Raw genomic sequence first — 109,352 nt, forward strand, 5'->3', positions numbered from 1 at the left:
CCGGTGAGCTCGGGTCGGCCGAAGCGGGGGATCAGCTCCATCACGAACGGCTGGGCGATCATGACGCCCACGTAGAGCAGCACCGCACCGGCCAGGACGGGCAGCGCGCGGAGCACCGCGCCTGCGGCATCGCCGGGCGCCGCCCCGGCGTCCGACACCACCATGGGCGGTACGAAGGCGAGTCCCATCAGCGCCAGACCGGCGCTGATCCATCGCGCCCGGCTGCCGCGCTCCTTCAGCGCCCGAGTGATGCGCAGCTGCAGCCAGAGGTTCGTGAGGGTGCCGACGAGGAAGACCATGCCGGCCGCGCCGTCCCAGCCCGTGGCCCGGCGGGCGCCGTCCGGCAGCAGCAGGTACAGCTGGTTCTCCATGGTGAACATGCCGACCATGGCCAGGGCGAACGCCAGGAAGCCGCGGTTGCCGACCACATGCCGCCAGTCCGCGAGGACGCTGTTCGTCGAGGGGGCGACCTTGCGCGCCGGCAGCACCATCGCCTGGGCGATCGTGAGCACTGCGAAGATCCCGGACGCGGTGAGTGCGGCGGCCCCGAAGTCGACGAGCAGCAGGGCGCTGCCGATCAGCGGCCCGATCAGGGCGCCGGTGGTCGCGAAGACGTTGAACAGGGCGAAGGCCTCGGCCTTGCGCTCCCCGGCCTCCAGGGCGAGATACGCGCGCACGGCCGGGTTGAACAGCGCCCCGGCCAGTCCGCTGAGTACGGAGGCGGCCAGCAGCACCGGCAGCCCGTCGCCGAGAGCGAAGAGCCCGAAGCCGACGGTGCGCAGCGCGCAGCCCGCGACAATGACCCCGCGCGCACCCAGCCGGTCCGATGCCGATCCGCCGATGAGAAACAGGCCCTGCTGGCTGAGGTTGCGCACGCCGAGCACGATGCCGACGACAGCGGCTGACAGCCCGAGGTCCTGGCTCAGATGCACGGCGAGGTACGGGATGAGCAGGTAGAAGCCGGTGTTGACGCCGAGCTGGTTGACCAGGAGGAGCCGTATCGCGAGGGGGAAGCCGCGTATCTCGTGCCACGTCTTCACCTGCGGTCCTCCTTGAGGCGCGGGCGAACGCCGAGGCCGGGGCGGCGACTTGCTTGTACGGTGCCGTCGGCACCGCCGATGCCGGTCCACGGGTCGTCGGCGAGCAGCAGATGCCCGTCGAGGTCGATCCACCGGGCGCGGTCGGCGAGATGCACGGCGGGGGCGATTCCGAGCGTGCTGGCGGTCAGGCAGCCGAGCATCAGCTCGGTCCCGGTGTCCGCGACCAGTTCGGCGATCCGCAGTGCTGCGCTGACGCCGCCGCACTTGGCGAGCTTGACGTTGATGCCCTGGACCCGTCCGGCGAGGCGGCGGGCGTCCTCGTGGCCGACCGCGTCCTCGTCGGCGATGACCGGCAGCGGCGAGCGTTCGGCGAGCGTCGCCAGCGCCTCGGGGTCGCCGGGTGCGATCGGCTGCTCGACGGCCTCGATTCCCAACTCCGCGAGGCGGGGCAGCAGCCTCTGGGTCGTGCTGACCGTCCAGGCCCCATTGGGGTCCAGGAGCAGGCGCGCGTGGGGAGCGGCGGCGCGTACCGCCCGTACGCGCTCCAGGTCGTCGGCGGGGTCCGGGGAACCGGCCTTGATCTTGATGACCGAGAACCCGTCCCTTACCAGGCGGGCGGCCTGGGCTTCGGCCCGGCTCGGCGACGTGATGCCGATGGTGCGGGCGGTCGCGGCGCACGGCGCGACGGAGGCGCCGAGCAGTTCGTGGACCGGGATGCCCGCCTGCTTGCCCAGGAGATCGAGCAGAGCGGACTCGACGGCCGCGGTCACGGCCGGCGGAGTGCTCTCCCGGCCTCCGTTGTGCAGGGCCTCCAGGGCGCTCTCCGGTTCGGCGAAGCGGGCCAGCCACTGGGATTCCGCGTGCAGCAGTCGTCCGAGGGTGTCGGCGTCGAGGCCGTAGTACACGCTGGTGACGGCCTCACCGTGGCCGTGCCGGCCTGCGTGTTCGACGGACAGCCAGACGGCCTCGCGGGCCGCCATGGTAGAGCGGGATATGCGCAGCGGCTCGGTGAGTTCGAGGCGCACGGTGCGCTGACGGGCCTTCACGGACTCTCTTCCAGATGCGGGGTTCGGTTGTCCAACGGGTCGGTGACGGCGCTGCACCGGGTCCATCCGGTGGCCTCCACGGCCCTCGGGTGTGGGATCTCGACCGGCCGAGTGGTGGCGGTGGCCAGATCGAGACCGTGTGCGGCGGAGAAGTCGTCGTCGTAGACGGTGGAGAGGTAGCGGTGCGGCCCGTCGGGGAAGACGGTGGCGACGACGGCTCCCGGGTGGACACGGGCGGCCCAGGCGGCCACCAGCGCCACGGCTCCGGTGCTCCAGCCGCCGCTGACGAAGTTGCCGGCGGCCAGCCGTCGGCAGGCGTCCGCGGCCTCCGCCGGCCCGACCCAGTGGACTTCGTCGAACGCGTCGTAGGCGACATTGCGCGGATGGATGCTGCTGCCCAGGCCGCGCATCAGACGCCGTCTGGCCGGCTGGCCGAAGATCGTGGAGCCGGTGGCGTCCACGCCGATCAGCCGGAGCCCGGGCCAGTGACGGCGCAGTGGGCCGACGACACCGGCGCTGTGGCCGCCGGTGCCGACGCTGCACACCAGCACGTCCAGGTGGTCGAGCTGTACGGCCAGCTCGGCGGCGAGGGAGGCGTAACCGGCGATGTTGTCGGGGTTGTTGTACTGATCGGGCCAGTAGGCGTCCGGCAGCGATGTCAGCAGTGCACGCAACCGGGCCAGCCGGGCGGCCTGCCAGCCGCCCTCGGCAGCCGGGCGGTCGACCAGCTCCAGCCGGGCGCCGTACGCGCGCAGCAGCTGTCGCATCGAAGGCTCCAGCTCGGTGTCACCGACCAGCACGATCGGATGCCCCAGGGCCTGACCGGCGAAGGCCAGCCCGATCCCGAGTGTTCCGGAGGTGGACTCCACCACCGGGGCCCCTGGCCGCAGTTCACCGCGCTCCTTGGCTCCGAGCAACATGGAGACGGCTGCTCGCGCCTTCATGCCGCCGACGCCGAGACCTTCGAGTTTGGCCCAGAAGCCGGGCTGCGGGCAGGGCAGATCGACGGTGACGCGGGCGAGGGGGGTCCGGCCGAGCAGGGCGAGCAGCTCCCGGTTGCCCGCAGGGCTGAGGACGGCTGTGGTCACAGGACGGCTCCGGAGCGCTCGCTGCCGCCGTAGCGGTGGACGATTCCGGGCCCGCCGTCGAGCCAGAAGAAGGGATACGGCTCGGCGGACACCGCGCTGACTCCGGCGCCGATGAGGCGCGGCAGCACCGCGCTGCCGGTCTGGGCGAACATCACCAGCGGCTTGCCGTGCCGCAGCGCGTGCTCGCGCAACGGCTCGAAGCTGCCGTTGCCGAGTGTCATGCCCGAGGCGAGGACGGCGTCACAGCGTTCCAGTTCCGTGAGTGCGTCGGTGCGTACCGGCTCGCCCCACTCCGTGGTGCCGCCCTTGAGGTCGCAGGGTATGTACGCCAGACCGCGTGCGCGCAGCGCCTCCAGCAGGGAGTTGACCACGCCGACGACGAGCACGGTGCGCCCCGGGGGGACATCGAGCAGAGCGGTGACGGCCGCGGCTCTCGCCCGGGACTTCTCCACCGAGCTCCCGGCGGGGAGCGGACACGGCCGTGCGCCGCTCGCGGAACCATGGGGAAGCACGTGCATCAGGTAGGCGTCCAGGGCGGCCACCCGTACCGGCAGCAGTTCGTGCGCCAGCAGCTGGGCGATGTCCGCGCCGACGCAGTCGTCGACGGCGCTGTCGGGGAGCCCGCCGGGCTCGACCGCGCACGAGCCCACGGCTTCGGCCAGGCGCAGGCTGAGCACTTCGTTCCGGTAGCCGCCGCTGCGCCCGTCATGCCGTACGGCCTGGCGCGTGGTGAACGCCACGGCGATCCGCCGGGTCTTCGGGTCGGGTCCGAAACCTCCGCCGAGTACGCGGTCGACGAGTTCGTCGTACGAGGCCACGGTGATGTTCCTGCGGGTGATGGTGGTCATCGGCCGGCCACCTTCGGACAGAGTGCCGAGAGCAGGGTCTCGACCCGGTCGCGGGCGCCGAGGCCCTCGGCGTCGGCGGCCATGACGTGGCCCAGGTACTCGTTGTTGCTGCCCGCTGCCTTGACGACCTTGCCGGGCTCGGCGAGCTGGAGCTCCAGCAGGCCCGCTGCCGTGCGTACGTCGTCGGCGCCGTCGACGGACTCGAGTACTCCCCCGGTGTCCGGCACCAGGAATCCGATGGCCGCGCTGCGCAGGCCGGTGGCCCGTCGGCGCAGGTCCGGTTCGCGGCCGAGGGCCACGTCGACGCAGGCGGCGGCGAGGTCGATCCCCGTCACATGACGGACCAGTTCGGTGATGCGGTTGCCGCCGGGGCGGGGGTTGACCTCCACCACCCGGGGCCCGTCGGGCGTCAGCTTGATCTCGGTGTGCGCCACGACCCCGTCCAGTCCGAGGGCCTTCAGCGCCTGAAGTGCCGTCTGTGCGGCCGCCTCGGCGTCAGCGGCAGCGAGCGCCGCAGGGAACATGTGGCCGGTCTCGATGAACGCCGGCGCCCCGCCGACGCTTTTGTCGGTCACCCCGACCACCTGCGCCGTTCCGGCGAACGACACGGTCTCGACGCTTACTTCCGGCCCCCGGAGCAGCTCTTCGAGCAGGACCACGGGCTCGCGGCGCTGGCCTCGCGCGTTGACGGGGAAGTCCGCGAGCGCCCGGTAGGCGCGAGCCAGTTCCGACTCGTCGTCGACACGCCGCACGAACATCCCGGCGCACAGGTCCACCGGCTTGAGCACCAGCGGGTACCCGATCCCCCGGGCCGCATCGGCGGCCTCGGCCCAGTCCGCGCAGATCGCGAACCGCGGCCCTGGCACTCCGGCATCCGCCAGGACACGGCGGGTCGCGTCCTTGCGGCAGGCGTTCTCGACCGCCGCGGAGGAGGGGCCCGGCAGCCCCAGGCGGCCGGCGATCCGCGCGGCCGTCGGGAGGTAGTAGTCGCAGGAGGTGATCACCCCGTCGAAACCCAGTGCACTGTGGGCGCGCTCGGCGAAGGGCAGCAACGTCTCGATGTCGTTGGTGTCGGCGGTCAGCACGTTGTGCGCCGCGAGCAGCGGGTGCGCGGTGCCCTCAGGGGCGGAGCGCAGGTAGTGGTGCAGATCACGGGTGAGGAAGGTGAACTTGTGCCCGCCCTCGCGGATCGCTCGTGGCAGCAGTCTGCTCATCGATCCGACCCAGCTCTCGACCATCAACAGATGGGCCACGGCTTCCTCTTCTCAGAACGCGGGTGGGGACGCATGACGCGTCGGCGGCACCCGTCCGGGACGGTCCGCCTTGACGCGACGATACGTTATCGACAATCGTTTTCATTGTCATCTGATCCGTCGTCGATTCTCTGAATGCGAGACCCGTGACTCCTGCTGTACGTCACCGGGGCATGCTCTGCGCCCTCGTGGCCACGACCGCCGCCCTGGTACCGACCGTCCCTGTCCACGCCACCACCACCCCGGCCACATCACTGCATTTCGGCGCCTGCCCGGAGTCCATGCCGGTCCCGGCCGCCCCCGATCGGGTGGAGTGCGGGTGGCTGAGCGTCCCGCTCGACCGGGAACGCCCGGACGGCGAGCGCATCAGCATCGCCGTCTCGCGCGTACGCGCTTCGGGGCCACCCGAGGAGCGGCGCGGCATTCTGTTGGTGAACCCGGGCGGGCCGGGTGGCCCTGGGCTGGCGTACGCCGTCACCAAACGGGCCAAGTTGCCCGAGCGCGTGCGCCGCTCGTACGACGTCATCGGCTTCGACCCGCGCGGAACCGGACAGAGCGCGCCCGCGGACTGTGGCCCGATGGGGGGCCTTTTCGACAGCCCCGGAGCGGAGCCGGTACCGTCCGGCCACACCGAGGAAAAGGCGTACCTCGACTCATTGAGGCGTATGGCGGACGACTGCGCGGCCGGCGTCGGCGACGCGCTGGAGCATCTGTCGACCACTCAGACCGCCCGGGACATGGACGCCATACGCTCCGCACTCGGCGAACGGCGGATCGGCTTCCTGGGCGTCTCCTACGGCAGCTACCTCGGCGCCGCCTATGCCGCGCTGTTCCCGCAGCGCGTCGGCCGTATGGCGCTCGACAGCGTCGTCGGCCCTGGCAAGTGGCACGACTTCGACCTGCGGCAGAGCCGGGCACTGCTGCGCCAGCGCGAGGTGTTCTTCGCCTGGGCCGCCCGGTACGAAGAGCGCTTCGGTCTCGGCGGCAGTGCCGGCCGGGTCCGTGACGCCTGTCGTCGGGCGCGCCAAGGACTCGCGGCCCGTCCCGTGAACGGCTTCGGTCCTGCCGAGTTCGACCGTGCCGTGTACCGAGCGCTTGGCCGCACGGAACGCTGGGAGGACCTCGCGGCAGGCATCCACGCGTACCTGCACGACGGAGACATCCGACTCCTGCGCCCCGCCGCCCCTTTCGACGGCACCGCATCACGCACCTACGAGGCCGCGAACCGCGTCGTGAAGTGCGCGGACGGGCGCGGCCCCACGCCGGGTCGGGTCACGGCCGGCCTCCGGCGCCTGAGGGGTCTCGACCCACAGCCGATCGTCACGGGAATCGAAGCCTCGACTTGCGCCTACTGGCACCACATACCCGCCCGCGGCACCCGGCTCGGCAGCCCGGCGGCGCCCCCGGTGCTGCTGATCGCCTCCGAACACGACCCCGTCACACCCGTCGAGGGCGCCCGCCGACTTCGGCAGCGACTGCCCGGCTCACGCCTGGTCACCCTCCACGACGACTACTCCCACGGCGTGTTCGCCAGCCGGGGCAACGCCTGCGTGGACAGCGCCGCCGCCGCGTACCTGGTCGACGGGACCGTCCCCGCGACGGATGTGCACTGCGTCGGCCCCGGCCTGCCGACACCCCGGGTCCCCGACGAATGAGTTCTCAGCGAACAAGGAGTTACGCGATGACCGATGCCCTGCACGACGCACCGCACGCCTCGTACACCGTGCGCCCCGCCACGGTCGCCGACATGGAGGGAGCGCGCCGCGTGATGCTCGATACCTTCTACCGGGAATTCGGCTACGGCTACGTACCCGAATGGCACCGCGACGTCGTCGACATCGCGGGCACCTACCTGGACGACCCCCGGCATCTGCTGCTGGTGGCCGTACACGGCGGCGAGGTGGTGGCCACGACCGGCGTGCGATCGGTCGGTCCCGCTCATCCGCCGCACCCGCGCCGGCTCGCCGAGCGCTACCCGCCGGGCACGACCGCGCAGATCGTCCGTGTCTACGTCAAGGCCGAGCACCGGCGGCACGGTCTGGCGCGGACCCTGGTGCGCAGGGCATGCGACTTCGCCGCCACCACCCCGGGCTACGACAGCATCTATCTGCACACCAATGTCCATGTGGAGGGAGCCGAAGCTTTCTGGCGGAGCATCGCCAAGGAGGTCTTCGACGCCCGCACGACCGGTGAGCACGGTCCCGGTGTCGGCACGGTGCACTTCGAGATCCCGATGCCTCAGTGACGCCAAGCCCGCATTAGAAATGGAATCCATTTTCATGTAGCGTCTGCGTCGCGCCACCCAGAGAGGACCCGAACCATGGCTGTACCCAAGCGGAAGATGTCCCGCAGCAACACCCGTCACCGCCGCGCCCAGTGGAAGGCCGCCACCACACAGCTCGTGCCGATCACGGTCGACGGCACCGCCTATCTGGTGCCGCAGCGGCTGGTCAAGGCGTACGAGCGCGGTCTGCTGCGCCCCGAAGGCTGACCCACATGGCCGAACGACTGCCCGTCACCGTCCTGTCCGGCTTCCTCGGAGCGGGCAAGACCACACTGCTCAACCACGTTCTCAGCAACCGCGACGGCCTGCGCGTCGCGGTCATCGTCAACGACATGAGCGAGATCAACATCGACGCCGCACTGGTGCGGGGCGGCGAGGCCGCCCTCTCGCGCACCGAGGAACGCCTGGTCGAGATGACCAACGGCTGCATCTGCTGCACCCTGCGCGACGACCTGCTCGAGGAGGTCGACCGCCTCGCCCGCGAGGACCGCTTCGACTACCTCCTCATCGAGTCCAGCGGTATCTCCGAACCAATGCCCGTCGCGGCGACCTTCGCCTTCCCCCGCGACGACGGCGCCACCCTCGGCGACCTGGCACGCCTCGACACCATGGTCACGGTCGTCGACGCAGCCAACTTCCTGCCGGAACTGGAGGGCGGCGACGGGCTCGCCGAGCGCGGGCTCGACCAGTACGAGGACGACGAACGCACCGTCAGCGACCTGCTGATGGACCAGATCGAATTCGCCGACGTCATCGTGCTCAACAAGCTCGACCTCGTCGATGCGGAGAGCGCCGACCGGCTGCGAGCAGCCCTGACACGCCTCAACCCGGTGGCCCGGATCGTGTCCGCCACCCGCGGGCGCGTGGCCCTCGGCGAAGTGCTCGGCACCGGGCTGTTCGACCTGGAGCGCGCCCAGCAGGCCCCCGGCTGGGTCATGGAACTCAACGGCGATCACGTCCCTGAGACCGAGGAGTACGGCATCTCCAGCACCGTCTTCCGCTCGGAGGTGCCGTTCCATCCCGGACGCCTGTGGACGTTCGTCACGGAGGGACTCGACAGCGGAGCGTACGGGCAGGTCCTGCGCTCCAAAGGCTTCTTCCGGCTGGCGAGCCGCCCCCGGGTCACGGGCCTGTGGTCACAGGCGGGCTCGGTCGCCCGCTTCGAACCGTCCGGCGCCCGCCACGAGCACGACGAGGACAGCGCCCAGGGCCAGGAACTGGTCTTCATCGGCACGGGCCTGCGCACCGGGGCGCTTCAGGCCGCCGTGGCCGACTGCCTCATGAACGATGGCGAAAGCTTCCCGGCCGTCGATCCGTTCCCCGCGTGGGACACCTACGGCATCGACGACGCCTGCGAGCACGAGCATCCCGAACTCGTACCGCAGACATGAGGACTCCGGGTTGGGCAGTGGTCGCAGCCACGGCACTGCCCAACCCGGTATGCCCGCTCGCCCCGGCGGCGGGCACACCGGCTCGACCGTGCGTCCGACGCCGGCGGGCATGAGCCGATCTCCGGGACGAGCGGATCCCGCCGCTATCGTGATGCCTTTCCCAGACAACCGGAGCCGACGTGAACGACCCGGACGGGTTGCTCAAAGACCTGCGGGTCGACACATCCGGGCGGCCCGGGACGAGCACCACCACCCCGGGTCGCCCCGCCCCGGCGTCGGTCCTCGTCGCCGGCGCCGCGTCGGTACTGGCCGTCAGCGGGCTCGCCTGGGCCGCTGGAGCAGCGGACTGGCTGAGCCACCCGGGCTTTCGTGCGTGGCAGACGATCTGCGTGGCCATCACCGTTCAGGCCCTTCCGTTCCTCATCCTGGGCACGCTGATCTCCGGAGCGGTCAACGCCTTCGTACCGGCGCATGCGTTCAGCAAGGCGCTCCCGCGCAACCCTGCCCTCGCGGTGCCGGTCGCGAGCGCGGCCGGGATCGTGCTGCCGGGCTGCGAGTGCGCCTCCGTACCCGTGGCAGGGAGTCTGATCCGGCGGGGCGTGACACCGGCTGCCGCTTTCGCGTTCCTCCTGTCCGCGCCGGCCGTCAATCCGATCGTGCTGACCGCAACTGCCGTTGCCTTCGCGGGCAGTCCGGAGATGGTTGCCGCGCGGCTGATCGCCTCACTCGCCGTCTCCGCGGCGATGGGGTGGCTGTGGCTGAAGCTCGGGCGTTCCGAGTGGCTGCGGATGCCGGCCCGGCACACCGGGCACCAGGACGGGCACAGTCGGTGGGAGGAGTTCCGGCTCGGCTTCCAGCACGACTTCCTGCACGCCGGCGGGTTCCTCGTACTGGGCGCCATGGCCGCGGCCACCTTCAATGTCGCCGTGCCACGATCGGTGCTGGAGACGTTCTCCGGATCGCCCTGGGTGTCGGTGCTGTTCCTCGCTGCGCTCGCAATCGTTCTCGCCGTCTGCTCGGAGGCCGACGCTTTCGTCGCCGCCTCGCTGACCGGCTTCTCGCCCACGGCCCGACTGACGTTCATGGTGGTCGGCCCCATGGTCGACGTGAAACTGATCGCCCTGCAGGCCGGAACGTTCGGCCGGTCCTTCGCCGTCCGGTTCTCGGCGGCCACCGCGGTGGCCGCCGTCGTGTGCAGCGCCCTCGTCGGGTGGTGGCTGCTGTGAGACGCACCGTCCAGAACCTGCTGCTTCTGCTGACCGGAGCCGGGGTCCTGCGCGTGTCCCTGTTCAGCGACATCGGCCTGCGCTACGTCAAGGAGGGACTGCAGCCCTTCCTCGTCGCCTCGGGCGTCGTCCTGTGCGCGGCGGGGCTGATCGGTGCTCGGCGCGACGGGCTGCCCTTCCTCGGACGCCGCCAGGGGCAAGGGCTCCACCACAGTGACGCCACCCTGTTGTCGGAACATGGGCACGACCACACCCATGGGCCTCGCATCGCCTGGCTTCTGCTGCCGCCCGCGCTCGTACTGCTCCTCTTCGCACCACCGGCCCTGGGCTCCTACACCGCGACACGCGACGATCCGAAGATCGTCGAGGACTACGAGCGCTTCGAGCCACTCCCCGACCACGGCCCCGCCCCCCTGTCGCTGACCGAGTTCATCGCCCGGGCGCAGCAGGAAGAGCAGCAGAGCCTCAAGGGCCGCACCGTACTCCTGCAGGGGTTTGTCACGCCAGGCAAGGACGGGACATGGGACCTGTCCCGGCTCCTTGTGGCCTGCTGCGCGGCCGACTCCCAGTCGTTGACCGTCACGATGCACGGCGCGACAGCACCACCTGCCGACACGTGGGTGAAGGTGACCGGTCGCTGGCACCCGGGCGGTGTTCTGGGCACCCCCTCGGCAGCCCTGGCACTCGACGTCGCAACCATCCAGAGAGTCCCGGAGCCCCGGATCCCGTACATCGACAGGGCCCCTTCCGTCGGCTGACAGCCGGGTCCGGTGGAGGACACGAGCCGAGGGCAAACTCCAGCTGATCCGCGACCTGCAGACAGAGGGGCACACCGTTGCCATGGTCGGCGACGGCACCAACGACGCCCCCGCCCTCGCAAGCTTGCCCCGCACTTCGAGCACCGCCTGCTCTGACGCGCCCCCTCCATCAGCGCCTGGGCCCCCGTCGCGGCCCACACCCGGACCTTGAGGCGGTTACGCGCTCTTGAACATGCCGCCGAACACCGACACGCTCAAGTCATGCGCCCCTGGAGCACGCGGTGGCCTCAAGGCACCCGTAGGCACCGGTCGGTGGGTCCAGCCTCAAAGCTTGAACACAAATTGCACACATCCTCTCTACAGACCGGCCCCGTTGGTCTAGATTGACCGTGCTTCAACTGCTCGGGCACGAGGCGACCAATGATGATCTGTAAGTCCGGCACTACGGAAGGCCAGCAGTCGCGTCCCTGGTGCCAGACGTGGGGGTGATCAATTCTTGGAGCCCGAGAGGGGGCTTCGGGTGCGGGGAGCACCCGAGGTTTCGACGGGCTCCCGTGCACCTCGAGAGTCTGGCAGGACACGCAAGTCCGCTGCCGCCAGGGCGGGTTGTTCAAGCAGCGCTGAAGTAGCCGGGATGTGATGCGCGGGGGGCGGGGGCCTCCCGCAGGGAGGAACAGCGCGGCGCGGGGGGCGAGGGGCCTCCCGAGCGGAGGAAGCGTGCGGGGGGCGGGGGCCTCCCGGGGGGAGGAACAGTGTTAGGCGAACACGTCGAACCACTGGGGACCGGGGGGGTTCTGTGCGGCAGGGGGGATTAGTCGGCCCTTTTCCGTCGACGCGCGGGCGTCTGGCGAATGGGGCAATCAGCCGGCCCGTGAACGACTGGGAGCAGCGGTACCGCCGTACCGTGATCACCAGCGACACCGTGGCCACCGCCTTGGTGGTGGCGGCGATCGGCAACTTCTTCGGGTCCCGAGACGCGGCCAACTGGCACGAGAAGTGGGGAATTCTCGCATTCGGCACCGAGCTGCTGGTGCTGGGAGCGCTTGCGGTGAGCCGGTCGTGGGCTCCGGCCGTACTCGGCCAGGGCGCCGAGGAATTCCGCCGGCTCGGACGCTCACTGTTCGCGGCGACCGTAGTACTGGCGCTCGGCGGGATCGCCCTCACCTCGCGCAACATCAAGCTCTGGATCTTCGTCGCGATCCCCGCGATCGCGCTCGTCACCATGACCGCGCGGTATCTGCTCCGCCTCGGGCTGCACAAACAGCGGAACGAAGGACGGTGCCTGAGACCGGTACTCGCTGCCGGGAGCCTGGCCACCGTGCGCGACCTGATCACCCGAACCCGCAAGTTCCCGCACCTCGGCTGGCGGGTGGATGCGGTGTGCACGACGGACGGTCTCGGGCTCGACGGTGACCAACTGGACGGAGTGCCGGTCGTCGGCCGACTGACGGACGTCGCGGGCCACGTCTGCCGCGACGGCTACCGTGTCGTCGCTGTCACACCGGACCCGCACTGGTCACCGGAGCGGCTGCAGCGGCTGGCCTGGAACCTCGAAGGCAGCGATGCCGAGATGGTCGTGGCCCCCGTGCTGATGGAGGTGGCCGGACCGCGGCTGCACGTCGACGCGGTGCTCGGGATCCCGCTGCTGCGGGTCAGTATGCCGACCTTCACCGGGGGTCGCCGGGCGATCAAAGAGGTCGTCGATCGGATGGGCGCGGCGATCCTGCTGATGCTGTTCGCGCCGCTGATGGTGCTCGTCGGGCTGCTCGTGCTGGTGGACAGTCCGGGCGGGGCGTTCTACCGCCAGCGCAGAGTCGGCAAGGACTGCCGCGAGTTCACCATTCTCAAGTTCCGCACCATGGTCGACGGGGCTGACGGGGCACGTGCCGCGCTGGCCGACCGCAACGAGGGCGCCGGCCTGCTGTTCAAGCTCCGCCGGGATCCGCGGGTGACCCGGGTGGGAGCAGTGCTGCGCCGGTACTCGATCGACGAGCTCCCGCAGCTCTTCAACGTACTCACCGGATCGATGTCGCTCGTCGGCCCGCGGCCTCCGTTACCGGAGGAGTCCGCTGCGTACGGCCCGGACATCCGGCGGCGGCTGCTGGTCAAGCCCGGGCTCACAGGCCTGTGGCAGATCAGCGGACGCAGCGACCTGCCGTGGGAGGAGGCGGTCCGGCTCGACCTGCGGTACGTGGAGGACTGGTCGCTCGCCCTGGACACAGTGATCTTGTGGAAGACGCTGCGTGCGGTGCTCCATGGGCAGGGGGCCTACTGATGCGCGGGGGGCTGCGGCTCAACTGGCCGGCCGGCGCGCGGACCGCAGGCCGCAAGGGCCTGCCTGGGGAGAGGGACGGGGCATGAAGGTCAGCGTTTTCGGGCTCGGCTACGTGGGCTGTGTGTCGGCCGCGTGCCTGGCCAGCATGGGTCACGAGGTCATCGGGGTGGATGTGAACCAGGTGAAGGTCGACCTGGTCAACGACGGCAAGGCCCCGGTGGTCGAGGAGCGGATCGGCGAGCTCATCGCCGAGGTCGTGCGGACCGGAGCGTTACGCGCTACCGGCGACGTCCGCGAGGCGATCATGGCCAGCGAGATCTCGCTGGTCTGCGTGGGCACGCCGTCGGAGCCCAACGGCAGCCTGTGCACCACATATCTGGAGCGGGTCACCGAGCAGATCGGTGCCGCGGTGGCCGAGCGGGGTGGGCGGCAGACCGTCGTGTTCCGCAGCACCATGCTCCCGGGCACCTGCCTGAACCTGCTGGTACCGATCCTGGAGAAGTACACCGGCGGCACTGCCGGGGTGGACTTCGGGGTCGCGGTCAACCCGGAGTTCCTGCGCGAGGGCACGAGCGTGCGGGACTTCTTCGACCCACCCAAGACCGTCGTCGGCGAGCTCGACCGGGCAAGCGGCGACGTGGTGGCGGCGCTGTACGACGGCTTGCCCGGCGAGGTGTTCCGGGTACCCATCCCGACGGCCGAGGCGATCAAATACGCGGACAACGCGTTCCACGGCCTCAAGATCGGCTTCGCGAACGAGCTGGGCGCGGTGTGCCAGGCGCTCGGGGTGGACTCGCACCAGGTGATCGACGTGTTCCTGGCCGACCGCAAGCTGAACATCAGCCCCGCCTACCTGCGGCCCGGCTTCGCCTTCGGTGGCTCCTGCCTGCCCAAGGACCTGCGCAGCCTGGTCCACGCGGCGCGGCGGGCCGACATCTCGGTGCCCATCCTCGCCCACGTGCTGCCCTCCAACGCCGAACATCTCCAGCGCGCGGTGGAGTTGGTCGAGCGCACCGGCAAGCGCCGGGTGGGCATGTTCGGGCTGTCCTTCAAACCCGGCACCGACGACCTCCGCGAAAGCCCGCTCGTCGAGCTGGCGGAGAGGCTCTTCGGCAAGGGGTACGACCTGCGGATCTACGACCCCAACGTGAACCTCTCCCGGCTGCTCGGCGCGAACCGCGAGTACATCGAGACCCGGCTGCCGCACCTCGCGCAGCTGCTCGCGGAGTCCGTCGACGAGGTGCTCGAGCATGCCGAGGTGTGCCTGGTCGGGACCAAGGATCCGGCCGTCCTGTCGGCGCTGCCCCATGGCGCCGGCCCGGTGATCGTCGACCTCGTCCACCTTCCCGACGCCGAGGCGCGCCGGACCGAACCGGGATACGTGGGCCTTGCTTGGTGACAAGACCAGCGGCGCCGGGCCCGCCCGGCGCGCGCTGATTCTGGTGGAGAACCTGTCGGTGCCGTTCGACCGGCGGGTGTGGCAGGAGTGCACGACGCTGCGCGACGCGGGCTGGACGGTGCACGTCATCTGTCCCCGGGGGGAGAAGCGGGACACGGAGCCGGAGGCGGAGATCGACGGGGTGCGCATCCACCGCTACCCGTTGCGTGCGGCCACCGGCGGGCCGGCCGGCTACCTGCGGGAGTACGGATCGGCGTTGTGGCACACGCTCCGGCTGGCCCGCAAGGTCGGCCCGGTCGACGTGGTCCACGCCTGCAACCCGCCGGACCTGCTGTTCCTGCCGGCGCTGTGGCTGAAGCGGCGCGGGGCGCGGTTCGTCTTCGACCAGCACGACCTGGTACCCGAGCTGTACCTCTCCCGGTTCGACCGCGGCGAGGATCTGCTCTACCGCGCCGTGTGCGCGCTGGAACGGCGGACCTACCGGGCCGCGGACGTCGTGCTCGCCACGAACGAGAGCTACCGGGACGTCGCGCTGCGCCGTGGCGGGCAGCGGCCGGAGGACGTCTTCGTGGTGCGCAGCGCGCCCGACACCAACCGGTTCCAGCCGGTACCGCCCGAGCCGGAGCTGAAGCGCGGCAAGCCTCATCTGCTGTGCTACCTCGGCGTCATGGGCCCCCAGGACGGCGTCGACTACGCCTTGCGGGCCCTTGCGAAGCTGCGCGACGAGTTCGGGCGGACCGACTGGCATGCGGTGTTCGTCGGCGGCGGCGACACCTTCGACGCGATGGTCGAGCTGTCCCGGCGGCTCGGGCTCTCGGAGCAGGTGCAGTTCACCGGGCGCATCCCGGACGCCGACCTGGCGCGCTACCTGTCCACCGCGGACGTGTGCCTCTCCCCCGACCCGCACAATCCGCTCAACGACGTGTCGACCATGAACAAGGTCCTGGAGTACATGGTGATGGGACGGCCGATCGTCTCGTTCGACCTCCGGGAGGCGCGGGTATCCGCCGGCGACGCCGCCGTCTACGCACCCGCCAACGACGAGGCCGAGTTCGCCAAGCTGATCGCGCTGCTCCTGGACGACCCGGAGAAGCGGGCCCGCATGGGCAAGATCGGCGAGGAACGGATCAACGGGCCGCTCGCCTGGCGGAACTCCCAGCAATCGCTGCTCGCCGCCTACGCCGCTGCCTGCCGGGACCACGCTCCGGTCTCTGCGGGCCACCCGGTCCGCACGGGGAAGAGGCCGCGCCGTTGAGCGATGACACGATCCGCCTGGTCACGATCGGGCGGATTCTCCGTCGGCGGTGGCGGCTTCTCGCCGTCCTCGCCATGGTGGGCGCGCTCGTCGGTTACGGCACCTCTTTGCTGTTTCCGCCGCGCTACACGACATCGGCATCGGTACTGCTGCCGGGAGCGTGGGAGGAGCGCGAGCTGCTGACTCAGTCGGAGATCGCGACCAGTTCGGTGGTGGTCGACCGCGCGGCCGCTGCGCTCGACTGGAGCGGGGTCAGCGGCCGCGAGCTGCGGGACCAGGTGAGCGCCAAGGCCTCGGACGGGAACATCATCAAGATCTCTGGTACGGCCGACACCCCGGAGCGTGCGCAGCGGCTCTCCGACCAAGTGGCCCAGCAGTACGTCACATTCGCCGCGCGGATCGCCGGCGACAACACCGACCCCGAAGCGGCGGCGGGGCCCGAGGCGCTGCGGAAGATGGTGGTGCAGACCAGCCGCCGCATCACCGACATGGCCGAGGCGGCCGATCCGGGGAAGACCGTGGAGAGCGTGCAGGGCCGCACCGAGCTCGAGAAGCTGCGCACCACGCTGCAGGAGGCCATGGACAAGCTGGACCAGGCCGACCCGGCGACCAACAAGGCCAACATGGTCGTCATGGGGCCGTCCGCCCGGCCGACCGGCGAGGCACCGCCGACGAGGATGCAACTCATCGTCGCCGGGGCGCTGCTGTTCTTCCTGGTCTCGGTCATCGGCCATCTCACCGCCGCGCGGGTGAGTCGCCGACTGCGCACCGAACCGGAGATCGCCGCGGCGCTGGGCTCGGCGCTCCTCGGCACCGTCGACGTACCTGGTGAACGGCCCGCGCACCGACCGGAAGACAGTGCCCTGCGGGCCCGGATCCGCCGGCTCCTCGGCCTCGACATCCGGTGGGACGTACCGACCCCGCAGACCTCCGGCGACGAGGCCGGCAGGCAGATCCGCTATCGGCGGGTGTGCTCCCGCCTCCGCGACCAACTGCCCGCCCCCCGAAGGCTGCTGGTCGTCGTCCCGGACGGTGACAAGACCGCCCGCCGGGCCGCCGTCCAGCTCGTCGCCGAGGCCGGGAGCGATCTGCTGCTGCGCGTGGTGGGGGTTTCTGTGACCCAGCCGATGGTGCCGGACCGCGACAACGAGTCCGGTGCCCTGGTCGTGCTCAGCGCCGGCAGCTGGACCGCGGGGGAACTCGCCGGCATCGCCGAGGCGTGTGCGGATGCCCAGCACGAGGTCGTCGGCATCGTCCTCGCCGGCACGGTCTGGACCCGTCCGACACGGTCCGCCGGCCGGCCTCGGGATGCCGCCACGCTGGCGCTCGCAGTGGGCAACGACGCAAGGGAAGGCTCAGGGTGACGACGAGTACGAGTTCGGAGTCGTCGGCCGCCACTCCACTGCTTGACCTGCAGTCGCTGGTGGTGGCGGTACGGAGGCGGCGCCGCCTCTGGTCCGCCATGGCGCTGCTGGGCCTGCTCGGCGGCGCGGGGGTGGCGGTCCTGAGGCCGCCACCGCCGACCGCGGTGACCAAGGTGCTGGTCGCGCACCAGGCGGACCAGCCGAACGACCCCGGAACGCTGATCCGCACCGACGTCGCGCTGCTGGGGACCACGCGGATCGCGAGCAAGGCCCTGCAGTCCCTCAAGTCCCCGGAAAAGCCGGAGGACTTCATGCAGGACTACGGGGGCATCGGCCTGACCAACAACCTGCTGCAGATCGATGTGACAGGTGACAGCGACGCGGAAGCGGTGGCCCGCGCCAAGGCGCTGGCCGACGCGTTCGTCGCGGACCATGTGCGGCGGATACAGGAAGCCGCGAACGCCGAGTCCAAGACCCTGCTCGAGCAGCGTGACCGGATGCGGGACGAACTCGCCCAGGTCAACAAGACGATCGGGGACAGAACCCCGGAGAGCAGCCCGGAAGACTCGGCGAACCTCGAGTCTCTCTTCGCCCGCCGGGCCGAACTCACCTCGCGGACAGCCGATTTCGATCAGCGCGCCGGAGAGGCACGCACCAGCACGCCCCGGCTGATCGCCGGCACACAGATAGTGGACGCCCCGCGCGCGGTGCAGCACTCCCTGCCCAAGACCGCTGCCACCAACGCCGTGATCGGGCTCGTCCTCGGGCTCGTGCTCGGGCTCGCGGTGGCCGCGGTCGGCTCGGTGGTGGCGGACCGCCCCGTGCTGCGCCGGGAGATCGCGGCGAACCTCGGCGCCTCGGTCATCGCGGAGCTGCGCCGTGTGCCCCGCTGGTCGATCAAGCTGTGGCAGCGCCGACGGACCCGGGCGGCACGGACAAGGCTCACCTCGTCCCTGGCCCGCACCGTGCGCGGCTCCGCGGAACCGGTGTCGCTGCTGGAACTGGGCTGTGCGCGCAGCACGAGTGTGATCGCCCTGGACCTGGCACGGGCACTGGCGACGGCTGAGGATCCGGTGGTCATCGTCGACGGTCTGCCACGCCAGCAGTTGGCCAACCGCCGCCCGAAGCCAGGAGACCCCACCGTGGTCAGCGGCGAGAGCGCCGCGACCGGATCGCAGCAGGAGCGCCGGCTCGGCGTGGGCTCGGTGGCACCCGGCGCGGCGTGGACCGACCTGCAGCACCTCGGCACCCAGACCGTGCTCGTCGTGCGTGCCGGTCACGGCAGCGCCGCATGGCTGCACACCGTGGCGCGGCAGCTCGCGGACCAGAACATTCCGGTGATCGGCGTGGTGCTGATCGACCCCGATCCGCGGGACCGGACCGACGGCACGCTGTGGGACGGGCTGCACACCGCGCTGCGCGGCCACAACGAGCGGCTGGCCCGGCAGAACGGGACCGGCAGGCGGCGCACGGAGCGGCAGCCGACGTGGGCCGCACGGGTCCCGGACAGCGACCAGGAGGCACGGTAGGACATGTGTGGCATCGCAGGCACTTACCGATGGCCGGACGGGAAGGTCGTGAGCGACCGGCTCACCGATACCCTCGCCCACCGCGGTCCGGACGGGGCGGGCCGGTACAGCCACCCCGCCGGTGACGGCGAAGTGCACCTCGGGCACCGCCGGCTGGCCATCATCGACCTGTCGGAGACCGGCGCCCAGCCGATGGTCTCGGGCGGCCTCGTCCTGACGTACAACGGCGAGCTGTACAACGCCCCCGAGTTACGTGCCGAGCTGGCAGCCGCCGGGGTGCGCTTCCGCGGTACCTCCGACACCGAGGTGCTGCTGGAGGCCTGGCGGCGGTGGGGCACGGACTGCCTGCCCCGGCTGCGCGGCATGTTCGCGTTCGGGATCTTCGACGAGCGAACCGGTGACCTGGTGCTCGCGCGCGACCAACTCGGCATCAAGCCGCTGTTCCTGCTCCGGCGCGGTGAGGGCCTGATGTTCGCCTCCGAGCTCAAGGCGCTCGCCGCCGCCACCGGCGGGTCGCTGGAGCTGGACCATGCGGCGCTGGTGGCCTCGCTGTTGTACTACTGGGTGCCGGACTCGCGCTGCGCTTTCCGCGAAGCGGAGAAGCTGCCGCCGGGGAGCTGGCTCCGGTGCCGGCCCGACGGCCGGGTGGAGCGCGGCCGGTACTGGCACCTGAGGGACGTCGCCGCCGAGGGCCGGGAGCGGGCCCGGGGCGGCGAGCAGCCGGACCTGGCCGCCATCGTCGAGGAGTCGACTCGACGCCACCTGCTCTCCGACGTACCCGTGGCGACCTTCCTCTCCGGCGGCCTCGACTCCAGCTACCTGACCGCGCTGGCCGCTCGCGACCGACCCGGGATCTCCGCCTACACGATCGGGTTCCGCGCCGAGGACGCCAGGTTCGAGGCGATGCCGGACGACCTTCGCTACGCCCGGCAGGTGGCCGAGCGGTTCGGCGTCGACCTGCACGAGATCGAGATCGCTCCGAACGTGCTCGACCTGCTGCCGCGGATGACGTACCACCTGGACGAGCCGATCGGCGACCCCGCCGCGATCAACACGTTCCTGATCTGCCAGGCGGCCCGGGAGGCCGGGGTCAAGGTGATGCTCTCGGGGATGGGTGCCGACGAGCTGTTCGCCGGTTACCGCAAGCATCTGGCCAACCTGATCGCGCTGCGCTATCAGCGCGTCCCGCGGCCGCTGCGGCGCGGGGTGTCCAGGGCCGTGGACCGGCTGCCGGTGGCAACGGCCCGCCGGGGGTACCGGTCGGTGCGCTTCGCGAAGCGGTTCCTCTCCTTCGCCGATCTGCCGGAGGAGACCGCGTTCCGGCGCAGCTACACCATGTACGACCAGGACGAGTTGCTCGCCTTGGTCGATCCGGACCTGGCCGGGACGGTGGACGACGTGCTGACCGAGCACGCGGACATCTACGAGGACAACGAGCTGGACGACTTCGTCAACCGCATGTGCCTGGGCGACGCCCGGATGTTCCTGCCGGGCCTGAACCTCGCTTACACGGACCGCTCCAGCATGGCCGCGTCGACCGAGGTGCGGGTGCCGTACGTGGACGTCGAGGTGGTCAAGGCGGCGTTCGCCGTGCCCGGCGATCGCAAGATCGTCGGACGGCAGGGCAAGGCCGTCCTCAAGGAGGCGGCCACCTCGATCCTGCCCCGGGAGATCGTGTACCGGCCCAAGGGCCTGTTCAGCGCCCCGCTGCGCGCCTGGATGAGCCGGGATCTCGCACCGCTGGTGCGCGAGGTGGTGCACGACGGCGTGCTCGTCAACTCCGGGTTCCTGCGCCGCGACGCGCTGGCGCGCATGGTCGCCGAGGACGCCGCCGGGCAGCGGGACTTCTCCAAGCATCTGTGGCACGTGCTGACCCTCGAGTACTGGTACCGCGACGCGACCTCCGGGTCCGGCCGGAGCGCTCGTTCGGCGGCGTAGAAGACGGCGTAGAAACAAGGGGACTTTGTGAAGCAGGTTGTGCAGAACTACAAGAGCGGCGAGCTGGCGGTGCTCGACGTGCCGGTGCCGGGGTGCAAGCCGGGCGGTGTGCTGGTCCGCACCGCCTACTCGCTGATATCCACCGGGACCGAGCTCATGAAGGTGTCAGAGGCCGGCATGTCGATGCTGGGCAAGGCCCGCTCCCGTCCCGATCAGGTGGCCAAGGTCATGCAGAGCGTGGCCACCAACGGGGTGCCCGCCACCTACCGCAAGGTGATGGGCAAGCTGGACTCCTACACGCCGCTGGGCTACTCGCTGTGCGGGGTGGTCGAGCAGGTCGGCGCCGGGATCGACGATGTGAAGGTCGGCGACCTCGTGGCCTGCGCCGGCAACGAGCACGCGTTGCACGCCGAGCTGAACTGGGTGCCGAAGAACCTCTACGCCCCGGTGCCGGACGGCCTCGCGCCGCGGCACGCGGCCTTCGGCACCGTCGGGTCGATCGCGATGCAGGGCGTGCGCCGCGGCGAGCCGCAACTCGGCGACGTGGCGCTGGTCATCGGCCTCGGGCTGATCGGGCAGTTGGTGGTGCAGCTCCTCGCCGCTTCGGGGGTCCGCGTCGTCGGGGTCGACCCCGACCCGGTGCGCTGCGAGCTCGCCGAGGGCCTGGGCGCCGCGGCCTGCGGCGATCCCGCGTCCGCGGCCGTGGAAGCCGCCGTCGCCGAACTCACCGGCGGTCACGGAGTGGACCAGGTGTACCTGGCCGCCGGCGGCGGCAGCAACCAGCCCGTCGAGCTGGCCGCCCGGTTGTGCCGGGACCGTGGCCGGGTCGTCGACATCGGCAAGTGCCGCCTGGACCTGCCGTGGAACGCGTACTACGAGAAAGAGCTCGACGTCCGGTTCTCGCGCAGTTACGGCCCCGGGCGCTACGACCCGGAGTACGAGCTCGAGGGGCGGGACTACCCGATCGGCTACGTGCGCTGGACCGAGCGCCGCAACCTGGCGTGCTTCCTCGATCTCCTCGCCCGCGGCAGCGTCGACGTGGAGCCCCTGGTCTCCCACGTCGCCGACTTCGACGACGCCGTCGAGACGTACCAGAGCCTGAAGGACGGCGACCTGAAGGCCGTGGCCGTGCTGTTCCGGTACCCCGAACAGAAGAAGGAAGCGGGGGAAGCGGAGGCCCCGGCGGTCGCAGTGCCCGCGGTGCGACGCAGCGGCAAAGCGTCGACCCCGGCCCGGTCCGCCAAGGCACCGGTGCGGCTGGCGTTCGTCGGCGCGGGAAACTACGCGACGTCGATGCTGCTGCCGCACCTGGCACAGCGCGACGGCGTCGAGTTGTCCACGGTCGTCACCACGACGGCGCTGTCCGCGGCCAACGCCAAGCGGAAGTTCGGCTTCGCCGAGGCGACCACCGATCTCGACGCCGTACTCGGCGACAAGTCCATCGACGCGGTGTTCGTGGTCACCCGCCACAGCTCGCACGCCGAACTGACCCGAAGGGCGCTCCTGGCCGGCAAGGCGGTGTTCGTGGAGAAGCCCCTGGCGCTCACCGAGGACGACCTGGCCGGTGTGCTCGCGGCGGTGGAGGAGTCCGGCAACGACCGGCTGCAGGTGGGCTTCAACCGCCGGTTCGCGCCGCTGCTGCAGGAGGCCAGGAAGCGGTTCGGCGCCCTGACCGGTCCGGCGAGCCTGCGCTACCTGGTCAACGCGGGCCGGCTGCAGCACGGCAGCTGGTACCTCCAACAGGGCACCGAGGGCTCGCGCTTCGCCGGCGAGGGCGGACACTTCATCGACACGGCGAGCTGGCTGCTCGGTGCCGACCCGGTCTCGGTGTACGCGACCGCCTCGTCCGGCAACGAGGACCTGCAGGTCGTGCTGCACTACCCGGACGGGTCCACCGCCACCATCAGCTACGTCACCACCGGCGCGCCCAGCTTCCCCAAGGAGACGCTGGACCTCGTCGCGGACGGCAAGGTGCTGCGGCTCGACGACTTCGTCCGTGCCGCCGTGTACGACGGCCGCCGCAAGCGGTGGGTCGGTTCGCGGCTGCCCAAGGCCCGGGACAAGGGCCAGTCCGCCGAGCTGGCCGCGTTCATCAAGGCCGTGCGGACCGGCGGGCCGATGCCGGTGCCGCTGGAGTCGCTGGTCGCCACCACGGCGGCCACCCTCGCCGTACAGGCCGGCCTGGCCGGCGGCGCGCCGGTGACGCTGGCGAGGGCGCGATGACTGTGAGCTCGGGGAGCCCGGGCTGGTACCTGCGGCGGCTGTCCCGGATGGGACCGCGGGAGGTCGGCGGCCGGGTGGGCGACGCGGTGCGCAGGCGGCGGTGGCGGTCGGCGCCGCCGGACTGCCCGAGCGTGACCGGCGCCCGCTTCACCGCGGTACTGCCCGCCGGGACGATCGCCGCAGTGCCGCCGGACGCAGCGAAACGCCTCATCGCCCAGGCGGACCGGCTGATGGACGGGCACGCCGAGTACTTCGGGGTGGACCGCGACGACATGGTCGACCCCGACTGGTGGTACGACCCGAAGACCGGGCGCCGGGCTCCGTCGGGTTACGCCTTCGACGTGCCGTACCGCAACGAGGACGCGGTCGGGGACATCAAGCAGATCTGGGAGCCTTCCCGGCATCAGTACCTGACCGTGCTCGCCGCCGCCTACGCGATCACCGGGAACGAGCGGTACGCCGAGCGGGTGGCCGAGCACCTGCGGTCGTGGTGGGCGGCCAACGCGCCGCTGCGCGGAGTGCACTGGGTCAGCGGCATCGAGCTGGGCATCCGGCTGCTGTCCTGGGTGTGGATCCGCCGGCTGCTCGACGGCTGGCCGGGCGCGGCCGGGCTGTTCGAGGACAACCCGGGGGCGCTGAACCAGATCTGGCACCACCAGCGCTGGCTGGCCGCCTTCCCCAGCCGGGGGTCCTCTGCGAACAACCACGTCATCGCCGAGGCTGCTGGGCAGTTCGCCGCAGCCTGCGCGTTCGGCTGGTTCCCCTCCTCGGCGCGTTGGCGAGCCGGCGCGCTGCGATCGCTGGAACGGCAGCTGCGCGGCAACACCTTCCACTCTGGCCTCAACCGCGAGTTGGCCACCGAGTATCACGGACTCGTGCTGGAGCTCGGCCTGGCCGCGGTGGCCGAGGCGGATGCCGCCGACGTGCCGGTCCCCGCATCGCTCCGGCTGGTGCTGCTGCGGATGACCGACGCCCTCGCGGCCATCGTGGACAACCGGCTGCGGCCACCGCGCCAGGGGGACGCGGACGACGGGCACGGTCTGATCGTGGACGGCGCGGGCACCGACCGCTGGGGCTCGTTGCTGGCCACCGGGGACGCCGTGTTCGGCCGGCTCGACTGGTGGCCGGCGGTGACCGGCACCGATGTGCGCACCCCGCTGCTGTCCGCGCTCGTCCGGCCGTACTCGAAGAATGGAACTGCACCGGCCGTGACCCGCCCGGCAAGCCGACCGGCCCACTTCGCCGACGCGGGCATGACCATCCTGCGCGGTCCGGCGGAGATCTGGTGCCGCTGCGACGGTGGTCCGCACGGCTTCCTGTCCATCGCCGCACATGCCCACGCGGACGCACTGTCCGTGGAGGTACGGCACGACGGTGTCGACGTGCTCGCCGACCCGGGGACGTTCTGCTACCACGGGCAACCCGAGTGGCGGCAGTACTTCCGGTCGACCCTCGGCCACAACACCCTGCAGCTGGACGGCGGTGACCAGTCCGTCTCCGGCGGCCCGTTCCTGTGGACCCGGCATGCCCGCAGCCGCGTCCTGGCCGCGGACACATCCGGCGCCTCCGACGGGGGGACGGCCCGCTGGTGTGCCGAGCACGACGGCTATCAGCGCTCCGTGCACCGCCGCCGGGTGGAACTGACCGCCGCGAGCAAGGAGTTGCGGGTGGTCGACGAGGTGGGCGGCCCGCGCCGGGACATACGCCTCGCGTTCCACCTCGGCCCGGCGATCACCGCGGACCTGGCGGAGAACCGGGCCGTGCTCACCTGGACCCGGGACGGCGAGGACCGCTCCGCGGTGCTCGACCTGCCCGGGCAGCTGTGCTGGCGCGCGCATCGCGGCGAGAGTGACCCGCCGCTGGGCTGGTACTCCGCCGGATTCGGACGCAAGGAACCCTCCACCACGCTGGTCGGCACCGGTTTCGCCGACGGCACCGCGCTGTTGGGGGAGTTCACCACCGTGCTCAGGTTCCGCGGCTAGGGGGTGTCTTGTGGATCAGGCCGGATCAGGGACACCCCCTGGGGAGGGCGCGTGGTGATCAAGAAGCGGCACCGGGCGTTGCCGACGGCACCGTTGGTGCTGGTCCTGCTGGCGGCGACCGGCTGCGTGAGCACACCGAGCGCCCCGGCGGAGCCGACCGTTGCGCCATCCACGTCCGTGGCCCGGTCCCCGGCCCGGGTGTGCGCCAAGCCTGCGGCCGGGCCGGCGAAGGCGCCGGCGGGTGCGGTGACGGTCGACCCCGCGGTGGTCGGTGACCTGGCTGCGAAGACCAAGAAGAGCCCGCCGAACACCACGTTCTGGCTGCGGCCGGGGGAGCACAGGCTCGAATCGGACCGTTACGCCCAGATAATCCCCAAGAAGGGGAACACCTACCTCGGCGCGCCGGGCGCGGTGCTCGACGGCCGGAAGACCAACCAGTACGCGTTCGGCGGTGCCGCCCGCGACGTCACCGTCCGCCACCTGACCGTGCAGGGTTTCGTCGCGCCGCAGAACGAGGGCGTGGTCAACCACGACTCGGCCGACGGGTGGGTGATCGAGCACGCGACGATCCAGAACAACTCCGGCGCCGGGCTGATGGCCGGTGCCCGCCAGCAGGTCCGCGCCAGCTGCCTGCGCGGCAACGGACAGTACGGAATGAACGCGTACAAGTCCGGCGACCCCATCAGCGACCTGGTGCTCGAGGGCAACGAGATCGTGGGCAACAACAAGGACGACTGGGAGCGGCGGCGGCCGGGCTGCGGCTGCAGTGGAGGCGTCAAGTTCTGGGCCGTCAACGGCGCCGACATCCGCGGCAACTGGGTGCACGCCAACCACGGAGCCGGGTTATGGGCGGACACCAACAACAACGACTTCCGCATCGAGGCCAACGTCATCGAGGCCAACGACGGTGCCGCCCTGATCTACGAGACCAGCTACAACGCGGTCATCCGGAAGAACTCGATCCGGCGGAACAACTGGGTCGAGGGCCGCAGGTACGCCGACCGCGGCGACAACTTCCCGTTCGCGACCATCTACCTGTCCGAGTCCGGCGGCGAACCACGCATCCGGGCCCGCACGGACAAGATCGAGATCTACCGGAACGTATTGGAGAACAACTGGTCCGGGATCACCCTGTGGGAGAACGCCGACCGGTTCTGCAACAGCCCGGCCAACACCTCGTCCGGTGACTGCACGCTGCTGGTGATGAAGACAGAGCGCTGCGCACAGCCGGGGATCGCCATCGCACCGCTCTACGCCGACTGCCGGTGGAAGACCCAGCGGGTGGACATCCACAAGAACCGCTTCGTGCTGGACACTTCCGTCGTCGGCTGCGCCGTGAAGTGCGGCCGCATGGCGGTCCTTGCCAACTACGGCACCTATCCGGACTGGTCGCCGTACCCGGGCGAACGGGTGGCCGAGGCGATCACCCACAAGCAGCACAACCGCTGGCACGACAACGAATACCGCGGACCATGGAGCTTCATCGCCCACGACCCGAGCCGGGAGCTCGACGTCGGGCAGTGGCAGGGCGCGCCCTACCAGCAGGACGCGGGCAGCACCTTCCGCGCACGGGGCGGTGGTTGAGATGAGCACCGACCACATGTCCCACACGTCGAAGATCGTCGGGACGGCCTGGGGGCTGCTGATCCTCAACACGCTCGGCTCCGCCGGCGCGAAGACCATCATTCCGCTGCCCCGCTCCCTCATCCAGATGGCCACCATGGGCGCGCTGGTCGCCGCGTTCGTGCTGGCACTCGCCGTCAATCCCCGGCTGCGCATCCGGGCCAGCGCCTTCGTGTTCCTGCTCACCCTGCTGCTCGTGCCGAGCGTGATCTCCAGCGCGAACCTGGAGTCCGGGTTCGGCGCGCTGTTCCGCTGCGCCCGGCTGGCTCTCTTCGTCGGCACGCTGTGGCTGCTCAGCCGCTGGTGGAACGGAAACCTGACGTTCGTCCGGCACCACATCCGGATGTACTTCATGGTCCTCGGGTCGGTGGCCGCCGGCCTGGTCGTCTCACCGGGCGCCGCCATGCCCGAGCTCTACGGCGGGCGCCTGGTCGGCGCGTTGTGGCCGCTCACCCCGCCGCAGATCGGACAGTACGCCGCAGTGATCATCGGGCTCACCGTGCTGCTCCTCCTGGGCCGCCGGACCACCAGGGGCAGCGCGGCGGTGGTCATCGTGCCGGCACTCGTCCTGCTCGCGCTGACCCATACCCGGACTGCCACGCTCGGCCTGCTCATCGGGCTGGTGCTGGCCATCGGCTCGCTCGTCCTGACCAGCGCCGCCGCCCGCCGGTTCTTCGCCTGGGCGGTGCTGTGCGCCGCCGTGGCCGCGGTGGCGTTCAGCGCCGCGCTGCAGGCGTGGTTCCTGCGCGGACAGAGCAAGGAGAACTTCTCCAACCTCACCGGTCGGGCCAAGGTCTGGGACGCCCTGCTGGCAGCCCCCCGGACCACCTCGGACTACCTGTTCGGCGCGGGCCTGGGCGACAAGTCGTTCGGCGGGCTGCCGATCGACAACAGCTGGCTGGCCGTCTACCACGAGCAGGGTCTGACCGGCGTCGCCCTGGTGGCGGCGATCATCATCGTGCTCGGCGGCGTCGCGCTGCTGCGTCCGCCGTCGCTGTCGAGGGCCTGCGCGATCTTCCTGATCAGCTACTGCGCGATCGCGTCGTACACCGAGGCCGGTCTGGGCGACGCCTCGCCGTATCTGCTGCATCTGACCGTGGCCGCCTCGCTGCTGGCGACACCTGCCGCGGCCACTCCCCTCGCGGCGCCCGAAGTCCCTCAACGGCGCATACCGCAATGGGCCCGTCGATCGGTGGTGACCTGAGCATGCACATCCTCGTAGTCCACAACCGCTACGCCTCGGCGCAGCCGAGCGGGGAGAACAACGTCGTCGACCAGGAGGTGGCGCTGCTGCGCGAGGCCGGCCACCGGGTCGAGGTGTTCGAGCGGCGCAGCGACGACATCGCCGCCCGGTCCCTGCTTTCCAAGGCCGCGGTGCCGCTCCTCGTGCCGTGGAACCCGGCGGTCCGCACGGAGCTCGCCGGCCGGCTTCGCACAGAGCGGCCTGACATCGTGCACGTGCACAACGTCTTCCCGCTCCTGTCCCCCGCGGTCCTTGCCGCCTGCGCCGACGCCGACGTGCCCGCCGTCGCCACACTGCACAACTACACCCAGGTCTGCCCGCCCGGCACGCTGCAGCGAGACGGCCGGCCGTGCACCGAGTGCGTCGGGTCCGCGCCGCTGCCCGCCGTCCGGCACGGCTGCTACCGGAACTCCCGCCTCGCGACGGTGCCGCTCGCGGTCAGCCTGTCGGTCAACCGGCGGCGGTGGTGGTCGGGCGTGGAGCGGTTCTTCTGCATCTCCGCGGCGCAGCGCGACGTCCTGGTGCGGTCCGGCATGCCGGCCGAGCGGCTGGCGGTGAAGCACAACTTCGTGCCCGACCCGGACGCCCGCCGAGCGGGCGCCGGCGAGCATCTGCTCTATCTCGGGCGGCTCGCGGAGGCCAAGGGCGTGCGGCTGCTCATGGCCACGTGGGACGAGATCGCAGCGAGCGGCGGTGTGGGCGTGCCGCTCGTGATCGCCGGCGCGGGGCCGCTGGAGCCGGAGGTGACCGCCTGGGCGGCGGGCCGGGACGACGTGCGGTACGTCGGCCTGTACGACCCCGCCCGGTGTCGGCAGGCCATCGCGCGCTCGGTCGCCGTGGTGGCTCCCTCGACCTGGCTGGAGGCGTTCGGCCTGGTGGTCGTGGAGGCGATGGCGGCGGGGGTCCCGGCCGTCGCCGCCGGTCACGGCGCCTTCGTCGAACTCATCGAGGACGGGGTGACCGGGCTGTTGCACCAGCCGGGCGACCCCGCCTCGCTCGCGTCCTGCGTGCGCCGGATCGCGAACGATCCGCACCGCAACCAGGAGATGGGCCAGGCGGCCCGGCGCCGATACGAGCAGGGCTTCAGCCCGGCCGTCGGCCTCGAACGCCTGGTGGAGGGGTACCGCACCGCGATCGCGGTGCGGTCCGGCGGCGGGGACACCGTGCCGTCGGTAGGTAATGGGAACACTGGCTCGCGGCGGGGCACCCGCGCGAGCAGGGATGGGGGCAGTAAATGACACGATGCCGACTCTGCGGCTCGGCGGCGTTGGGGAGCGTCGTCGATCTGGGGGCGACCCCGCCGTGCGAGAGCTTTCTCGCCGCGGACCAACTGGAGCAGCCGGAACCGGCGTACCCGCTGCACCTGCGGGTCTGCACCGATTGCTGGCTCGCGCAGATCCCCCCGCTGATCACGCCGGAGGAGACGTTCAGCGAGTACGCGTACTTCTCCTCCTACTCGACCTCCTGGGTGGAGCACGCGCGCACGTTCGTCGCCGACACCGCAGCGCGCCTTGCTCTCGGCCCCGACGCCTTCGTGGTCGAGGTCGCGAGCAACGACGGGTACCTGCTCCGGCACATGGTCGACCGGGGAATCCGTTGCCTCGGCATCGAGCCGTCGGTGAACGTCGGCGCCGCGGCACGGGACGCGGGCGTGCCCACGCTCACGGAGTTCCTGTCCCCGGACACCGGCTCGGCCGTCCGCGCCGAGCACGGCCCGGCGGACCTGGTCGTGGCCAACAACGTGTACGCGCACATCCCCGACGTGGTCGGGTTCACCAAGGGGCTGCGCGCCCTGGTCGCCGACGACGGCTGGGTCTCCATCGAGGTGCAGCACCTGCTGACCCTGATCGAGGAGAACCAGTACGACACGATCTACCACGAGCACTTCCAGTACTACACGGTCGCGTCCGCGATCCGGGCGCTGGCGAGCGGCGGACTCGCGCTCGTGGACGTCGAGCTGCTGCCCACGCACGGCGGCTCCATCCGGCTGTGGGCCCGGCCTGCCGAGGTGGCAGGCGAGCCGACGGGGCGGGTGGCCGACGTGCTGGACCGGGAGAAGGCCGCCGGGCTGCAGGAGCTGTCCGGGTACACCGAGTTCTCCGCCCGGGTGGCCAAGGTGCGCCGGGATCTGCTGCGGTTCCTCATCGAGGCGGCCGAGCGCGGCGAGACGGTCGTCGGCTACGGCGCCCCGGGCAAGGGCAACACCCTGCTCAACCACTGCGGCATCCGGCCCGACCTGCTCCCGTACACGGTCGACCGCAACCCCTACAAGCACGGCAGGTTCACCCCGGGCACCCGCATCCCGATCCTGCCGCCCGAGCAGATCAGCATGGACAGACCGGACTACGTCCTCGTCCTCCCGTGGAACCTGCGGGCCGAGCTGGTCGAGCAGCTGTCCTTCGTGCACGACTGGGGCGGTCGGCTGGTCTTTCCCATCCCGGAACTGAGCATTGTCGAGGTCAAGTCATGAAGGTCGTCCTGTTCTGCGGCGGTTACGGGCTGCGTATGCGCAACGGAGCCTCCGACGACATGCCCAAGCCGATGGCGATGGTCGGCCCTCGGCCGCTGATCTGGCATGTCATGCGCTACTACGCGTACTTCGGGCACACGGAGTTCATCCTGTGTCTCGGGTACGGGGCTCACCACATCAAGAACTTCTTCCTCAACTACGAGGAGACGACGTCCAACGACTTCGTGCTGCGGGGCGGGCAGACCGAGCTGCTGTCCACCGACATCGCCTCCTGGACGATCACGTTCGCGCAGACCGGCATCGAGTCACCGATCGGGGAGCGGCTGCGCCGGGTGCGGCACCACCTGGACGGCGACGAGATGTTCCTCGCCAACTACGCCGATGTGCTCACCGATGCCCCGCTGCCGGAGATGATCGACCGGTTCGCCCGGCGTGACGCCGGTGCGTCGATGATGGTGGTGCCGCCGCAGTCCTCGTTCCACTGTGTGGACCTGGGTGAGGACGGCCTGGTGGGGGGCATCACCCCGGTGAGCGAACTGCCGCTGTGGGAGAACGGCGGCTACTTCGTGCTCCGCCAGGAGATCTTCGACCACATACCGGAGAACGGGGACCTGGTCGCCGACGGATGCGCCCAACTGGCCAAGCGCGGACGGTTGGTGGCGCACCAGCACCGCGGCTTCTGGAAGCCGACCGACACCGTGAAGGAGCGGGCCGCGCTCGACGACGCCTACGCCCGGGGCGACCGCCCGTGGGCCGTGTGGGAACGGGACGGCGCGGGGGCGAGCGCGAACGCCGGCAGGGACGGCGCCGGAGCGAGGGCGTGATCCGGCTCGGGGCCGGGCGCGTGGACCGGATCGTCGCGGTGGGCGCGCACTGCGACGACATCGCCATCGGCGCCGGCGGCACGCTGCTGACGATGTGCCTCGCGCGGCCGGGTATCCGTATCGACGCACTGGTGCTCTCCGGCGGTGGCAGCGAGCGGGAGCAGGAGGAGCGGGCCGCGCTCGCCGCCTTCTGCCCGGGCGCCGAACTGCGGCTGACCGTGCTCAAGTTGCCGGACGGCCGGCTGCCCGCGCACTGGGAGGAGGCCAAAGCCGCGGTCGAGGAACTGCGCCTGCAGAGCGAACCGGATCTGGTGCTGGCGCCGCGTACCGATGACGCGCACCAGGATCACCGCGGCCTGGCGAAGCTGATGACCACCGCATTCCGCGACCACCTCGTGCTCCGCTACGAGATCGTCAAGTGGGACGGCGACCTCGGCCGTCCGTCGGCGTACCAGCCGCTGTCGCCGGAGATCGCCGAACAGAAAGTGCGGCTGTTGCAGGAGCACTACCCCTCGCAACGGCACCGGCCCTGGTACGACCGGGAGGCCTTCCTCGGCCTTGCACGAATCCGCGGCATCGAATGCCACACGCGATACGCCGAGGCGTTCGCCGTCACCAAACTCACGCTCGATCTGGGGGAATGAACCTTGCGCGTACTGCTGACCGGACACCAGGGCTACCTGGGCACCGTGATGGCCCCGGTCCTCACGGCCGCCGGACACGAAGTCGTCGGCCTCGACGCCGGCCTTTTCGCCGACTGCGTCCTCGGCCCGCCGCCCGCCGACCCGCCGGGGCCCCGGGTGGACCTGCGCGACGTCACGGCCGACCACGTGGCCGGGGTGGACGCCGTGATCCACCTGGCCGCGCTGTCCAACGACCCACTGGGATCGCTGGCGCCGGAGCTCACCTACGACATCAACCACCACGCCTCCGTACGGCTGGCGCGGCTGGCCCGCGACGCCGGAGTGCGGCGCTTCCTGTACGCGTCGACCTGCTCGGTCTACGGTGCCGCAGGCGGTGACGACCTGGTGACCGAGGACGCCCCGCTGCGCCCGGTGACGCCGTACGCGGAGTCCAAGGTGCGGGTGGAGGACGATCTGCACGCGCTGGCCGACGGCGACTTCACCCCGGTGTTCATGCGCAACGCCACCGCCTTCGGCTACTCGCCCCGGCTGCGCGCCGACATCGTGCTGAACAACCTGGTGGGCCACGCGCTCCTGTCCGGCGAGGTACTGGTGCTCTCCGACGGCACCCCCTGGCGCCCGCTGGTGCACGCCGTCGACATCGCACGGGCCTTCACGGCCGCGCTGACCGCGCCGCGCGAAGCGGTGCACGACCGGGCGTTCAACATCGGCAGCGAGATCAACAACGTCACGGTCGCCGAGATCGCCGAGCAAGTCGCCGAGGCGGTGTCCGGCTCGAAGGTGGTGATCACCGGGGAGACCGGTGCCGATCCGCGGTCCTACCGGGTGGACTTCTCCCGGTTCCGTGCAGCGATTCCCGGCTTCGACTGCGAGTGGACGGTGAAACAGGGCGCGCTCGAACTCGCCGACGCCTACCGTAAGTTCGGGCTGACCCGGGAGGACTTCGAGCGACGCTTCACCCGGCTGGCCGTGCTGCGCGCGGCGTCCGACGCCGGCGCCGTCGACGACACCCTGCGGTGGCGCCGATGACCGCGGCCGGCGAAGAGATGTACGCGCTGGTGGAGCGGCTGTACCCGCTGTGCCGGAGCATCACCGGCGACGGGGTGCGCGCCACCCTGGAGATCGTCGGCGAGTACGTCCCGCTGCAGGTGCACGAGGTGCCGACCGGGACCCAGGTGCTCGACTGGACGGTGCCGCAGGAGTGGAACATCCGGGACGCGTACATCGCCGACACCGGCGGCAACCGGGTCGTCGACTTCGCCGCGTGCAGCCTGCACGTGCTCGGTTACAGCGTGCCGGTGTCGGGGACGATGCCGCTGGCCGAGCTGCGTGGACACCTGCACACCCTGCCGGACCACCCGGCCTGGGTGCCGTACCGCACCAGCTACTACTCGCCGGAGTGGGGGTTCTGCCTGGCCCAGGAGACCTTGGACGCGCTGCCGGACGGCGAGTACGAGGTGCGCATCGACTCCACACTCGAAGATGGCCACCTCACCTACGCAGAGCACGTGGTCCCCGGGCAGGTCCCGGACGAGGTGATCGTCTCCTGCCACGTCTGCCACCCGTCGCTGGCCAACGACAACCTGGCCGGCATCGCGGTGGCGACGTTCCTGGCCCGTGCGCTGGCGGAGCAGACGCCGTGGTACACCTACCGGTTCCTGTTCGCGCCCGGCACCATCGGGGCGATCACCTGGCTGGCCCGCAACGCGGATCGGATCGAACGGGTCAAGCACGGGCTGGTGCTGGCCTGCGCCGGCGACTCCGGCCGGCTGACGTACAAGCAGAGCAGGCGCGGTGACGCGGAGATCGACCGGGTGATGCGACACGTGCTGGCCGCCTCCGAACGCCCGCACCACGTCGCCGAGTTCACTCCGTACGGCTACGACGAGCGGCAGTTCTGCTCGCCCGGGTTCGATCTCGGCGTGGGCTCGCTCAGCCGGACCCCGTACGCCGGCTACCCCGAGTACCACACCTCGGCGGACAACCTGGACTTCGTCTCCCCGGAGGCGATGGCGGACACGCTCGCCGTCTGCCGCGAGGCATTCGCCGTCCTTGACCGCAACCGCCGGTACCTCAACCTCAGCCCCTACGGCGAACCACAGCTGGGGCGGCGTGGGTTGTACGACTCGCTCGGCGGCCGCAGCGACGCGAAGCAGGCCCAGATGGCCATGCTCTGGGTGCTCAGCCTCTCCGACGGCGAGCACGGTCTGCTGGACGTCGCCGAGCGGTCCGGGCTGCCGTTCGACACCGTCGCCGCCGCGGCCGGCGCCCTGCACGGCGCCGGGCTGATCAAGGCATGACGCCGATGACCACCGAGGGGGAGAAGACGACGGCACCGGCGGACCGGGCCGTAGACGCCCGGCGGGCCGGCAAGCGGGCCATCGTCGGCCGGCTGTCCTGGGGACTGGCCGATCAGGCGGCCTCCAGCATGACCAACTTCGCGGTGGGGATCTACGTGGCACGCTCGCTGGGGCTGACTGCGTTCGGCGTGTTCAGCCTGGCCTGGCTGACCTACGGCGTGGTGCTCAACGTCGCCCGCGGGCTGGCCACCGACCCGCTCGTGGTGCGCTTCAGCGGCGCGCCGGACGCGTCCTGGCGCGCGGCGGCGGCCCGGTCGTCGGGTGCCGCGCTCGGCGTCGGTACCGCCCTCGGCGCGGTGTGTCTGCTGGTCGGCCTCGGCCTCGGCGGTCGCGTGGGGCCCGCGTTCGCCTGCCTCGGCGTCGTACTGCCGGCGCTGTTGCTGCAGGACGCCTGGCGGTTCGCGTTCTTCGCCGCCGGCGCCGGGCGGAAGGCGTTCGCCAACGACCTCGTGTGGGGCGTCATGCTCGTCCCGGCCATGGTGGTGGCGGCCCGCGTGGGCAGTGTGGCCGCTTTCGTGCTCGCCTGGGGCGCGTCCGCCGCAGTGGCCGCGGGGTACGGCTGCCTCCAGTCCGGCATCCGGCCCCGGATGACCCAGGCGCGCGGGTGGCTTCGCGAGCAGCGCGATCTGGGCTACCGGTACCTGGTCGAGAACGTCAGCCTCAGCGGCGCGAGTCAGCTGCGGGCGTACGGGCTCGGCGCGATCATCGGGGTCGGCGCGGTGGGTGCGGTCCGGGGCGCGGAGCTCCTGCTCGGCCCGTTCCTCGCTCTGCTGATGGGGCTGTCGCTGGTCACCGTCGCGGAGGCGGCCCGGGTGCTGCGGCAGGCCCCTCACCGCCTTGGCACGTTCTGCCTCCTGCTGGGCGGCGGGCAGGCCGCCGCCGCGGTGCTCTGGGGCGCGGCGCTGCTGCTGGTGCCGGACCGGGTGGGCGAGCTCGTGCTCGGCGGCGTCTGGAGCTCTGCCTCGGAGCTCATCGTGCCGGCCACGCTCGGCGTCGCGGGCGCCGGCCTCGGCACCGGCGCGGCGGCCGGGCTGCGGGCGCTCGCCGCGGCCCGGCGCAGCCTGCGCTGCCAGCTGTTCGCCTCCGCCTGCTATGTCGGCGGCGGGCTCGGCGGCGCGGCCGCGGCCGGCACGGTCGGCTCGGCCTGGGGCGTCGCCGCCGCGACCGTCTGCGGCTCGGCCGTGTGGTGGCTGCAGCTGCGGTCCGCCCTGCGCGAGCGCCACCGCAATCCCATCCCCGAAGTGAGGACCTCATGACCGCCCGACCCAGGCTGAGCATCGGCCTGCCCGTGTACAACGGCGAGCAGTACCTCGCCGAGTCGCTCGACGCACTGCTCGGCCAGACCTACGAGGACTTCGAGCTGGTCATCTCCGACAACGCCTCGACCGACGGGACCCAGGACATCTGCCGCCGGTACGCCGCGCAGGACTCACGCATCCGGTACCTCCGGCTGCCCCGCAACATCGGCGCCGCCCCGAACCACAACTACGTGTTCACCGAGTGCCGCGGCGAGCTGTTCAAGTGGGCCTCGCACGACGACCTTTACGCCCGCGACCTGCTGCGGCGCTGCGTGGAGGCGCTGGACGAGCGGCCGGACGTGATCCTCGCGCACTCCGGCCAGGCGGTCATCGACGGCGACGGCAAGGTGAAGGTCCCGTACGAGTACGGGCTGGCCACCGACTCGCCGCACGCGCCGGAGCGCTTCCGCAGCCTGCTGTTCGAGCCCGGTGGCGACGACTTCTACGGGGTGATGCGGGCCGATGTGCTGCGCCGGGTGAAGCCGCACGACAGCTACCACCACGCGGACCGCACGTTCGTCGCCGAGATCACCCTGCACGGGCCCTTCCACCAGGTGCCGGAGCTGCTGTACTTCCGCCGCGACCACCCCACCCGCGCAGAGCGGGCGAACCCTTCCAAGCGCTCCCGGTGCGTCAACCTGGACCCGCGCCGGGCAGGCCCGCTGCACCCGACGCCCCGGCTGCTCGCCGAGTACGTGTGGGGCTTCGCCTCGGCGATCCGGCGGGCGCCGTTGTCCCCGGCCGAACGGCGCGCGTGCCACCGCCACCTGGCCGCTTGGATGACCAGCCGGGTCCGGCCGGGCGCCGGTGAGCGGGTCGAGGACCGCGCCCCGGTCGACCCGGGCCGGCTCACCGTCTCCGTCGACGCCCTCGTCGCCGGACGCGAAGGTCGTGCAGGGAGGCAGGCATGACGTCCGCGGACGAAACTCCTGTGCGCGTCGGGGTGTTCGGCCTGCTCGGCTCCGGCAACCTCGGCAACGACGGGTCGCTGGAGGCCGTGCTCGGCTACCTCCGCGCCGAGCACCCGGACGCGGTCGTGGACGCGCTGTGCGGCGGACCCGAGGTCGTCGCGGCCCGGTACGCGATCCCCGCGACGCGGCTGCACTGGTACCGCGGCGAGTACCGGACCGCGTCGCGTGCGGGCGCGATCGCGGGCAAGGGCCTGGGCAAACTCGTCGACGTCTTCCGCACCGCTGCCTGGGTGCGCCGGCACGACGTGGTGATCGTGCCGGGCATGGGAGTCCTGGAGGCCACGCTGCCGCTGCGGCCGTGGGGCTTCCCGTACTCGCTGTTCCTGCTCTGCGCGACCGGCCGGCTGTTCGGCACCCGGGTCGCGTTGGTCAGCGTCGGCGCGGACGCGATCGGCAACCGGCCGACCCGGGCCCTGGTGCGCTGGTCGGCACGGCTGGCCACGTACCGGTCGTACCGGGACGCCCTGTCCCGCGACGCGATGCGGGCGATGGGCGTGGACACCGCGCGCGACGAGGTCTACCCGGACCTCGCGTTCGCCCTGCCGACGCCGCGGGCGGGCGGACCCGACAAGCTCTCAGTCCCGCCGGGCCCGGTCTGCGTCGGCGTCATGGCCTTCCACGGGGGCAACGACGACCGCGCCCGGGCCGAGGAGATCCACCGGCGCTACCTCGACGGGACGACCCGCTTCGTCCGCGCGCTGGTCGAGGACGGCAGGGCGGTCCGGCTGCTCACCGGCGACGAGTGCGATGCGCCGGTGGTCGCCGCGATCCTCGACGCGGTGGACTCGCCGCTGGTCACCGCTGCCGAGGCGGCCTCGCTGGCCGACCTGATGAAGGAGACGGCGGCTGCCGACACCGTGGTGGCGACCCGCTACCACAACCTGATCTGCGCGCTGAAGGTCGGCACACCGACGCTCGCACTGAGCTATGCGGCGAAGAGCGACGCGCTCATGGCTCAGATGGGTCTTGCAGCGTACTGTCACCCGGCTCGCGAGGTGGACGCCGACCGGCTGCTCGAGCGGTTCCGGGCCCTGGAGAAGCGCTCGGCTGAGCTGCGGCGGACCCTCGACGAGCGGAACCTGGACGCCACCCGGCAACTTGAGCACCAGTTCGCCGCCTTGACCGCGGCGCTGTTCCCGGCGACTGCCAAGGCCAACGCCCACGCCCGGCAGGAGGCTTCATGAAAGCGACCGCAGTTCCCGAGATAGCCGGCGCGTACCTGTTCGAGCCGACGCCGTACGCCGACGAGCGCGGCTTCTTCTGCCGCACCTTCGACGCCGACGTGGTCCGCTCGGTGGGTCTCGACCCGGACACCTTCGTCCAGGACAGCCTGTCCCGCTCGGTCCGGGGCGTCCTGCGGGGCCTGCACCTGCGCTCCGGCGCCGGCGAGGCCAAGCTGGTGCGGTGCTCGTACGGGAGGATCTTCGACGTCGTCGTGGACCTGCGGCCGGACTCGCCGACGTACCGCAACCGGGCCTGGTTCGAGCTGTCCGGCGAGACGCAGGTGACCCTCTACATCCCGGCGGGGTGCGCGCACGGCTTCCAGGCGCTGAGCGAAACCGCCGACACCTCGTACCGGATCGACCGCCCGCACGATCCGGCCGAAGACGTGACGATCGCCTTCGACGACCCGGAGCTCGCCATCCCCTGGCCGCTGCCGGTCACATCGATGTCCCGGCGGGACCGGGAGGCGCCGAGCCTCGACGAGGCCCTGAAGCAGAAAGAGAGCTGAAGTCAGCGTGGACACTGAGGAGTTCCTTCTGCCCCGGTCGCGGATGGCGAACGAGCGGCTGCACGCCATGATCCCCGGGGGCGCGCACACCTACGCCAAGGGCGACGACCAGTACCCCGAGAACCTGGCCCCGGTCATCAGCCACGGCCGCGGTGCCCATGTGTGGGACATCGACGGCAACCGCTACATCGAGTACGGCTCCGGCCTGCGGTCGGTCAGCCTCGGCCACGCCCACCCACGCGTGATCGAGGCGGTGCGGCGGGAACTCGACCGCGGCAGCAACTTCGTCCGGCCGTCCATCCTGGAGGTCGAGGCCGCGGAACGCTTCCTTGCCACCGTGCCGACGGCCGAGATGGTGAAGTTCGCGAAGAACGGCTCCGACGTCACCACCGCCGCGGTGCGCCTCGCCCGCGCCGTCACCGGGCGCCCGCGGGTGGCCATCTGCGGCGACCATCCGTTCTTCTCCGTCGACGACTGGTTCATCGGCACCACGCCGATGTCCGCCGGTATTCCGGCGGCGACCACCGAGCTCACCGTGTCCTTCCCTTACGGGGACCTGGCCGCCACACAGGAGCTGCTCACCCGGTACCAGGACGAGGTCGCCTGCCTGATCCTCGAACCTGCCGGCCACACCGAGCCGCCCCCCGGGTACCTCGCCGGCCTGCGCGAGCTGGCCGACCGGCACGGCTGCGTACTGATCTTCGATGAGATGATCACCGGCCTCCGCTGGTCAGAGGCGGGCGCCCAGGGCCTGTACGGCGTCGTCCCCGACCTCTCCACGTTCGGCAAGGCGCTGGGCAACGGGTTCGCCGTCTCCGCGCTGGCCGGACGCCGCGAGCTGATGGAGTGGGGCGGGTTGCGTCACTCCGGCGAGCGGGTGTTCCTGCTGTCCACCACGCACGGTGCGGAAACGCACTCCCTGGCAGCCGCGATGGCCGTGCAGACCACCTATGCCGAGGAGGGCATCACCGCGCAACTGCACGCCCTCGGAGAGCGGTTGGCCGCGGGTGTGCGCGACGCCGCGGCCGGCATGGGCGTCGGCGACCACATCGTCGTGCGGGGCCGGGCCAGCAACCTGGTCTTCGCCACCCTCGACGAGAACCGGCAGCCGTCGCAGCAGTACCGCACCCTGTTCCTGCGGCTGCTCCTCGCGGGCGGGGTGCTGGCCCCGTCGTTCGTGGTGAGCAGCGCGCTCGGCGACGCCGACATCGATCGCACCGTCGACGTGGTGGCCCAGGCATGTGCGGTGTACCGGAAGGCACTGGACGCCGCCGACCCCACCCCCTGGCTGGCCGGGCGACCGGTGAAACCCGTATTCCGCCGCTTGGCGTGACGTGACGTGACGTCAGCGACGCTCCCGCCGACCGGCGTCGGCCACCCGATCGACCAGCCGGTCGGCTGTCCGGTCCACCAGCCACGCGGTCGCCGGTGTCACCGCCAGCGCGGTGCACCAGCCGCCGAGGACGTCGGTCGGGTAGTGCGCGCCCAGGGCCACCTGCGCCCAGCCCATGGCGGCGCCGGCAACCAGCGCCGCGGCGAGCACGACTGACCCGCCGGCCGTCCTGCCGAGGCTGAGCCGGCCGGTCGCGAGCAGCGCCACCACGAGGGCGAGCGCGGTGAAGAAGGCGGTGTGCCCGCTCGGGTAGGACAGGTACCCGCCGTGGATGGTGCGTCCCACGAGGGGCTTGAGCAGCGTCGTCGTCCCCACGGCCATGCCGGCGCCGGCAACGACGAGCACCGCCGCGCGAGGATGCCGCAGCAGCAGACAGCCCGTCAGGGCGGCCACGACCAGCGCCGCCGCTCCGGCGGGCTCCCCCCAGAAGTCCGTGGCCAGAGCGATGTTCCGCCACGGCGACCGCACACCGTCCACCACCGGCTGGATCCACACGTCCACGCCGCCGGGCTCGCTGTGGCCGGCGTACAGGACCCCGAGCACGACGACCACCAGCGCGGCGAGGGCCGCGATCAGCCCGAGCCACCCGCGGAGCAATGGGGGCAGCACCGCGGGCGCCGGCCGGCCGGTCACACGCCCACCGCGTCCGGTCGGCCTGCGGTGGTCTGCCGTGATCGGTGGACGGTGTTCGGGGTCTTGACCTCTTGAGGCAGGGTGAAGGTGCGGCCCTTCACCGGACCGGTGGGCAGCCATGAACCAGCGCCTTCCTTTTTCCGAACCGCCCCACGGCGGGGCGTTGTTCCCGGACGACTCCGGTGACCGTAAGTCCGGGCACGCCACGGCCTATGTCTCCTGTCAGTACTCGGCTCCCGCGGGCAGGTCCGCAACGGCATGCTCGCGGCCACCACCGCGCGGGCCGATGAGCGCGTGCACCACCCGGCCGCACACCGTCGCAGACCATCCGACAGATGCGATGCGCCTCCCCCCGTCGGGGCCTACGCCATGTCGCCCCCGCCGCTACCGCGATGCCGCGCCCACGAGAACTGCCGCTGCCTCCCGCCGACATGGCCGGGACGTCAGCTGTACGGGCTGCGCGCGGCAACACTGCCCAACAATGCGGTCGCGGCAAACCGCCGTCGGACTGTCCGATCCGAAAGGCGGGCGCGGGGTGGCCCATCTCTCCGCAGTGAGCAACATACCCCGGCCGCCAGAGGAGAGCAGCGGCCCTCAAACGGCACCGCGCAGGCCCTGATGCCGGTCAGGCGTGACCGGCCCGGGATCTCACCCTCGCCGTTTCAGTGCATGTGCCGCGCGTGGGATCTCCTCGTGCACCAGACGGCCGACCAGCGCACCGCCGAAGACGACGACGCCCACGCCGACCAGCCAGGACTGGAGGACCAGGACAGTTCCGATGGCGCCGTAGGTGACGGCGTTGGATGCGATCAACGGCGAGAAGACGAGCTGGGAGAAGACCCTGAGGCCGAGCAGTCCCAACATGGTGGCGACCGCGCCGGGCAACAGCGCACGCCAGCGGACCCGCCCGCCGAGCAGCAGGCGCTGGGACCACCAGAAGAACAGGACGGCGCTCAGCGTTGCGGCGAATGCGCCGGCCGGTGACTCTCGTCGCAGCGTGGTGGTGGCAGCGGCGAAGAGGTAGCCGGTGAGTACGCCGAGCCACACCACGTGCCGCCACCTGGCCCACCAGCGCGCCTGCGGCAGATCCCATACCTTCTCGTAGCCGGCCTGCACCGCCGCCGCGAAGGTCAGACCGAAGACGGCGAGGACGGCAATGCCGAACGCGGTCGTGGTCCGCAGAGCCTGACCAGGCCGGGTGAACAACTCCTCCACCTCTGCTCTGGAAGCCGTCGACACCCCGAGTCCCTCCCCCAGCCACTGTGCGAACCCCCGCCCGCGCTCCGGATCGGCCGAGGACACAATGATCAGCAACGGCACCAGCGTGAGGAACCCCAGTGCCGCGAAGCCCAGCGAACGCGGCCCCAACTCCAGATCGCTGCTCCGCCGCCATCCGCGTCCGACCGGTGAACGGGTGATCGCAAGGCGCATCCGTCCGAACAGAGATGAACGGTCTGCTGCACTGGAAGGCTTCATCGGCATGCCTGTCGACTACCACGGCCGGTACCGTCGCTGCGTGAGGACGCGATGCACAGCTTCCCGGATGGCCTGGGAAAGGCAATGGGCTACCGGTCTCGGCTGGGCTGCAACCCCGTACAGCAAGGCCGGCGAGAGCAGCAAGCCCAGCCGCAGTTTTGTCGGGTTGACGGCCAGATGGGTGAAGCGGGGTAACTGGCGCTCACATACCCTCATGAAACGGAGGGCCGCCATGAAACGAGCCAGACCTGTCGGCCGGCAAGCGGTCCGAGGGGCTCTGACTGGGTCTGACCGGCGCTTCCGCTGACCTTGCATTTGTCGCTCGGCCTGCGGGAGGGCGCCGGTTGCCGGGCGTGGTGGCCGAGGGCGGTGTTGAAGGTCGTCCTCACTGCGGGCGGGGCGGGCAAATCTGTGTGTATCGGACGAGGGTGGGTACCGGTGATCTCAGGCAGCAGACAGCCCCAGGGCCCCGGCGCATGGCATGGTCCCCGGTGCCGATGATGACGGCAGGAGGAGCACGTCGTGGGCTCATCGCATGAGCAGCAGGATCCGGTCAGCGAGTACCCGCAGCCGGAGTTCCCGGCGCAGGATCAGCCGCATCCGGGCTGGACCGGGCCGATGGACCCACCTCCGGATCATGGCGAGGAGAGCTATCAGGGCCACGGTCTGCTACGGGATCGGGTGGGCCTGGTGACCGGCGGCGACTCGGGGATCGGCCGGGCGGTTGCGCTGGCCTTCGCGCGCGAGGGCGCGGACGTGGCATTCACGTACCTGCCCGGGGAGCGCGAGGATGCGGATCGTACGGTGGCACTGGTCGAGGACGCCGGCCGCATTGCGGTGCCCGTGGAGTGCGACATCCGCGAGGAGGCGCCTTGCCGCGACCTGATCGACACCGTCATCCGTCGATTCGACCGCGTCGACGTTCTCGTCAACAACGCCGCGTACCAGATGTCCCAGCCGGACGGCATCGGCGCCATCAGCACCGAGCAGTTCGACCGGGTGGTGCGCACCAACCTCTACGGGATGTTCTGGCTCTCCAAAATGTCTCTGCCGCACATGCGTAAAGGGGCGAGCATCATCAACACAACGTCGGTGCAGGCATACAAGCCGAGTCCGCACCTGCTCGACTACGCGATGACCAAGGGCGCGATCGTCACCTTCACCCAGGGGCTGGCGCAGATGGTTGCCCAACAAGGCATTCGGGTGAACGCGGTTGCGCCCGGTCCGGTATGGACGCCGTTGATCCCGGCGACCATGCCCGACACGGTCGAGTTCGGCAAGCAGTCACCGCTCGGACGGCCCGCCCAGCCCGCCGAAATGGCGCCGGCTTACGTGTTCCTGGCGTCGCAGAACGCGAGCTACATCACCGGCGAGATTGTGAACGCCACCGGCGGCACGCCGCTGCCGTGACACACGGCTCCGCCCCGCCGCCCTTGGCTCGGGAGTGGGGGCGATACCCGCCCCGCGGCCGTGCGTCCGCTACTCGACGGTGGTCTCGCGTTGTGTCTGCCGTGAACGTGGTTGCATCCCCGGGGGCCAACTCATGCCCGGCCTCCCTCGCGAGGCCCTGGGGTCGTCGGCCATCAGGTAGGCGACAGGCCGGGGACGTCTCGCCGGGCCCGGGCTCACCGGCGTAGCAGCTCCAATACCGTGAGGAGGAAGCACCCGGTGGCGAGGGTGACGGCGATGGTCCGTCGGCGCAGGTACTGGTAGCGCGCCTCGTATTCCACGCGCAGTTCGGTGCACCGGTCGGCGATGCGGCGGGTGGCCGCCTTGGACATGTCCACGCGGGCTCGGGTGTACTGCTCTTCGAGCTCGCGCCGCTCGCCGGTGGTGAGCCATGGCAGCTTTTCGCAGAAGGCGGTGGCTTCCCTGCGTGCTTCGGCGAGTTCGGCCTGCCAGTAGAGATAGCCGTCCAGCTGGTGCAGCCCGTTCTGGACTCCCTCGTGAGGGGAGGGGCGGCTCACCGCAGGTCCTTCCCCGGGCCGGTCACGCTCCGCTCAGGCGCCCCGCCGTACTGAAGTTCGGCGAGTTCGGGGTGGTGCAGGTCGAACGCCGGGGATTCGGAGCGGATCCGCGGCAGGGTCAGGAAGTTGTGCCGCGGCGGCGGGCAGGACGTCGCCCACTCGAGCGAACGGCCGTAGCCCCACGGGTCGTCGACCTCGACCTTCTTGCCGTACTTGGCGGTCTTCCAGACGTTGTAGAAGAACGGCAGGAGCGACATGCCCAGCAGGAACGAGCTGATCGTGGAGATGGTGTTCAGCGCGGTGAAGCCATCGGCGGCCAGGTAGTCCGCGTAACGGCGCGGCATGCCCTCGGCACCCAGCCAGTGCTGGATCAGGAACGTGCCCTGGAAACCGATGAACAGCGTCCAGAAGGTCATCTTGCCGAGCCGCTCGTCCAGCATCTTGCCGGTGAACTTCGGCCACCAGAAGTGGAATCCGGCGAACATCGCGAAGACCACGGTGCCGAAGACGACGTAGTGGAAGTGCGCGACGACGAAGTACGAGTCGGAGACGTGGAAGTCCATCGGGGGTGAGGCCAGGATGACACCGGTCAGACCACCGAAGAGGAACGTCACCAGGAAGCCGGTGGCCCAGAGCATCGGGGTCTCGAAGGACAGCGAGCCGTTCCACATGGTGCCGATCCAGTTGAAGAACTTCACACCGGTCGGTACCGCGATCAGGAAGGTCATGAAGGAGAAGAACGGCAGCAGCACAGCGCCGGTGACGAACATGTGGTGGGCCCACACGGTCACGGACAGACCGGCGATCGCGATCGTCGCGGCCACCAGGCCGATGTAACCGAACATCGGCTTGCGGCTGAATACCGGAATGATCTCCGACACGATTCCGAAGAACGGCAGGGCGATGATGTACACCTCTGGATGTCCGAAGAACCAGAAGAGGTGTTGCCACAGCAACGCACCGCCGTTGGCCGCGTCGAAGATGTGCGCGCCGAACTTGCGGTCCGCCTCCAGGGCGAAGAGCGCGGCGGCCAGCACCGGGAAGGCGAGCAGGACCAGCACACCGGTCAGCAGCACAGTCCAGCAGAAGATCGACATGCGGAACATCGTCATGCCCGGCGCGCGCATACAGATGATCGTCGTGACGAAGTTGACCGAACCGAGGATCGTACCGAAGCCGGAGAACGCAAGACCCATGATCACCATGTCCGCGCCCACGTTGGGGGTGTGCTCGCCGTCCGACAGCGGTGGGTACATGAACCAGCCGAAGTCCGGTGCGCCGTTGGGAGTGAGGAACGCCGCGAGCGCGATGAGCGAGCCGAAGAGGTAGAGCCAGTAGGCGAACATGTTCAGCCGCGGGAACGCCACATCCGGCGCGCCGATCTGCAACGGCATGATCCAGTTGGCGAATCCGGCGAACAGCGGCGTCGCGAACATCAGCAGCATGATCAGGCCGTGCATCGTGAACGCCTGGTTGTACTGCTCGTTCGACATGATCTGAATACCCGGACGCGCCAGTTCGGCGCGCATGAACAGCGCCAGGAGGCCGCCGACACAGAAGAAGCCGAATGACGTGGTGATGTACAGCGTGCCGATGGTCTTGTGGTCGGTAGTCGTCAGCCACGTCACCACCATGTTGCCGGGCTTCCTGCGCCGGACCGGGATCTCGTTCTCGTACGAGTCGTCAACCAAGGTGCTGGATGGGGTCTCGGGATGCGTGGCCACGCGGGCTCCTGACGGACTCGGCCTCGGTGCCGACCCTGGTCCGGGCGATCGGGTCAGCGCACACTTACGATGCCTTTCTCCCCCAACAAAGGCGTGCGACCTGCTCCCCCGCCCGCTACGTCACCTGATAGGAGCCATGGTCTGGGCCACTTGGCCGAAGGCCAACTCACAAGCCGCAGGCCAACTCCCGAAGCGACGCTGAACTGGCGTGGAACCAAGACCCGGAGGTTGTGGGAGGTGTCGAAGGCGTACCCGGAGCCGGCTCTGCCGACCCTGGCATCCGGGTACTCCGAGATACCACCGGTCAAGCCGGCGAGCGAGGACTCCGCGACCCAGCCGCCGGCGATGATGGCGAGCAGGAGCAGCGCGACACCGATGACCGAGACCTCCGGGACCTTGCCCGGCCGCAGTACCCGCAGGTAGAAGCCCATGAAGAACGCGATCGGGATCGTCATGCCGATGGAGAAGACGCCCCACGGCGAGTGCGCCAGCGCGTTCACGATCACCAGCGCCAGCACGGCCAGCACGGCCAGCACGGCCTGCAGGACTGGTCGGGAGGGGCTCGCCAGTATCCTTGCGGCCGTCGTCCACGTCGGTGGGGCGACGCGTGCACCGGTTCTGACTCCCACGTCGGGCCTATGCAGTCCTCGGCTCGGATTCCCCGCCCGGCGTCGGGGCCGCGTCAGCTTCCCCTCGGTCGCGGATCTGTCTGCGAAGATTGCCGCATGGATGTGCGAAGCAGGAACCACGTGACGGTGACCGGTCACCCCGCCGGCCCGGTGGTGATGCTCGCGCACGGGTTCGGCTGCGACCAGAACATGTGGCGCCTGGTGGTGCCGATCCTGGAGCGCGATTTCACCGTGGTGCTCTTCGACCACGTGGGCGCGGGACGCTCCGACCTTTCGGCGTGGAGCAAGGCGCGCTACTCCACAATGAGCGGCTACGCCGAGGACGTGCTGGAGATCTGCCGTGAGCTGGCACTCGGACCGGTGACGTTCGTCGGACACTCCGTGAGCGCGATGATGGGCGTGCTCGCCGCGGCGCAGGAGCCAGAGGCGTTCGCCCGACTGGTCCTGCTCGCACCCTCCCCGTGCTTCATCGACGACCCGGCTTCCGGCTACCGGGGCGGATTCAGCGCCGAGGACATCGACGAGCTACTGGCATCGCTGGATGCGAACTATCTGGGCTGGTCGGGCGCAATGGCCCCGGTGATCATGGGCAATCCGGAGCGTCCGGAACTGGGCGAGGAGCTGACCAACAGCTTCTGTCGCACCGATCCGGACGTCGCGCGGGTCTTCGCCCGGGTGACGTTCCTGTCCGACAACCGCCCCGATCTCGCGAAGGTGACGGTTCCCGCCCTGGTCGCGCAGTGCTCCAGCGACGCGATCGCACCGCCCGAGGTGGGCGCCTTCGTGCAGTCGCAGATCCCCGGTAGCGGACTGGTCACGCTGAACGCGACCGGGCACTGCCCCCAGCTTGCCGCCCCGGAGGAGACCGCTGCCGCGATCGCCTCCTTCGCCGGAGCGGGCCGATGATGTGACCGACGACAACGAGAACGGCGACGGGCCGACCCCGCACGGACAGCCCGGTGACGAGCAGGCGATGTTCTCGGCACTGCTGGAGGACGCGGAAGACCTGTACGAGAACGCGCCGTGCGGTTACCTCTCCACCCTGCTGGACGGCAGGATCGCGAAGATCAACACAACGCTGCTGGACTGGCTCGGCTACGAACGCGGCGACCTGGTGGGCCGCAAGACGTTCTCCGACCTGCTCACGGTCGGCGGCCGCCTCTACCACGAGACCCACTTCGCCCCGCTGCTGCGCATGCAGGGCGAGATCAGCGGCATCGCCCTGGAACTCAAGGCCGCCGACGGCAGCCGACTGCCGGTCCTGGTGACCTCCATCGTCAAGACGGGCAGCGACGGGCAGCCGCTGCTGATCCGCACCACCGTCTTCGACGCCCGCGACCGCCGCTCCTACGAAACCGAGCTCCTGCGCGCCCGCCAGGAATCGGAGCGGGAACGTGAACGCCTCAAACGCCTGAACGCCACGCTCCAGAAGACGCTGCTGCCACCAGCCCTGGCCAACGTGCCCGGCCTGGACGTCGCCGCGCATTACCACATCGCTTCCACCGACGAGGTCGGTGGCGACTTCTACGACCTGTTCCCCCTCGCCGCCGGCACCTGGGGATTCTTCCTGGGCGACGTGTGCGGCAAAGGCGCGGCCGCCGCGGCCGTCACCTCTCTGGCTCGCTACACGCTGCGCGCAGCCGCCGTCTACGACCCGGACCCGGCCGCCGTCCTCGCCAACCTCAACACGGTGCTGAACCACGAGTACAACGGCGACGAACCGCGGTTCTGCACCGTCATCTTCGGCCTGCTCGCCCCCGACGGCGACGAGGGCTGCTTCCGCGTCACCCTGGCCAGCGGGGGCCACCCCCCAGCCCTCCTGTTGCGCGCCGACGGCACCGCCGACTACCTGCCCACCCCCGAAGGCCAGCTCATCGGCGTCCTGCCTGATGCCTACATCGCCACCACCACCGTCCGCCTCGACCACGGCGACACCCTGCTGCTGCACACCGACGGTCTCACCGAAGCCCACACCGCCAGCACCGGCGGCCGCTACGGCGATGAAGCCCTCCTGGAGTTCGCCCAGGCGCTGGCTCCCACCACCGCGGTCGACGCCGTGGCCGCGATCCGGGACCTGCTCGACACCTTCGGCACCGGGGTGGACGACGACACCGCCGTCCTGGCCCTCAACGTGCCCCGAACCACCGGTGAAGAGCAGACGTGACCCCGCACTGACCGTCCACCCCGCACCACCCCCGCCGACCCGGTCATCGAACCGGGAGCGGACCTGGGCCACCACACCGCGCCGTCAGGCACGCGCCCTGCGGCCCGGCCTCGCCCTGCGTCCGGGCCGGCAGCTCGTCATCGACCTCGCCCGGCTCACCTTCTGCGACACCAGCGGCATCACCGTCCCGATCGCCGCCCGCAACCACGCCCTCGGCGCCGTCCAGGTGCAGCGAGTGGCCGCCACGCTCGGGCAGGCAGACGATGAGAGCGCTGCTCCCGCGCCGTGCCGCTAAGGAGGCCGGACATGCGTTGGTGGTCGTCGCTGATCACGACCGGCCGGGACGGGCTGCGCATCCAACGGGCATTCGCCGCCCCGTCGGCGATCGCACGGGCCGTGCTGGCAGTGCTGCTCGCCACGGTCCTCGGCCTGCTGCTGGACGACCCGGTGGCCGGGTCCATGGCCAGCGTCGGTGCGTTCATCTGCGGCATCAGTACGCTGCTGAGCCCGCTGCGGCACCGTGTGGTGAACGCGCTCGGGACGGCCGTGGCCTTCAGCGCAATGGCGGTGCTGGGGGCCCTGGTGCACGGCACCACCTGGCTGTTCCTGCTGCTGCTCGCGGTCGCGGCGTTCGCCGCCGGGTTGTGGCGGACGACGGGCGTCGCGCCCGGCATCCGGGGCTGCCTCGCGGTCGTCGGGCTGATGATCACGGCTGATCTCGCTCCCGACGTGCATGGCGGCCTGGTGATGGCCGGATGGATCGCGGTCGGGACCGGACTCGTCGTGGTGGTGCAGCTGCTCCCGCCCTACGGTCCGCGGTTCGCCGCGCAGCGCCGTGCCCTCGCGGCCCTGTACCAGTCGCTCGCCGAGGCCTCGGTCACGGCCGGGTCCACCGCCCTGGGCCGGTCCGCCCCGTTCACGGCTGCCCGGCAGGCCCTGGACCTGCTGCCGCAGTTCAGCCGGCCGGCGGCGGCTGCCATGTTCGGACTGCTGGGAGAGGCCGAGCGCATCGGCCGCGCGCTGCACAGCGTACGAGTGACGGTATCCGCGGCGGCAGCCCGTGGGTACCAGGAGGCCCTGATCGACGCCGCGCAAGTGCTGGGCCACGTCTCCCGTACGGTGGCCTCCGGCCGCGAGCACCGCATCCCCGGGGAGGTCTGGACCTTCCTGGAGTCGTGGGCGGCAGCCTCGCCCGTGCGCGGCCCGCACGACCTGGCCGCGCGGCTGCGGCTGGCCGAGCAACTGGCCCGGCGCTCGACCGAGGACCGCGTCGGCGATGTACTGGAACCCCACACCGAGGTGCCGGGCCTGTACGCGGGCACCCCCTCCGTGGCACGCACCGCCCGGCGGATCCGGGCACAACTGCATCCCCAGTCGCCGATCTTCCGCCATGCGGTGCGGCTCGCGGTGGGTGTGGTGCTCGCCGAAGTCGTCGGCCGGTCCATCGGCGGATGGGGCGGGCTGGGCATCTCCGCGCACGGCTTCTGGGTGGCCCTGACCACCATGCTGGTGCTCTTCCCCGGGTACGGGCACACCATCGCCCGCGGCTGGGGACGGGCGGCGGGGGCCGTGCTGGGCGGCCTCCTCGCCTGGGTGCTGTCCCTGCCGCACTGGTCGCCCGCCGGCCTCGCGGTCGCGTCGGTGGTGCTGGCCGCGGCGTCGTTCGCGACCCTGCGGACCGGGCAGCTGATGCTCAACCTGTGGCTGACCACCTGGATCGTCTTCCTGATCCACCACGTCGGCGGGCTGCCCGGGCCCGCGGCGTGGGCGCGCGCCGCCGACACGGTGGTGGGCGCCGCGCTCGCCGTACTCATCTTCCTGGTCTGGCCGACCTGGTCCACCCGGCGGCTGCCGGGCCTGCTCGCGGAGTGGCTGCGGGTGCAGGACCGGCTGCTGCCCGAGCTGCTGACCGGCTACGCCGACGTCGGGGCGATCGACCGGGCGGCCGTCGACACGCTGCGGGCACGGTCGCGGCAGGTCAGGGAGCACCTGGAGGCCGCCGTGGAGCAGTCGCACGCCGAGCCGGCCGAACACCGTGGTCCATGGTCGAGCGCGCAGCTGGAGCAGATCAGGACCCAGGTGTCCACGGTCGCCGGATGCGCCACCCTGCTCGGCGAACACCTGCCGCGTACCCCTCAGGACACCGTGCCGGAGCTGACCGAACTGGCCGATCCGCTGCACGAACACCTCGCCGCCCTGGCCCGCGCCGCCGCCGGAGCCGAGGCCGTGGCCCCGGGAGCACTGCGGTCGGTGTTCGACTCCTTCACGGCCCGTTCCGGCCTGCCGGCCGAGACGTCCGACGGCTCCGGCAGCGCCACGACCAGCCGCGCCGTCGCCCTGAGCACCGCAACCGTCGACGCCGTCGAGGCCCTCACCGCCACCATCGCCTCCCGCCACCGCCCCCGTCGCCACGCGGCAGCCTGACATCCGCAGGTTCGCCTCCGCCTCGACCGTGGGGTCTCCCTGCCGAAACGGCACACCGACACCGACACCGACAGCGACACCGACCCGACCCGACCCGACCACCGTGCTGCACGTGCCGTCCACCGGCCTGGTGGACACCGGCGACGTCAGCCGCTCCCCTCCCGTGGGGCGGGGCCGGTGCCCGACCGACCCTCACTGCAAGCTCCGCAAGGAGCAGGAATTCCCCATTGCCAGTCGCAGCAACACCGGCACGCCCTTGATCGTCCTGCAGCCCTGCCGTGGCACCCTCGACTGCTGGTATCCGCACACACCAAGTCCGACGCACTCCTGTCGATGCCGTCGGCAGCCCCGAGCCGGAAGGTCGATCGATCATGGGCACACACTTCGACGTCGTCGTCCTGGGCGCCGGCCCGGGCGGGTACACGGCAGCTGTCCGATCGGCCCAGCTGGGACTGCGCACGACAGTCGTCGAGGAGCGCTACTGGGGCGGGGTGTGCCTCAACGTGGGCTGCATTCCCTCCAAGGCGCTGCTGCGCAACGCCGAGCTGGCGCACATCGTCACACAGGAGGCAAAAACCTTCGGCATCGAGGTCGAGGGACAGGTGCGCTTCAACTACGCCGAGGCGTTCCGACGCAGCCGACGGGTCGCCGACGGCCGGGTCAAGGGCGTCCACTACCTGATGAAGAAGAACAAGATCACGCAGTTCGACGGGCGTGGTCACTTCACCGACGACCACACCCTGCGGGTGACGCGTGCCGACGGCGACACCGAGACGGTGAGCTTCGACCACTGCATCATCGCCACGGGAGCCGCCACGAAGCTGCTGCCCGGCACCCGGCTGAGCGAGCGGGTGGTGACTTACGAGGAGCAGATCCTCGCCGAGGAGCTCCCGGGCAGCATCATCATCGCCGGCGCGGGCGCGATCGGCGTCGAGTTCGCGTATGTGCTGCACAACTACGGCGTCCGGGTGACCATCGTGGAGTTCCTGGACCGGCCGGCGCCACTGGAGGACGAGGAGATCTCCGCGGAGCTGGCCCGTCGCTACCGGCGGCTCGGCATCGACGTGCTCACCTCGACCCGGGTGGAGGCGATCTCCGACGAGGGCGGCAGCAAGGTCAGGGTGACCGTCTCCCGGGACGGGCAGCAGCAGGTCCTGGAGGCCGACAAGGTGCTGCAGGCCATCGGCTTCCAGCCCAATGTGACCGGCTACGGCCTGGAGAACACCGGGGTACGGCTCACCGACCGCGGCGCCGTCGACGTCGACGGCCGTTTGCGCACCAGCGTCCCCCACATCTTCGCGATCGGCGACGTCACGGCCAAGCTGATGCTGGCCCACGCCGCCGAGTCGATGGGCATCGTGGCGGCGGAGACCATCGCCGGAGCGGAGACGATGGAGCTCGACTACGTGATGATCCCGCGTGCCACCTTCTGCCAGCCGCAGATCGCCAGCTTCGGGTGGACGGAGGCGCAGGCACGTGAGCGCGGCTTCGACGTGAAGGTGGTGAAGTTCCCGTTCACCGCCAACGGCAAGGCTCAGGGCCTCGCCGACCCGGCCGGCTTCGTGAAGATCATCAGCGACGGAACCCACGGCGAACTGCTGGGTGCACACCTCATCGGCGCGGAAGTGACCGAGTTGTTGCCGGAGCTGACGCTCGCTCAGCAGTGGGACCTGACCGTCCACGAGGTGGCACGGAACATCCACGCCCACCCCACGCTCAGCGAGGCGGTCAAGGAGGCCGTCCACGGACTGGCCGGCCACATGATCAACATGTGACGGCCACGCCGGTCGCCCGCGGCCGGCGGACCGCCGAGTCCGATGTGCCAACCTGCTCGCTCGACGCTTCGTCCGCGCGGGATGCTCGGGATGCCGGCGTCGTAGAACCGGCGCCCGCGCAGCATCACGGGGTCACCGCCAGCAGGGGCAGGGCGGCGCTGGCCCGCAGCGCCAGGCGCAACTCCCCCGCGTCGCCGATGAAGGGCCGCAGGTCGGTGGACTCCCCGGTGGCGGCGTCGGTGGCCGGCGGGTGGTACTCGATATCGCCGGCCAGGATCGAGGCGAAGTCCATCGGCGCAAAGTCCTGGTCACCGTAGCGGTAGAGCACCTCGTAGAAGGCGTGCAGATCTACGAGCGGCCGCCCGCGCAGAGGGTTCGAGCGCCGGATCGCCGTTCTGGCGTAGCGGGGATCCGCCCAGAAGCGCAGCGACTGCGGGCTGCTGCGCAGCAGCCACGCTCCGGACGCGGCGCCGGCGGAGGCGCCGTAGACGGCGTCGAAGCCGTTGGTCAGGCCGAGTTCGTGCAGCGCCAGGGCCATCCCGCCGGCGATGATGCCGCATCCCGCCGCCCTCGATGGCCAGTGCGACGCGGTGCCCGTCGGTGCGTGCGCCGGGCCGGCTGTCGGCCTGTGCGCGCTCCGTGAGCACGCGCCAGACCGGATGCGGCTCCTCGGGCTCTGTCTCCGCAGCAGGTGTGGCGGTCATCGTCATCGTGGTCACGGCTCCGGAGGACTGCTCGGGGGCGGGATCTGCGCGCAGGAGCGGGCACGGCGCGGCGTGGGCCGCCCCCGGTGTTGCTCGGCTGCTACTGACCTTGCGGGCGATGGCGGCCTTGGCAGACACGCTTGCCGTGCTCACCGCCCTGCGCGGGCAGTGGTTTTCGAGGCCCCGACTCGGGCTCTGAGTGATCAGTGCGCAAGCTGCGGGTAGAGCGCGCCGAGGTCGCCGGACAGGCCGGCCTTGACCTGGCGGGTCACCTCGTCGGCCAGCACCTCATAGGCGTCGGTTTCGACGCCGTCCAGGGCCAGCGCGGCGACGCTTGCAGGGGAGGACTTGGGGGCGTCGATGCGCGCGGCCAGGTCGGTGTCGACGTAGCCGACGTGCAGTCCGGTGACGTTGATGCCGCGGGGCTTGAGGTCCAGGCGCAGCGAGTTGGTCTGGGACCAGAACGCGGCCTTGGACGCGCTGTAGGAGCCGCCGAGGGCGATCCAGGACACAACCGAGTGCACGTTGAGCAGGTGACCGCCGCCGTTGGCCTCGATGATCGGGACAAAGGCCCTGGTGGTGTGCAGCGGTCCGTAGAAGTTGGTCTCGAACTCACGGCGCACGTCCTCGATCGGCGACGTCAAGTAGGAGGCGGCGACGGCCGCGCCCGCGTTGTTGATCAGGATCGTGACGTCCGGCGCGGCCGCCGCGGCGGCGGCCACCGAGACCGGGTCGGTCACCTCAAGGGCCAGCGCGACGGCGTCGGGGTGGGTGACGGTCCTCGGGTCGCGGGCGGTGGCGTACACCTTCTTGGCGCCCCGCGCATACAGGTCTTCGACCAGTGCCTTGCCGATGCCCCTGCTGCCCCCGGTGACCAGGACGGTTGAGCCTGCGATTGCGGTCATGGGCCTACTCCTCGAACGTTGGAAACCGATCGGTTTCCAATCACCGTAAACCGATCGGTTTCCACAGGCAAGTCGACGACGTACCCTGGCTGGCATGAACGTGAGTCCCCCCGCCCCGACCGCCGCCGCCGCCACGACGACAGCGCCGCCCGCGGCGGCTGCCGCACCTCGCGAGCGGCTGCTGGAGGCCGCAGCGTTGCTCTTCTACCGGGAGGGCGTCCATGTGGGAGTCGAGGCCCTGTGCCGGGCGGCGGGGGTGTCCAAGCGGTCGATGTATCAGCTGTTCACCAGCAAGGACGAGGTCCTGGCCGCGAGCCTGGAACGCGCGGCGCTGACCTACGGGGAGGCTCTGATCCCGCGCGAGGACGACCGCCCACCGCGCGCCCGCATCCTGCACATCTTCGAGCAGTTGGAGTCGCTGTCGCACTCACCGGCCTACCGGGGCTGCCCGCTGGTGGCCACCGCAGTCGAACTCAAGGACCCCGAGCACCCGGCCAGCAAGGTGGCGCGACGCTTCAAGGACATGCTCACCGACCACTTCCACCAGGAGGCCCGGCGAGCCGGCGTCCCGGACCCGGAACAGCTCGCGCGCCAGCTCACGGTCGTCTTCGACGGATCCAGCGTCCGGGCCGTCGTGCAGGCTCAGCCTCTGCACGGCCTGGCGGTCACCACCGCGACCACACTGCTGGAAGCGGCCGGCCTCCGACAAGAGGCCTGATCGTGGCCCCCACCCGTCAATGAGGGCTATGCGGCTTGCTGTTGCCGGTAGGGCGGGGTGACATCGCGCCGAATGGATGGTGCCGCCTTACGGCGGCCGCGTCGTCGGGCGGCCGCATCGTCAGGCGGCTGCGCGGCCGGGCGGGGTGGGTGCCTTCGCTGCTGGTTCCCGAGGCATGGCCGCTGGTACCGGCCCCGGACTTCCCTACGCGTCGCGAAGTCACTGCACAGTGATCGAACCCGCGCGAGAATGCTGCTCCGGCGCCACCGAGCAGGCGGCAGGCAGGCCCGGCCTGCCGGGCCTGTCAGGCCATGGGCCGGGCCGAGGCGCCGGGACGCGTGCAGGCCTGCCCCGGGGCAAGCGGTCCGTGTCCGGCAGCGCAGAGGACCACAGCCTCCGCGGGCTCGCCGCACTCGCGGTGCAGGACCTCCAGGGGAGGGCCCTCCGGGTCTGCCGTGTACTGGTCGCCCCACTGCTTGAGAGCGATCATCGCCGGCCACAGGTCCCAGCCCTTGCGGGTGAGCCGGTACTCGTGTCGGGTGCGGCTGCCGGGCTCGCGGTAAGGGGCGGTTTCCAGGACTCCGGCCCCGACCAGCTTGCGCAGCCGGTCGGCCAGGACCGCATCGGACAGCCCCATGTGTCGACGGAAGTCGTCGAAGCGCCGGACGCCGTTCATGGCGTCGCGCAGGATCAGCAGCGACCACTTCTCGCCGATCAGGTCGAGGGTCCGCTGGATCGTGCAGTTCTCGGTGGTCGTCTCCAGCCATGTCATGAAGCCATCCTAGGCTGGCTTCATTGTTGACAGCTAGACTCGACACTAGCTAGCTTCGATGGATGAAGCCAGCAGTCAGAGGGAGCCGTCATGAGTAGGTCACGCACGTTCAGCTGGGATGACCCGAGCGTTTCGGCTGCCGCTGTCGGGCAGGAGAGCGGTCTCGATTTCCTCAACGAACTCCTGGCCGGGCGCCTCCCCGCTCCGCCGCTCGCTGCGACCTTGGGCTTCACGCTCGAGGAGGTCGAGTACGGCCGGGCGGTGTTCGTCCTGGCCCCGGGTGAGGAGCATTACAACCCCATCGGCAGCATGCACGGAGGCGTCTACGCCACCCTGCTCGACTCGGCAGCGGGATGCGCGGTGCAGTCGACCCTCCCGGCAGGGATGGGCTACACCTCGATCGACCTGAACGTGAAGTTCCTGCGCCCGAGCACCGTCGACACCGGCAAGGTCCGTGCCGTCGGTACCGTCCTCAACAGCGGCCGCCGCCTGGCTCTTGCCCAGGCCGAGCTCTTCGACTCCGCCGACCGGCTGCTGGCGCATGCCACCAGCAGCTGCCTGCTCTTCCCCGTACCCCCGCAGTAAGCCCTGGAGGCAGCGCGCAGGGCGAGAACACTCGGCGGATCTCCCTGGCCGGGCCGGCGAGGGTCTCGCATCCTTGGCCGGGTGGAACCTCGTAGATGCATGGCTGGGGCGCGGTGACGTCGGCGAGTTCTCCAGACGTCACACAATCCGGTTTCGTCCAACGGCTTCGGTGGATTGCGTTTACGGAGCCACTTACGGGTGAGGTGGCAGTTATCCATCGAGTTTGTGGAAGAGGGATGTGAGTGTCGTGGCCAAGGATGAGAAGGCCAAGGCCAAGGTGGAACAGGCCAAGGGCAAGGCCAAGGAGACCACCGGCCGCGCCGTAGGCAACGAGGGTCTGGCGGCCAAGGGCCGCGCCGAAAAGGCGAAAGGTGACATTCGTCAGGCCAAGGAGAAGACGAAGGACGCCTTCAAGGACTGATATGCCTGGGGGATCCGGTGCGGCCGATGGTTTGCGGGATCTACGGGCGTGGCTGTCCGGTGATGCGGCACGGCTCCGTCGCGAGCCGAGCACGGCTGGGCCACTGGCCCCTCGTTGTTGTCGTCAGCACGCCGGCGTCGTGGATACCTGGATCACGGACTGGCCCGGGGCGAGGAAAATGTTCAGGCGGGACGCGCGGCGCACCCTGGGAGAGAAGGCTGCTCGGAGAGGTCGGGGTCCGGGCCGGGCGGTCCTGAGTGCCGGATGAGGACCTGCGGCCGCGCAGACGTCGCGCGCCGCCGGTCGCGCACGTCACCGTGACGCGGAGCAGGTGACCGAACCAATTGTGGACAACTGTGGCGGTGTGACCGCGTGTTCACGAACCTGTCCCGCCGAGGCTCGTAAACTCTTCTGTTTTCCGCCGGGAATGCCGGCACCACAGCCCGCCCCCTGGGGGCCGGTGAAGTCCGAGGCTGAAAAGCAGCTCGGAGGTTTGCCCCGTAGAAAGGCGGGGAGCTGTGATGAAAGAGGGGCCGCCCGCAGGGGCGTCCCGTCATCGGAGGGCGTCATGATCATCCTCGGAGTCATTCTGCTCGTCATCGGCCTCTTGGCCGGCATCGGTATTCTCTGGACCATCGGGATCATCCTGGTCGCGATCGGGGTTCTGCTGTGGATTCTGGGAGCGGTAGGACACGCGGTCGGCGGACGACGGCACTACTGGTAGCGCCGCGCGGCACTTCCATCAGGGCAGTCGGCCGAGCACGTCGGCGATGCCCTCCTCGGCACAGCAGCGAACGTCAGCTCGGCTCGGTACTGCCGGTGTGCTGTGAACCGACCCACTGAGCCACGTCCCCCAGCTGGCAGAAAGCTCCGGTCACGATGACACCCCATGCTCCCGTTCGTCCCCCGCCCTCGAATGCATCCGGCAGTGACTTCGCCAGACTGGCGAAGGAGATCGCCGACGCCGGGCTGATGCGCCGCCTCCCCGGCTACTACACGGCCCGCATCACAACGGTAGGCGTGCTCTACGCCGGCGGCTGGACCGCTTTCGTACTCGTCGGCTCCAGCTGGTGGTCACTGGCCATCGCCGCCTTCCTCGCCCTCGTCTTCGGCCAGGTAGCCCTCCTCGCCCACGACGTGGCCCACAGGCAGGTGTTCCGGCTTCGCAAGGCCAGCGAACGGTTCGGCCGGATCGCCGGGAACGCGGGCATCGGGATGGGCTACGGCTGGTGGCAGGACAAACACACCCGCCACCACGCCAACCCCAACCACGAAACCCTCGACCCCGACCTGATCCCCGACCTGCTGGTCTGGTCGCAGCGCCAAGCCCGCGCCGCCAAGGGACTTCCCCGGCTCATCGGACGCTCCCAGGCCTTTCTCTTCTTCCCTCTCCTCACGCTGGAGGGCTTCAACCTGCATGTGATGGGTGTGAAGGCCCTGGCCAACCGCTCACTCAAACACCGCGTCCAGGAAGGCATCCTGCTCTTTGCCCACTTCGGGCTCTTTCTCACTGCGTTGTTCCTGGTGCTGCCGCCGGGTATGGCGATCGCCTTCCTCGCCGTTCACCAGGGCCTGTTCGGTCTCTACCTCGGCTCCATCTTCGCCCCCAACCACAAGGGCATGCCGATTCTGACCGGCAAGGACCGCCCCGACTTCCTACGCCGCCAGGTCCTCACCTCACGCAACGTGCGCGGCGGCCGACTCACCGACATGGCCCTCGGTGGTCTCAACCACCAGATCGAGCACCACCTGTTTCCCAGCATGCCCACCCCTCGGCTACGCGCAGCCCGCCCCATCGTCCGCCGCTACTGCAAGGAACTGGGCATCCCCTACACCGAGACCGGTCTCATCGCGTCCTACCGACAAGCCCTCACAAGCCTGCACCGGGCAGGTATCCCCATCCGCGACGCACGCCACCGCTCGGCCAGGGTTCCATCCGCGTCCTGAGCTCCCTCTCCAACCAGCGGAGACTGGATCGCGCCCCGGATGGGTCATGAGGCGTCGCACACCGGGATCACTCCTCCGCGTCTTCCTCGGCGGCCTCGTCCTCCCATTCGCCTTCCTCGACGTCCCCTTCTTCCTCGTCCTCAGCATCGCCGTCTTCGTCCTCCGCGGCTTCGTACTCGCCGTCGCTCTCCGACTCCTCAGCCTGTGCTGCTTCTTCCTCTTCCATCGCTTCGTCGTGTGAGGTGACGACTTCGCCGTCTCGGATCTCGCCACGCCAGCCCTCCGGCTCTTCCTCGGTGAGAGTGACGTACCGCTGGAAGTGCTTGAAGTCCAGCCGAACACGGCGGCCCTGGGCCCGCCACAGATTTCCGGTCTTCTCGAAGAACCCGGACGGGTAGTACTCCACGACCAGGACGATCCGGGTCAGTGTCGGTGCCAGTTCGTGGAAACTCACGGCACCGTTGGTCGACCCTTTGGCGCCTTCGGAGGTCCAGACGATCCGGTCGTCCGGGATCTGTTCCTGAACAGTCGCTTTGAAGCTGCGAGAAGAGGGTCCGACCTTGACCTTCCAGTCACTGGTCATCTCGTCGCTCATCGAGACGTTGTGAACACCCTTGGTAAAGCTGCTGAACTCCTCGTACTGCGTCCAGTAGTCGTAGGCCGTGCGAAGGGGCACGCCGACATCGAGGACCTCGATGATGTTCATGCTTTTGTTACTGCTGGACTTGCCCTTGCCGCCGCCGAACGCCTCCTTGGCCTTGTTCACGACACTGTCCTTGAGGCCTTTGACCTTCTCGGACAAGAACGCCTTCACGGGGGATTCGCCCCCGAGGATGCGAGAGCCGATCTTGAGCAACGACCCGCCGTTGTCGGCGACATCCGTGAGCTGACCGGTGATGTCCGTGAGCTTGTCGCCGGCTTTCTCCGCAAGCCGTTCCACCTGTGAACCGACGAAACCCGACAGCGCCTCACCCAGTCCGCCCGTCCCCGACTCCTGCCTCTCCGGCTGCTTCGTCTCCTTCCCGGCCATGGCGGGCTACCTCCGGCGATCGGCGCGCTCGGATGTCTTCTTCGCCGCCCGTCCTGAAGACGTCGCCTTCTTTGCGGGAGCCTGCTTCCTGGTGGCGGACTCCTTGGCCGGGGCTGCCTTCTTCGCGGCGGATTTCGTCGCAGAGGACTTCTTCCTCCGGGGTGGCTCCCGACCCGGCTTCCGGGAGCCTCTCCGGCGCTGCGGGCGCTCGGGTTCAGGCTCCTCTGGTTCCTCCTCTTGCTCTTCCTCTTCCTCTTCCTCTTCCTCTTCCTCTTCCGGTTCCTCCTCTTCGCCTTCCGGTTCCTCCTCTTCCTCGTACTCCTCCTCCGGCTCGTCCTCTTCCTCGTACTCCTCCTCCGGCTCTTCCTCTTCCTTCTTGCCGAGGCTGGCCGTGCGGTCACGGAGCGTGTCAGCGAGAGTCCCCATGCCGCGAGTGGCAGCAGCTGTCACTGCCTTGCGGCCTGCCTCGAGGAACTCCCCTTTCAGCTGGTCCTGTAGTTCGGCGACCTGCGGAATCTCCCCCAGCTTGCGCATTCCCTCTGCAGCGAGCTGGCGCGGCTCGATGCCGAACTGTCTGCCTGCCAGATACGTCCCCACGCTCAGGGCGAGCTTGCCCTTCTTCGTACGGCCCAGCACGTAGCCGCCGGCTATGGCCGCGGCAAGAGCCATCTTGGTCTGATCGTCCATGCGCACGTCACCTTCATCGTTCCCTCGGGGTCCGCCCGTGCCGTGCACACTGCTGCTGTCAGTGGTCCGTGCCTGACGGCGACCCACAGCAGCCGATTCTTCGAGCGCAACGAAGGGGGAACCTGGTCCTGCTCACTTCGGGCGGGGCCGGCCATCCACAGCCCGGCGACTCCGGCCACAACGGGCAGTCGCCTCGGCACGAGAGCCCCCACTCAATGCCGGTCCTGCTACTCACCAGTCTCGCCCGAATCGTGTCAGTCGCATCTTGAGGAGCTCGGCCTCCTGCTGCCGGAGGCGGCCGCTGTGGCAGCCGCGGTTGCCGGTCGCTGGTCAGTCCCCGACTCTCCAGCGGCCCCGTGGACGGCAGATACTTGATGTGCCGTGACGACAGCGCGGCCGTTGTGTCCTACTACTGCCCGGCGCGGTTCGGCCGGTGTCCAGCACGTCCGGGAGAAGGGCCCGAGAGCATGCCTGGCGCAGGAAAGTGGTGCAGGTGACATCCCCTGCCGGTATCGGTTCCCAGCCCGCCTCCCCCGCCCCGGAGGTGGCACTGGATGATGCCACCTTGGTCGTCCGCGCCCGTGACGGCGACATACGCGCCTTCGAGATGCTGGTGCGCCGCTATCAGGGGCCGATGTACCGCTTGGCACTGCGTATGCTCGCCAGCCGTAGCGACGCCGAGGACGTGGTACAGGAAGTGTTCCTGACCGCCTGGCGGCGACTGGGGCAGCTACGGGACGACGCAGCGTTCGTGGGCTGGCTCTACCGCACGACGACCAACCGGTGCCTGAACATCATCCGGGCACGCAGACCGGTCGCGGAAGCCGACCTGGACAGCCGCGAATCCGCCGATGCGGCCGGATCGCCCGAGCGGGCGGCACAGGTCGGCGAGGAGCTGATCGCGCTCGCAGCGGCTCTGACACGGCTGACACCCGAGCAACGGGCCTGCTGGCTGTTGAGGGAGGTTCACGGGCGCTCCTATGAAGAGATCGCGAGGGCGATGGGCACGACCCAGACGGCGGTACGCGGACGTATAGCGCGCGCTCGAGCGCAGTTGGTGGAGGCGATGGCTCCATGGAAATGAGCGACGCCCAGGGCTGCATGCTGCCGTGCGGCCGCGATGTCGAGACGGTGTGGGAGCGGCTCGATCCGGTCGATACCGGCGTGGCTGATGCCCATGAGCTCGCCTGCGAGTACTGCTCTGCGGCTCGGGAGAGCCTGGTGGTGCTGCGGGAGGCGACCGGCGAGCTGGCCTCGGAGGAGGCCGGACCTGCGCTGGGCCTGACCGGCCGGATCATGTCCGCGGTGCGCGCCGAGGTCCGCCGTCACCACATGCTCGCACTGCAGAGCCCGGAGCCGGGCGGGCTGCGGATCAGCGAGCAAGCGGTCGCTGCGGTGCTGCGACGCGCCGCCGATTCCGTCGACGGTGTGCGCGCGCGTCACTGCCGTATTGCCGTCACGGAGACGGACGGGGTCGTGGAGGTGGAGATGAGCCTCGCGGTGGCCTACCGCACGTTTTCCGCCCACGCTTTCGACGAGGTGCGCGAGCGGGTCCGGGCAGCCGCCACGGCACGGGTCGGGATGACCCTGACGCGTCTGGACCTGACTGTGGAGGACCTTTACGACGCATAACACCCCCGGGATCGGGCAGCAGACCGTTGAAAGAGACTGCAGTGCAAGGACACGGTGCTCGCCATGACAACGACCGTGCCGGACGACAAAGCCCGGGTTCCCCGCTTTCGTTGGGTCATCAGCGAGCCCGTGATCGCCGCCGTCGCCGTCCGAGCCGCTGTTGGGGTCCCTGGTGTCGTGCGGCTCGAACCCGGCCTGACCGGGCTCGCCTCCCAGGTGGCGCGTTCGGTACGCCAGAAGATCAACGGCCTTGCCCCCGCCCCGACCGAGGGTGTGAGAGTCACGGTCGACCACTCAGCCATGCCATCGATACTGCGTGTGTCCATCGACTTGGTCGCCTCCGGGCAGGACCAGGCCGGAATCGTGGGACGGGCCGTTCAGCGCGAGGTATCGCGTGCGGTCGCCACTGCCACGGGCCTCACTCCGCAGGCCGTTGTGGTGTCGATCATGGACATCGACTCTTACGGGACCGGTGCGTGGTGACGCCGCGAACAGAGATGACCCGCTCGCTCCTGGCCGTCCTGGACAGTATCCCCGGCCTGCGTCCGGCGACCCCCTCCACCACCCACATCGGCTCACGCGTGCCGTGGGACCTCGACACCTTGGCCGTCAGCATCAACGACGAACTCATCGAGATCCGCGTTGTCGCCCTCGCCCTCCCGCTTCCTCCGCTCCTTCGCGAAGCCGAGGCCGCCCTGCACACGGCGCTCGGAGAGACCCGGTGGAAGGACGCTCGGCTGCGCCTGGTCGTCACCGACATCGATGCCGCTGCCCTCACCCCTCTCGCTCACGTCGGCGACGCCGATGCCTGAGAGGGCATGACGTTCTCCCCTGGTGCGGGTCCTTCAGGTGCGACGAGCGCGAAGCCGCCTCGTCCTGAGCCAGAGAACCGAGGAGAGCACCATGACGAACCCGGCCACCACGAACTCTGCCGAACACTCCACTCTCGCCGCAGGTGACGCGAACCAGAGCGCCACCAGCACACCGGAATCCTCAGCACAAGCCTCCGGGCAGGGCTCCACCACCATCGCCGACGTCGTCGTCCAGAAGATCGCCGGTCTCGCTGCCCGCGAGGTACCTGGCGTATACGAGCTGGGAGGCGGAGCAGCACGGGCGTTCGGCGCGGTCAAGGGGCGCATCCCCGGAGCCTCCGCCAGCGCCGGACAAGGCGTCTCCGTCGAGGTCGGTCAGAAGCAGGCAGCCGTGGACCTGCAGATGCTCGTCGAGTACGGCGTGACCATACCCGACCTGGCCGAGGACGTCCGCAACAACGTCATCGACTCCGTCGAGCAGATGACGGGCCTGGAAGTCGTCGAGGTCAACATCAACGTCAACGACGTACACATCCCCACTGACGACAGTGACGGCGACCAGGGCACCGGCGACCGCGTCCAGTAGCCGCTCCCAGGCAACGTACGGCACCAAGGAGAATTGACATGACGTCCACTCTGATGGGGCTCCTGACAGGGCTCGTACTCGGTCTCGCCGCCGCGTTCGGCGGCTTCGACGCCTTCCTCATCGTCCTCGTTCTCGGGACGGTCGGGCTGCTGGTCGGGCGCTACCTCGACGGCGAACTCGACCTCGCCCAACTCACCGGCCGTGACAGGGGCGACTTCCATGGACGCCGCGATCACCACGTCAGCTGAAGCAGAGACCGGCGCGGCGCAGCGAGGCAGCACAACCATCTCCGACCGCACCGTGGAACGCATCGCCGCCCGGGTGTTGACCGAAGTCGAGCACATCGGCGGAACAGCCGGCCGGGTGCTCGGCATAGCGGTTCCAGGAGAACACGCCGAAGACTCGGCCCGGGTCACCGCGAAGGTCAGTGGCGACTCAGTCGCGGCGCTCGATGTCCGCCTGTCCGTCGTCTATCCGCAATCCGTCGTCCACACCACCGAGGACGCCCGAGCACGCTTGGTACGCCGCGTTGCGGACCTCACCGGTCTGACCGTGACCCGTGTCGACATCACCGTCACTGCACTGCGCGCTCCCGACTCCCTTACGAGGAGAGTCCTATGAAACGCCGTCCCCGCCGCACCGTCCCCGCCACTCTCACCGCGCTGGTCCTGCTCGCCGCCTGCGTCCTGATCACCATCGTCGCCATTCAGCTGATCATGGGACAGAGCTCGCTCATCGGCTACCGCTCCGTCACCGACACCCTGCACAGCACTCACTGGAACGACACCGCCGTCCTCGTCGCGGGCGGCACACTCGTCCTGCTCGGGCTCCTCCTGCTGCTCGCGGCACTCCTGCCGGGGAAGCCGAGGGTTCTGCCGCTGAGCGGTGACATGGACGCCGGCGTCACCAGGCGTAGCCTGCGCCACGCCCTGCAGAACACAGCCGCGAGTGTGGACGGGGTCAGCAGAGCGAAGCTGAAACTCGGCCGCCGCACGATCGTCGCCCGCGTCCGCACCGACCGGACCAACACCGAGGGGCTCACCGATGCCGTCCGTGCCGCCGTGGATCAGCACCTCGACCAGGTCACCCCGCTCACCCGTCCGGCCATGAAGGTCCAACTCCGTACCACCAGGAACGCACCATGACCAGCCTCAACCGCCCGGCCCGCCTCAACCGCACCCTGCTCGCCGTCCTCGGCGTCCTCCTGCTCGGCTCAGGCGCCTTCGCCCTGGCGGTTCACTTCGGCCGACTCACCTTCCTGGATTCGGACGCCACACTCATTCCCACCACCGCCGACCCGCCCACCTGGGCCCTCTGGATCGCCGCCGCCACCGCCACCGTTCTGGGGCTGCTCATCCTGCGCTGGATCGCCGCCCAACTCACCCGGCGCCCCAAAGCCCACACCTGGCACCTCGAGCGGAACCCCGAGCATGGCAGCACCGAACTGGCCGCGAACGCCGCCACGGCCCCCTTCCTCAGTGAAGTCACCACCTACCCCGGCGTCCACCACGCCCGAGCCACGCTCGCAGGAACCCGCCAGAACCCGACCCTCGCAATGGTCATCAGCACCGAACAGGGCGGTGATCTGACCACCATCAACCATCACCTCAACACACACGGGCTTCCCCGGCTCCGTCAAGCACTCGACCTCGACGCCCTCCCCTTCACCGTCGAGTACCGCTTCACCACCCACACCGGCAGCCGTGCGCACTAGGGTCTTTCGTTTGGATCAGGCCGGATCGGTGAGACGAGACCGGTGCCTGGGGATGGGTGGGTCCGCGCAGACATGTATGCAGCCATCGCGGGAAGAAGACGCTCACCCTGCTTTCCACTTAAGGCGGCACCGTGAGGTCCTGCGTGAACGCCCGCGAAGCAACTGCCGTCACCACGCGAGCATCCGAGGTCACGGATGACCTGCCGTGGATCGAGGACGGGAGCAAGATCGCCCCCAAGGACGCGCGTGTGCTGTCCCGGCTGTTCCTCGACCGGCTCCGGGCCCTGGAGGAGGGCACCAGCGAGTACCAGTACGCCCGCAACACGCTGATCGAGATGAACCTGTCCCTGGTGACCTTCGCGGCCCGCCGTTTCCGCAACCGGGGCAGCGGCGAGATGGAAGACATCATCCAGGTCGGCACCATCGGCCTGATCAAGGCCATCGACCGGTTCGACCTGTCCCGCGAGGTCGAGTTCACCTCGTTCGCGATCCCTTGCATCGTCGGCGAGATCAAACGCTTCTTCCGCGACACCACCTGGGCCGTGCACGTCCCGCGGCGCCTGCAGGAACTGCGCATCGACCTCGCCAAGAGCAAGGAAGCCCTCGTCGTAACTCTGAACCGCCCACCCACGGTGAAGGAACTCGCGACCCATCTGGACCTGACAGAGGAAGAGGTCATCGACGGCCTCGTGGCCGCCAACGGCTACATCGCCGGCTCCATCGACACCCCGGTCAGCGACGACGAATCCAGCGACGGCGGCCCGAAGTACGCGGATATCATGGGCGATACCGACCCAGCCCTGGCGTTGTTCGAAGACCTGCACGCGCTCGGCCCGATGCTGCAGAAGCTCGACGAGCGGGAACGGACCATCATCGAGATGCGCTTCGGCCAGGAGATGACCCAAGCGGACATCGGCCGCGAACTGAACGTGTCGCAGATGCACATCTCCCGCCTCCTCACCCGCACGCTCACCAAGCTCCGCACCAGTCTCCTGGGCGCGTGAGGGGTCGATCGGTTCGGTCGGCTGCCGGTGGGGTGGTGCTTGAGATACGGCGCTTCGGCGACTGGGACCCCATCCACTCCGGCCCCTTCGCATCCGAAGCACGGACCGCCGGCCGCCCCCACGGCTACTCGAAGGCCCTCAGGGTGTCCTCGCCGTCGGTCCACCAGACGCCGAGCCTTTGGCGGACCAGGAGCCAGCCGTCCGGGCCCCGACGGAATTCCCAGTCGTAGGGGCCACCCATGGAATAGGGAGAGGAGGTACTCCCAGGTGCGGGGACGCCGACGAACCACATGTAGCCGATGCCCGTTGCCCGGTCGCCCTCTACGTCGAAGTACATGTTGAGGATGTGATGCTGCATGCTCGAGTAGGGCGATTCCGCCTCTTCCACCTTCGCCCGGACCGCCTCCTTTCCGTGGATCTTCTCCCAGGGCCCGAACTCCAGCACCGCGTCCTCGGCCCAGCATTCGATCCAGTTCTGCCAGTCCTTGCGGTCCAGCTCCCTCCACCCGCGGATCATGAGGGCCCGCAGAGCTTCCTTGTCCTCCAAGACCTTCAGTCTGCGGGCCAGGCTGTCGTGATCGGCGACCGTGTGCGGCATGTCGGTTCCTTCCCGGAGGGGTTACTGGACGATTGCGGCGGGACGGACGACGAGTTCGTTGACGTCGACCTCCGAAGGCTGGGAGACGGCGTAGGCGATGGCCTCCGCGACGGCGGAGGCGGGCAGTGCTACGGCGCGGTAGGTCTTCATGGCTTCCCGGGAAGCAGGGTCGGAGATGCTGTCGGCGAGTTCGGACTCGGTCACGCCCGGGGAGAGGAGAGTGACCCGGATGTTCCCGGTGGACTCCTGACGCAGTCCTTCGGAGATCGCGCGGACGGCGAATTTGGTGGCGCAGTAGACGGCGGCGGTGGGAGAGACCTCGTACGCGCCGACGGAGGCGATGTTCACGAAGTGCCCGCCACCCTGGGCGCGCATCGCGGGCAGGGCGGCGGCGATACCGTGCAGGACCCCCCGCACGTTGACGTCGATCATCCGGTCCCACTCCTCGACCTTCAGCGCGTCCAGCGGCGAGAGCGGCATCACTCCGGCGTTGTTGACCACCACGTCCACGCGGCCGTAGCGCTCGCGGGCGGCGGACACGAAGGCCCGGACATCGGCAGCATCCGTGACATCCAGACGCTGGAACGCTGCAGTGCCGCCTGCTGCGGTGATCTCCCTGGTCAGCGCATCGAGACGATCGGTGCGCCGCGCTCCGAGGAACAAGCGGTGGCCGTCGGTGGCAAGTCGGCGGGCGGTCGCCTCGCCGATCCCGCTGCTTGCTCCGGTGACTGCCACGACCTTGGCTGTGTCGGTCATGTCTGATCTTCCTCTCGTCAGAGCACGAGGTGCTCGTGGTGAAGCACACCGTCACGGATGTCGCCCGTCGCAGCGAACCCGGAGTCGGCGACGTCATCGATGTGGCTGCCGGTCGCCGTGGAGCGGCCCGTGTACGCACGGCGCCGGCTTCCGCGGGCCTCGTCGTACCTGCCGTCCGCCCGCGACTCCCTGGCGGATGTGACCCTCCGCAGACCCCCACATGCCGACCACGCCGGCATTGCCCTCTCCGTGTTCCCCGTCACGACGGACTCCCCTCGTCCATGGGTGCAGATCTGCCCTGCCCGACCGAGTCTGGACAGGCCGAAGACCGCCGACCAGGACGTGTGTTGGGGGGGGGGGGGGGGCCCCCCCCCCCCCCCCCCCCCCCCCCCGCCGCCTGAGTGAGTTACCGCCAACCCCGCGCGGGGTTTGGGGGCGGCCCGCCGGGGGGGCGGGGGGGGCCGCGGGCCCCCCCCCCCCCGCGGGGCGCGGCCCCCCCCCCCCCCCCCCTGGGGGGGGGGGGGGGGGGGGGGGCCCCCCCCCCCAACACACCACCCCCACGGCCTAGCCTGAAGACATGACCGACAACCACCTGGGAGAGTTCCTGCGCGCACGCAGGGCGGCCCTGCGGCCGCACGACGTCGGCATGGCGAGCTACGGCGTGCGCAGAGTCACCGGACTGCGCCGTGAGGAGGTCGCCGTGCTGGCCGGGGTGAACGCGGATTACTACACCCGCCTGGAACAGGGGCGCGAACGCCACCCCTCGCCCCAGGTACTCGACGCGCTCGGCCGCGCCCTGCGACTGGGCCTCGACGCCCACGCGCACCTGCACCAGCTGGCCGGGACAGCGCCGAACAACCAGTTCGCCCACACCACGGACCGGGTCAGTCCCGCCCTTCGCCAGCTGATGGACGGCTACCCGGGCGCCCCGGCGTTCGTCATCAACCGGACCTTGGACGTCCTGGCGGCCAACGCCCTGGCCGAGGCCCTGCACTCACCCTTCGAGCAGGCGGACAATCTGGCCCGCATGACCTTCCTCGACCCGGCAGGCCGACAGTTCTACACCCGGTGGAACTTCACGGCGCAGGCCACCGTGGGTCACCTGCGCCAGGCAGCCGGCCTCGCCCCGGACAACCCGCGGCTGCGGGAACTCGTCCGTACCCTCACCGAGCACAGCGCGGACTTCACCCGCCTGTGGAACACCCACGCCGTGCGTGGCAAGACCCAGGACGCCAAGCACTTCCTCCACCGGGACGTCGGCCCCCTTACCCTCACCTACCAGGCCTTCGACGTACGCGACGCTCCGGGCCAGCAACTCATCACCTACCAGGCCGAATCCGGCAGCCCCAGCGCCCAGGCCCTCAACCTGCTCGGCTCCATGCACGCCACCTCGAACCAAGCCGCGATGTAGCCGAAAGCGTCGGCCTGGATCTGCCGAGCAACCGCCTCAGCCGGCGTTCGCGTTCGGACACCACTTTGAGCAAGCCCCCGGAAACGCCGAGATCCCGTCCGATCATGATCGGACGGCCCGCATCACGCCGCCGGTCCGGGCACGGGTTCGGCGTGAGGACAGTGGTCCGCCCGTCCGGGCGACACCCTGCAGGCCCCCTCGAATGCCGGGCGCTGACGGGCCGCAGTCCGGGCAGACGGATCGGACGGATCGATCGGGGCTCCCGCCACGTTCCCCGTCGCGGCACCAGCCCCCCACTTCCCCGCTCTCCCGTTCGAAGTTGGCTTGAGTGTGCGAAGAAACGTGCAGAACGGCCGTTACCCGATTCGGGTCCGCCGTCCGGATGTTGCGCCGGGCAGCGCGACCGGTGGTGCGCCCGGCATACGTCAGCATTTTCTGTTGACCGTTGAACGGTGGGTGTAGCGGTCAGTGAATGTCAGGGCCACGCCCACCGCACATGCATGCCCTGTACAGGTGACGGTTACGGAAATGTCCGCAAACGGCAACGTGCCCCGACCTGCCCTGCCGCAGGCCCTGGTGACGACGCAAAGTTGGGGTCCTCGGCCCACACCGGGCCGGAAACCCGCACCGCCGCCACCAGCCATATCGGCTGGTGGAGCACCGTTCTTGAGGGGGACACCAGCTATGTCTGCTTCTTCGACCGCCCGCCGTATCGCCGCGACCGTCCTCGCCGCCGGAGCCGTCGTCTGCACCGTCGCCCTGCCCGCCTCCGCCGACACCCGCGACCGGGACCCGCGGGTCGAGATCAGCGACGTCCAGGCCGACAGCCCCGGACGCGACAACGGCTCCAACCGCTCCCTGAACGCCGAATGGGTCGAGATCACCAACAACGCCCGCCGCGCCGTCGACCTGGACGGCTGGACCCTGCGCGACGACGACGGCAACCGCTACCGCTTCGACCACTTCCGCCTCGCCGGCCGCGCCACCGTCCGCGTCCACACCGGCATCGGCCGCGACACCCGCACCGACCTCTACCAGGACCGCCACGACTACGTCTGGGGCAACCACTCCGACAAGGCCATCCTGCGCGACGACCGCGGCCGCACCGTCGACATCGAGTCCTGGGGCCGCCACCACCGCAACTGAGCGAACCAGCCGGTGACCGGGACGTCTGCAGCGACAGCAGACCCCCGGCAACGGTGGACCATGAACCGTGTGTGCCGGGCAGCCTGACCTGCCCGGCACACACATGTGCCCCCTGGGGGCCGGCCCTGTGGAGGACCGGCCTCTTCGGGCACGGCAACCTCACGGAAGAGGGAAGAGGGAAGAGGGAAGAGAAGCCTGCGGACCACCGGCCCGGGTGCCCAACAGCGCCGGCCATGTCAGCGCCCGGCGGCGGACCGCGCGGGTGAGCTGACGGCGATACTGGCCGGTCCCGGGAGCGCGGCGGTCGTGCTGCCGTGGGGTCGGACGCACCGGCACGTCCCCACGTGGTCACGCGTCATCCGTCGCCCCGCCGCTTCGGCCTCCTCTGCGCCACTCAATGGGTTCGACCGGAAGGTTTGAATCCGATTTCCCGGCGCAGACGGTAAGTGAATTCAGCCGCACGTCCCGAGACGGGAGAGGATCACCATGGGCATCATCGCCTGGATACTCATCGGCTTGTTCGCCGGAATGATCGCCAAGCTCCTGATGCCTGGCAAGGACCCCGGCGGCATCATCATCACCATGCTCATCGGTATCGTCGGCGGCCTTCTCGGAGGCTGGCTCGGCAAGGTCGTCTTCGGGGTCGACTCGATCGACGGCTTCTTCGACCTCTCCACGTGGATCGCGGCGATCGCCGGTTCCCTGATCCTGCTCGCCCTCTACCGGCTCTTCACCGGAAACAGGCGCTCCCACCGGCACGCCTGACGGCCGGTGCGAAGTCACGCAGACGAGGAGCTATATCCGTAGCTGGTGCTGTGCGGCTCCCACGCCCTTGGTGGGTGGGAGCCGCACAGCACCAGCTACGGGCACGAGAAGGTCGCCGCAAGAGGCTCCTGCCATGGGCGACGAACCGACACCGGGTGTTCGGATCCCGGTCGGGATGTTGAGGAAGTGCCGGTGGGCCGTGGTCGGCCCGAGCCGTCGGCGAAGCGCTGGTCGCCGATGCCGCCATACGGCGTCGTCGCCACCGAGTCTGGTGGCCGCTCGGACGGCGAAGTCGAGGTCCGGGACGAGGAAGTGCACGGGCCGGCGGGGACGGACCTGCAGATCCGGCGCCGCCTCGGCAGCGCCGCCGGTGATCGGGGCGAACGGTGTCGCCCTCGCGCCCCAGGACGACGTGTTCGTCGTCGTAGGTCACCTGACAGCAGTCGGCTGTTCGCAGGCCCGGTCCAGGACCTCGGCGTAGAAGATCGCCGTATCGAAGGCATCGCCGGTCCGCAGCTCGAGCCACGCGGGCGCTTGCTCCTGGCCCGTGCTCGAGCGGCCCGTGCTCGAGTTTCGGGATGACCCTGACCTGCCGGATACCAAAACGGCCCCGTCACGGTCGGCGACCAACGCCGCCCGGCCGGCACCGAAGCCGAGCGGGCCGCCCGCGACCGTGGCGTTCCGCTCGCGGATACGGGCCGCGGCACCCATCCAGGTGCCTCCGCTGCCGGCCGGCCGGGACTGGCTGATCGGAACGGCCCGGCATTCGCAGGACTCACAGGGTTTCCACAAAGTCGGCCCCTAACTTCCCGACGGGCGCAGGCAGATGGGCCTCGCCCCGATCCAGGAGGCAGACCGTCATGAAGAACGCGAGAACCACCGCGCTGGCCCTCACCGCCGTCGCGGCCCTGCTCGCCACGTCGGGCGCCGCCGCGGCCGACACCGGGAAACCGTCGCCCGCTCAGGCCCGGACCGGTGACGGCGCGAAGGCGCTGTGCAAGCGCGTACCGAAGATCGAGAAGCGACTGCAACGGGCCCTGGACCGCCTCGGCGGCGGCCCGGCACAGCGCGGCTCCGTCAACAGGCTGGAAAAGCGCGCCGAGAACGCCAGAAAGGCCGGACACAAGGAGATCGAGACCCTCCTCAACGACAAGCTCACCTTCCGCCGCTCCCTCGTCCCCGCACTGGAGAAGCGCCAGAAGGACCTCGCCCCGGTCAAATCCTGGTGCAAGACCCACCGCGACGGAGCCGCCAAGTGAGGGCCACGGTCAGGGCCCGCCGACACGCCACCGTGGCAGTCGCGGGGGCCTTCGTCTGCCTCGTGGGGCTCACCGGTTGCGGCCATGGCGGGGAGGGGAAGGACGGAACGGCCGACGAGTCGGTGACCACCGGTCCCGGGGCGGACGTCACCGAGATGCGCCGGCTGGTGGACGCCGCGGAATCGGCTGCCGCCGAGGCCGAATCCGAGGCGGCGAAGGACGACTGACGGCCCGTCGGAGACAGGACGGGGGTCCCCGCGCGCAGGCACCTTCACGGCAATGTCGTGCAACCGGAATGGCCGAGGGGACGCAGGGCAGGCGAACGACAGCTGTCCGTTGACCCGACGCCGAAGGTGGCCCCTGAAATGCTCGCCAGCCAGTACACCGGAAAGCCGTCGATCACCACGCATGACGCGAGCGCTGGTGCGAAGGACGAGACGATGGTCGGGGTCGGAGGGCTACCGCGGATAGAGGAGGCCGAGAAGATCGCCCCCAAGGACGCGCGGGCGCTCTCGAAGCTCTTCTTCGACCGGCTCCGGGTTCTCGACGAGGGAACGCAGGAGTACCAGTACGCCCGCAACACCCTTGTCGAGATGAACCTCACGCTGGTCCGGTTCGCGGCAGGCCGGTTCCGCAATCGTGGCTCCGGGGAGATGGAGGACATCGTCCAGGTCGGCACGATCGGGCTGATCAAGGCGATCGACCGGTTCGACCTCAGCCGGGAGGTCGAGTTCACCTCCTTCGCCATGCCCTGCATCGTCGGCGAGATCAAGCGCTACTTCCGCGATTCCAGCTGGGCCGTTCATGTTCCCCGGCGTCTGCAGGAACTCCGGGGCGATCTCGCCCGGGCCAAGGAAGAGCTGTCCGTGAGGCTGGGTCGTGACGCGACGGTGCACGAGCTCGCCGAGCATCTGGGACTGAGCGAGGAGGAGGTCATCGAGGGCCTGGTGGCCTCCAACGGCTACACCGCCGGGTCCCTCGACACCCCGCTCGCCGATTCCGACGACGGGCCGGGCCACGGCGGCGCCGCGCGCCCGCTGGCCGAAGTCATCGGGGACCGCGACCCCGCGCTGGAACTCGTCGAGGACTTCCAGACGCTGGCGCCGCTGCTGGAGCAGCTCGACGACCGAGAACTGACCATCCTGCGGATGCGTTTCGGCCAGGAGATGACACAGGCCCGGATAGGCGCCGACATCGGCTGCTCCCAGATGCATGTCTCCCGACTGCTGTCCCGCGCTCTGGCCAAGCTCCGCCACGGGATGCTCACCGACGACCGCTAGGGCCGCTTCGGTGCGCGGCTGGTCAGCGGCCTGTGAGGGCACGCAGCTCGGGAAGCAGCTTCTCTGCCGCCCACTCCAGATAGTCGTGCTGGGTGTCGCCACCGATCTGTACGAGCGCCACCTCGGTGAAGCCCGCGTCGACGAAGCGCTGCACCGCCTCCACGACACCCTTGGGGTCGTCACCGCAGGGGATCGCCGAGGCCACGTCGTCCGGCCGTACGAACCGGGTTGCGGTCTCGAACGAGTCGGGGTGCGGCAGTTCCGCGTTGACCTTCCAGCCCATGCCGAACCACCTGAACTGCTCGTGCGCGCGGCGCACGGCCGCCTCGCGGTCGGTGTCGTAACAGAGGGCCAACTGTCCCACCCGCGGCTTACCGGCGCCGCCGGCCCGGTCGAAGGACTCCACCAGGTCCCGGTCGGGTTCCACCGCGATCAGGAGGTCTGCGTGGCGGCCCGCGAGCTCGCAGGAGCGGTCCCCGGAGACGGCGATCCCGATGGGCGGTGCCTGGTCGGGCAGGTCCCAGAGCTTGGCGGAGTCGACGGTGAAGTGCTCCCCGCGCCGGCTGACGTGGCCGCCCTCGAACAGGGCCTTGATGATCTCGACCGCCTCACGCAGCATGCCGATGCGCACGTCCGCGGGCGGCCAGTCACCCACGATGTGCTCGTTCAGGTTCTCACCGGAGCCCAGCCCCAGCCTGAAGCGTCCTTCCGAGAGCAACTGGAGCGTTGCCGCCTTCTGGGCCACGACGGCCGGGTGGTACCGCATCGTCGGGCACGTCACGAAGCTCATCAGCGGGATCTCAGAGGTCGCCTGCGCCGCCGCACCGAGCACACTCCACGCGTACGGCGAATGCCCTTGGGTACGCAGCCACGGAAACGCGTGGTCCGACGTGACCGAGAAGTCGAAGCCGACGTCCTCCGCGTGCACCACGTGGTCGACCAGCTGCCGGGGGCCGGCCTGCTCCGTCATCATCGTGTATCCGATTTGCACCATATGACTGCGCTGCCCGTCGTGGGCGTCAGGAAACGTCGACCGCGTCTTCGCCCCGGACGCCGCTCCACCGAGCCGCTCGCACGGAGGTCCGAGCGGCCGACGTACCGCTCCCCCGGCAATCGGCCGGCTGGCCGTCGGGCCCGGTTCTGCGCCGGGTTTGCGGGGGGCCGCAGGCAGGCGCACGGTGAACAGGGTGCCGCGGAGCACGGCATCGCGGCGCCTCACGGACCGCGAGAGGAACGATCACGATGAGCAAGGGCAAAGCCAAGGCGAAGCAGGCCAAGGGCAAGATGAAGGAGACGCTCGGGAAGGCCACGGGCGACCGGTCCATGGAGCACAAGGGCCAGGGCGAGATGCTGGGCGGCAAGGCGCAGGAGATGTCAGAGAAGGCTGCCGACAAGGCCCGCAGGGCGACCGGCCACTGACGGACGCAGGCCCGTGTCGCAGCCGGCGCACTCCCGGTGACGCCGGCGGGGCGATCACCGCTCTGCGGGTCGTCACGGGCACGGGGGCTGGGCGACCGTTCACGACACGCCGGAGCCTTGCAGGGCGGTCTCGATGAACACCGACCGCAGGGGGGCTCGATGAACACCGACCGCAGGGGGGTCTCGATGAACACCGACCGGATGAGCAGGACTCAGGGGGACGAGATGGTGGTGGACGGTCATGTCCGATGATTCGACCGAACCGCGGGCGGCAAGGCCGGCACGTGTCCCGCGTGTCACGCCCCTCCAGGACGGTCCGCTGCTGATGGAAGGCCCGATCGAGATCGTCATGCCGGATGGGAGTGTCCAGCTGTGCGAGCGCCCGACGGTGGCGCTGTGCACCTGCCGGCGCAGCCAACGGTTCCCGTTCTGCGACACCAGCCATCGTTCACGCGTTCGGCTCGGTGATGAGCGGCCGGGCTGAGCAGCCGAGGAGGGTCAGTGGGGCCGTTCGGCTCGGACGACGACCAGCTCCTCCTTCTCACCGTCGGGTCCGAGCAGGCCCTCGTCGCGCAGCCAGGACTGCCGGGACCGCAGCACCGGGCCGAAGGTGACGTAGCGGCGCTCCGTGACCGTGGCCGCCAGACCGGCCGCCCGCATGCACGCGAGGGTGGGGGCGATCCCGCTGAGGGCGGAGTGCACGACGAGCAGCACACCGCCTGGCCGCAGCAGCGGAGGTACTTCCCGGCAGATCCGGTCGAGAACCAGCCGGCCGTCGCGGCCGGCGTCCCAGGCACGGGCGGGGCCTCGTCGGGCGGGGCTCGGACTGGGCACATAGGGCGGGTTGGTCACGATGAGGTCGAAGGTGCGTCCCGCGACCGGTGCCGTCAGATCACCGCGCAGGACACGCACCGGTGTCCGGGCCACGAGGGCGTTGAGCCGTGCGGTCCAGACGGCTCGCCTCGAGATGTCCACCGCCGTGACGCGCGCGCCACGGGATGCGGCGACCAGCGCCAGGGCTCCGGAGCCGGTTCCCACGTCCAGGACCGTGGCCTGCGGTGGAAGCGACTCGTTGCGGAGTGCGTCCGCGAGCAGGGCCGTGTCGTCCTGCGGGGCGTACACGCCCGGGAGAGTAAGCAATGCCACATACCACTGGTACCCGATCTTATCCGGCGAAACATCCGGATCTCGGTCTGCCGTTCACGCGCAGCGACGATCGGTTGCTCCGCCATGCGTCGAGCACATGCCCGGCCAGACGATCGTCGATGTGACAGGTCGCGTCGACACCGAAGGCGACGTCGGACTCCAGCTGTGGCTCCTCCTCCAGCAGCCCGCCGATGACCTCCCGTCGTACAACCTGCTCGTGCACGGCGTCTGCCTCGACGTGCTCGCTGTAGAAGAACTCCGCCGCGGGTCCCGCCCCCGTGCGCCGCATGGCGGCTGCCAGTCGCCGGGACGCGGGCGACGACGTGACTTCGACCTGCGCGAAGTGCCCGACGAGACATCCGCGCAGCGCCCGGTGCAGACCGAAGAGGGACATGAGATTCACCGTCGCCAGCATCTGCGCCGGTGCGGCGTCGAGATAGTGGCCGTAGGAGGTGTCCAGGCCGAGATCCGTCATCAGGTCGGCGAAAAGCTGAGCATGCACCCGCTCTGGGCGTCCCCCGCCGTACTCGTCGAACTCCACGGCCGCCATTCCGGCCTTTGCCCGCCCCCACAGGCGGGGCAGCACCCAGGCGTGCGGATCGGCCTCCTTGAGGTGGTACAGCGATCGCTGCGCCGCGTATTCGCCGAGCTGCCACAGCTCTCCCCGCTCCTGCAGGAAGTGGGACACTCCTGTCCCGTCGACAGGCTCCACGAGCAGCGGCGCCAATGCGTCGTCCACCGTTTCGTGGCGTGTGGCGTCCCGGCGCAGAGCGGCGAGGAAGCAGTCCTCGAGCGGTCGCCGTGCACTCAGCAGCGCCGGATCCCACTCGTACGAAGGGTCCACCCCGGCGAAGCCCCGGTAGTGCAGCTCGTAGCAGACGTACAGAGCCAGTTGGAGATCGTCGCCGTAGGGGTCGCGGTCCGCGGCCGTCGCGGCGACCGCAGCCGGTGGCGGTACGTCTGCGCGGAGGTACCCGATGATCGCCGCCGACAGGTCCCCACGCGCCTCCGGCAGCACCGGACCCCGCTGGTCGATGGCCATGCCTTACCTCTACCCCGTATCCGTCGTGACACCGCCGGCTGCCCCGGGCCCGTGCCTTCCGGCGGTGGGCCGGTGCCTTCCGGCGGTGGGCCGGTGCCTTCCGGCGGTCCGGGCAGTGGGGCCGGGCGCCGTGCGGGTAGGCATTGCATCGTGGAGCAGCACCGGAGCCCGTTGATCGTCTACGCGAACTTCTTCTCCGACGCGGCAGTGGGCCTCGCCGCACACGAGGTCATGGCGGCCTGGGCGGAACAGGCTCCGCGCAAGATCTGGCTGCTGCGTCCCGGAGACGTACTCGTCACGCCCGTCCCGCTGAGCGAGGCGTTCCGGCGCTACGCGAGCGACCTGCTGGGCGTACCACGGGAGTCCGTCGCCGTGGTGACAGCGCCGCCCGCACCAGGTCTGCCGATGGCGGAAGCGCTGTGCCGGGCCGGGCTGCTGGACACGCTGCGCCGGCTCGTCGCCGAGCGGCCGGGAGCCGAGCTCCTGCCCGTGGCGCTGGACGCCTCCACGGCCGCCTTCGCCGCACGACTGGGCCTGCCCGTGGCTCCGTACGGGCCCGGAGGTCTGGAGAGGGGTGCCGTGGATGTGGCGTACCGGCTCAACACCAAGTCCGGTTTCCGTACCGTCGCGGCTGATCTGGGCATGCGCATACCGGCGGGCCGGGTCTGCGGCGCCGAGGGGCTCCGGGCGACGGTGGCCGCGATGCTGGGCGGATACGAGCGGGTCGTGGTCAAGCCGGATCGCTCCGCCGGGGGACAGGGACTGAGATTCCTCTCCCGTTCGGACCCCGCCCCCATGCCACCGCCGGAGGACCCGGCCGGCACGTGGGTCGTGGAGCAGTGCCTGGACGTGGCCCGGTCCGTCAGCATCCAGATGGAGGTGGGCCAGGCCGGGCCACACGCGGTGTTCAGCGGCGAGATGCGCACCGCGGGCGGCTGTTACACGGGATATGTCTCGCCCCTGGAGGACGCCGCACAACCCTTCGTCGCGGAACTGGAGCGATGGGGCGCGGCGCTGGGTCGGCATCTGGCGCGGTTCGGGTACGCCGGCCCGTACGGTATCGATGCGGTCATCGCCGCGGACGGCAGCCTGTACGCCACCGAGAGCAACGTCCGCCGCACCGCCACCACCACCGCGCGGTCCATGGTCGAACGCCTCGGCCGCGCCGCCGGGCTCGGCTCCCCCGCATGGCTGCTCGGGAAGCGGCCCACGCGGTCGCGGCACGACTTCGACGACGCCTTGCGGCTTCTGCGGACGCGGGATCTGGCCTGGGACCCGGGACGGGGCGAGGGAGTGGTGCTGTACGGGGACGCTCCCGCCGACGGGCGGTCGTGGCGCTACGCGGTGATCGCGTCCGGCCGGGCAAGGGCGGCGGAACTGGAAGGAGCCTTGGCGGGTGTCATGGCCTTCGAGGACGACTGAGGAGGCCTTCGACCGAGGACCGGAACCCGCGCGGGCCCGCCGCACACGGGCGTCGCGCAGGAGCCGCGTGAACCCGACTCAGCACGTCGGTGAGGGTGTTGAGCTCCTCTCCCGCAGAAGGAAGGAATGGCCCGCGGGGTCCGACATGAGACGTGCTTCGCGCGGGGTGTTCCGGTCCGTCACGTCCATCGGGGTGGCGCCCAGGCCGACCGCCTCCCGCTCCGCCGCGTCCAGCTCGCCGGGCGGGACGAGGACGTACACATGAGCCTGCTGCGAGTCCTCCGGCCGGGGCCAGCTCGGCGGTGCGAATCCGTGGTCGCGCAGGAACGCCAGCACCGACCCGTCGTGGGCGACCACCTCGATCCTGTCGGGATCGCCGCTCGGCCGGACCTCGGCGTCCAGCAAGGCACCGTAGAACTCGGCGAGTGCCTCAGGTTCCGCACAGTCCAGGGCGAGAACCGCCGTCTTCTGAATTCCCATTTCCCCTCCGCTCGCGAGAAGTCCTGGGCGGCGGGTACCCCGCGGGCCGACACGCATGCGGCGCGGGCGCGAAGTGGCCCTGGACGGAGGGATCACTCCGCCCAGGGCCACTTCGTTTCTCTGAGTGACGACTGACCACATGCGTCACTTGTGCTTGCGGATCCTTCCCTTCACCTCGTCCGTCGCGTCGCCCACGGCCTTCTCGGTTTCCGCAGCCGCCTGCTTGCCTTCGCCCTCGACGCGGTCGCTGGCGCCCTTCAGGCGCAGCTCGTCGTCGTCCATTGCACGTCCGGCCTTTCCCTTGGCCTGGCCCATGGTTTCCTGGGCCTTGCCGTGCATCTTCTTCGCCTTGTCAGCCACGGGGATCAACTCCTCGACCGGGTGACGTTGCTTTCCGGCTCACCCCTGCCACTACCTCGTACTGGGGTGCGCAAACGTCATTCCAGGATTCCGTCATTCCTCTTCTTCGCCCTCTTCGTCCTCTTCCTCGTACTCGTCTTCATACTCTTCGTCCGGCGTGCCCTCGTCGTCCGGCTCTTCCTCGCCCTCCGGCTCCTCCTCTTCCTCTTCCTCTTCGTCGTATTCTTCTTCGTCCTCCATGGCCTCTTCGTGGCTGCGGACCACTTCGCCGTCGCGGATTTCACCCCGCCATCCCTCGACTTCCTCGTCGGCGAAGGTGACATGACGCACGAAGTGCTTGAAGTCCAGCCGCAGACGACGCCCTTGGGCCCGCCAGATATTGCCGGTCTTCTCGAAGAATCCGGACGGGTAGTACTCGACGGCGAGCACGATGCGGGTCAGAGTGGGAGTCAGCTCATGGAAGCTGACGCAGCCGCGTGTGGTTCCTTTGGCACCCTCTGATGTCCAGATGATGCGCTCGTCCGGCACCTGTTCCTGGACCGTGGCCTTCCAACCCCGCGTCGAGGGACCGACCTTGAGCTTCCAGTCGCTGGCGATCTCGTCGTTCTTCGACACACTGCGGACACCCTTGGTGAACGTGCTGAACTCCTCGTACTGGGTCCAGTAGTTGTAGACCGTCCGGAGCGGTAGACCGACGTCCTGGACCTCAAGGATGTTCATGGACTTGCCGCCACCGGACTTGCGCCCGCCTCCCCCGCCCAGGAGGTCCTTGGCCTTGCCCACCACACTGTCCTTGATTCCCTTGGCCTTTCCGCCTATGAGGCCTTTCATGATGCCGCCGATCCCGCCGCCGGAGAGCGCACCGGACAGGGCACCCGAGAGCGCACCTCCGTTCTCCGCGACATCGGACAACTGGTCGGTGAGATCCCCGAGTTTGTCACCGGCTTTGTCCGCAAGGTGTCCCACCTGAGCGCCGAGGAAGTCGACGAACTCGTCGCGCAGCTGCTCCATTCCTGAGGCTTCGCCCTTGCCGGAGTCACGGTCTGTCCTGGCCATCGCCTACCTCCGCCGTCCGGCCGCCTTCTTGGCGGTCGACTTTCTCGCCGTCGTCCTCTTCGCGGCCGTCTTACTCGGAGCGGCCTTCTTCGCAGGGGCCTTCTTGGCCGGGGCCTTCTTCGCGGCAGCCTTCTTCGCGGGCGCCTTCTTCGCGGGGGGCCTCTTCGCCGGGGCCTTCTTCGCAGCAGCCTTCTTCGCAGGCGCCTGCTTCGCCGGAGCCTTCTTCGCGGGCGCCTTCTTCGCGGGGGGCGCAGCCTTCCTGGCAGGCGGCTTCTTGTGGGGAGCGGGCCTTGGGGTCCTCTTTGCGGCCGGCCGACGACGGCGCGGCGGCTCCTCCTCTTCCTCTTCTTCCTCCTCGGGCTCCTCCTCGGGCTCTTCCTCTTCCTCTTCAGGCTCTTCCCCCTCTTCCTCTTCAGGCTCTTCCCCCTCTTCCTCTTCGGGTTCCTCCTCCTCTTCCTCCTCCTCTTCCTCCTCAGCGGCCGGCCGACGACGGCGCGGCGGCTCCTCCTCTTCCTCCTCTTCCTCTTCTTCCTCTTCTCCCTCTTCTCCGGGCTCTTCCTCTTCCTCCTCGGGCTCTCCCTCTTCCCCCTCTTCCTCTTCTTCGGGCTCTTCCTCTTCCCCCTCTGGCACTTCCTCCTCCGGCTCCTCCTCTTCCTCCCCCTCGTCACTCTTCTCACCGAGGCGCAGCCTGCGCTCGTGGAGAGAGCCCGCCAGATCGGCGAGGCGCCGGTCGACCGTGGACGCGAGGGCCTTGCGTCCCGCATCCAGCAGTTCACCCCGTATCTGTTCGTTCAGATCGGCGACTTGCGGAACTTCCTTCAGCCGACGGAGCCCTTCCGTCGCCAGCTGTTGCGGGTCGAGCCCGAACCGCCGCCCAGCGACGTATGTCGCCATGGCAAAGGCGAGCCGCCCCTTCTTCGCACGTCCGAGCAGATATCCGCCCGCGACCGCGGCAGCGAGAGCGATCTTGGTTGTGTCGTTCATGAACTGATCCCTCCGGCAAGGGCCATTGAGGAAGAAAGAACGGGACCCGGCAGCTCACAGGGAGACTGCCCGCGTCGATGTCAGCTATGTCCCTATATGATGAAATTGTATGTTCGCGCGTGGAATGTGGCGCCCGCTCCGCTCACCGGAGACCGACCATGACCGCAGCAGAACCCGCCAGAAGGCGGCCCAAGGGCAAGGCGGCGGCAGCCATGCGCGCCGCGGCCGAACAGCTGCAGCAGTTGCTCGGGCGCGTCCCGGAGTCCGTGTCGGCCCTGAAGCCGACGGAAGACGGGTGGGAGGCCGATGTGGAGGTCGTCGAACTGGAGCGAATCCCCGAGACCACCAGCGTGATGGCCACGTACCGCGTGAGCCTGGACAAGGACGGCGACCTGGTGGCTTACGAAAGAAAACGCCGTTACACACGTGGACAAGTCGACCGGCGGGACCGCTAGGCAGAGGCCGGCCGGTGAAGGGAGGCACCATGACGGTGGTGCCGCAAAGCGGTGGCAGCGTTTCCAGGGGCAGTGGCAGTGGAGGCAGCACCCTCTACGACGTCCTGGAACTCATTCTTGACCGCGGGCTCGTCATCGACGTGTTCATCCGCGTCTCACTGGTCGGAATCGAGATTCTGAAGATCGATATCCGCATCGTGGTGGCCAGCGTCGATACGTATCTGCGCTTCGCCGAGGCCTGCAATCGCCTCGACCTCGAGACAGGCAGCAAGAAGCCTGCGCAGCTGACCGACATCGTCGGAGACACGGTCGAGAGCGGGGCGCGCGGCAAGTCGAAGGGCGCACTCTCCGGCGCCACGGAAGCCGTGACGGACAGCATCAAGAAGGTCACCAAGGGCAGCGACGAGGGCGAGGAGGAGGACGAGGAGGTCAAGGAGCCTGCGGAGAAGCGCCGGCGGCCGACGCGGCGGCCTCCCTCCCGGCGCGCGAGAGAGCGCGAGGAGGAGTGAGCCATGGCCGTGTACGTCTACTCCATCGCCGGTGAAGAACATCCGCTCCGGCTCGAAGGTGTCACCGGAGTCGGGGACCCGCCCGCCGCCTTGCGCACGGTGACCGAGGGGTCGCTGCATGCGGTGGTCAGTGACGCACCGGCCGACTTGCGTCCCAAGCGCCGCGATGTCACGGCGCATCAGGAGGTCCAGGACCGGCTCATGGCCGACGGCACCGTACTTCCCCTGAGATTCGGACTCACCGCGGAGGACGACGAGGCCGTCCGCGTCGCCCTGAAGGACCAGGCCGCGGAGTTCATGGACCGCCTGCAGGCGCTGGAGGGATGTGCCGAGTACAACTTGAAGGTGTCCCAGGACGAGGAGGCGCTGCTGCGTCAGGTCCTCGAGGACTCGATCGTGGCACGGGAACTCAACGACGAGATCCGCAGCGGCACCGCCGGGCCGGATGCCTCCCTTGCGCTCGGCGAGCTGGTCGCCGGGGAGGTACAGGCCCGCCAGGAGGCGCTGGCCACGGGAGTGATCGAGGCGCTCCGTCCCTTCGCCCGGGAGCAGGAGGTGTCGCAGCCGACGGGCAACGACTTCCTCAATGTCTCCTTCCTGATCGGCGAGGATCAGGAAGAAATGTTCCTCACCACGGAGTTGAGCGTCTCCAACCAGATGGGTGAGGATTTCGAGTTCCGCCTCAACGGCCCCCTCCCCCCGTACAGCTTCGTCTGAAGGACACTCCATGGGCCTGCTCAATCAGATACTGACTCTCCCGCTGGCACCCGTGCGCGGCGTGGCCTGGGTGTTGGACCGCGTCGTCGAAGAGGCAGAGAACACGTACTACGACCCCGCGCCGGTGTACGAGGAACTCGCTGCCCTGGAAGCGGATCTCCGGGCCGGCCGCATCGACGAGGAGACGTTCGAGCGGAGAGAGAACGAACTGCTCGACCGGCTCGAGGAGATAAGCGCGTTCTGGCAGGAGCGGGGCGCGGCGCAGTGAGCGAATCCCCGGCCCACAGGCTCGGCTCCTACCCTTCCAGGGCGGCGCCGCCCTACAGCCAGGGCTCTGGGACCACGAACCTCGCCGACATCCTTGAGCGCGTGCTCGACAAAGGCATCGTCATCGCGGGCGACATCCAGATCAATCTGCTCGACATCGAGCTGTTGACCATCAAACTCCGTCTGCTGGTCGCCTCCGTCGACAAGGCGAAGGAAATGGGCATCGACTGGTGGGAACACGATCCCGCGCTGTCGTCCCGGGCCCATGACGAGCGGTCCCTCGCCGACGAGAGCAAACGGTCGCTCTCCGAGGAGAACAAGCGGCTCAGGGCGGAGATCGACGCCCTGCGGCGCGGCGCGATCACGGAAGGCGAAACGGCTCCGGAGGAAACGGCTCCGGAAGAGGACGAGGAGGAGCCGCCGCCGAGGGCGGGCCGTCGCGGAAAGAAGGCACGTGATGACTGACAGCGTCACATACGCCTACGCGGTGGCCCGCAACACCGACGGACTCGAGGAGTCCGTCGCGGCCCTCACCGGTGTCGCCGGTGCCCCTGTCCACCTTCTGGCCGGTACGCGTGGAGGCGAGCCGGTGCTCGTGGTGAGCCCGGTGCCCGCCGGGGATTTCCAGGAGGAGGCCCTGAAACGCCACTTCGAGGATCTCGGGTGGCTGGAGGCGGTCGCCCGCGCGCACCACGCAGTGATCGAGGCGCTCGCCGAACGCACCACGGTCCTTCCGATGCGGCTCGCGACCGTGTATCTCGACGACGACCGTGCGCGCGGCGTCCTGGCCGCGGACCGGGACGCGTTCGAGGACCGTCTGAGCCACCTGGCCGCGCATGTCGAATGGGGGGTCAAGATCTATGTGGATCCGCCCGCCGCTCGAGCCGCCGCTCCCGCCGCCGCTCCCGGCCCCGATCCGGCGACGGCCGGGCTCTCTCCCGGGCGCGCCTACCTGCGTACCCGCAAGGCACAGAAGAGCGTGCGGGACGACGTCTACCGGGTGGCGCAGCAGGCCGCAGAGCGGGTGGAGGCCGTGGGGCGCAGGCATGCCGCCGACCGCGCCCGGCACCGGGTGCAGCAGGGGGAGCTGGCCACCTCGCCCGGCGAGAACGTCGTCAATGACGCGTATCTCGTGCCCCGTGAGCGCGCCGAGGACTTCCGCAGCGAGGTGAGCCGTGCCGCGGACGGCCTCGAGGGGGTGCGGGTGGAGGTCACAGGCCCTTGGGCGCCGTACTCCTTCGCGATGCCGACGGCCCCGTCCGACGACGCGGCGGAAGCCTGACGTCCATGACCGGGCCCGGTCGTCCCTCGTCGGAGGCGGAGTCGGAGGCTCTGGCGAGCCGCCAGGTCGCCCTCATCGATCTGCTGGACCGCCTGCTGCACGGCGGTGTGGTCCTCACGGGCGACATCGTGCTCTCCATCGCCGACATCGATCTCGTCCGCATCTCGCTCCGTGCACTGATCATGTCGATTCGTACGCAGCAGGCCGGGAACGACGATGACGAATGAGGAGGCACGGGGCGCGGGGCGCCGTCTCGACGAGGTCGCGGAGGCCGCGGCCCGCGCCTTCCGGCTCCTGCCCGCCGGTCCCCGGGATCTGCCCGCGCCGCCCGGCACGACATCGCAGGCACGGCCTCACCGGATCAGCACCGATCGTGACACCGTGGAGCGTGACCTGGTCAGACTCGTGCTCACCCTGGTCGAGCTGCTGCGCCAGCTCATGGAGCGGCAGGCACTGCACCGGGTCGACCAGGGGGACCTCACCGAGGAGCAGGAGGAACGCCTGGGGGCGACGCTGCTCCTGCTGCACGAGCGCATGAACGAGCTCTGTGCCCAGTACGGGCTGACCATGGACGAGCTCAATCTCGACCTCGGTCCGCTGGGGCCTCTGCTGCCGCCCCCGGAGTGACCCGGCCGCGCTCCAACGCGGCGAAGAGGCTGTCGTCGAGGTGGGCCAGCAGGTCGGCGGTGTCCCGGTACACCGCCTGGGCTCCGGCTTCTTCCAGATCCTCACGGGGAAGGCCGCCGGACAGTACGCCGACGCAGCCGGCCCCGGCCCGGATCCCCGCCTGCATGTCCCAGACCGAGTCACCGACGAAGATCGCCTGGGACGCGGGACAGCCGGCGAGCTCCAGCGCCCGCCGTACCGGCTCCGGAGCGGGCTTCCCGTACGGGACGTCGTCGGCACTGGCCGTTCCTGCGATCACCTCGTCGGCGCCGATGGCGCGGCGGAGCGCGCTCAGTTCGTCGCCGCCGGCCGATGTGGCCAGCACGATCCGCCAGCCGCGGCCGGCCAGGGTGCGCAAGAGATCGCCCGCGTGGCTGATCGCGGCCAGACGGTCGTAGTACGTCGCGTACAACGTCTTGTGGGCGGCACTGATCCGGGCGTCCTGTTCGGGGACCCGGTCCTCGCCGAGCAGATGCGCGATCAGATCCCCCGACCTGAGCCCCAGCGCCCGGTGGATGTCCCGGCTCGCGACGAGATGGCCGGCCTGTCGGAAGGCCTCCCACCACGACGTCACATGCAGATGATTCGAATCGACCAGCGTCCCGTCCACGTCGAACACCGCCGCGTTTGCCATTGTGCGTCTCGCTTTCCGAGGGAGAGTTCCGATCATGCCGAGCCGGACGCCCCCTCCCGGGCGCGCCACGCTCTGGTGCATCCGGCGCGCCAGGTGAAAGTGGGCCTGCGGTGGGGAGCCGGTCCGGCTCTCGACGCCGGTGGCCGTGTGGGCAGCGCCGACGGGCGGAGCGGGCCCGTGTAGTTGAATCGACAACAGGCGCAGTTCCGGAGTCTCGGCCAACAATGGTGATCCGATGGGCGTGCGCCCCTCTGGGCGCCCGGGGTCCTGCCTGCCCCGACCGTTTGCCGCCCGGGCAAGTCCCTGCTGTGCGTTCTCTCCCCTGGGGAGGAAGTCGTGCTGATGCCCAACGAGGACGAAGTCGCCGAGCTTCTCAGCAACTACCGGATACAGGAACGTCGCATGCTGCGCGACCCGGCCGACCCGGAGATCAGTGCGCGTTTCCGGGACACCGCCTACACCCTGTGCGTCCTGATGGGCCGGCGTACCGCACTGGAAGCGGTCCACAGGGCTGAGCGCTACCTCGCCTCGGTGCGGGCCCGGAGCAAACCCGGGCCGGGGCGCTGAACGGCCTGGACCCGATGGTGAACGACCTCTCCGGCGGGACGCCGGCCGGGAATCCTGCCGTCTTCACCGCGCTCGCTGTGGCCGCCGCCTACCCCACACCGGCCCTGTGACCGGCTCCTGCGCGACCTGCGGATCGAACGACGACGAATGTGGCGCTGCTGATCGCTCGCGCCCGCGGCTGAACGACGAGGGCCCGCTCGCCACGAGCCTTGTCCTGCTGATCACCGCGCTTCTTCCGTGTGCTCGCCCTGGTGCTGCTGCTGCTCAGAACCGCTGCTGCCGCGGCTCATTCTCCCCGCGGCAGCAGCGGCCCGAGCGGACCGAGGTCAAGGTTCAGGTCTTCGGGCCGCAGGCCGAACTTTTCCCGGAGAACCCCCATGCGGTCCTCGAGAAGCATCAACGTGAGCCCGATGCGCTCCTCCTGCTCGGGGGTGAGCTCACCGGTCTCCACCCGCCGCAGCGCCTGGCGTTCCATGAGCTGACGCAACAGCTCCACCACGGTGAGGACGAGTTGGGCCAGGTCCCGCTCCACGGTGTCGGGATCGAGTTCGACGCGCCGGCCGCCGCTCATGCCCGCCCCTCGATCCGCGCGCGCTCGTCGAAGGGCTCGCGCTCTTCGAAGGGCGTGCGCTCCTCCATCGGCTCGAAGGGTGAGCCGACGCCCGGCCCGACCGAACTGATCAGCGCGTTGAGGTCGACACGTACGAGATCGACGTCCGCGATCCGCAGGGTCAGATCGCCGCGGATCACGACCCCGCCCGCCAGCAGCCTGTCGAGCAGATCGACAAGGGCCAGCTGCCGCTGGGCCGACAGCTGCGTCTCCGGAGCGACGCCCGTCATGCCTGGTCCCCCTCTCCCACGAACGAGTAGGGCGCCCATGGGCCGGTCAGCTCCACATGCACCCCGGGCTCGCCCGGCGTGAGGCGCCGCACTTCTTCGACGAACGCCTCGCTGTGCTCGCGCGGCACGAGATAGGCGGCGTTGAGGACATTGCCGTGCGGGACTCCCGGGAGGCGGGCGTCCTGGGGGCGGTGCAGCAGGCCCGCTTCTGCGCGCCGGGAGAGTTCCGTGTGGATCCTGCGCGAGACGGAGTCCGCCTGCGACCAGGTGTTCTCCTGGGCGTCACGGCGGCGCAGACGTTGGCGCAGATAGTCCCTTCCGGTGGCCGGTGCCTCGGGCTCCGCCGTCGCGGACGTCTCCCGGCTGCCCTGGGCGTACACCTTCACGCCCCACTCCACGCGGCCGTCCAGGCGCTCCAGGGCCCGCGTGAACCGTTCGCGTCCGGAGTCGATGAGGCGCTTCACGCCGCTGTCGTCGCGGCAGACGGTGACGAGGCGCAGCGGCAGGGGCGAGGTGACCGCGGTGAGGGCCCCGACGACGGCTTCGTGCCCCCGCGCGGTGGCGGCAAGCCAGTCGAGGTCCTCCAGGCGGGCGCGGAGCGGGGCGTCGGCGAACTCGTCCTCGGGCACCTCGCTCACCACCGCGACCAGACCGCCGTGGTCCACGTTCCGCACCGGCGCGCCCCCGACGCCTCGCACGTCCTCCGGCAGGAAGCCGTCGAAGGGACGGGTCACGGCGTACACATAGCGCAGCTCCGTCATGCGGTCTCCGCCTCACCCTCGAGGGCAGCGATGCGCTGCCGCAGACGGTCGTTCTCCTCGGCGAGCTCCCGCCTCCGGGCTCCGGACGACAGGGCCGGATCGTCGACCCACCAGTCGATGCCCATCTCCTTCGCCCGGTCGACGGAGGCGACGACCAGACGGAGCTTGATGGTGAGCAGTTCGATGTCGAGCAGATTGATGCGGATGTCACCGGCGATGACGATGCCCTTGTCGAGGACGCGTTCGAGGATGTCGGCGAGGTTCGCCCCGCCGGCGCCGGCGGTGTCGTACGGGCCGGGCAGCCGGCTCGGTGTGGTCATGGCGGGGGATTGCCTTTCTCAAGCCTGTCGAGGAGCTCGTCCTCGCGGCGGTCGAACTCGGCCTCGTCGATCTCACCGGCCTCCAACTGCTCTTCCAGAAGGGCGAGTTCGCGAGTGACGGCGGACGGGTCGTAGTACTGCCGCTCGGCCTCGTCGGCGACCTGCCGGAGCACCCAGAGGGTGCCCCGTACAGGGGCCGCCGGAAGCAGGAGCAGTTCACCCAGCAGACCCATGGTTGGTCACCCCACGAAGCTGTACGGGGGCAGCGGACCACTGACCTGCAGTTTGAGCTGGGGATTTCCCTTCTGCAGGGTGTCGACCACGCTGAGGAACGCCTGCTCGTCGTCCCGGGCGACCAGGCACGAGACGCTCACCAGCCAGCCGGTCGAATCCGGGCCGCGGCTGATCGCCTCGGCGGTTCGCTCGAGTTCCTGGTGGACCTGGCCGGCGTCGATCTGCTCGCGCTGCTGCACGGCGGCCACGATCCGTTCCCCGAGCTGAAGCTTCTGCTCATGGGTGCCGCCGCCCGCCCGCTGGTTGGCCTCGCTCATCGCGCGCAGCCCGGGGTTGTCGGCGAGCACCTGGTGCAGGACGGCCTCCTCGTTGTGGGTGGCCTTCACGTTGTACTCGACCTTGCCGTCGAGCGCGGTGAGCCGCTCCTGGAAGTGGTCCGCGCGCTCGGCGAGCACGGCCTTCACCGCGTCGTCGTCCGGCGACACCCCGCCGAAGCGCATCGGCAGCACGGCTCCCGTGACGGATGCCTCCGAGAGGACACGCTGGTGGGCGAGAAGGTCACGGCGCTTGGGCCTGAGGTTCTCGGGTGCATCGCTGACAATGGCCAGCAGCTCGCCCTCGGTCACGGTGCGTACGGGCAGCGGGGGCTCGCCCACACCCACGAGTTCCGTGGTGGGACCGGGGTGGGAGCGGCGGGTGATGCCGTAGACGTACGTACTCACTCCTGCTCCTCCTTCTTGCGGGACGACGTGGTGCGCCGGGTCCGGGGCTTGGGCTCCGGCTCCTCCTCGCCGCGGGAACCCAGTGCGTCCGAGATGGTCTGGGCCGCGCCGGAGAGCACGCCCTTGGTCTTGCCCCGGGCGCCGTTCTCTGTGACGTCGCCGACGATCTCGGGCAGCCCGGGACTCTTGTTCGGGCCGGACTCCAGGTCGAGACGGTTGCACGCCTCGGCGAACCGGAGATAGGTGTCGACGCTCGCGACGACGACCCGTATGTCGATCTTCAGGATCTCGATGCCGACGAGCGAGACGCGCACGAAGGCGTCGATGACCAGCCCGCGGTCGAGGACGAGTTCGAGGACGTCGTAGAGTCCACTGCTGCCGCCGCCACTGCGGCTCTGTTGTGCCGGAACAACCGTCATGGTGTCCGGGCCTCCTGTCTGGTCGTTTCGTTGTGGTCCGTTTCGATGAGCGTGTGATCCGGCGCCGGAGAAGGTCCGCCGACCGGCGGGACCGGGACCGTCGGGGAAACGGCCAGGTGCACCGTCAGGAGGGGTCGGCCCTCCCGCGCTCGTAGCGCCTCACGCGCCGGTAGTCGGTCAGCTCGGCATCGGGGCCGAGAGCGACCTCGTAGGTCGCCAGCAGGCTTGCCGTGTCGGGCACACGGGCGAGTTCGAGGACTTCGATCTCCAGCGCCCAGCCGTCCTCCGTGCGTGTGAAGGACGACACCGACTCGGCGTGCATTCCGGTGAGTTCGGCGAGCTGTGCCCGGGCCTGCCGCAGCACCTCCACGGCAGCGGGCGGACGGTCCGCCCCGGAACCACCGGAGGATTTCCCTGAGTTCGTCATACCGGCCGGCCCTCCATCGGGTTACCCACTGTGCGCTGCGGAAACATGTCGATCGGTCATCGGCGTATGCCGGAACCGGGGTCGGGAGCGTACGAGGGCAGCGGCGGCGCCTCCGGCGGCAACGGGGCCGGCGAGGCGGACGCCTCGCTGCGCGCCGCCGTCCTGAGCGCGAACGCCACGCCCGCGAGTGCGGCTCCGACGACCAGCGGGGCGGCCCACGCGGGCATCACCGCGCTGAGCACCAGCACAAGGCAGGCGACCAGCGCCCCGCCCGCATAGAGCCCGACGACTCCGGAGCCCGTGTAGAGCAGCGCCGTGCGCCGCTGCCTCTTCGTCTGTTCGCGCAGCTCGTCCTTCAGTGCCTCACGGACGACCTGGGCGACATGGTCCGACAGGTGGGTGTCCATGGACGCTCGCGTACCCGCGCTTTCACCCCGTACGCGTCCCGCGTTGCGCACCCCCGGCCTCTCCGATTCGTCCTTTCCCTTCCGCCCTGCCAGTCCTCTTCCCGATCGTCGCCCGCGCCGCGGTCGCCCCCACGGGGACGGGCGCGCACGCCCCGAGAGCCGGCCCGGTCGGGCTCACGCGCCGCCGGACCCTCGCCGCTCAGCCGAATTGCGCGCTTCTCAGCAGCAGTTGGACGACATCGGCACCGGCGATGACCACGGTCGCCAGAAAGGGGAGCCGCCCACGGGCCGCACCGGGCGACGCCACGGCGACGGAGCAGAGCAGCACGGTCGACGACGCGATGACCCAACCCGCCGGGGATACGGCGCCCGGAGGCGCGAGGAGCAGGACGAAGGAGGACGACAGCACCAGCAGCGCCGCCATCAGTCCCGACCGCCCCCTGCCCAGCCGCTGGGGAAGACCGTTCACACCTGTCACGAGATCGTGCTCGATGTCCGGCATCACATTGGCGAAGTGGGCACCTGTGCCCAGCAGGGCCGCTGCGGCCATCAGCCACGCAGGCGGCCATGGTGCGCCGGGAAGGCCGAGGGTGACGACCGCGGGGAGCAGCCCGAAGGCGACGGCGTACGGGACCCAGGAGAAGACCGTGCGCTTCAGCTGAAGGTTGTACCACCAGGCCGCCGCCACGCACACGAGATGAACGCAGCCCGCGAGCAGACCGCAGGCCAGCGACAACGGAACACAGACCGCCAGGGACGCGCCTGCGGCGACGGCCACCGTGCGTGGGGGGACCAGCCCCCTCACCAGCGGCTTGTCCTGGCGGCCCACCGTACGGTCGCGCCCCAGATCCACGCGGTCGTTGCACCAGCCCACCGACAACTGCCCGGCCGCCACCGCGGCGACAACCGCCAGGCCGCCGGGGAAGCCTCTGCCCGTGACGGCGGCCAGCGCCGCCGCGAGGACGGTGACGGCGGCCGCGGGCAGCGGATGACACGCTTTCAGCAGCTCTGTCGCCGGCCGGCCCGGCGGAACGGGCGGCGCGACCGCCGCTTCATCATGGGCAGTCCTGCTCAGCACGCCCTCACGCTACGCCATGGCGCGCCCGATTCATTCAGTTTCATCACATTCTGTCAGGCCCTCTTCTATGGTGGACCGATGACGCGTGTCCTGGGCGTGAGTGCGGTGTTCCCGCCTCACCGGTATCCGCAGGCAGACATCACGGAGGCGCTCGTCCGCTGCCTGCCGCAAGGTTCCGATGCCGGGCTGCTGCGCCGTATCCATGCGTCCGCCGGGGTCGACGCCCGGCATCTCGCGCTGCCACTGGACCGGTACGGGCGGCTGGGAGGCTTCGGCCGGGCCAACGACGCCTATATCGCGGCGGCGTCCGACCTCGGCGCCCGCGCTCTCGGGATGGCGCTCGACGAGGCAGGCGTGGCCCCCGAAGAGGTCGACACGGTCGTCTCCACCTCGGTGACCGGTATCGCCACACCGTCGCTCGAGGCCCGGCTGGCGGCCGGGGCCGGGCTGCGCCCCGACGTGAGGAGAATCCCGCTCTTCGGTCTCGGCTGTGCCGGCGGCGCAGCCGGGGTGGCGCTGGTCCACGACTACCTGACCGGCCGGCCGGACCATGTCGCGGTCCTGCTCTCCACGGAGCTGTGCTCGCTCACGCTGCAGCCGGCGGACACTTCGACGGCGAACCTGGTGGCAGGCGCGCTCTTCGGCGACGGAGCCGGGGCGCTGCTGGCCGTCGGCCGGAACCACCCACGTCACCGTGAAGGGCCCGGCCCCCTCGTGGTGGGCAGCCGCAGCCGCCTCTATCCGGGAACGGAACGCACCCTCGGCTGGGACATCGGCGAGTGGGGGTTCCGCATGGTCCTCGGCAGCGAGCTACCGGAATTGATCAGGCTGAACGTGGGCCAGGAGATCGCCTCCTTCCTCGCGGAGCACGACCTCAAGCCGCTGGACGTGGCGGCCTGGGTCAGCCATCCCGGCGGACCGAAAGTGCTGGATTCACTGACCGACGCCCTCGGCCTGCCCGGCTCGGCCTTCGAACCGAGCCGGCGCTCACTGGCCGACGCCGGGAATCTGTCCTCCGCGTCGGTCCTTCACGTACTGCGCGACACCCTGAGCGCAGAACCACCCGAACCGGGGTCCGGAGCCGCCGGGCTGATGCTGGCGTTCGGTCCCGGAGTCTCGTCCGAACTCGTCCTGCTGCGTTGGTGACTTCATCCATGACTGCCTACGTCGCCTTTCTCGTGCTCATCCTGCTGGTCGCGGCGGAGCGGCTGGTCGAGCTCTTCGTCGCCGCTCGTCACACCGCGTGGAGCCGCGAGCGCGGCGGGAAGGAGTACGGTCGCGGCCATTACCCGGCCATGGTCGCCCTCCATACCGCCCTGCTGGTGGGCTGCGTCGCCGAACCCTTGGTCGCCCACCGCCCGTTCGTCCCCGTGCTCGGCTGGTCGATGCTGGCACTGACGGTGGCCGCCCAGTCACTGCGGTGGTGGTGCGTCGCCGCACTCGGCCCCCGCTGGAACACCCGGGTGGTCGTGGTACGGGATCTGCCGCTGGTCACCTCCGGGCCGTACCGCCGGCTCAGACACCCCAACTACCTGGCGGTGGTGCTCGAGGGGCTCGCCCTTCCCCTCGTCCATTCGGCATGGGTCACGGCACTCACTTTCTCCGCGCTGAACCTCGTGCTCCTCGGTGTACGCATCCGCTGCGAGGAGGCGGCACTGTCCCTGGGCCGGGACCCACAACTCGCGGATGCCGTACGGTGATCGACCTGCTCGTCGTCGGTGGCGGACCCGCGGGACTGGCCACGGCCATCCACGGGGCACTCGCCGGACTCGAGGTCGTCGTCGCCGAACCGCGTCCCACCCCCGTCGACAAGGCCTGCGGTGAGGGGCTGATGCCGGGAGCCGTGCGGGCGCTCGGGGAGCTCGGTGTGACGGTCGCGGGCAAGCGGTTCCACGGTATCCGCTACGTGGACGGCATCTCGGGGCGCAGCACCGAGGGGCACTTCCGCGCAGGACACGGACTCGGCGTGCGGCGTACGGAACTCCAGGCGGCTCTGGCGGAGCGCGCCGCGGCGCTCGGGGTCCGTCTGGTGCCCCATCGCCTTGGCCAGGTGCACCAGGAGCGGCACTGCGTGACGGCCGGTGGAATGACGGCCCGCTACCTCGCCGCTGCGGACGGTCTGCACTCCCCCACCCGGCGCGCTCTCGGTCTGCGCACGCCGCCCGACCCCCGACGGGCCGCACGCTACGGGCTGCGCCGTCATTACGCCGTCGAACCCTGGAGCGACCTGGTCGAGGTGCACTGGTCGGCCCGCTCCGAGGCCTACGTCACCCCGCTCGCCCCCGATCTCGTCGGCGTCGCCGTCCTCGGCGCCGACCGTGCCCCGTTCCAGGCGCAGCTGGCCCGCTTCCCGATCCTGTCCTCGCGCCTGCCCGCCGGCGCGGGCACCCGGGTTCGCGGCGCCGGTCCGCTGCGGCAGCAGGTGCGCGCGCGGGTCGCGGGCCGCGTACTTCTCGTCGGCGACGCGGCGGGCTACGTCGACGCGCTGACCGGCGAGGGCCTCACCCTCGCCCTGACCGCTGCCGGCGAGCTCGTCCGTTGCGTACGCGCCGATTGCCCGGAGGACTACGAGCGGGCCTGGAGACGGCTCTCCCGGAGCTACCGGATGCTCACAGGCTCACTGCTCCGGGCCCGCGAATGCCCGCTCCTCGGACCGCGCATCGCGCCACTCGCCGCGCGTGTGCCGCGCCTGTTCCGGGCAGGGGTGAACCTGCTCGCCTGAGCGCGCCGCGGGGCCGTGCGACGTCCCCGCGGGCCGCGGGAGCGACGCCGTTGCTGACGGGACCGTCCGACCCCGGCAGGCGGCCCCGGGCCCGTGGTGTTCCGGTCCCGGCAGAGCTGGGCCGTCAGTGCCCCGAGGTGGGGGTATCCGTCTGCGGGTCCTGCGGATCCACCCCCGTGTAGGCCCTGGCGTCCCTGCTGCCGCTCGGGCGCTGGGAGCGACCGCGGCTGCCCGTGTCGCGCATTCCTTCTTCCTCGGCCTTTCCGCCGCGGTCCTCGCCGCTGCGGCTGTCGCTCTGCACCGGTGTACCGACTGCCGAGGCCTCCTTGTCCTCGTGGCTGGCGCTGTGGCTCTTCTTCGACCAGGGCGCATAAACGTGGGGATGGAACGAGCGGTGCCCGCTGGGGTTGTCCTGATGCTTGTCGTCCACATCGGGCGACCAGCCATGCTGGTCGGACCCCTTGAACCGGCCGGGCCCCTCGCCGTGCGAGCGCTCATGCCGCTTCCTCCACATGACAGCCTCCTCTTTTCCCATATCGGGAGAAATTCACATGTACTACTGATCTGCCCTTTTATGGCCGTCTCACTCGACAGGACGCGAAGCGGGGTGGGGCGCAGGATCGTGGGTAGCCACGCGGACACAGACCATCCGGCATGGGAAGGAAGACCGCCATGAAACGTGCCAGGCAGCACGGCAAGCCCGATCCGTCGGCGGCGGAGGAGCTCGAGCGGGAGATCAGGGATGCCGAACTCGATGTGACCGAACGTCGGCTCCCCCGCGGTGGGTACGGCGACGCACTCACAACGAACCGCCGCGCGCAGGAGGACGTGTCCCGGGCGGACGTCGACCGGTAGCCCGACGGGCATTCACGGCGAGGCGCTCGAACGCGTCGGCAGGCCTTGCGTGTGCCGGAAGTCCCGGCGGACGCAAGGCCTGACCGACGGCTGAACCGTTCGAGAGCCGGCCGTCAGCCGCCGGCTCCGCCGCTGCCGTGCGAACCACCGCCGTTCTCGTCGGGGCCCGGCCCCCGCACGGGTGCCGGACGGCTGCTGTGCCCCTTCAGCTCATGAGGCGTGAGCCGCCCGCCGTCCTCCGGAAAGAGGTCCTCGTCCGGCTCCCGGTTCTCCTCGATGTGACTGCGGTGCGCCGGTGGCACCGGCTGCTCCTCGGGGCGGGGCGGCGGCGGCTCCGTCGCACGCCGCTTGATCCCCCAGCGCACCGCGACGATCAGCACGACGACGATGACGATTCCCGCCACGAGCGGTCCGATCCCGCCCAGCAGCGGACTTCCGGCGACCTCGGTGGACGCCCCGGTGACGGACAGTTGCTGAGCACTTTCCAGTGCGTTCATATGCTGTGCCTCCTGCACAAGTGGTCGCGGTCCCACGACAGGCGGTCAGGACCTCGGACCCAGGGCCTCAGGACCTCGGACCCAGGGCCTCAGGGCCTCAGGAGGGTCTTGATCATGCCGTCCTCCTTGGCCTGGAACATCCGGTAGGCCTCGGGCCCCTTCTCCAGGGGCATGGTGTGCGTCGCGAACCCCTCGACACCCAGGAGATCCCGGTCGCCGAGCAGCGGCATGATGTCGTCGACCCAGCGCCTGACGTTGGCCTGCCCCATACGGAGCTGGATCTGCTTGTCGAACATGGTCATCAGCGGCAGCGGATCCGCCGCGCCTCCGTAGACGCCCACAACGGAGATCGTTCCGCCGCGCCGCACCAGTTCGATCGCCGTGTACAACGCACTCAGGCGATCGATACCGGCGTGCTCCATCAGCCGCGCCGCCACGGAATCGGGAAGCATCCCGACCACCCAGTGCGCGGCCTTGGCGACAGGCGCACCGTGCGCCTCCATGCCGACCGCGTCGATCACCGCGTCCGTACCGCGCCCGTCCGTCGCCCCCCGGACGATCTCGGCCAGATCCTTGCCGTGGGTGCGCAGGTCGAGCGTCCTCACCCCATGAGCGGCTGCCCGCTCGAGACGGGCCTCTACGAGATCGACGCCGACGACGAGGCGGGCGCCGCGATGGAGTGCGATCCGTGCCGCCATCTCACCGATCGGGCCCAGTCCGAGGACGGTGAGGGTCCCGCCGGGCGGAATCCCCGCGTACTCGACGGCCTGCCAGGCGGTGGGCAGCACGTCCGAGAGGTAGACGAACCGCTCGTCCGGCGGGCCGTGGGGGACCTTGACGGGCAGGGTGTTGCCGAACGGGACCCGAAGCAGCTCGGCCTGACCTCCGGGTACCTGGCCGTAGAGCTTGGTGTAACCGAAGAGTGCGGCGCCCATGCCGCGTTCCTTGACCTGTGTGGTCTCGCACTGGGACTGAAGCCCCTGGTCACACATGTAGCAGTCGCCGCAGGAGATGTTGAACGGAACCACCACCCGGTCACCGGCAGTCAGCGCGGTGACGTCGGTTCCAACCTCCTCGACGATGCCCATCGGCTCGTGGCCGAGGATGTCGCCGGGGTCGAGAAACGGACCCATCACTTCGTAGAGGTGCAGGTCGGAACCGCAGATACCGGTGGAGGTGATCCGGACCAGGATGTCCGTGGACTCCTTCAGCGGCGGATCCGGCACGGTCTCCACCCTGACATCGCGCTTGCCTTGCCATGTGAGTGCGCGCATGGTCTTCCTCCAGAGGTCTGGAGTGCCGCCGGTGTCGGCGGACCGCCGGCACCCTGCTGACGTATCAACGTTCCGCCTGCCCTGCCGAAGAGCCACCACACCTGGGCCGGGGCCTGGGCCAGGGCCGGGGCAGGGGCAGGGGCCGGGGCCGGGGCCGGGGCCGGGGGTGCGCAACACTCCCCGGCCGGTGCCCGCAGCCCTTCGCACCGGCCGGGGAGTACCGTGGAATGACCCCAGGCAGTCAGGCGGTGGGCAGTTGTGTCGACGTCGAGTCGTACGGTGTTCGGTGCTCCTTGCTGGGTGAGTCTGATGGCGCGGGATCTGCGTGCCGCGCAGGACTTCTACGGTGCGGTGTTCGGCTGGGAGTTCCGGCGTACCTCACTGGGCGAGGAGTTCTCCGTCGCTTTCCACGAGGGCGCCCCGGTCGCCGGTATCGGCGCCCTGGCCCGCAGCCTTTCGGTACCGGTGGCCTGGACCCCGTACTTCGCCGTGGAGGACGCCGACACCACCGCCGCCAGGATCCGCGAACGCAGCGCGACCGTCGCGGTCGGCCCCCTCAGCTTCGGCACCGGCCGCGCCGCCCTGGCCGCCGACCGCGACGGAGCCGTCTTCGGCATCTGGCAGGGCAGAGTCATCCCCGACTGGCGCGTCGGCCGCGCCAAAGCACCCGCCTGGCTCGAACTACGCACCCGCGACGCCTTCGACGCCGCCATCTTCTACGCCGAAGTCCTCGACTGGGCCTGCGAGAAACCCGGCTGCTGCCAGGTCGCCTACGAACACGACCACGTCGTCCTGCACCACGACGGCGACACCGTCGCCCGGCTCACCGCAGGCGCCGTCGAAGCCGCCCCCGACCCACACATCCGCCCCCGCTGGCACGTCCACTTCTACGTCCCCGACCTCGACACCGCCCTGCACACCGCCACCCACCACGGCGCCACCACCCTGCCCACCCCCACACCCCCCAACCACCACCCCGACACCCCCCAACACGCCACACTCCGCGACCCCGACGGCGGACTCTTCACCCTCACCACCCGGGCCGCGGGCCGGCGTGGAGCTGCTGCGCCGCTCCACGCACCGGGGGCGGTCCCCCGCGGCCGGTGGGCGTCCCAGGTGCGACCGGTGCCCGACGACAGCCGGTCGAGCTGCTGAAGCACTCCGCAGGCGTCAGCCGCGGCCGCCGGCGAACACCGCTTCGGCCGCGGTGTGGTGCAGGTCGTCCACCACTGCCATCTGGTCCGTCGCGCGCTCGACGAGCGTGCGGAGCCGTGACGTGTCGAGGCGGTCCGACTCCTCGGCCACGGGAAGCAGTGCGTTCCACAGATGGTGTTTGCCCTGGATGCCGAGCCTCAGGGTTTCCAGTTCGATGAGAGTGCTCAGCCCTGAGCGTCGCAGGACACGGCCGTTCGGCTTCAGCCGCGCGGCCTTCTCCGCGGCCCAGCCGCCGTAGACCTTGTAGCGGCGTGGGGCGATGTCGAGCGCGTCCATCAGCTCCAGAAGACTTTGGCGGTCCTCGGCGATGTCGTCGGCCAGTTGCTGCAGTTCCCCGGCACGAGCCGACGTCCGGTGGACCCGCGCGATACGCCGGGACAGCTCGACCCCTGACGTGGAGCCGGCCAGATGGTCGTTCAGGTAGATACTCAGAGCTTTGCGATCCACGGGGCCTTCTCTCGGCTGCGACGGGGCGGACAACACTCGCGCCTCGGAGTCCGCCTACCGATTCTTCCGCCGATACCGGCCGGAATCACGCTGTACGCGATCCGTCCCTCTTCCAGAGGTATGCGCCGGGATGAGCAGGCCTCCAGGACGCCGCAGGTCCAGCCTGTATGCCCCCGCATCGAATTGTTATGGGGCGGATGCGAGTTGTGGTGCCGCGGAGAGTACTGTGCGCTTTCACCAAGACCCGATGTACGGATCTACGTGGAGGATTGATGAAGGCACCCACCCGTGCGTGGAAGCGCTCGGGCGCTCTGATAGCGGGCACGGCCGCAGCAGTCGTCGGAGTGGGTCTGTGCGCCACTCCGGCTTCGGCCCACACTCCCGTGTGGAACGTGACGTGCTCCGAAGTCACCGTCGACCTCAAGGCGTACAACGACGACGTCACCAACACGGTGACCATCACCGTCGACGGCAAGGACCTGCTGCCCGCGAAGGAGTTCGGGAGCGCGTTCCACGAGACGCTCACGCTGCCCGAGCACAAGGCCGAGGCGGCGGTACGGCTCGTCGTCAAGGCGGGCGACGGCGAGCGCTTCTCTTACGACGACGAGAAGACTTCGCCGGTCTGCGAGTCCACGCCGAAGCCGCCCGAGCCCTCGAAGCCGGCGGAGCCCTCGAAGCCGGCGGAGCCTTCGAAGCCGGCGGAGCCTTCGGACACTCCGAGCACCGAGCCGCCCACCTCCGAGGCTCCCCCGGCGCCGAGCACGCCGCCGGGCGACCTCGCCGAGACGGGTGGATCCAGCGCCACCCCCGTGATCGCCGGCGCCGCGGCCGTCGCGGTCCTGGCCGGAGGCGGCATCCTCGTGGCGACCCGCAAGCGCCGCGCCGCCCGCGGCTGAGCGCTTCCCCGCACGGTGGACTGTGCCCTGCGGCCGCCTTCCGGCCGCAGGGCACACGCATGCCTGGACGTCACGCCCTGCCGGCCCCACCCGTCGTCGGCCTCAGCCATCCGGGGCCCGCGCGCCGTACGGGCCCGTAAATCGGCCCCTCCGATGTGATCCCACACATAGGAGCCACGTCACGTCCTAACGGCGATAGTAGAACCGGCACCCTCACATCCGCCAAGAAAGGCCGTACGGTAGATCATTTCGGACATTTGCCAGTAGTCGGTTAGTACGTCACATCGTTGCGCCATCCTCCGGACGCCGTTAACCATGGCTGACGTTCCGGGGAGCCACTCGACGGACGGGCGGATCCCGCCGGCGTCGAGCGCTCCCGCCCCGCACGCGGAGTACCGCTCCGCAGCGCCGGACCGAGCCCAGCCGGTCTCCCCATCACGTCGCCCCTTGGAGAGTTGCTTCCGTATGACCGCCTACACGAAGACGAGCACCAGCCGCACCGCCCGACTCCGCAAGTTCTCCGTCTCAGGCATGGTCACCGCGGGTGCCGCGGCCGCCGCAATCACTCTCGCGCCCGCGCCCGCCCATGCCGCACCGGCCGCCGTCGGCGCCCCGGCCGCCGGCATCACCGCCGCCGACACCCCGGCCGCGAAGAAGGACAAGAAGGTCTACGCCGAGAACCTCGACGGCTGGATCAAGGAAGCCCTGGACATCATGAAGGCCGAGGACATCCCCGGCAGCTACGAGGGCCTGCACCGCAACATCATGCGCGAGTCCGGCGGCAACCCGAAGGCCCAGAACAACTGGGACGTCAACGCCCAGAACGGCACCCCCTCCAAGGGTCTGCTCCAGGTCATCCAGCCCACGTTCGAGGCCTATCACGTCGCCGGTACGTCGCACGACCTCACCGACCCGGTCGCCAACCTCACCGCCGCCGCCAACTACGCCGCCGACAGGTACGGCTCCATCGACAACGTCGACTCCGCCTACTGAGCCGGCCCACCCGGCCGTGCGCATTGGCGCCAGGAGCCGGTCAGTGACGATGGTGGACACGGGCCAGGACGAGCACCGTGTCGTCGTCCGGCGGATCGGGCAGCAGACGCGCGAGAATCCGGTCCGCTACCGCCTCCAAGGGGCCTGAAGCGCCGCTGAGTTCGGCGCGGAGACGGTCAATGCCTTCTTCTATGTCCCTGCCGCGCGCCTCGATGAGGCCGTCGGTGTACAGGGCGAGGGTGGAGCCGTCGGGGATGTCGATCTCGGTCGTCCCGAAAGGCTGACCGCCGACTCCGAGAGGTACGCCCAGCACATCGGCGACCGTTGTGACCGTGCCGTCCGGACCGAGCACGAGCGGCGGCGGATGCCCGGCGCTGGCGATGCGGGCGCTGCCGTTGCCGGGGTCGTAGGAGATGTAGAGGCAAGTGGCCAGCTCGATGCCCGCCTCGTCCGCGCAAGCGTCGAGTTCGGCGAGCAGTTCGTCCGGTTCCTGGTTGTGCCGCGCGAGCGCCTTGGCCGTGATGCGGAGCCTGCCCATGGCCGCGGCGGCAGGAACCCCGTGTCCCATGACGTCGCCGACGACGAGTGCCACGCGGCCGCCGGTCAGGTTGATCACGTCGTACCAGTCGCCGCCCACCTCCGTGATGTGACTGCCCGGGACATAGCGGTGGGCGACCTCCACATAGGGGCTGGTCGACAGCGCCGTGGGCAGCAGCGCGCGTTGGAGCGTCAGCGCGATGTCCTGGACCCGGCTGTAGAGACGCGCGTTGTCCAGACACAACGCCGCCCGGGAGGCGAGTTCACCGGCGAGGCTGAGATCCTGCTCGGTGAATGCGGGACGGGCGCCCGAGCGACCGAACATGGCGAGTCCCAGCACCGTGCCCCGGGCGATGAGCGGGGCAAGAAGGATGCAGGTCAGCCCGCTTTCGAAGAGCAGCTGTACGCGAGCCTGGTGCATGACCGTCGTGGTCATGAAATCCTCGTTGATGAGAATGCAGACCGGCCGGCCCGTCAGCAGCATCTTGTGGACCTTGGAGCCGGGCGGGTACGTCACGCTCTCCAGCCCGCTCACGAGCTCGGTGGCGGGAGGAGGCAGCACGGTACCGGAGGCGATGCGCCGTGTGACGAGCGGCAGCTCCGGATTGAACGCCTCGGCCTCGTCCATCGACTCCACGACCTCCACCACGGATGCGTCGGAGAAATCCGGAACAGCTGCTTCCACCAGCTCCCGTGCTGTCAGGTTCACGTCGAGAGTGGTGCCGATCCGCGCCGCCGCCCGGTCGAGCAGCGCCAGCCGCTGCCGGGCCGCCGTCGCCTCGACGATGGCGTGCTCGCGATCGGTCACGTCCACCAGCAGCCCGCCCAGCCCCGGCCGGGTGTCGCCCGCCTGCGTCAACGGGAAGAGACTCACCGACCGCACCTGGTCGCGGTCGGGGCGACCCGGGGTGCGCAGGCCCACCAGTGTGCTGATGACGGGCCGGCCCTCCGCGGCGACGGCGCGCAGCATGCGCTGGTACTCCCCGCCGTCGGAGGTGATCATGATGTCCTCCATCGCGCGCCCGAGATGTTCCTCGACAGTCAGGCCGTCCATGTCGGCGAGGGCCTGATTGACGTGGACGTACCGCAGGTTCTCGTCGAGCATCACCAGGCCGATGGGGCAGGTGGTGAAGAGTGCGTCGAGGAAGGCGAGGTTGGTCTTCACCCGGTCGAGCTCGTCCTCCCGGCTCGCCAGACCCATCACGACCGAACCGTCCGTGGTGCCGGCCACGGAGAAGACGCGGAACGCGCACCTGAAGACCGTGCCGTCCCGGTGCAGCGCGGGCAGCCGACCGCGCCAGTACCCGAGGGTCCGGCCCCGGTGCGCCAGCCGCACGGAGGCGCGGGGATCGCCCAGTGGCGCGTCCGGGAAGAGGGCCGCGGCGGGTCTGGACAGCACGGCCGCCGCGTCGTGCCCGAAGAGGTGCTGCGCCCCGGGCCCCCAGAAGCAGATCCGGTCGTCCTCCCCGATGCCGAAGACCGCCACAGCCACGTGCTCCAGCAGGGTCCCGGGCTCGGAGCGCAGCGGACCGGGAGTCGTCTTGCCCCCCGGACGCTCTGATGGCACCGGATGATCCTCTCCGCCGGCATGCGGTGGCGGCAGCCGTGCCCGCCCCGGAACGGCAGGCGCGGCTCGAGCCTCCTCCTATTGTGCGGACGTCGAGGCGCGGCTGCTCGTGGCACCCGTCCCAGGGCGACCGGAGCAGTCCGTCGCACGGCCGGACCAGCCGCCGGCCGGACCAGCCGCCGGTACGGTGCTCACCGGCACACCGCGCGGTGGTTCGGTCACCCGGAGCGGTCACGGCGCAACGGCGGTGGCGGTGGGCCGCCGCGAGGCCCACGCCGCGACGACGCCCGGGACCACGGGTTGCTGCGGCTCAGTAGTTCGTGATGTAGGTGTTGGCCTCGCGCACCACGGCTGCCGGATCTCCGAGATCGTGCATGTCCACGGAGATGTAGGTGGGTTTCTTGCGGGCGGCGGGTTCACAGAAGTTGTTCAACCGGTTGGCGAGCTTGGCGTTGTCGTTGGCCACGGTGGGTGCGACGGGCGCGTCACGGAAGTGGCTCATCACGAAGAGCCGGCGGAACGGCTCGTCGTCCTTGGTGAGCGGCAGGCCCTGCACCCAGGCGTAGCAGGACCAGTCCGAGTCGGTCAGCGGGAGCCCCATGGACCAGTAGTTCGACACCGTCCAGTCCCGCTCGTTCATCACGCCGAACTCCTCCCGGCCGGGCCCCGCAGAGGTGAGAATGAGCAGTTGTCTGCGCGAGTTCCGCAGCTCGCTCATCCGTGGCCAGCCCTGCTGTCGGACGCCTTCCCGGTCCGGGCGGAACAGCATCTCCTGCAGGCCCGGCACCTGCCGGATCTCCGCCTCCAGCTGGGCGGCGGAGGTGTAGTCCTCGAGGAAGACCGTGACGAACTGGTCGGGGCAGGGCTTCAGGAAGTCGGCCATGCGTTGCAGCGCGGTGCGCAACAGGACCGGGTTGTTCACGCCGTCGCAGGAGTTGTGGCACATCGCGGCGCCGCGCGCGGTGGGATGGATGTCGAGGGCGAAGCCGCGTACACCGTCCTGCAGCTGGGAGCTGATGCCTTTGCGCTGGTTGGGGAACCAGCTGACCGGGAAAGTGGCGAAGTTCCCGTCGGCATGATTGGCGTAGGCGTTGTGTGCCGTCAGGAAGGTGACCTGGTCGAGCCTTGGATCGGCGGGCATCGGGGCACGCTGCGGCGTGACCGGGGTCAGGTACCACGACGTGGCGGAGGAGTCGTCGCCGATGATCAGCCGGTCCGTGAAGCTGCCGTTCTCTCCGGGCTGGAGCGAGAGGCTGCCGGAAGCGCGGGTCAGCCGGTAGCGGCCCGGGCCGGTGGATTCGACACCGAAGACCGCCTGCTGCGAGCAGGCTCCGACACCGACCGGTCCCGGTTCCGAAGGGGCTGTCAGGCAGTTCCCGGTCGTGGTGTTCCTCAGGACGTGGCCGGTGCCCGAGGCTTCGATGCGCCACTGCTGCTGGTCCTCGTTGCCCTTGGGCCTGCGGGCCAGAGCGCTGTCGCCGCTCTGCGCGGCGTTGTAGCCGTTCCATACGTTCTGCAGATACACCGGGCCGACGGGGAGCTCGTCCGAGCGGGGCCGGGCGAAGCCCGGCGGGGCGGCCACGACCGTGCAGACCGAGAAGAAGCCGACGACCGCGGCCACGAACCGCACATGCCGGTGGCGGGGGCGTAATCCCGAGCGTCGGCTGCGGGCCGGACGGGCTGTGGGAACTCTGACAGGCGCGGGCACGAGCGTCCTCCTCGATGAGGGGTGGCCGGTGGGGACTGGTGCGCGTGCGTGGACGGAACGCCGTCGGCGCCGGGTCGGGGCGCGGCAGCAGCGAACCGCCAGGACCCTACTGCCGGGTACGGCGGAAGGGAACAGGCCGGCCCAGGACCGGAACACGAACCCTGACACCGGCGGGTCACGTCCGGGCACCGGGCGTCTGATGCCCCGACCGGTCACGGTGTGCCCCGTGCCTGGTCAGGGTGTGGGAATACCGCCGGGACGGGTGGGCCGTCCGAAGCGCACGGCGACGCCGGGCGAGTACAGCACGCTCACCGGGTCGCCGAGCGGCCCGGGGAGCCCCGCGATGCCGGTGAGTTCCTCGTCGCACTCGAGCAGCTCCGCCCGGTGCAGGGGCCACTGCGGGTGGGTGTTCGGGAGATAGGTCCGGCGTCCGAACGGTGTGCTGTGCATGCCCCAGCGTGCGGTCAGGAAGTGCTCGAGCGCCGTCGGCTCCTGAATGGGCCCACCCAGACGGATCGTGATCCGGCTGTGCGCGCCGCGAGGCCCCGGCCAGCGCCTGGAGCTGGTGTACGTGATGGTGCCGCCGCTGCGGCTGATCGTCATCCGGGACCACAGGTACGGCAACCGGAAAGCGGCTCGCGCGACGACGACCGGTATGAGACGGGAGGCGTCGAGCGAACGGAAGACGACGCCGCGCCGGCCATGGGCGTCCACCGAGTAGAGCCGCACGTTGGTCTCGGGGAAGGTCCCCAGGTAGGGCACCCCTGGAAGGCGGAACCAGCCGACGCGGTGCATACGGAAGGGAACGAGTCCCACGTAGGTGACGCCGTCCAGCGTGTCAGGAACGGTTCCGGCCGGCAGGAGGCCGGCCACATCGGCGGGATCGACCGCCCAGTGCAGAAACGCCAGGTCGAGCCATGACTGTGTGAGCAGCGGGTTCGCCGTGGAACCGGGCGGCTCGACGGAGATCGGCTCGGGTATGTGCGAGGCGACGGGCACAACGCCAGCATCGCACACACCACAGTCACCGGACGCGGAGCCAACACCGCTCCGCTCACGGCGGGTTGGGCGTCCGCCGCAGCCGGACCCGGGCATGGACCGCTCCTCCCTGCGTGGGTTCGCCCCTCCCCCACTGCTGCTGTGACCTGCCACCGATCGGCCGGGAGGCCGGGGGCGGGCTCGCCTCACGCCGCTCCGGCCCGCGTCGGCACCGGCGTGGTGATCGACTGCAGGCTCGCTCTCCGGCTGCCCTCAGTAGTGTGGGGACATGGCTGGACCGGAAGACGGGGTCCAGGGGCCGGCCCCCGACGAACCGGCCTTTGCGGCCCACCACGCGGCGCGTTGCACCGGGCTCGACGAGCTCGACTCCGCGGTGTCCCGGTGCCGGGCGTGCCCGCGGCTGGTGGCCTGGCGGGAGGAGGTCGCCAGGGTGAAACGGGCCGCGTTCCGGGACTGGGAGTACTGGGGGCGGCCGGTCGCAGGGTTCGGGCCCCCGGACGCGGCCATCGCGGTGGTCGGGCTCGCGCCCGCGGCGCACGGGGCGAACCGGACCGGGAGGATGTTCACCGGCGACGCGACCGGTGACTTCCTCTTCGCCGCGCTGCACGCGGTCGGGCTCGCCTCCCGGCCCGTGTCCACCCGTCCCGGGGACGGACTCAGCCTCCGCGGGGTGCGGCTCACCGCACCCGTGCACTGCGCTCCGCCCAAGAACAGGCCCACCCCCGCGGAGAGGGACACGTGCCAACCCTGGCTGTCGGCAGAGCTGGCACTGCTGAGCCCCCATCTGCGTACCGTCGTGGCGCTGGGCGGCTTCGGCTGGCAGGCGGTGCTGCCGGCGCTCAACGCCGCGGGATGGCGGACGCCCAGACCTCGTCCTTCCTTCGGACACGGGGCGCATGTCGTCCTGCCGGCCACGGAGCAGCGGCACGCGGTGCATCTCCTCGGGAGCTACCACCCGAGTCAGCGCAACACCTTCACCGGCCGGCTCACGTTCACCATGCTCGTGGGGATACTCCGCAGTGCCGCCGAACTTGCGGGACTGCCCGGTCGGCCGTGAGGCCCGACGGGCCGCGACCCGAGGGTGCGACAGACCGTGAGTTCTCGGCGCCTACAGGGAACCGGCCGGGTGGTCCGGTCCGCCACCCGGGCTGGGTCCACGCTCTCTCGGAGCCACGCTCAGACGGCCGCCGTACGGGGAAGCGTTGCATGCGATCGGGGCGGACGCGGCGCACCGTGTGGAGCGGCTGCCGCGTGAGCCGGGCCCGGTCGGTCTTGCGCCGACGCCGGCGCGGCTGAGCGCGCTTGGCGTGAACGGGCTTCCGCGCTGCCCGCGCCGGGGGGATCAGGGCAGAGGAGCGCCACGGGCCGTGAGCCAGAGGTCGTACCACTCCTCGTGGGAAAGGTCCGGCTGCCGCTCTGCGGCGTCGCGGCAGGCACGGATGCGTTCGGGACGCGCGCTGCCGACCACCGGGACGATCCGGGCGGGATGACGCTGCAGCCACCACAGGAGGATCGACTCCGGCGTGGTGCCCTTCCTGTCGGCGAGCGAAGCGACGAGCCGAGCGGTTGCGTGCTCCTCCGGCGTTTCCTGACGTCCTGTGAAACGGCCTTGCGCCAGTGCACCCCACGCCTGCAGTTCCATCCGGTTCTCCCGGCAGAATTCGAGCGTCCCGAGAGGAAAGCCGTTGGTGGCCGCCTCCCGGGTGTTCACGAGGACACCGGCTTCCAGCCAGTCACGCCGCTGCAGACTCATCTCCAGTTGATCGGCGACGAGCGGGACGTCCAGTCGCGCCTGGAGAGCCCCGATCTGGGCTGCGCCCATGTTCGAGACCCCGAACCGGCGCACCAGGCCCTGCCGGTGCAGCGACGTCAGCGCCTCGGCGATGTCGTCCGGATCGGCCAGCGGGTCCGGCCGGTGCAGCAGCAGCACATCGATGAAATCGGTGCGCAGCCGTGCCAGGCTCTCTTCCACCCGCCGCGCGATCGTACGTCCGCGCAGGTCGTAGATTCCGGGGCGCTCGCCGTCCGCGAGACGGATACCGCATTTGGTCTGCACGACGATGCGCTCGCGCAGTCCCGGTGTGCGGGCAAGGACCTCACCGAAGACGGCTTCCGCCTTGCCGTGCCGGTAGATGTCGGCGTGGTCGAACGCCGTGATCCCGATGTCCAGCGCCGCCAGGACCGCCGCCTCTGCAGCGGCGATGTCCGCCGCTGCGTAGGGCTCGGCGTCCCACGTCCCCCCGAGTCCCATGCACCCGTACAGGAGCCGCCCGGCGCTCATGGCTGTCTTCGTCGTCACACCGTCACCCTACGACGGAGATCGAACAGCGGGTGCGGGCATCGGCGCCATGGGTGTGGGACGGCCGATCCCTGCGTCGGCGAGGCGGTGGCACCGAGGTCCTGTCGTGTCCGGTGCGGGAGCAGGGTCTTCGCCGTGACCGAGTGAGTCCGTCTCCGGCCGGCGCGGGCAGCTCCGCCGCCAGGTTGCCGTGCGCCGGCGGCCCCTGCCTCCGACCTGCCACAGGCACCGTGGGCGCCGGGCGGTATCCGGCACCTCCTGCGTGACGGACCGTCAGATCCCGGGGTCGTCATCAGTGATCATCTTCTGTGCCGCCGCGACGAGCTCCGGCGGCATCGGGCACGACCGTCTGGCGGTCGTGTCGATGTGCACGCCGGTCAGCACCGTCACGGCCGCCACCTCGCCGGTCGCGGCGTTCTCCATACGGTGGCAGAAGCGGATCACCTTCTCCCTCACCTCCAGGACCGTGGAGCGGACCAGCACGACGTCCCCCGCGTTCACCTCCCGCTGGTACGAGATCTTCTGCTCCACCGCCACCATGCCCCGCCCCTGACCGCGCAGATAGTCGGGCGTGATGCCGAGTGAGGAGAACAGCTGCCAGGTGGCCTCGTCGAACTTCCCGACGTACCACATGACGTTCATGTGCCCCATGTGGTCGCAGTGCCATGGGTACACGGTCCCGCGATAGGTCACTTCCAGGTCAGCCATGCTGCGCCTCTCCTCCTGAACGGGCCGCCCGGCTCCCGCGGATCGGGCGACGGTCGGCCTTGCCGTACGACGGCCGTGCACCGGTGCCGCACGGCGCTCGGCGCGGGCAGGCCGCTTCCCGCACCAGGACGTTAACGGGCGGAGCTGCCACCTCTGCTTCGGGGGCGGCGTGAAGCCGGCGCACAGAGGCGCCCCCGAGCAGGGCGACACGCCAACCACCGTGCTCCACCGCGGAGTTCGACCGAGCGGCCGGCTCATCAGGTCAACCGTCCCGGACTATTGACTCCCCGTGCAACAGTCGCGATTCTCGTCGCACCGCTTGCACGTGCCATGACAATCCCCAGGGCGCGGGCGTGCGGGACGGCCTCGGCTCATCGGCCACACCATCCCCCACCGAAGACATGAGTGATGTCCATGACCCGGCACACACACCCGATACGCAGGCCCATCGCGCTCTTCTCGTTGCTCCTCACCGTGATGGCCGTGGTCCTCGGCACAGCGCCCAGTTCCTCGGCCGAGTCCGGCTGGTGGATCCCGGGCGCGCGGCCCGCGCCCGACTCCCAGATCAATGTCACGGGCGAGCCCTTCAAGGGGACCGACTCCCAGGGGCAGGTACGCGGCTTCGTCGACGCGCACAACCACCTGATGTCCAACGAGGCCTTCGGCGGCCGGCTCATCTGCGGCAGGACGTTCTCCGAGCAGGGCGTCGCCGATGCACTCAAGGACTGTCCCGAGCACTACCCCGACGGCTCCCTCGCGATCTTCGACTTCATCACCAAAGGCGGCGACGGCAAGCACGACCCCAACGGATGGCCGACGTTCAAGGACTGGCCGGCCCATGACTCCCTGACCCACCAGCAGAACTACTACGCGTGGGTCGAACGGGCCTGGCGCGGCGGCCAGCGGGTGCTCGTCAACGACCTCGTCACCAACGGCGTCATCTGCTCGGTCTACTTCTTCAAGGACCGTGGCTGCGACGAGATGACCTCCATCCGCCTGCAGGCGCAGAAGACGTACGAACTGCAGGCCTACATCGACAAGATGTACGGCGGCCCCGGCAAGGGCTGGTTCAGGATCGTCACCGACACCGCGCAGGCCCGCGAGGTCATTGAACAGGGCAAACTCGCCGTCGTGCTCGGGGTCGAGACCTCCGAACCGTTCGGCTGCAAGCAGATCCTGGACATCGCCCAGTGCGACAAGGGCGACATCGACCGCGGTCTGGACGAGCTGCACAAGCTGGGCGTACGCAGCATGTTCCTGTGCCACAAGTTCGACAACGCCCTCTGCGGGGTCCGATTCGACTCCGGCACCCTCGGCACGGCGATCAACGTCGGCCAGTTCCTGTCGACCGGCACGTTCTGGAAGACGGAGAAGTGCGCGGGGCCGCAGCACGACAACCCCATCGGCGTCGCGCCGGCCGCCCAAGCGGAGAAGGAACTT

118 protein-coding genes and 4 pseudogenes (2 of these 122 only partly in view) are annotated in these 109,352 nt (G+C 70.1%); 76 read left to right on the forward strand and 46 right to left on the reverse strand.

Annotation, left to right across the window (positions count from 1 at the left end):
* The 5 genes in view from ACFU5O_RS14745 to ACFU5O_RS14765 are tightly spaced (each overlapping or abutting the next) and all read right to left on the reverse strand, a layout consistent with a single transcriptional unit that may run on beyond the window.
* Positions 1-1,040: the 5' portion of an MFS transporter gene (locus tag ACFU5O_RS14745; protein ID WP_384240118.1), read on the reverse strand. Its footprint begins 220 nt before the window's first position; the window shows 1,040 of its 1,260 coding nt (coding positions 1-1,040); its start codon is at positions 1,038-1,040; the stop codon falls past the left edge of the window.
* On the reverse strand, positions 1,037-2,086 hold the full coding sequence (locus ACFU5O_RS14750; RefSeq protein ID WP_384240120.1) for a mandelate racemase/muconate lactonizing enzyme family protein: 1,050 nt from the start codon (positions 2,084-2,086) through the stop codon (positions 1,037-1,039). The genes ACFU5O_RS14745 and ACFU5O_RS14750 overlap by 4 nt, the downstream gene beginning before the upstream one ends.
* The gene (locus tag ACFU5O_RS14755; protein ID WP_384240121.1) at positions 2,083-3,174 is read right to left on the reverse strand and encodes a PLP-dependent cysteine synthase family protein; all 1,092 of its coding nucleotides are present in this window, start codon (positions 3,172-3,174) and stop codon (positions 2,083-2,085) included. The genes ACFU5O_RS14750 and ACFU5O_RS14755 overlap by 4 nt, the downstream gene beginning before the upstream one ends.
* Positions 3,171-4,022, reverse strand: a complete 852-nt coding sequence (locus tag ACFU5O_RS14760; protein WP_384240123.1) for a Rossmann-like domain-containing protein — start codon at positions 4,020-4,022, stop codon at positions 3,171-3,173. Before ACFU5O_RS14760 ends, ACFU5O_RS14755 begins: the two co-directional genes overlap by 4 nt.
* Positions 4,019-5,275 (reverse strand): ATP-grasp domain-containing protein, encoded by a 1,257-nt coding sequence (locus ACFU5O_RS14765; RefSeq protein WP_384240125.1) that lies wholly within the window; start codon positions 5,273-5,275, stop codon positions 4,019-4,021. Before ACFU5O_RS14765 ends, ACFU5O_RS14760 begins: the two co-directional genes overlap by 4 nt.
* Before the next feature lie 188 nt (positions 5,276-5,463).
* Between ACFU5O_RS14765 and ACFU5O_RS14770 the strand changes: the two genes are divergently transcribed.
* The 28 genes and pseudogenes from ACFU5O_RS14770 to ACFU5O_RS14905 all read left to right on the forward strand — a co-directional run bounded on the left by ACFU5O_RS14770 (position 5,464) and on the right by ACFU5O_RS14905 (position 39,397).
* On the forward strand, positions 5,464-6,930 hold the full coding sequence (locus ACFU5O_RS14770) for an alpha/beta hydrolase (RefSeq protein ID WP_384240127.1): 1,467 nt from the start codon (positions 5,464-5,466) through the stop codon (positions 6,928-6,930).
* A 26-nt stretch (positions 6,931-6,956) separates the two neighbouring features.
* Positions 6,957-7,520, forward strand: coding sequence for a GNAT family N-acetyltransferase (locus ACFU5O_RS14775; RefSeq protein ID WP_384240129.1), 564 nt, complete (start codon positions 6,957-6,959; stop codon positions 7,518-7,520).
* A 75-nt stretch (positions 7,521-7,595) separates the two neighbouring features.
* Positions 7,596-7,766, forward strand: coding sequence for a 50S ribosomal protein L32 (gene rpmF / locus ACFU5O_RS14780; RefSeq protein WP_384240131.1), 171 nt, complete (start codon positions 7,596-7,598; stop codon positions 7,764-7,766).
* A gap of 5 nt (positions 7,767-7,771) precedes the next feature.
* Entirely contained in the window at positions 7,772-8,950 is a 1,179-nt protein-coding gene (locus ACFU5O_RS14785) for a GTP-binding protein (protein WP_384240133.1), read from the forward strand.
* A gap of 305 nt (positions 8,951-9,255) precedes the next feature.
* Positions 9,256-10,176, forward strand: coding sequence for a permease (locus tag ACFU5O_RS14790; protein ID WP_384240439.1), 921 nt, complete (start codon positions 9,256-9,258; stop codon positions 10,174-10,176).
* Complete coding sequence (locus ACFU5O_RS14795) at positions 10,173-10,934, forward strand: TIGR03943 family putative permease subunit (RefSeq protein ID WP_384240135.1); 762 nt, start codon at positions 10,173-10,175, stop codon at positions 10,932-10,934. Before ACFU5O_RS14790 ends, ACFU5O_RS14795 begins: the two co-directional genes overlap by 4 nt.
* Positions 10,935-10,962: 28 nt before the next feature.
* Positions 10,963-11,058 (forward strand): annotated as a pseudogene (locus tag ACFU5O_RS14800) (HAD family hydrolase); the annotation flags it as partial.
* A 672-nt stretch (positions 11,059-11,730) separates the two neighbouring features.
* Complete coding sequence (locus tag ACFU5O_RS14805) at positions 11,731-13,209, forward strand: sugar transferase (protein ID WP_384240137.1); 1,479 nt, start codon at positions 11,731-11,733, stop codon at positions 13,207-13,209.
* Between the two features lie 82 nt (positions 13,210-13,291).
* Positions 13,292-14,608, forward strand: a complete 1,317-nt coding sequence (locus tag ACFU5O_RS14810) for a nucleotide sugar dehydrogenase (protein ID WP_384240139.1) — start codon at positions 13,292-13,294, stop codon at positions 14,606-14,608.
* Positions 14,598-15,863 carry a glycosyltransferase family 4 protein gene (locus tag ACFU5O_RS14815; RefSeq protein WP_384240141.1) on the forward strand — a complete coding sequence of 422 codons (1,266 nt, stop codon included), beginning with the start codon at positions 14,598-14,600 and terminating at the stop codon, positions 15,861-15,863. Before ACFU5O_RS14810 ends, ACFU5O_RS14815 begins: the two co-directional genes overlap by 11 nt.
* Complete coding sequence (locus ACFU5O_RS14820; protein WP_384240143.1) at positions 15,860-17,227, forward strand: Wzz/FepE/Etk N-terminal domain-containing protein; 1,368 nt, start codon at positions 15,860-15,862, stop codon at positions 17,225-17,227. The genes ACFU5O_RS14815 and ACFU5O_RS14820 overlap by 4 nt, the downstream gene beginning before the upstream one ends.
* On the forward strand, positions 17,224-18,756 hold the full coding sequence (locus ACFU5O_RS14825; RefSeq protein ID WP_384240144.1) for a Wzz/FepE/Etk N-terminal domain-containing protein: 1,533 nt from the start codon (positions 17,224-17,226) through the stop codon (positions 18,754-18,756). Before ACFU5O_RS14820 ends, ACFU5O_RS14825 begins: the two co-directional genes overlap by 4 nt.
* A gap of 3 nt (positions 18,757-18,759) precedes the next feature.
* The gene (asnB, locus tag ACFU5O_RS14830; protein WP_384240145.1) at positions 18,760-20,694 is read left to right on the forward strand and encodes an asparagine synthase (glutamine-hydrolyzing); all 1,935 of its coding nucleotides are present in this window, start codon (positions 18,760-18,762) and stop codon (positions 20,692-20,694) included.
* Positions 20,695-20,721: 27 nt separating this feature from the next.
* Positions 20,722-22,917 carry a bi-domain-containing oxidoreductase gene (locus tag ACFU5O_RS14835; RefSeq protein WP_384240146.1) on the forward strand — a complete coding sequence of 732 codons (2,196 nt, stop codon included), beginning with the start codon at positions 20,722-20,724 and terminating at the stop codon, positions 22,915-22,917.
* Positions 22,914-24,899, forward strand: coding sequence for an alginate lyase family protein (locus ACFU5O_RS14840; RefSeq protein WP_384240148.1), 1,986 nt, complete (start codon positions 22,914-22,916; stop codon positions 24,897-24,899). The genes ACFU5O_RS14835 and ACFU5O_RS14840 overlap by 4 nt, the downstream gene beginning before the upstream one ends.
* Positions 24,900-24,950: 51 nt before the next feature.
* Positions 24,951-26,483, forward strand: a complete 1,533-nt coding sequence (locus tag ACFU5O_RS14845; RefSeq protein ID WP_384240150.1) for a right-handed parallel beta-helix repeat-containing protein — start codon at positions 24,951-24,953, stop codon at positions 26,481-26,483.
* A 1-nt stretch (position 26,484) separates the two neighbouring features.
* Positions 26,485-27,726: an O-antigen ligase domain-containing protein gene (locus ACFU5O_RS14850; RefSeq protein WP_384240152.1), complete on the forward strand. Its 1,242-nt coding sequence runs from the start codon at positions 26,485-26,487 to the stop codon at positions 27,724-27,726.
* 2 nt (positions 27,727-27,728) lie between these two features.
* Positions 27,729-29,003, forward strand: a complete 1,275-nt coding sequence (locus ACFU5O_RS14855; RefSeq protein WP_384240153.1) for a glycosyltransferase — start codon at positions 27,729-27,731, stop codon at positions 29,001-29,003.
* Positions 29,000-30,235 (forward strand): class I SAM-dependent methyltransferase, encoded by a 1,236-nt coding sequence (locus ACFU5O_RS14860; RefSeq protein WP_384240155.1) that lies wholly within the window; start codon positions 29,000-29,002, stop codon positions 30,233-30,235. The genes ACFU5O_RS14855 and ACFU5O_RS14860 overlap by 4 nt, the downstream gene beginning before the upstream one ends.
* On the forward strand, positions 30,232-31,059 hold the full coding sequence (locus ACFU5O_RS14865) for a glucose-1-phosphate cytidylyltransferase (RefSeq protein WP_384240157.1): 828 nt from the start codon (positions 30,232-30,234) through the stop codon (positions 31,057-31,059). Before ACFU5O_RS14860 ends, ACFU5O_RS14865 begins: the two co-directional genes overlap by 4 nt.
* Positions 31,056-31,703: a PIG-L deacetylase family protein gene (locus tag ACFU5O_RS14870; RefSeq protein ID WP_384240158.1), complete on the forward strand. Its 648-nt coding sequence runs from the start codon at positions 31,056-31,058 to the stop codon at positions 31,701-31,703. Before ACFU5O_RS14865 ends, ACFU5O_RS14870 begins: the two co-directional genes overlap by 4 nt.
* Before the next feature lie 3 nt (positions 31,704-31,706).
* The gene (locus tag ACFU5O_RS14875) at positions 31,707-32,732 is read left to right on the forward strand and encodes an NAD-dependent epimerase/dehydratase family protein (RefSeq protein ID WP_384240160.1); all 1,026 of its coding nucleotides are present in this window, start codon (positions 31,707-31,709) and stop codon (positions 32,730-32,732) included.
* On the forward strand, positions 32,729-34,003 hold the full coding sequence (locus tag ACFU5O_RS14880) for a DUF4910 domain-containing protein (RefSeq protein ID WP_384240161.1): 1,275 nt from the start codon (positions 32,729-32,731) through the stop codon (positions 34,001-34,003). The genes ACFU5O_RS14875 and ACFU5O_RS14880 overlap by 4 nt, the downstream gene beginning before the upstream one ends.
* Before the next feature lie 5 nt (positions 34,004-34,008).
* Positions 34,009-35,319: a hypothetical protein gene (locus ACFU5O_RS14885; protein ID WP_384240162.1), complete on the forward strand. Its 1,311-nt coding sequence runs from the start codon at positions 34,009-34,011 to the stop codon at positions 35,317-35,319.
* Positions 35,316-36,272 (forward strand): glycosyltransferase family 2 protein, encoded by a 957-nt coding sequence (locus ACFU5O_RS14890; RefSeq protein WP_384240164.1) that lies wholly within the window; start codon positions 35,316-35,318, stop codon positions 36,270-36,272. The genes ACFU5O_RS14885 and ACFU5O_RS14890 overlap by 4 nt, the downstream gene beginning before the upstream one ends.
* Positions 36,269-37,516 carry a polysaccharide pyruvyl transferase family protein gene (locus ACFU5O_RS14895; RefSeq protein WP_384240166.1) on the forward strand — a complete coding sequence of 416 codons (1,248 nt, stop codon included), beginning with the start codon at positions 36,269-36,271 and terminating at the stop codon, positions 37,514-37,516. The genes ACFU5O_RS14890 and ACFU5O_RS14895 overlap by 4 nt, the downstream gene beginning before the upstream one ends.
* Positions 37,513-38,064 (forward strand): dTDP-4-dehydrorhamnose 3,5-epimerase, encoded by a 552-nt coding sequence (gene rfbC, locus ACFU5O_RS14900; RefSeq protein ID WP_384240167.1) that lies wholly within the window; start codon positions 37,513-37,515, stop codon positions 38,062-38,064. Before ACFU5O_RS14895 ends, rfbC begins: the two co-directional genes overlap by 4 nt.
* Positions 38,065-38,071: 7 nt before the next feature.
* The gene (locus ACFU5O_RS14905; protein WP_384240169.1) at positions 38,072-39,397 is read left to right on the forward strand and encodes a glutamate-1-semialdehyde 2,1-aminomutase; all 1,326 of its coding nucleotides are present in this window, start codon (positions 38,072-38,074) and stop codon (positions 39,395-39,397) included.
* Between the two features lie 12 nt (positions 39,398-39,409).
* Here ACFU5O_RS14905 and ACFU5O_RS14910 read toward each other — a convergent pair whose 3' ends face one another.
* Together ACFU5O_RS14910 and ACFU5O_RS14915 are read right to left on the reverse strand one after the other, a co-directional pair.
* Positions 39,410-40,090, reverse strand: a complete 681-nt coding sequence (locus ACFU5O_RS14910) for a phosphatase PAP2 family protein (RefSeq protein WP_384240171.1) — start codon at positions 40,088-40,090, stop codon at positions 39,410-39,412.
* 648 nt (positions 40,091-40,738) lie between these two features.
* Entirely contained in the window at positions 40,739-41,521 is a 783-nt protein-coding gene (locus tag ACFU5O_RS14915; protein ID WP_384240173.1) for a YhjD/YihY/BrkB family envelope integrity protein, read from the reverse strand.
* 567 nt (positions 41,522-42,088) lie between these two features.
* On the opposite strand from ACFU5O_RS14915, the gene ACFU5O_RS14920 reads away from it, so the two are divergent.
* Complete coding sequence (locus ACFU5O_RS14920; RefSeq protein ID WP_384240175.1) at positions 42,089-42,976, forward strand: SDR family oxidoreductase; 888 nt, start codon at positions 42,089-42,091, stop codon at positions 42,974-42,976.
* Between the two features lie 215 nt (positions 42,977-43,191).
* Here ACFU5O_RS14920 and ACFU5O_RS14925 read toward each other — a convergent pair whose 3' ends face one another.
* The 3 genes and pseudogenes from ACFU5O_RS14925 to ACFU5O_RS14935 all read right to left on the reverse strand — a co-directional run.
* Positions 43,192-43,533 carry a hypothetical protein gene (locus ACFU5O_RS14925; RefSeq protein ID WP_384240177.1) on the reverse strand — a complete coding sequence of 114 codons (342 nt, stop codon included), beginning with the start codon at positions 43,531-43,533 and terminating at the stop codon, positions 43,192-43,194.
* Positions 43,530-45,257, reverse strand: coding sequence for a cytochrome c oxidase subunit I (gene ctaD / locus ACFU5O_RS14930; protein ID WP_384240178.1), 1,728 nt, complete (start codon positions 45,255-45,257; stop codon positions 43,530-43,532). Before ctaD ends, ACFU5O_RS14925 begins: the two co-directional genes overlap by 4 nt.
* Positions 45,258-45,568: 311 nt before the next feature.
* Positions 45,569-45,793, reverse strand: a pseudogene (locus tag ACFU5O_RS14935) (carbon starvation CstA family protein); the annotation flags it as partial.
* Between the two features lie 189 nt (positions 45,794-45,982).
* Here ACFU5O_RS14935 and ACFU5O_RS14940 point away from each other — a divergent pair.
* From ACFU5O_RS14940 to lpdA, 5 genes are all read left to right on the forward strand, one after another.
* Positions 45,983-46,792 (forward strand): alpha/beta fold hydrolase, encoded by an 810-nt coding sequence (locus tag ACFU5O_RS14940; protein WP_384240180.1) that lies wholly within the window; start codon positions 45,983-45,985, stop codon positions 46,790-46,792.
* A 67-nt stretch (positions 46,793-46,859) separates the two neighbouring features.
* Positions 46,860-48,050, forward strand: coding sequence for a SpoIIE family protein phosphatase (locus ACFU5O_RS14945; protein WP_384240441.1), 1,191 nt, complete (start codon positions 46,860-46,862; stop codon positions 48,048-48,050).
* Entirely contained in the window at positions 48,034-48,345 is a 312-nt protein-coding gene (locus ACFU5O_RS14950; RefSeq protein ID WP_384240182.1) for a hypothetical protein, read from the forward strand. Before ACFU5O_RS14945 ends, ACFU5O_RS14950 begins: the two co-directional genes overlap by 17 nt.
* A gap of 11 nt (positions 48,346-48,356) precedes the next feature.
* On the forward strand, positions 48,357-50,474 hold the full coding sequence (locus ACFU5O_RS14955) for an FUSC family protein (protein WP_384240184.1): 2,118 nt from the start codon (positions 48,357-48,359) through the stop codon (positions 50,472-50,474).
* 371 nt (positions 50,475-50,845) lie between these two features.
* Positions 50,846-52,249 (forward strand): dihydrolipoyl dehydrogenase, encoded by a 1,404-nt coding sequence (gene lpdA / locus ACFU5O_RS14960; protein WP_384240185.1) that lies wholly within the window; start codon positions 50,846-50,848, stop codon positions 52,247-52,249.
* 124 nt (positions 52,250-52,373) lie between these two features.
* On the opposite strand, the gene ACFU5O_RS14965 is transcribed toward lpdA, so the two are convergent.
* Both ACFU5O_RS14965 and ACFU5O_RS14970 read right to left on the reverse strand, forming a co-directional pair.
* Positions 52,374-52,940, reverse strand: a complete 567-nt coding sequence (locus tag ACFU5O_RS14965) for a patatin-like phospholipase family protein (RefSeq protein ID WP_384240443.1) — start codon at positions 52,938-52,940, stop codon at positions 52,374-52,376.
* Between the two features lie 216 nt (positions 52,941-53,156).
* Complete coding sequence (locus ACFU5O_RS14970; RefSeq protein ID WP_384240187.1) at positions 53,157-53,858, reverse strand: SDR family oxidoreductase; 702 nt, start codon at positions 53,856-53,858, stop codon at positions 53,157-53,159.
* Positions 53,859-53,952: 94 nt separating this feature from the next.
* On the opposite strand from ACFU5O_RS14970, the gene ACFU5O_RS14975 reads away from it, so the two are divergent.
* A complete protein-coding gene (locus ACFU5O_RS14975) occupies positions 53,953-54,576 on the forward strand; it encodes a TetR/AcrR family transcriptional regulator (RefSeq protein WP_384240189.1) in 624 nt (207 codons plus the stop codon).
* Between the two features lie 304 nt (positions 54,577-54,880).
* Here ACFU5O_RS14975 and ACFU5O_RS14980 read toward each other — a convergent pair whose 3' ends face one another.
* A complete protein-coding gene (locus ACFU5O_RS14980) occupies positions 54,881-55,348 on the reverse strand; it encodes a winged helix-turn-helix transcriptional regulator (RefSeq protein ID WP_384240191.1) in 468 nt (155 codons plus the stop codon).
* 90 nt (positions 55,349-55,438) lie between these two features.
* On the opposite strand from ACFU5O_RS14980, the gene ACFU5O_RS14985 reads away from it, so the two are divergent.
* The 4 genes from ACFU5O_RS14985 (at position 55,439) to ACFU5O_RS15000 (ending at position 58,301) form a co-directional block, all read left to right on the forward strand.
* Positions 55,439-55,933 carry a PaaI family thioesterase gene (locus tag ACFU5O_RS14985; protein WP_384240193.1) on the forward strand — a complete coding sequence of 165 codons (495 nt, stop codon included), beginning with the start codon at positions 55,439-55,441 and terminating at the stop codon, positions 55,931-55,933.
* 247 nt (positions 55,934-56,180) lie between these two features.
* Positions 56,181-56,354 (forward strand): CsbD family protein, encoded by a 174-nt coding sequence (locus tag ACFU5O_RS14990; RefSeq protein WP_384240195.1) that lies wholly within the window; start codon positions 56,181-56,183, stop codon positions 56,352-56,354.
* 568 nt (positions 56,355-56,922) lie between these two features.
* Positions 56,923-57,078 carry a DUF6131 family protein gene (locus ACFU5O_RS14995; protein ID WP_307663665.1) on the forward strand — a complete coding sequence of 52 codons (156 nt, stop codon included), beginning with the start codon at positions 56,923-56,925 and terminating at the stop codon, positions 57,076-57,078.
* 155 nt (positions 57,079-57,233) lie between these two features.
* The gene (locus ACFU5O_RS15000) at positions 57,234-58,301 is read left to right on the forward strand and encodes a fatty acid desaturase family protein (RefSeq protein ID WP_384240197.1); all 1,068 of its coding nucleotides are present in this window, start codon (positions 57,234-57,236) and stop codon (positions 58,299-58,301) included.
* Positions 58,302-58,368: 67 nt separating this feature from the next.
* Here ACFU5O_RS15000 and ACFU5O_RS15005 read toward each other — a convergent pair whose 3' ends face one another.
* Positions 58,369-59,331 carry an SRPBCC family protein gene (locus ACFU5O_RS15005; protein WP_384240199.1) on the reverse strand — a complete coding sequence of 321 codons (963 nt, stop codon included), beginning with the start codon at positions 59,329-59,331 and terminating at the stop codon, positions 58,369-58,371.
* Between the two features lie 24 nt (positions 59,332-59,355).
* A pseudogene (locus tag ACFU5O_RS15010) lies at positions 59,356-60,018 on the reverse strand (histone protein); the annotation flags it as partial.
* A 493-nt stretch (positions 60,019-60,511) separates the two neighbouring features.
* Here ACFU5O_RS15010 and ACFU5O_RS15015 point away from each other — a divergent pair.
* The 10 genes from ACFU5O_RS15015 (at position 60,512) to ACFU5O_RS15060 (ending at position 65,766) form a co-directional block, all read left to right on the forward strand.
* On the forward strand, positions 60,512-61,102 hold the full coding sequence (locus ACFU5O_RS15015) for an RNA polymerase sigma factor (RefSeq protein ID WP_384240201.1): 591 nt from the start codon (positions 60,512-60,514) through the stop codon (positions 61,100-61,102).
* Positions 61,099-61,650, forward strand: a complete 552-nt coding sequence (locus tag ACFU5O_RS15020; protein WP_384240203.1) for an Asp23/Gls24 family envelope stress response protein — start codon at positions 61,099-61,101, stop codon at positions 61,648-61,650. Before ACFU5O_RS15015 ends, ACFU5O_RS15020 begins: the two co-directional genes overlap by 4 nt.
* A gap of 63 nt (positions 61,651-61,713) precedes the next feature.
* Complete coding sequence (locus tag ACFU5O_RS15025) at positions 61,714-62,133, forward strand: Asp23/Gls24 family envelope stress response protein (RefSeq protein ID WP_384240205.1); 420 nt, start codon at positions 61,714-61,716, stop codon at positions 62,131-62,133.
* A 14-nt stretch (positions 62,134-62,147) separates the two neighbouring features.
* On the forward strand, positions 62,148-62,462 hold the full coding sequence (locus tag ACFU5O_RS15030; RefSeq protein WP_384240207.1) for a hypothetical protein: 315 nt from the start codon (positions 62,148-62,150) through the stop codon (positions 62,460-62,462).
* Positions 62,463-62,553: 91 nt separating this feature from the next.
* On the forward strand, positions 62,554-63,048 hold the full coding sequence (locus tag ACFU5O_RS15035; RefSeq protein WP_384240209.1) for an Asp23/Gls24 family envelope stress response protein: 495 nt from the start codon (positions 62,554-62,556) through the stop codon (positions 63,046-63,048).
* 38 nt (positions 63,049-63,086) lie between these two features.
* Positions 63,087-63,296: a hypothetical protein gene (locus ACFU5O_RS15040; protein WP_384240211.1), complete on the forward strand. Its 210-nt coding sequence runs from the start codon at positions 63,087-63,089 to the stop codon at positions 63,294-63,296.
* Entirely contained in the window at positions 63,268-63,669 is a 402-nt protein-coding gene (locus tag ACFU5O_RS15045) for an Asp23/Gls24 family envelope stress response protein (protein ID WP_384240213.1), read from the forward strand. Before ACFU5O_RS15040 ends, ACFU5O_RS15045 begins: the two co-directional genes overlap by 29 nt.
* Complete coding sequence (locus tag ACFU5O_RS15050; RefSeq protein WP_384240215.1) at positions 63,666-64,193, forward strand: DUF6286 domain-containing protein; 528 nt, start codon at positions 63,666-63,668, stop codon at positions 64,191-64,193. The genes ACFU5O_RS15045 and ACFU5O_RS15050 overlap by 4 nt, the downstream gene beginning before the upstream one ends.
* Positions 64,190-64,762 (forward strand): hypothetical protein, encoded by a 573-nt coding sequence (locus ACFU5O_RS15055; RefSeq protein WP_384240217.1) that lies wholly within the window; start codon positions 64,190-64,192, stop codon positions 64,760-64,762. The genes ACFU5O_RS15050 and ACFU5O_RS15055 overlap by 4 nt, the downstream gene beginning before the upstream one ends.
* A gap of 143 nt (positions 64,763-64,905) precedes the next feature.
* Complete coding sequence (locus ACFU5O_RS15060; RefSeq protein ID WP_384240219.1) at positions 64,906-65,766, forward strand: SigB/SigF/SigG family RNA polymerase sigma factor; 861 nt, start codon at positions 64,906-64,908, stop codon at positions 65,764-65,766.
* A 124-nt stretch (positions 65,767-65,890) separates the two neighbouring features.
* Here ACFU5O_RS15060 and ACFU5O_RS15065 read toward each other — a convergent pair whose 3' ends face one another.
* The 3 genes and pseudogenes from ACFU5O_RS15065 to ACFU5O_RS15075 form a co-directional block, all read right to left on the reverse strand.
* The gene (locus tag ACFU5O_RS15065; RefSeq protein WP_384240220.1) at positions 65,891-66,364 is read right to left on the reverse strand and encodes a nuclear transport factor 2 family protein; all 474 of its coding nucleotides are present in this window, start codon (positions 66,362-66,364) and stop codon (positions 65,891-65,893) included.
* Between the two features lie 21 nt (positions 66,365-66,385).
* Positions 66,386-67,120, reverse strand: coding sequence for an SDR family oxidoreductase (locus ACFU5O_RS15070; protein ID WP_384240222.1), 735 nt, complete (start codon positions 67,118-67,120; stop codon positions 66,386-66,388).
* Positions 67,121-67,137: 17 nt separating this feature from the next.
* Positions 67,138-67,342, reverse strand: a pseudogene (locus ACFU5O_RS15075) (Atu4866 domain-containing protein).
* 355 nt (positions 67,343-67,697) lie between these two features.
* On the opposite strand from ACFU5O_RS15075, the gene ACFU5O_RS15080 reads away from it, so the two are divergent.
* From ACFU5O_RS15080 to ACFU5O_RS15090, 3 genes are all read left to right on the forward strand, one after another.
* Positions 67,698-68,531, forward strand: coding sequence for a helix-turn-helix transcriptional regulator (locus ACFU5O_RS15080; RefSeq protein WP_384240224.1), 834 nt, complete (start codon positions 67,698-67,700; stop codon positions 68,529-68,531).
* Between the two features lie 684 nt (positions 68,532-69,215).
* Complete coding sequence (locus ACFU5O_RS15085) at positions 69,216-69,677, forward strand: lamin tail domain-containing protein (protein ID WP_384240225.1); 462 nt, start codon at positions 69,216-69,218, stop codon at positions 69,675-69,677.
* Between the two features lie 486 nt (positions 69,678-70,163).
* Positions 70,164-70,442 carry a GlsB/YeaQ/YmgE family stress response membrane protein gene (locus tag ACFU5O_RS15090; RefSeq protein ID WP_384240227.1) on the forward strand — a complete coding sequence of 93 codons (279 nt, stop codon included), beginning with the start codon at positions 70,164-70,166 and terminating at the stop codon, positions 70,440-70,442.
* A 429-nt stretch (positions 70,443-70,871) separates the two neighbouring features.
* Here the strand turns inward: ACFU5O_RS15090 and ACFU5O_RS15095 are convergent, their stop codons facing one another.
* Positions 70,872-71,153, reverse strand: a complete 282-nt coding sequence (locus ACFU5O_RS15095; protein ID WP_384240229.1) for a hypothetical protein — start codon at positions 71,151-71,153, stop codon at positions 70,872-70,874.
* Positions 71,154-71,302: 149 nt separating this feature from the next.
* On the opposite strand from ACFU5O_RS15095, the gene ACFU5O_RS15100 reads away from it, so the two are divergent.
* The 3 genes from ACFU5O_RS15100 (at position 71,303) to ACFU5O_RS15110 (ending at position 72,981) form a co-directional block, all read left to right on the forward strand.
* A complete protein-coding gene (locus tag ACFU5O_RS15100) occupies positions 71,303-71,701 on the forward strand; it encodes a hypothetical protein (protein WP_384240230.1) in 399 nt (132 codons plus the stop codon).
* Positions 71,698-71,928, forward strand: a complete 231-nt coding sequence (locus ACFU5O_RS15105) for a hypothetical protein (protein ID WP_384240232.1) — start codon at positions 71,698-71,700, stop codon at positions 71,926-71,928. The genes ACFU5O_RS15100 and ACFU5O_RS15105 overlap by 4 nt, the downstream gene beginning before the upstream one ends.
* A gap of 138 nt (positions 71,929-72,066) precedes the next feature.
* Positions 72,067-72,981 carry an RNA polymerase sigma factor SigF gene (locus tag ACFU5O_RS15110; RefSeq protein WP_384240233.1) on the forward strand — a complete coding sequence of 305 codons (915 nt, stop codon included), beginning with the start codon at positions 72,067-72,069 and terminating at the stop codon, positions 72,979-72,981.
* A 22-nt stretch (positions 72,982-73,003) separates the two neighbouring features.
* Here ACFU5O_RS15110 and ACFU5O_RS15115 read toward each other — a convergent pair whose 3' ends face one another.
* Complete coding sequence (locus tag ACFU5O_RS15115) at positions 73,004-73,975, reverse strand: LLM class F420-dependent oxidoreductase (protein WP_384240235.1); 972 nt, start codon at positions 73,973-73,975, stop codon at positions 73,004-73,006.
* Between the two features lie 248 nt (positions 73,976-74,223).
* On the opposite strand from ACFU5O_RS15115, the gene ACFU5O_RS15120 reads away from it, so the two are divergent.
* Both ACFU5O_RS15120 and ACFU5O_RS15125 read left to right on the forward strand, forming a co-directional pair.
* Entirely contained in the window at positions 74,224-74,400 is a 177-nt protein-coding gene (locus tag ACFU5O_RS15120) for a CsbD family protein (RefSeq protein ID WP_384240237.1), read from the forward strand.
* A 241-nt stretch (positions 74,401-74,641) separates the two neighbouring features.
* Positions 74,642-74,884 (forward strand): CDGSH iron-sulfur domain-containing protein, encoded by a 243-nt coding sequence (locus ACFU5O_RS15125; protein WP_384240238.1) that lies wholly within the window; start codon positions 74,642-74,644, stop codon positions 74,882-74,884.
* A gap of 14 nt (positions 74,885-74,898) precedes the next feature.
* On the opposite strand, the gene ACFU5O_RS15130 is transcribed toward ACFU5O_RS15125, so the two are convergent.
* Positions 74,899-75,546, reverse strand: coding sequence for a HemK2/MTQ2 family protein methyltransferase (locus ACFU5O_RS15130; protein WP_384240240.1), 648 nt, complete (start codon positions 75,544-75,546; stop codon positions 74,899-74,901).
* A gap of 19 nt (positions 75,547-75,565) precedes the next feature.
* The gene (locus ACFU5O_RS15135; RefSeq protein ID WP_384240241.1) at positions 75,566-76,588 is read right to left on the reverse strand and encodes an iron-containing redox enzyme family protein; all 1,023 of its coding nucleotides are present in this window, start codon (positions 76,586-76,588) and stop codon (positions 75,566-75,568) included.
* Between the two features lie 150 nt (positions 76,589-76,738).
* Here ACFU5O_RS15135 and ACFU5O_RS15140 point away from each other — a divergent pair, with 150 nt between their 5' ends.
* Complete coding sequence (locus tag ACFU5O_RS15140; protein WP_384240243.1) at positions 76,739-78,010, forward strand: peptide ligase PGM1-related protein; 1,272 nt, start codon at positions 76,739-76,741, stop codon at positions 78,008-78,010.
* A 78-nt stretch (positions 78,011-78,088) separates the two neighbouring features.
* Here the strand turns inward: ACFU5O_RS15140 and ACFU5O_RS15145 are convergent, their stop codons facing one another.
* From ACFU5O_RS15145 to ACFU5O_RS15160, 4 genes are all read right to left on the reverse strand, one after another.
* The gene (locus tag ACFU5O_RS15145) at positions 78,089-78,490 is read right to left on the reverse strand and encodes a VOC family protein (RefSeq protein WP_384240245.1); all 402 of its coding nucleotides are present in this window, start codon (positions 78,488-78,490) and stop codon (positions 78,089-78,091) included.
* Positions 78,491-78,634: 144 nt separating this feature from the next.
* Entirely contained in the window at positions 78,635-78,850 is a 216-nt protein-coding gene (locus tag ACFU5O_RS15150) for a CsbD family protein (protein WP_384240247.1), read from the reverse strand.
* A 93-nt stretch (positions 78,851-78,943) separates the two neighbouring features.
* Positions 78,944-79,906, reverse strand: coding sequence for an SRPBCC family protein (locus tag ACFU5O_RS15155; protein WP_384240248.1), 963 nt, complete (start codon positions 79,904-79,906; stop codon positions 78,944-78,946).
* 3 nt (positions 79,907-79,909) lie between these two features.
* Entirely contained in the window at positions 79,910-80,890 is a 981-nt protein-coding gene (locus ACFU5O_RS15160; protein WP_384240250.1) for a histone protein, read from the reverse strand.
* 158 nt (positions 80,891-81,048) lie between these two features.
* Here ACFU5O_RS15160 and ACFU5O_RS15165 point away from each other — a divergent pair, with 158 nt between their 5' ends.
* Genes ACFU5O_RS15165 through ACFU5O_RS15200 form a run of 8 tightly spaced genes read left to right on the forward strand, consistent with a single transcriptional unit; the run spans position 81,049 to position 84,747 of the window.
* Positions 81,049-81,345, forward strand: a complete 297-nt coding sequence (locus ACFU5O_RS15165) for a gas vesicle protein (protein WP_384240252.1) — start codon at positions 81,049-81,051, stop codon at positions 81,343-81,345.
* Positions 81,346-81,374: 29 nt separating this feature from the next.
* Entirely contained in the window at positions 81,375-81,854 is a 480-nt protein-coding gene (locus ACFU5O_RS15170; RefSeq protein ID WP_384240254.1) for a gas vesicle structural protein GvpA, read from the forward strand.
* Positions 81,855-81,857: 3 nt separating this feature from the next.
* A complete protein-coding gene (locus ACFU5O_RS15175) occupies positions 81,858-82,571 on the forward strand; it encodes a GvpL/GvpF family gas vesicle protein (protein WP_384240255.1) in 714 nt (237 codons plus the stop codon).
* Between the two features lie 10 nt (positions 82,572-82,581).
* Complete coding sequence (locus ACFU5O_RS15180) at positions 82,582-82,839, forward strand: gas vesicle protein GvpG (RefSeq protein WP_384240257.1); 258 nt, start codon at positions 82,582-82,584, stop codon at positions 82,837-82,839.
* Entirely contained in the window at positions 82,836-83,303 is a 468-nt protein-coding gene (locus tag ACFU5O_RS15185) for a gas vesicle protein (protein WP_384240259.1), read from the forward strand. Before ACFU5O_RS15180 ends, ACFU5O_RS15185 begins: the two co-directional genes overlap by 4 nt.
* The gene (locus ACFU5O_RS15190; protein WP_384240261.1) at positions 83,296-84,120 is read left to right on the forward strand and encodes a GvpL/GvpF family gas vesicle protein; all 825 of its coding nucleotides are present in this window, start codon (positions 83,296-83,298) and stop codon (positions 84,118-84,120) included. The genes ACFU5O_RS15185 and ACFU5O_RS15190 overlap by 8 nt, the downstream gene beginning before the upstream one ends.
* A gap of 5 nt (positions 84,121-84,125) precedes the next feature.
* Positions 84,126-84,347, forward strand: coding sequence for a gas vesicle protein (locus tag ACFU5O_RS15195; protein WP_384240263.1), 222 nt, complete (start codon positions 84,126-84,128; stop codon positions 84,345-84,347).
* A complete protein-coding gene (locus ACFU5O_RS15200; protein ID WP_384240265.1) occupies positions 84,337-84,747 on the forward strand; it encodes a gas vesicle protein K in 411 nt (136 codons plus the stop codon). Before ACFU5O_RS15195 ends, ACFU5O_RS15200 begins: the two co-directional genes overlap by 11 nt.
* Here the strand turns inward: ACFU5O_RS15200 and ACFU5O_RS15205 are convergent.
* A complete protein-coding gene (locus ACFU5O_RS15205; protein WP_384240267.1) occupies positions 84,698-85,420 on the reverse strand; it encodes an HAD family hydrolase in 723 nt (240 codons plus the stop codon). The genes ACFU5O_RS15200 and ACFU5O_RS15205 overlap by 50 nt on opposite strands.
* Positions 85,421-85,762: 342 nt before the next feature.
* Between ACFU5O_RS15205 and ACFU5O_RS15210 the strand changes: the two genes are divergently transcribed.
* Positions 85,763-85,987 (forward strand): DUF5133 domain-containing protein, encoded by a 225-nt coding sequence (locus tag ACFU5O_RS15210; protein WP_384240445.1) that lies wholly within the window; start codon positions 85,763-85,765, stop codon positions 85,985-85,987.
* A 286-nt stretch (positions 85,988-86,273) separates the two neighbouring features.
* On the opposite strand, the gene ACFU5O_RS15215 is transcribed toward ACFU5O_RS15210, so the two are convergent.
* The 10 genes from ACFU5O_RS15215 to ACFU5O_RS15260 all read right to left on the reverse strand — a co-directional run bounded on the left by ACFU5O_RS15215 (position 86,274) and on the right by ACFU5O_RS15260 (position 91,195).
* Positions 86,274-86,558 carry a gas vesicle protein K gene (locus ACFU5O_RS15215; RefSeq protein WP_384240269.1) on the reverse strand — a complete coding sequence of 95 codons (285 nt, stop codon included), beginning with the start codon at positions 86,556-86,558 and terminating at the stop codon, positions 86,274-86,276.
* A complete protein-coding gene (locus ACFU5O_RS15220; RefSeq protein ID WP_384240270.1) occupies positions 86,555-86,827 on the reverse strand; it encodes a gas vesicle protein in 273 nt (90 codons plus the stop codon). The genes ACFU5O_RS15215 and ACFU5O_RS15220 overlap by 4 nt, the downstream gene beginning before the upstream one ends.
* Entirely contained in the window at positions 86,824-87,588 is a 765-nt protein-coding gene (locus ACFU5O_RS15225; RefSeq protein ID WP_384240272.1) for a GvpL/GvpF family gas vesicle protein, read from the reverse strand. The genes ACFU5O_RS15220 and ACFU5O_RS15225 overlap by 4 nt, the downstream gene beginning before the upstream one ends.
* Positions 87,585-87,908, reverse strand: a complete 324-nt coding sequence (locus ACFU5O_RS15230; RefSeq protein ID WP_384240274.1) for a gas vesicle protein — start codon at positions 87,906-87,908, stop codon at positions 87,585-87,587. Before ACFU5O_RS15230 ends, ACFU5O_RS15225 begins: the two co-directional genes overlap by 4 nt.
* On the reverse strand, positions 87,905-88,141 hold the full coding sequence (locus ACFU5O_RS15235) for a gas vesicle protein GvpG (protein WP_384240276.1): 237 nt from the start codon (positions 88,139-88,141) through the stop codon (positions 87,905-87,907). Before ACFU5O_RS15235 ends, ACFU5O_RS15230 begins: the two co-directional genes overlap by 4 nt.
* A 6-nt stretch (positions 88,142-88,147) precedes the next feature.
* Complete coding sequence (locus tag ACFU5O_RS15240; protein ID WP_384240278.1) at positions 88,148-88,864, reverse strand: GvpL/GvpF family gas vesicle protein; 717 nt, start codon at positions 88,862-88,864, stop codon at positions 88,148-88,150.
* The gene (locus ACFU5O_RS15245) at positions 88,861-89,283 is read right to left on the reverse strand and encodes a gas vesicle structural protein GvpA (protein ID WP_384240280.1); all 423 of its coding nucleotides are present in this window, start codon (positions 89,281-89,283) and stop codon (positions 88,861-88,863) included. The genes ACFU5O_RS15240 and ACFU5O_RS15245 overlap by 4 nt, the downstream gene beginning before the upstream one ends.
* Positions 89,284-89,407: 124 nt before the next feature.
* Complete coding sequence (locus ACFU5O_RS15250; protein ID WP_384240282.1) at positions 89,408-89,710, reverse strand: gas vesicle protein; 303 nt, start codon at positions 89,708-89,710, stop codon at positions 89,408-89,410.
* Between the two features lie 56 nt (positions 89,711-89,766).
* Positions 89,767-90,117 carry a phage holin family protein gene (locus ACFU5O_RS15255; protein WP_384240284.1) on the reverse strand — a complete coding sequence of 117 codons (351 nt, stop codon included), beginning with the start codon at positions 90,115-90,117 and terminating at the stop codon, positions 89,767-89,769.
* 199 nt (positions 90,118-90,316) lie between these two features.
* Positions 90,317-91,195, reverse strand: a complete 879-nt coding sequence (locus ACFU5O_RS15260) for a UbiA family prenyltransferase (protein ID WP_384240285.1) — start codon at positions 91,193-91,195, stop codon at positions 90,317-90,319.
* A 78-nt stretch (positions 91,196-91,273) separates the two neighbouring features.
* On the opposite strand from ACFU5O_RS15260, the gene ACFU5O_RS15265 reads away from it, so the two are divergent.
* The 3 genes from ACFU5O_RS15265 to ACFU5O_RS15275 are packed head-to-tail and all read left to right on the forward strand — an operon-like array spanning position 91,274 to position 93,917.
* Complete coding sequence (locus tag ACFU5O_RS15265; RefSeq protein WP_384240287.1) at positions 91,274-92,341, forward strand: type III polyketide synthase; 1,068 nt, start codon at positions 91,274-91,276, stop codon at positions 92,339-92,341.
* 8 nt (positions 92,342-92,349) lie between these two features.
* Positions 92,350-92,895 (forward strand): isoprenylcysteine carboxyl methyltransferase family protein, encoded by a 546-nt coding sequence (locus ACFU5O_RS15270; protein ID WP_384240289.1) that lies wholly within the window; start codon positions 92,350-92,352, stop codon positions 92,893-92,895.
* Entirely contained in the window at positions 92,892-93,917 is a 1,026-nt protein-coding gene (locus ACFU5O_RS15275; protein WP_384240291.1) for an NAD(P)/FAD-dependent oxidoreductase, read from the forward strand. Before ACFU5O_RS15270 ends, ACFU5O_RS15275 begins: the two co-directional genes overlap by 4 nt.
* 124 nt (positions 93,918-94,041) lie before the next feature.
* Here ACFU5O_RS15275 and ACFU5O_RS15280 read toward each other — a convergent pair whose 3' ends face one another.
* The gene (locus ACFU5O_RS15280; protein WP_384240292.1) at positions 94,042-94,431 is read right to left on the reverse strand and encodes a hypothetical protein; all 390 of its coding nucleotides are present in this window, start codon (positions 94,429-94,431) and stop codon (positions 94,042-94,044) included.
* Positions 94,432-94,589: 158 nt separating this feature from the next.
* On the opposite strand from ACFU5O_RS15280, the gene ACFU5O_RS15285 reads away from it, so the two are divergent.
* Positions 94,590-94,772 carry a hypothetical protein gene (locus ACFU5O_RS15285; RefSeq protein ID WP_384240293.1) on the forward strand — a complete coding sequence of 61 codons (183 nt, stop codon included), beginning with the start codon at positions 94,590-94,592 and terminating at the stop codon, positions 94,770-94,772.
* 113 nt (positions 94,773-94,885) lie between these two features.
* On the opposite strand, the gene ACFU5O_RS15290 is transcribed toward ACFU5O_RS15285, so the two are convergent.
* On the reverse strand, positions 94,886-95,269 hold the full coding sequence (locus tag ACFU5O_RS15290; protein WP_384240295.1) for a DUF6479 family protein: 384 nt from the start codon (positions 95,267-95,269) through the stop codon (positions 94,886-94,888).
* Between the two features lie 89 nt (positions 95,270-95,358).
* Entirely contained in the window at positions 95,359-96,543 is a 1,185-nt protein-coding gene (locus ACFU5O_RS15295; RefSeq protein WP_384240297.1) for an alcohol dehydrogenase catalytic domain-containing protein, read from the reverse strand.
* 309 nt (positions 96,544-96,852) lie between these two features.
* Between ACFU5O_RS15295 and ACFU5O_RS15300 the strand changes: the two genes are divergently transcribed.
* Positions 96,853-97,698, forward strand: coding sequence for a VOC family protein (locus ACFU5O_RS15300; RefSeq protein ID WP_384240298.1), 846 nt, complete (start codon positions 96,853-96,855; stop codon positions 97,696-97,698).
* Positions 97,699-97,713: 15 nt separating this feature from the next.
* Here ACFU5O_RS15300 and ACFU5O_RS15305 read toward each other — a convergent pair whose 3' ends face one another.
* Positions 97,714-98,205: a hypothetical protein gene (locus tag ACFU5O_RS15305; protein WP_384240300.1), complete on the reverse strand. Its 492-nt coding sequence runs from the start codon at positions 98,203-98,205 to the stop codon at positions 97,714-97,716.
* Between the two features lie 272 nt (positions 98,206-98,477).
* On the opposite strand from ACFU5O_RS15305, the gene ACFU5O_RS15310 reads away from it, so the two are divergent.
* Entirely contained in the window at positions 98,478-99,101 is a 624-nt protein-coding gene (locus ACFU5O_RS15310) for an LAETG motif-containing sortase-dependent surface protein (RefSeq protein ID WP_384240302.1), read from the forward strand.
* Positions 99,102-99,566: 465 nt separating this feature from the next.
* The gene (locus tag ACFU5O_RS15315) at positions 99,567-100,094 is read left to right on the forward strand and encodes a transglycosylase SLT domain-containing protein (protein ID WP_384240304.1); all 528 of its coding nucleotides are present in this window, start codon (positions 99,567-99,569) and stop codon (positions 100,092-100,094) included.
* Positions 100,095-100,134: 40 nt separating this feature from the next.
* Here the strand turns inward: ACFU5O_RS15315 and ACFU5O_RS15320 are convergent, their stop codons facing one another.
* From ACFU5O_RS15320 to ACFU5O_RS15330, 3 genes are all read right to left on the reverse strand, one after another.
* Positions 100,135-102,198 carry a SpoIIE family protein phosphatase gene (locus tag ACFU5O_RS15320; RefSeq protein WP_384240306.1) on the reverse strand — a complete coding sequence of 688 codons (2,064 nt, stop codon included), beginning with the start codon at positions 102,196-102,198 and terminating at the stop codon, positions 100,135-100,137.
* Between the two features lie 310 nt (positions 102,199-102,508).
* Entirely contained in the window at positions 102,509-103,819 is a 1,311-nt protein-coding gene (locus ACFU5O_RS15325; protein ID WP_384240308.1) for a phospholipase, read from the reverse strand.
* Positions 103,820-104,140: 321 nt separating this feature from the next.
* Complete coding sequence (locus ACFU5O_RS15330; RefSeq protein WP_384240310.1) at positions 104,141-104,905, reverse strand: YqjF family protein; 765 nt, start codon at positions 104,903-104,905, stop codon at positions 104,141-104,143.
* Positions 104,906-105,173: 268 nt separating this feature from the next.
* Here ACFU5O_RS15330 and ACFU5O_RS15335 point away from each other — a divergent pair, with 268 nt between their 5' ends.
* Positions 105,174-105,962 (forward strand): uracil-DNA glycosylase, encoded by a 789-nt coding sequence (locus ACFU5O_RS15335; protein ID WP_384240312.1) that lies wholly within the window; start codon positions 105,174-105,176, stop codon positions 105,960-105,962.
* A gap of 285 nt (positions 105,963-106,247) precedes the next feature.
* Here the strand turns inward: ACFU5O_RS15335 and ACFU5O_RS15340 are convergent, their stop codons facing one another.
* Together ACFU5O_RS15340 and ACFU5O_RS15345 are read right to left on the reverse strand one after the other, a co-directional pair.
* On the reverse strand, positions 106,248-107,186 hold the full coding sequence (locus ACFU5O_RS15340) for an aldo/keto reductase family oxidoreductase (RefSeq protein WP_384240447.1): 939 nt from the start codon (positions 107,184-107,186) through the stop codon (positions 106,248-106,250).
* A gap of 291 nt (positions 107,187-107,477) precedes the next feature.
* A complete protein-coding gene (locus tag ACFU5O_RS15345; protein ID WP_384240314.1) occupies positions 107,478-107,912 on the reverse strand; it encodes an acyl-CoA thioesterase in 435 nt (144 codons plus the stop codon).
* Between the two features lie 408 nt (positions 107,913-108,320).
* Between ACFU5O_RS15345 and ACFU5O_RS15350 the strand changes: the two genes are divergently transcribed.
* Positions 108,321-109,352: the beginning of a discoidin domain-containing protein gene (locus tag ACFU5O_RS15350; RefSeq protein ID WP_384240316.1), read on the forward strand. The gene runs 1,032 nt beyond the window's last position; only the first 1,032 of its 2,064 coding nucleotides appear in the window; it begins with the start codon at positions 108,321-108,323; its stop codon lies off the right edge, out of view.

It is taken from the genome of Streptomyces sp. NPDC057445 (genome assembly GCF_042802855.1).
GTDB lineage: Bacteria > Actinomycetota > Actinomycetes > Streptomycetales > Streptomycetaceae > Streptomyces.

Excerpts from the sequence above, each read along its gene's own strand:
- ACFU5O_RS14760 (WP_384240123.1), bottom strand. The coding sequence starts at position 4,022 with ATGACCACCATCACCCGCAGGAACATCACCGTGGCCTCGTACGACGAA.
- ACFU5O_RS14775 (WP_384240129.1), top strand. The coding sequence starts at position 6,957 with ATGACCGATGCCCTGCACGACGCACCGCACGCCTCGTACACCGTGCGC.
- rpmF (WP_384240131.1), top strand. The coding sequence starts at position 7,596 with ATGGCTGTACCCAAGCGGAAGATGTCCCGCAGCAACACCCGTCACCGC.
- ACFU5O_RS14785 (WP_384240133.1), top strand. The coding sequence starts at position 7,772 with ATGGCCGAACGACTGCCCGTCACCGTCCTGTCCGGCTTCCTCGGAGCG.
- ACFU5O_RS14810 (WP_384240139.1), top strand. The coding sequence starts at position 13,292 with ATGAAGGTCAGCGTTTTCGGGCTCGGCTACGTGGGCTGTGTGTCGGCC.
- asnB (WP_384240145.1), top strand. The coding sequence starts at position 18,760 with ATGTGTGGCATCGCAGGCACTTACCGATGGCCGGACGGGAAGGTCGTG.
- ACFU5O_RS14840 (WP_384240148.1), top strand. The coding sequence starts at position 22,914 with ATGACTGTGAGCTCGGGGAGCCCGGGCTGGTACCTGCGGCGGCTGTCC.
- ACFU5O_RS14850 (WP_384240152.1), top strand. The coding sequence starts at position 26,485 with ATGAGCACCGACCACATGTCCCACACGTCGAAGATCGTCGGGACGGCC.
- ACFU5O_RS14855 (WP_384240153.1), top strand. The coding sequence starts at position 27,729 with ATGCACATCCTCGTAGTCCACAACCGCTACGCCTCGGCGCAGCCGAGC.
- ACFU5O_RS14860 (WP_384240155.1), top strand. The coding sequence starts at position 29,000 with ATGACACGATGCCGACTCTGCGGCTCGGCGGCGTTGGGGAGCGTCGTC.
- ACFU5O_RS14865 (WP_384240157.1), top strand. The coding sequence starts at position 30,232 with ATGAAGGTCGTCCTGTTCTGCGGCGGTTACGGGCTGCGTATGCGCAAC.
- ACFU5O_RS14880 (WP_384240161.1), top strand. The coding sequence starts at position 32,729 with ATGACCGCGGCCGGCGAAGAGATGTACGCGCTGGTGGAGCGGCTGTAC.
- ACFU5O_RS14885 (WP_384240162.1), top strand. The coding sequence starts at position 34,009 with ATGACCACCGAGGGGGAGAAGACGACGGCACCGGCGGACCGGGCCGTA.
- ACFU5O_RS14890 (WP_384240164.1), top strand. The coding sequence starts at position 35,316 with ATGACCGCCCGACCCAGGCTGAGCATCGGCCTGCCCGTGTACAACGGC.
- ACFU5O_RS14895 (WP_384240166.1), top strand. The coding sequence starts at position 36,269 with ATGACGTCCGCGGACGAAACTCCTGTGCGCGTCGGGGTGTTCGGCCTG.
- rfbC (WP_384240167.1), top strand. The coding sequence starts at position 37,513 with ATGAAAGCGACCGCAGTTCCCGAGATAGCCGGCGCGTACCTGTTCGAG.
- ACFU5O_RS14915 (WP_384240173.1), bottom strand. The coding sequence starts at position 41,521 with ATGCGCCTTGCGATCACCCGTTCACCGGTCGGACGCGGATGGCGGCGG.
- ACFU5O_RS14940 (WP_384240180.1), top strand. The coding sequence starts at position 45,983 with ATGGATGTGCGAAGCAGGAACCACGTGACGGTGACCGGTCACCCCGCC.
- ACFU5O_RS14945 (WP_384240441.1), top strand. The coding sequence starts at position 46,860 with ATGTTCTCGGCACTGCTGGAGGACGCGGAAGACCTGTACGAGAACGCG.
- ACFU5O_RS14955 (WP_384240184.1), top strand. The coding sequence starts at position 48,357 with ATGCGTTGGTGGTCGTCGCTGATCACGACCGGCCGGGACGGGCTGCGC.
- lpdA (WP_384240185.1), top strand. The coding sequence starts at position 50,846 with ATGGGCACACACTTCGACGTCGTCGTCCTGGGCGCCGGCCCGGGCGGG.
- ACFU5O_RS14970 (WP_384240187.1), bottom strand. The coding sequence starts at position 53,858 with ATGACCGCAATCGCAGGCTCAACCGTCCTGGTCACCGGGGGCAGCAGG.
- ACFU5O_RS14975 (WP_384240189.1), top strand. The coding sequence starts at position 53,953 with ATGAACGTGAGTCCCCCCGCCCCGACCGCCGCCGCCGCCACGACGACA.
- ACFU5O_RS14980 (WP_384240191.1), bottom strand. The coding sequence starts at position 55,348 with ATGACATGGCTGGAGACGACCACCGAGAACTGCACGATCCAGCGGACC.
- ACFU5O_RS14985 (WP_384240193.1), top strand. The coding sequence starts at position 55,439 with ATGAGTAGGTCACGCACGTTCAGCTGGGATGACCCGAGCGTTTCGGCT.
- ACFU5O_RS14995 (WP_307663665.1), top strand. The coding sequence starts at position 56,923 with ATGATCATCCTCGGAGTCATTCTGCTCGTCATCGGCCTCTTGGCCGGC.
- ACFU5O_RS15000 (WP_384240197.1), top strand. The coding sequence starts at position 57,234 with ATGACACCCCATGCTCCCGTTCGTCCCCCGCCCTCGAATGCATCCGGC.
- ACFU5O_RS15005 (WP_384240199.1), bottom strand. The coding sequence starts at position 59,331 with ATGGCCGGGAAGGAGACGAAGCAGCCGGAGAGGCAGGAGTCGGGGACG.
- ACFU5O_RS15020 (WP_384240203.1), top strand. The coding sequence starts at position 61,099 with ATGAGCGACGCCCAGGGCTGCATGCTGCCGTGCGGCCGCGATGTCGAG.
- ACFU5O_RS15025 (WP_384240205.1), top strand. The coding sequence starts at position 61,714 with ATGACAACGACCGTGCCGGACGACAAAGCCCGGGTTCCCCGCTTTCGT.
- ACFU5O_RS15030 (WP_384240207.1), top strand. The coding sequence starts at position 62,148 with ATGACCCGCTCGCTCCTGGCCGTCCTGGACAGTATCCCCGGCCTGCGT.
- ACFU5O_RS15035 (WP_384240209.1), top strand. The coding sequence starts at position 62,554 with ATGACGAACCCGGCCACCACGAACTCTGCCGAACACTCCACTCTCGCC.
- ACFU5O_RS15040 (WP_384240211.1), top strand. The coding sequence starts at position 63,087 with ATGACGTCCACTCTGATGGGGCTCCTGACAGGGCTCGTACTCGGTCTC.
- ACFU5O_RS15045 (WP_384240213.1), top strand. The coding sequence starts at position 63,268 with ATGGACGCCGCGATCACCACGTCAGCTGAAGCAGAGACCGGCGCGGCG.
- ACFU5O_RS15050 (WP_384240215.1), top strand. The coding sequence starts at position 63,666 with ATGAAACGCCGTCCCCGCCGCACCGTCCCCGCCACTCTCACCGCGCTG.
- ACFU5O_RS15055 (WP_384240217.1), top strand. The coding sequence starts at position 64,190 with ATGACCAGCCTCAACCGCCCGGCCCGCCTCAACCGCACCCTGCTCGCC.
- ACFU5O_RS15065 (WP_384240220.1), bottom strand. The coding sequence starts at position 66,364 with ATGCCGCACACGGTCGCCGATCACGACAGCCTGGCCCGCAGACTGAAG.
- ACFU5O_RS15070 (WP_384240222.1), bottom strand. The coding sequence starts at position 67,120 with ATGACCGACACAGCCAAGGTCGTGGCAGTCACCGGAGCAAGCAGCGGG.
- ACFU5O_RS15080 (WP_384240224.1), top strand. The coding sequence starts at position 67,698 with ATGACCGACAACCACCTGGGAGAGTTCCTGCGCGCACGCAGGGCGGCC.
- ACFU5O_RS15085 (WP_384240225.1), top strand. The coding sequence starts at position 69,216 with ATGTCTGCTTCTTCGACCGCCCGCCGTATCGCCGCGACCGTCCTCGCC.
- ACFU5O_RS15090 (WP_384240227.1), top strand. The coding sequence starts at position 70,164 with ATGGGCATCATCGCCTGGATACTCATCGGCTTGTTCGCCGGAATGATC.
- ACFU5O_RS15095 (WP_384240229.1), bottom strand. The coding sequence starts at position 71,153 with ATGGGTGCCGCGGCCCGTATCCGCGAGCGGAACGCCACGGTCGCGGGC.
- ACFU5O_RS15100 (WP_384240230.1), top strand. The coding sequence starts at position 71,303 with ATGAAGAACGCGAGAACCACCGCGCTGGCCCTCACCGCCGTCGCGGCC.
- ACFU5O_RS15110 (WP_384240233.1), top strand. The coding sequence starts at position 72,067 with ATGCTCGCCAGCCAGTACACCGGAAAGCCGTCGATCACCACGCATGAC.
- ACFU5O_RS15115 (WP_384240235.1), bottom strand. The coding sequence starts at position 73,975 with ATGGTGCAAATCGGATACACGATGATGACGGAGCAGGCCGGCCCCCGG.
- ACFU5O_RS15120 (WP_384240237.1), top strand. The coding sequence starts at position 74,224 with ATGAGCAAGGGCAAAGCCAAGGCGAAGCAGGCCAAGGGCAAGATGAAG.
- ACFU5O_RS15125 (WP_384240238.1), top strand. The coding sequence starts at position 74,642 with ATGTCCGATGATTCGACCGAACCGCGGGCGGCAAGGCCGGCACGTGTC.
- ACFU5O_RS15135 (WP_384240241.1), bottom strand. The coding sequence starts at position 76,588 with ATGGCCATCGACCAGCGGGGTCCGGTGCTGCCGGAGGCGCGTGGGGAC.
- ACFU5O_RS15145 (WP_384240245.1), bottom strand. The coding sequence starts at position 78,490 with ATGGGAATTCAGAAGACGGCGGTTCTCGCCCTGGACTGTGCGGAACCT.
- ACFU5O_RS15155 (WP_384240248.1), bottom strand. The coding sequence starts at position 79,906 with ATGGCCAGGACAGACCGTGACTCCGGCAAGGGCGAAGCCTCAGGAATG.
- ACFU5O_RS15160 (WP_384240250.1), bottom strand. The coding sequence starts at position 80,890 with ATGAACGACACAACCAAGATCGCTCTCGCTGCCGCGGTCGCGGGCGGA.
- ACFU5O_RS15165 (WP_384240252.1), top strand. The coding sequence starts at position 81,049 with ATGACCGCAGCAGAACCCGCCAGAAGGCGGCCCAAGGGCAAGGCGGCG.
- ACFU5O_RS15170 (WP_384240254.1), top strand. The coding sequence starts at position 81,375 with ATGACGGTGGTGCCGCAAAGCGGTGGCAGCGTTTCCAGGGGCAGTGGC.
- ACFU5O_RS15175 (WP_384240255.1), top strand. The coding sequence starts at position 81,858 with ATGGCCGTGTACGTCTACTCCATCGCCGGTGAAGAACATCCGCTCCGG.
- ACFU5O_RS15180 (WP_384240257.1), top strand. The coding sequence starts at position 82,582 with ATGGGCCTGCTCAATCAGATACTGACTCTCCCGCTGGCACCCGTGCGC.
- ACFU5O_RS15190 (WP_384240261.1), top strand. The coding sequence starts at position 83,296 with ATGACTGACAGCGTCACATACGCCTACGCGGTGGCCCGCAACACCGAC.
- ACFU5O_RS15195 (WP_384240263.1), top strand. The coding sequence starts at position 84,126 with ATGACCGGGCCCGGTCGTCCCTCGTCGGAGGCGGAGTCGGAGGCTCTG.
- ACFU5O_RS15200 (WP_384240265.1), top strand. The coding sequence starts at position 84,337 with ATGACGAATGAGGAGGCACGGGGCGCGGGGCGCCGTCTCGACGAGGTC.
- ACFU5O_RS15205 (WP_384240267.1), bottom strand. The coding sequence starts at position 85,420 with ATGGCAAACGCGGCGGTGTTCGACGTGGACGGGACGCTGGTCGATTCG.
- ACFU5O_RS15210 (WP_384240445.1), top strand. The coding sequence starts at position 85,763 with ATGCCCAACGAGGACGAAGTCGCCGAGCTTCTCAGCAACTACCGGATA.
- ACFU5O_RS15215 (WP_384240269.1), bottom strand. The coding sequence starts at position 86,558 with ATGAGCGGCGGCCGGCGCGTCGAACTCGATCCCGACACCGTGGAGCGG.
- ACFU5O_RS15220 (WP_384240270.1), bottom strand. The coding sequence starts at position 86,827 with ATGACGGGCGTCGCTCCGGAGACGCAGCTGTCGGCCCAGCGGCAGCTG.
- ACFU5O_RS15225 (WP_384240272.1), bottom strand. The coding sequence starts at position 87,588 with ATGACGGAGCTGCGCTATGTGTACGCCGTGACCCGTCCCTTCGACGGC.
- ACFU5O_RS15230 (WP_384240274.1), bottom strand. The coding sequence starts at position 87,908 with ATGACCACACCGAGCCGGCTGCCCGGCCCGTACGACACCGCCGGCGCC.
- ACFU5O_RS15235 (WP_384240276.1), bottom strand. The coding sequence starts at position 88,141 with ATGGGTCTGCTGGGTGAACTGCTCCTGCTTCCGGCGGCCCCTGTACGG.
- ACFU5O_RS15245 (WP_384240280.1), bottom strand. The coding sequence starts at position 89,283 with ATGACGGTTGTTCCGGCACAACAGAGCCGCAGTGGCGGCGGCAGCAGT.
- ACFU5O_RS15250 (WP_384240282.1), bottom strand. The coding sequence starts at position 89,710 with ATGACGAACTCAGGGAAATCCTCCGGTGGTTCCGGGGCGGACCGTCCG.
- ACFU5O_RS15255 (WP_384240284.1), bottom strand. The coding sequence starts at position 90,117 with ATGGACACCCACCTGTCGGACCATGTCGCCCAGGTCGTCCGTGAGGCA.
- ACFU5O_RS15265 (WP_384240287.1), top strand. The coding sequence starts at position 91,274 with ATGACGCGTGTCCTGGGCGTGAGTGCGGTGTTCCCGCCTCACCGGTAT.
- ACFU5O_RS15270 (WP_384240289.1), top strand. The coding sequence starts at position 92,350 with ATGACTGCCTACGTCGCCTTTCTCGTGCTCATCCTGCTGGTCGCGGCG.
- ACFU5O_RS15280 (WP_384240292.1), bottom strand. The coding sequence starts at position 94,431 with ATGTGGAGGAAGCGGCATGAGCGCTCGCACGGCGAGGGGCCCGGCCGG.
- ACFU5O_RS15285 (WP_384240293.1), top strand. The coding sequence starts at position 94,590 with ATGAAACGTGCCAGGCAGCACGGCAAGCCCGATCCGTCGGCGGCGGAG.
- ACFU5O_RS15290 (WP_384240295.1), bottom strand. The coding sequence starts at position 95,269 with ATGAACGCACTGGAAAGTGCTCAGCAACTGTCCGTCACCGGGGCGTCC.
- ACFU5O_RS15295 (WP_384240297.1), bottom strand. The coding sequence starts at position 96,543 with ATGCGCGCACTCACATGGCAAGGCAAGCGCGATGTCAGGGTGGAGACC.
- ACFU5O_RS15300 (WP_384240298.1), top strand. The coding sequence starts at position 96,853 with ATGGCGCGGGATCTGCGTGCCGCGCAGGACTTCTACGGTGCGGTGTTC.
- ACFU5O_RS15310 (WP_384240302.1), top strand. The coding sequence starts at position 98,478 with ATGAAGGCACCCACCCGTGCGTGGAAGCGCTCGGGCGCTCTGATAGCG.
- ACFU5O_RS15315 (WP_384240304.1), top strand. The coding sequence starts at position 99,567 with ATGACCGCCTACACGAAGACGAGCACCAGCCGCACCGCCCGACTCCGC.
- ACFU5O_RS15335 (WP_384240312.1), top strand. The coding sequence starts at position 105,174 with ATGGCTGGACCGGAAGACGGGGTCCAGGGGCCGGCCCCCGACGAACCG.
- ACFU5O_RS15340 (WP_384240447.1), bottom strand. The coding sequence starts at position 107,186 with ATGAGCGCCGGGCGGCTCCTGTACGGGTGCATGGGACTCGGGGGGACG.
- ACFU5O_RS15345 (WP_384240314.1), bottom strand. The coding sequence starts at position 107,912 with ATGGCTGACCTGGAAGTGACCTATCGCGGGACCGTGTACCCATGGCAC.